94 protein-coding genes, 1 tRNA gene and 1 other RNA gene (1 of these 96 running past the window's edge) are annotated in these 115343 nt (G+C 42.4%); 41 read left to right on the top strand and 55 right to left on the bottom strand.

Features of this window, described 5'->3' with window-relative positions; translation table 11 throughout:
- Together H3U73_RS08375 and H3U73_RS08370 are read right to left on the bottom strand one after the other, a co-directional pair.
- Positions 1-1204, bottom strand: the 5' portion of a protein-coding gene (locus tag H3U73_RS08375) for a hypothetical protein (protein ID WP_078475433.1). 251 nt of this gene lie to the left of the window's left edge; only the first 1204 of its 1455 coding nucleotides appear in the window; it begins with the start codon at positions 1202-1204; its stop codon lies off the left edge, out of view.
- A gap of 140 nt (positions 1205-1344) precedes the next feature.
- The gene (locus H3U73_RS08370) at positions 1345-2673 is read right to left on the bottom strand and encodes a murein transglycosylase A (RefSeq protein WP_232336247.1); all 1329 of its coding nucleotides are present in this window, start codon (positions 2671-2673) and stop codon (positions 1345-1347) included.
- Positions 2674-2867: 194 nt separating this feature from the next.
- Between H3U73_RS08370 and mutS the strand changes: the two genes are divergently transcribed.
- The 3 genes from mutS to H3U73_RS08355 all read left to right on the top strand — a co-directional run bounded on the left by mutS (position 2868) and on the right by H3U73_RS08355 (position 7011).
- A complete protein-coding gene (gene mutS / locus H3U73_RS08365; RefSeq protein ID WP_198190391.1) occupies positions 2868-5474 on the top strand; it encodes a DNA mismatch repair protein MutS in 2607 nt (868 codons plus the stop codon).
- A gap of 70 nt (positions 5475-5544) precedes the next feature.
- Positions 5545-5621: transfer RNA gene (locus tag H3U73_RS08360), tRNA-Met, on the top strand.
- Between the two features lie 697 nt (positions 5622-6318).
- Positions 6319-7011: a DUF2461 domain-containing protein gene (locus H3U73_RS08355; RefSeq protein WP_084586028.1), complete on the top strand. Its 693-nt coding sequence runs from the start codon at positions 6319-6321 to the stop codon at positions 7009-7011.
- A 359-nt stretch (positions 7012-7370) separates the two neighbouring features.
- On the opposite strand, the gene H3U73_RS08350 is transcribed toward H3U73_RS08355, so the two are convergent.
- The 5 genes from H3U73_RS08350 to H3U73_RS08330 all read right to left on the bottom strand — a co-directional run bounded on the left by H3U73_RS08350 (position 7371) and on the right by H3U73_RS08330 (position 11788).
- Positions 7371-7871 (bottom strand): GNAT family N-acetyltransferase, encoded by a 501-nt coding sequence (locus H3U73_RS08350; protein ID WP_110414774.1) that lies wholly within the window; start codon positions 7869-7871, stop codon positions 7371-7373.
- Between the two features lie 202 nt (positions 7872-8073).
- On the bottom strand, positions 8074-8724 hold the full coding sequence (locus H3U73_RS08345; protein WP_025331730.1) for a DUF421 domain-containing protein: 651 nt from the start codon (positions 8722-8724) through the stop codon (positions 8074-8076).
- A gap of 510 nt (positions 8725-9234) precedes the next feature.
- Positions 9235-9870, bottom strand: coding sequence for a hypothetical protein (locus H3U73_RS08340; protein WP_078475192.1), 636 nt, complete (start codon positions 9868-9870; stop codon positions 9235-9237).
- 173 nt (positions 9871-10043) lie between these two features.
- Positions 10044-10652 (bottom strand): peptide chain release factor H, encoded by a 609-nt coding sequence (gene prfH / locus H3U73_RS08335; RefSeq protein WP_041880010.1) that lies wholly within the window; start codon positions 10650-10652, stop codon positions 10044-10046.
- Positions 10652-11788, bottom strand: a complete 1137-nt coding sequence (locus H3U73_RS08330; RefSeq protein WP_174830751.1) for an RNA ligase RtcB family protein — start codon at positions 11786-11788, stop codon at positions 10652-10654. Before H3U73_RS08330 ends, prfH begins: the two co-directional genes overlap by 1 nt.
- Positions 11789-12284: 496 nt before the next feature.
- Here H3U73_RS08330 and H3U73_RS08325 point away from each other — a divergent pair, with 496 nt between their 5' ends.
- From H3U73_RS08325 to H3U73_RS08315, 3 genes are all read left to right on the top strand, one after another.
- The gene (locus H3U73_RS08325) at positions 12285-12428 is read left to right on the top strand and encodes a hypothetical protein (RefSeq protein ID WP_172397107.1); all 144 of its coding nucleotides are present in this window, start codon (positions 12285-12287) and stop codon (positions 12426-12428) included.
- Positions 12429-12601: 173 nt separating this feature from the next.
- Entirely contained in the window at positions 12602-13222 is a 621-nt protein-coding gene (locus H3U73_RS08320; protein ID WP_084551647.1) for an L-threonylcarbamoyladenylate synthase, read from the top strand.
- A gap of 65 nt (positions 13223-13287) precedes the next feature.
- Positions 13288-13944, top strand: coding sequence for a site-2 protease family protein (locus tag H3U73_RS08315; RefSeq protein ID WP_084564231.1), 657 nt, complete (start codon positions 13288-13290; stop codon positions 13942-13944).
- Positions 13945-14103: 159 nt separating this feature from the next.
- Here the strand turns inward: H3U73_RS08315 and prmC are convergent, their stop codons facing one another.
- Both prmC and mgtE read right to left on the bottom strand, forming a co-directional pair.
- Positions 14104-14916: a peptide chain release factor N(5)-glutamine methyltransferase gene (gene prmC / locus H3U73_RS08310; RefSeq protein WP_370570150.1), complete on the bottom strand. Its 813-nt coding sequence runs from the start codon at positions 14914-14916 to the stop codon at positions 14104-14106.
- A gap of 39 nt (positions 14917-14955) precedes the next feature.
- On the bottom strand, positions 14956-16389 hold the full coding sequence (gene mgtE, locus H3U73_RS08305) for a magnesium transporter (RefSeq protein ID WP_041880017.1): 1434 nt from the start codon (positions 16387-16389) through the stop codon (positions 14956-14958).
- Positions 16390-16735: 346 nt separating this feature from the next.
- Between mgtE and H3U73_RS08300 the strand changes: the two genes are divergently transcribed.
- Entirely contained in the window at positions 16736-17629 is an 894-nt protein-coding gene (locus H3U73_RS08300; protein ID WP_037393712.1) for a LysR family transcriptional regulator, read from the top strand.
- Between the two features lie 35 nt (positions 17630-17664).
- Here the strand turns inward: H3U73_RS08300 and H3U73_RS08295 are convergent, their stop codons facing one another.
- From H3U73_RS08295 to H3U73_RS08285, 3 genes are all read right to left on the bottom strand, one after another.
- Positions 17665-18654 carry an aldo/keto reductase gene (locus tag H3U73_RS08295; protein WP_198190389.1) on the bottom strand — a complete coding sequence of 330 codons (990 nt, stop codon included), beginning with the start codon at positions 18652-18654 and terminating at the stop codon, positions 17665-17667.
- A gap of 245 nt (positions 18655-18899) precedes the next feature.
- Positions 18900-20600, bottom strand: coding sequence for a D-lactate dehydrogenase (dld, locus tag H3U73_RS08290; protein ID WP_084551651.1), 1701 nt, complete (start codon positions 20598-20600; stop codon positions 18900-18902).
- A 103-nt stretch (positions 20601-20703) separates the two neighbouring features.
- The gene (locus H3U73_RS08285) at positions 20704-22545 is read right to left on the bottom strand and encodes an ABC transporter ATP-binding protein (protein ID WP_084554706.1); all 1842 of its coding nucleotides are present in this window, start codon (positions 22543-22545) and stop codon (positions 20704-20706) included.
- Between the two features lie 143 nt (positions 22546-22688).
- Between H3U73_RS08285 and rnpB the strand changes: the two genes are divergently transcribed.
- Positions 22689-23049: RNase P RNA component class A (gene rnpB, locus H3U73_RS08280), an RNA gene on the top strand.
- Between the two features lie 162 nt (positions 23050-23211).
- Here rnpB and H3U73_RS08275 read toward each other — a convergent pair.
- Positions 23212-23754: a DUF4865 family protein gene (locus H3U73_RS08275; protein WP_084554593.1), complete on the bottom strand. Its 543-nt coding sequence runs from the start codon at positions 23752-23754 to the stop codon at positions 23212-23214.
- Positions 23755-23864: 110 nt separating this feature from the next.
- On the opposite strand from H3U73_RS08275, the gene H3U73_RS08270 reads away from it, so the two are divergent.
- From H3U73_RS08270 to H3U73_RS08260, 3 genes are all read left to right on the top strand, one after another.
- On the top strand, positions 23865-24602 hold the full coding sequence (locus H3U73_RS08270; protein ID WP_198190388.1) for a LysR family transcriptional regulator: 738 nt from the start codon (positions 23865-23867) through the stop codon (positions 24600-24602).
- Positions 24603-25008: 406 nt separating this feature from the next.
- Positions 25009-25581 (top strand): hypothetical protein, encoded by a 573-nt coding sequence (locus H3U73_RS08265; RefSeq protein WP_198190387.1) that lies wholly within the window; start codon positions 25009-25011, stop codon positions 25579-25581.
- 480 nt (positions 25582-26061) lie between these two features.
- Positions 26062-27372: an MFS transporter gene (locus H3U73_RS08260; protein ID WP_198190386.1), complete on the top strand. Its 1311-nt coding sequence runs from the start codon at positions 26062-26064 to the stop codon at positions 27370-27372.
- Positions 27373-27527: 155 nt separating this feature from the next.
- On the opposite strand, the gene H3U73_RS08255 is transcribed toward H3U73_RS08260, so the two are convergent.
- The 4 genes from H3U73_RS08255 to H3U73_RS08240 all read right to left on the bottom strand — a co-directional run bounded on the left by H3U73_RS08255 (position 27528) and on the right by H3U73_RS08240 (position 33011).
- Entirely contained in the window at positions 27528-28670 is a 1143-nt protein-coding gene (locus tag H3U73_RS08255) for an acyltransferase (protein WP_198190385.1), read from the bottom strand.
- A gap of 168 nt (positions 28671-28838) precedes the next feature.
- A complete protein-coding gene (locus H3U73_RS08250) occupies positions 28839-29966 on the bottom strand; it encodes an acyltransferase (RefSeq protein ID WP_198190384.1) in 1128 nt (375 codons plus the stop codon).
- A gap of 90 nt (positions 29967-30056) precedes the next feature.
- Entirely contained in the window at positions 30057-31841 is a 1785-nt protein-coding gene (locus H3U73_RS08245) for an assimilatory sulfite reductase (NADPH) flavoprotein subunit (protein ID WP_198190383.1), read from the bottom strand.
- A 192-nt stretch (positions 31842-32033) separates the two neighbouring features.
- Complete coding sequence (locus H3U73_RS08240) at positions 32034-33011, bottom strand: L-lactate dehydrogenase (protein ID WP_174830760.1); 978 nt, start codon at positions 33009-33011, stop codon at positions 32034-32036.
- A gap of 682 nt (positions 33012-33693) precedes the next feature.
- On the opposite strand from H3U73_RS08240, the gene tehB reads away from it, so the two are divergent.
- Positions 33694-34554 (top strand): SAM-dependent methyltransferase TehB, encoded by an 861-nt coding sequence (gene tehB / locus H3U73_RS08235; protein WP_232336246.1) that lies wholly within the window; start codon positions 33694-33696, stop codon positions 34552-34554.
- Positions 34555-34786: 232 nt separating this feature from the next.
- On the opposite strand, the gene H3U73_RS08230 is transcribed toward tehB, so the two are convergent.
- The 5 genes from H3U73_RS08230 to H3U73_RS08210 form a co-directional block, all read right to left on the bottom strand.
- Positions 34787-35449, bottom strand: a complete 663-nt coding sequence (locus H3U73_RS08230; protein ID WP_025331751.1) for a S24 family peptidase — start codon at positions 35447-35449, stop codon at positions 34787-34789.
- Between the two features lie 507 nt (positions 35450-35956).
- Positions 35957-37252, bottom strand: a complete 1296-nt coding sequence (locus H3U73_RS08225) for a sulfate adenylyltransferase subunit 1 (RefSeq protein WP_198190382.1) — start codon at positions 37250-37252, stop codon at positions 35957-35959.
- 7 nt (positions 37253-37259) lie between these two features.
- A complete protein-coding gene (locus tag H3U73_RS08220) occupies positions 37260-37862 on the bottom strand; it encodes an alpha/beta hydrolase (protein WP_198190381.1) in 603 nt (200 codons plus the stop codon).
- Positions 37862-38776 carry a sulfate adenylyltransferase subunit CysD gene (cysD, locus tag H3U73_RS08215; RefSeq protein WP_198190380.1) on the bottom strand — a complete coding sequence of 305 codons (915 nt, stop codon included), beginning with the start codon at positions 38774-38776 and terminating at the stop codon, positions 37862-37864. Before cysD ends, H3U73_RS08220 begins: the two co-directional genes overlap by 1 nt.
- 56 nt (positions 38777-38832) lie before the next feature.
- Positions 38833-39561, bottom strand: coding sequence for a phosphoadenylyl-sulfate reductase (locus H3U73_RS08210; protein ID WP_198190441.1), 729 nt, complete (start codon positions 39559-39561; stop codon positions 38833-38835).
- 253 nt (positions 39562-39814) lie between these two features.
- Here H3U73_RS08210 and cysG point away from each other — a divergent pair, with 253 nt between their 5' ends.
- Positions 39815-41227 carry a siroheme synthase CysG gene (gene cysG / locus H3U73_RS08205; protein WP_198190440.1) on the top strand — a complete coding sequence of 471 codons (1413 nt, stop codon included), beginning with the start codon at positions 39815-39817 and terminating at the stop codon, positions 41225-41227.
- Between the two features lie 70 nt (positions 41228-41297).
- On the opposite strand, the gene bfr (H3U73_RS08200) is transcribed toward cysG, so the two are convergent.
- The 4 genes from bfr (H3U73_RS08200) to H3U73_RS08185 form a co-directional block, all read right to left on the bottom strand.
- Positions 41298-41771, bottom strand: a complete 474-nt coding sequence (gene bfr, locus H3U73_RS08200) for a bacterioferritin (RefSeq protein WP_041880283.1) — start codon at positions 41769-41771, stop codon at positions 41298-41300.
- Positions 41772-41781: 10 nt separating this feature from the next.
- Positions 41782-42246 carry a bacterioferritin gene (gene bfr, locus H3U73_RS08195; RefSeq protein WP_084554575.1) on the bottom strand — a complete coding sequence of 155 codons (465 nt, stop codon included), beginning with the start codon at positions 42244-42246 and terminating at the stop codon, positions 41782-41784.
- A gap of 1014 nt (positions 42247-43260) precedes the next feature.
- Complete coding sequence (locus tag H3U73_RS08190) at positions 43261-44154, bottom strand: SDR family oxidoreductase (protein WP_084551662.1); 894 nt, start codon at positions 44152-44154, stop codon at positions 43261-43263.
- Between the two features lie 187 nt (positions 44155-44341).
- Positions 44342-45718, bottom strand: a complete 1377-nt coding sequence (locus H3U73_RS08185) for an OmpP1/FadL family transporter (protein WP_198190379.1) — start codon at positions 45716-45718, stop codon at positions 44342-44344.
- A 694-nt stretch (positions 45719-46412) separates the two neighbouring features.
- On the opposite strand from H3U73_RS08185, the gene H3U73_RS08180 reads away from it, so the two are divergent.
- The 13 genes from H3U73_RS08180 (at position 46413) to H3U73_RS10790 (ending at position 64256) form a co-directional block, all read left to right on the top strand.
- On the top strand, positions 46413-46937 hold the full coding sequence (locus tag H3U73_RS08180; protein ID WP_084551665.1) for a hypothetical protein: 525 nt from the start codon (positions 46413-46415) through the stop codon (positions 46935-46937).
- A gap of 87 nt (positions 46938-47024) precedes the next feature.
- On the top strand, positions 47025-48104 hold the full coding sequence (apbC, locus tag H3U73_RS08175) for an iron-sulfur cluster carrier protein ApbC (RefSeq protein ID WP_096766418.1): 1080 nt from the start codon (positions 47025-47027) through the stop codon (positions 48102-48104).
- A 162-nt stretch (positions 48105-48266) separates the two neighbouring features.
- A complete protein-coding gene (locus H3U73_RS08170; RefSeq protein ID WP_198190378.1) occupies positions 48267-49994 on the top strand; it encodes a biotin--[acetyl-CoA-carboxylase] ligase in 1728 nt (575 codons plus the stop codon).
- Positions 49991-50800, top strand: a complete 810-nt coding sequence (locus H3U73_RS08165; protein WP_174830769.1) for a hypothetical protein — start codon at positions 49991-49993, stop codon at positions 50798-50800. Before H3U73_RS08170 ends, H3U73_RS08165 begins: the two co-directional genes overlap by 4 nt.
- A 26-nt stretch (positions 50801-50826) precedes the next feature.
- Positions 50827-52302 (top strand): lipopolysaccharide biosynthesis protein, encoded by a 1476-nt coding sequence (locus tag H3U73_RS08160; protein WP_084551669.1) that lies wholly within the window; start codon positions 50827-50829, stop codon positions 52300-52302.
- Positions 52299-53054, top strand: a complete 756-nt coding sequence (locus tag H3U73_RS08155) for a glycosyltransferase family 32 protein (RefSeq protein ID WP_084551670.1) — start codon at positions 52299-52301, stop codon at positions 53052-53054. The genes H3U73_RS08160 and H3U73_RS08155 overlap by 4 nt, the downstream gene beginning before the upstream one ends.
- On the top strand, positions 53051-54136 hold the full coding sequence (locus H3U73_RS08150) for a stealth family protein (protein ID WP_198190377.1): 1086 nt from the start codon (positions 53051-53053) through the stop codon (positions 54134-54136). The genes H3U73_RS08155 and H3U73_RS08150 overlap by 4 nt, the downstream gene beginning before the upstream one ends.
- 149 nt (positions 54137-54285) lie before the next feature.
- Entirely contained in the window at positions 54286-55107 is an 822-nt protein-coding gene (locus H3U73_RS08145) for a glycosyltransferase (protein WP_084551672.1), read from the top strand.
- 9 nt (positions 55108-55116) lie between these two features.
- Positions 55117-56355, top strand: coding sequence for a sugar transferase (locus H3U73_RS08140; RefSeq protein ID WP_051506515.1), 1239 nt, complete (start codon positions 55117-55119; stop codon positions 56353-56355).
- A gap of 531 nt (positions 56356-56886) precedes the next feature.
- A complete protein-coding gene (locus H3U73_RS08135) occupies positions 56887-57768 on the top strand; it encodes a hypothetical protein (RefSeq protein WP_198190376.1) in 882 nt (293 codons plus the stop codon).
- Positions 57769-57813: 45 nt separating this feature from the next.
- On the top strand, positions 57814-58074 hold the full coding sequence (locus H3U73_RS08130; RefSeq protein ID WP_198190375.1) for a hypothetical protein: 261 nt from the start codon (positions 57814-57816) through the stop codon (positions 58072-58074).
- A gap of 170 nt (positions 58075-58244) precedes the next feature.
- On the top strand, positions 58245-59123 hold the full coding sequence (locus H3U73_RS08125) for a hypothetical protein (RefSeq protein ID WP_198190374.1): 879 nt from the start codon (positions 58245-58247) through the stop codon (positions 59121-59123).
- A 45-nt stretch (positions 59124-59168) separates the two neighbouring features.
- Positions 59169-64256, top strand: coding sequence for a calcium-binding protein (locus tag H3U73_RS10790; RefSeq protein WP_198190373.1), 5088 nt, complete (start codon positions 59169-59171; stop codon positions 64254-64256).
- A 531-nt stretch (positions 64257-64787) separates the two neighbouring features.
- On the opposite strand, the gene H3U73_RS08115 is transcribed toward H3U73_RS10790, so the two are convergent.
- The 5 genes from H3U73_RS08115 to H3U73_RS08095 all read right to left on the bottom strand — a co-directional run bounded on the left by H3U73_RS08115 (position 64788) and on the right by H3U73_RS08095 (position 73200).
- On the bottom strand, positions 64788-65396 hold the full coding sequence (locus H3U73_RS08115; RefSeq protein ID WP_051506516.1) for a YdcF family protein: 609 nt from the start codon (positions 65394-65396) through the stop codon (positions 64788-64790).
- 208 nt (positions 65397-65604) lie between these two features.
- On the bottom strand, positions 65605-67431 hold the full coding sequence (locus H3U73_RS08110) for a hypothetical protein (protein WP_100126052.1): 1827 nt from the start codon (positions 67429-67431) through the stop codon (positions 65605-65607).
- 187 nt (positions 67432-67618) lie between these two features.
- On the bottom strand, positions 67619-69328 hold the full coding sequence (locus H3U73_RS08105) for a hypothetical protein (RefSeq protein WP_198190372.1): 1710 nt from the start codon (positions 69326-69328) through the stop codon (positions 67619-67621).
- Positions 69329-69530: 202 nt separating this feature from the next.
- Complete coding sequence (locus H3U73_RS08100) at positions 69531-71312, bottom strand: hypothetical protein (RefSeq protein WP_198190371.1); 1782 nt, start codon at positions 71310-71312, stop codon at positions 69531-69533.
- A gap of 409 nt (positions 71313-71721) precedes the next feature.
- Positions 71722-73200 (bottom strand): hypothetical protein, encoded by a 1479-nt coding sequence (locus H3U73_RS08095; RefSeq protein ID WP_198190370.1) that lies wholly within the window; start codon positions 73198-73200, stop codon positions 71722-71724.
- Positions 73201-74235: 1035 nt separating this feature from the next.
- Here H3U73_RS08095 and galE point away from each other — a divergent pair.
- The 4 genes from galE (at position 74236) to H3U73_RS08075 (ending at position 78858) form a co-directional block, all read left to right on the top strand.
- Positions 74236-75264 (top strand): UDP-glucose 4-epimerase GalE, encoded by a 1029-nt coding sequence (galE, locus tag H3U73_RS08090; protein ID WP_198190369.1) that lies wholly within the window; start codon positions 74236-74238, stop codon positions 75262-75264.
- Positions 75265-75664: 400 nt separating this feature from the next.
- Positions 75665-77116 (top strand): metalloprotease TldD, encoded by a 1452-nt coding sequence (gene tldD, locus H3U73_RS08085; RefSeq protein ID WP_198190368.1) that lies wholly within the window; start codon positions 75665-75667, stop codon positions 77114-77116.
- Positions 77117-77675: 559 nt separating this feature from the next.
- Complete coding sequence (locus tag H3U73_RS08080) at positions 77676-78182, top strand: hypothetical protein (protein ID WP_198190367.1); 507 nt, start codon at positions 77676-77678, stop codon at positions 78180-78182.
- Between the two features lie 481 nt (positions 78183-78663).
- Positions 78664-78858: a hypothetical protein gene (locus H3U73_RS08075; RefSeq protein WP_198190366.1), complete on the top strand. Its 195-nt coding sequence runs from the start codon at positions 78664-78666 to the stop codon at positions 78856-78858.
- A gap of 10 nt (positions 78859-78868) precedes the next feature.
- Here H3U73_RS08075 and H3U73_RS10755 read toward each other — a convergent pair whose 3' ends face one another.
- The 3 genes from H3U73_RS10755 to H3U73_RS08065 form a co-directional block, all read right to left on the bottom strand.
- Positions 78869-78994 (bottom strand): hypothetical protein, encoded by a 126-nt coding sequence (locus H3U73_RS10755; protein WP_255454304.1) that lies wholly within the window; start codon positions 78992-78994, stop codon positions 78869-78871.
- A 185-nt stretch (positions 78995-79179) separates the two neighbouring features.
- Positions 79180-79320 carry a hypothetical protein gene (locus H3U73_RS08070; RefSeq protein ID WP_171991516.1) on the bottom strand — a complete coding sequence of 47 codons (141 nt, stop codon included), beginning with the start codon at positions 79318-79320 and terminating at the stop codon, positions 79180-79182.
- A 30-nt stretch (positions 79321-79350) separates the two neighbouring features.
- Positions 79351-79878, bottom strand: a complete 528-nt coding sequence (locus H3U73_RS08065; RefSeq protein ID WP_041879749.1) for a gamma carbonic anhydrase family protein — start codon at positions 79876-79878, stop codon at positions 79351-79353.
- A gap of 129 nt (positions 79879-80007) precedes the next feature.
- On the opposite strand from H3U73_RS08065, the gene H3U73_RS08060 reads away from it, so the two are divergent.
- Entirely contained in the window at positions 80008-82110 is a 2103-nt protein-coding gene (locus H3U73_RS08060) for a M3 family metallopeptidase (protein WP_198190365.1), read from the top strand.
- Positions 82111-82395: 285 nt separating this feature from the next.
- Here the strand turns inward: H3U73_RS08060 and H3U73_RS08055 are convergent, their stop codons facing one another.
- From H3U73_RS08055 to H3U73_RS10685, 7 genes are all read right to left on the bottom strand, one after another.
- On the bottom strand, positions 82396-82974 hold the full coding sequence (locus H3U73_RS08055) for a hypothetical protein (protein ID WP_198190364.1): 579 nt from the start codon (positions 82972-82974) through the stop codon (positions 82396-82398).
- A gap of 221 nt (positions 82975-83195) precedes the next feature.
- Positions 83196-84491, bottom strand: a complete 1296-nt coding sequence (ftsY, locus tag H3U73_RS08050; RefSeq protein ID WP_198190363.1) for a signal recognition particle-docking protein FtsY — start codon at positions 84489-84491, stop codon at positions 83196-83198.
- Between the two features lie 215 nt (positions 84492-84706).
- On the bottom strand, positions 84707-85321 hold the full coding sequence (locus H3U73_RS08045; protein WP_198190362.1) for a Type 1 glutamine amidotransferase-like domain-containing protein: 615 nt from the start codon (positions 85319-85321) through the stop codon (positions 84707-84709).
- A 44-nt stretch (positions 85322-85365) separates the two neighbouring features.
- Positions 85366-85917 (bottom strand): 5'-3'-deoxyribonucleotidase, encoded by a 552-nt coding sequence (locus H3U73_RS08040; RefSeq protein WP_084551694.1) that lies wholly within the window; start codon positions 85915-85917, stop codon positions 85366-85368.
- Between the two features lie 43 nt (positions 85918-85960).
- The gene (gene ruvA / locus H3U73_RS08035; RefSeq protein ID WP_198190361.1) at positions 85961-86542 is read right to left on the bottom strand and encodes a Holliday junction branch migration protein RuvA; all 582 of its coding nucleotides are present in this window, start codon (positions 86540-86542) and stop codon (positions 85961-85963) included.
- Positions 86543-86619: 77 nt separating this feature from the next.
- Entirely contained in the window at positions 86620-87369 is a 750-nt protein-coding gene (locus H3U73_RS08030; RefSeq protein ID WP_269146745.1) for a septal ring lytic transglycosylase RlpA family protein, read from the bottom strand.
- A 328-nt stretch (positions 87370-87697) separates the two neighbouring features.
- A complete protein-coding gene (locus tag H3U73_RS10685) occupies positions 87698-88408 on the bottom strand; it encodes a ComF family protein (RefSeq protein ID WP_232336244.1) in 711 nt (236 codons plus the stop codon).
- Here H3U73_RS10685 and bioH point away from each other — a divergent pair.
- Genes bioH through H3U73_RS08010 form a run of 3 tightly spaced genes read left to right on the top strand, consistent with a single transcriptional unit; the run spans position 88407 to position 90867 of the window.
- Positions 88407-89159, top strand: a complete 753-nt coding sequence (bioH, locus tag H3U73_RS08020) for a pimeloyl-ACP methyl ester esterase BioH (RefSeq protein ID WP_084551696.1) — start codon at positions 88407-88409, stop codon at positions 89157-89159. The genes H3U73_RS10685 and bioH overlap by 2 nt on opposite strands.
- Positions 89156-89956, top strand: a complete 801-nt coding sequence (locus H3U73_RS08015; protein ID WP_084551697.1) for a methyltransferase domain-containing protein — start codon at positions 89156-89158, stop codon at positions 89954-89956. The genes bioH and H3U73_RS08015 overlap by 4 nt, the downstream gene beginning before the upstream one ends.
- Positions 89957-89976: 20 nt before the next feature.
- Positions 89977-90867: a patatin-like phospholipase family protein gene (locus H3U73_RS08010; protein WP_037392056.1), complete on the top strand. Its 891-nt coding sequence runs from the start codon at positions 89977-89979 to the stop codon at positions 90865-90867.
- Between the two features lie 293 nt (positions 90868-91160).
- Here the strand turns inward: H3U73_RS08010 and H3U73_RS08005 are convergent, their stop codons facing one another.
- A complete protein-coding gene (locus H3U73_RS08005) occupies positions 91161-91820 on the bottom strand; it encodes an NADPH-dependent F420 reductase (RefSeq protein ID WP_037392055.1) in 660 nt (219 codons plus the stop codon).
- A gap of 102 nt (positions 91821-91922) precedes the next feature.
- Here H3U73_RS08005 and H3U73_RS08000 point away from each other — a divergent pair, with 102 nt between their 5' ends.
- Entirely contained in the window at positions 91923-92813 is an 891-nt protein-coding gene (locus H3U73_RS08000) for a LysR family transcriptional regulator (protein ID WP_084565201.1), read from the top strand.
- A gap of 256 nt (positions 92814-93069) precedes the next feature.
- Here H3U73_RS08000 and H3U73_RS07995 read toward each other — a convergent pair whose 3' ends face one another.
- The 7 genes from H3U73_RS07995 to metE form a co-directional block, all read right to left on the bottom strand.
- Positions 93070-93477 (bottom strand): DUF6201 family protein, encoded by a 408-nt coding sequence (locus tag H3U73_RS07995; protein ID WP_198190360.1) that lies wholly within the window; start codon positions 93475-93477, stop codon positions 93070-93072.
- Positions 93478-93522: 45 nt separating this feature from the next.
- Positions 93523-93966: a DUF6201 family protein gene (locus H3U73_RS07990; RefSeq protein WP_255516568.1), complete on the bottom strand. Its 444-nt coding sequence runs from the start codon at positions 93964-93966 to the stop codon at positions 93523-93525.
- A 324-nt stretch (positions 93967-94290) separates the two neighbouring features.
- A complete protein-coding gene (locus tag H3U73_RS07985) occupies positions 94291-94698 on the bottom strand; it encodes a DUF6201 family protein (protein WP_157785030.1) in 408 nt (135 codons plus the stop codon).
- A 70-nt stretch (positions 94699-94768) separates the two neighbouring features.
- Complete coding sequence (locus tag H3U73_RS07980) at positions 94769-95182, bottom strand: DUF6201 family protein (protein ID WP_100126458.1); 414 nt, start codon at positions 95180-95182, stop codon at positions 94769-94771.
- A gap of 222 nt (positions 95183-95404) precedes the next feature.
- Complete coding sequence (locus tag H3U73_RS07975; protein WP_100126457.1) at positions 95405-96340, bottom strand: DUF6402 family protein; 936 nt, start codon at positions 96338-96340, stop codon at positions 95405-95407.
- 2 nt (positions 96341-96342) lie between these two features.
- Entirely contained in the window at positions 96343-96837 is a 495-nt protein-coding gene (locus H3U73_RS07970; protein ID WP_096766287.1) for a PAAR domain-containing protein, read from the bottom strand.
- 415 nt (positions 96838-97252) lie between these two features.
- Positions 97253-99526 (bottom strand): 5-methyltetrahydropteroyltriglutamate--homocysteine S-methyltransferase, encoded by a 2274-nt coding sequence (gene metE / locus H3U73_RS07965; protein ID WP_198190358.1) that lies wholly within the window; start codon positions 99524-99526, stop codon positions 97253-97255.
- A gap of 299 nt (positions 99527-99825) precedes the next feature.
- Between metE and H3U73_RS07960 the strand changes: the two genes are divergently transcribed.
- The 3 genes from H3U73_RS07960 (at position 99826) to H3U73_RS07950 (ending at position 103681) form a co-directional block, all read left to right on the top strand.
- Positions 99826-100758, top strand: coding sequence for a LysR family transcriptional regulator (locus tag H3U73_RS07960; protein ID WP_078475248.1), 933 nt, complete (start codon positions 99826-99828; stop codon positions 100756-100758).
- 233 nt (positions 100759-100991) lie between these two features.
- The gene (locus H3U73_RS07955; protein ID WP_198190357.1) at positions 100992-103211 is read left to right on the top strand and encodes a UvrD-helicase domain-containing protein; all 2220 of its coding nucleotides are present in this window, start codon (positions 100992-100994) and stop codon (positions 103209-103211) included.
- A gap of 50 nt (positions 103212-103261) precedes the next feature.
- On the top strand, positions 103262-103681 hold the full coding sequence (locus tag H3U73_RS07950; RefSeq protein WP_025331807.1) for an HIT family protein: 420 nt from the start codon (positions 103262-103264) through the stop codon (positions 103679-103681).
- Between the two features lie 536 nt (positions 103682-104217).
- On the opposite strand, the gene dnaJ is transcribed toward H3U73_RS07950, so the two are convergent.
- Both dnaJ and H3U73_RS07940 read right to left on the bottom strand, forming a co-directional pair.
- Entirely contained in the window at positions 104218-105330 is a 1113-nt protein-coding gene (gene dnaJ, locus H3U73_RS07945; protein WP_038649101.1) for a molecular chaperone DnaJ, read from the bottom strand.
- 280 nt (positions 105331-105610) lie between these two features.
- Complete coding sequence (locus H3U73_RS07940) at positions 105611-107500, bottom strand: ribonuclease catalytic domain-containing protein (RefSeq protein ID WP_198190356.1); 1890 nt, start codon at positions 107498-107500, stop codon at positions 105611-105613.
- A 907-nt stretch (positions 107501-108407) separates the two neighbouring features.
- Here H3U73_RS07940 and H3U73_RS07935 point away from each other — a divergent pair.
- Complete coding sequence (locus tag H3U73_RS07935; protein ID WP_025331809.1) at positions 108408-108635, top strand: exodeoxyribonuclease VII small subunit; 228 nt, start codon at positions 108408-108410, stop codon at positions 108633-108635.
- The gene (locus H3U73_RS07930) at positions 108619-109515 is read left to right on the top strand and encodes a polyprenyl synthetase family protein (protein WP_232336243.1); all 897 of its coding nucleotides are present in this window, start codon (positions 108619-108621) and stop codon (positions 109513-109515) included. Before H3U73_RS07935 ends, H3U73_RS07930 begins: the two co-directional genes overlap by 17 nt.
- Before the next feature lie 107 nt (positions 109516-109622).
- On the opposite strand, the gene H3U73_RS07925 is transcribed toward H3U73_RS07930, so the two are convergent.
- Entirely contained in the window at positions 109623-110192 is a 570-nt protein-coding gene (locus H3U73_RS07925) for an L-threonylcarbamoyladenylate synthase (RefSeq protein WP_038649107.1), read from the bottom strand.
- A 100-nt stretch (positions 110193-110292) separates the two neighbouring features.
- On the opposite strand from H3U73_RS07925, the gene H3U73_RS07920 reads away from it, so the two are divergent.
- Positions 110293-111066: a HesA/MoeB/ThiF family protein gene (locus H3U73_RS07920; RefSeq protein WP_232336242.1), complete on the top strand. Its 774-nt coding sequence runs from the start codon at positions 110293-110295 to the stop codon at positions 111064-111066.
- A gap of 14 nt (positions 111067-111080) precedes the next feature.
- Here H3U73_RS07920 and H3U73_RS07915 read toward each other — a convergent pair whose 3' ends face one another.
- From H3U73_RS07915 to H3U73_RS07905, 3 genes are all read right to left on the bottom strand, one after another.
- Positions 111081-112286: an MFS transporter gene (locus H3U73_RS07915; protein ID WP_084548547.1), complete on the bottom strand. Its 1206-nt coding sequence runs from the start codon at positions 112284-112286 to the stop codon at positions 111081-111083.
- 44 nt (positions 112287-112330) lie between these two features.
- Positions 112331-113197: a patatin family protein gene (locus H3U73_RS07910; RefSeq protein ID WP_038649888.1), complete on the bottom strand. Its 867-nt coding sequence runs from the start codon at positions 113195-113197 to the stop codon at positions 112331-112333.
- Positions 113198-113595: 398 nt separating this feature from the next.
- The coding region (locus tag H3U73_RS07905) for a YadA family autotransporter adhesin (RefSeq protein WP_198190355.1) at positions 113596-115343 on the bottom strand (1748 nt) is incomplete at its 5' end.

Genomic DNA, 115343 nt, shown 5'->3' with positions numbered 1-115343 from the left:
CCACATCCCGCAATACAAGTTCTGCAGGTGTTTCGGCCACGTCATTCTCTGAAGATGCTTTATCAACCAATGACAGGCGTTTAGCTTTAAGGGCACTGCTATTCACAGGCAGATAACCCTGAGTCACGCCAATATCACGCAATATCGTTTCGCTAGGCTTAGTCTCCAACTTTTCAAACATTGGATGATCACCCAGACTGTATCCCCAACCCAGCATACGTTCTTTTACGACATTACCGTATTGGCCCAAAGTATAATACAAACGCCATAAATGCTGTGCAAACACATTGATATTATTATGTCTGTAATCCAGCACCAGAGCATCAATAATCATACCTGCTGGTTTTCTGGATGTTTTAATTGCTTTATTTAGACAGCGAATAGCTGCATCATAGGGCAACTGTTCTTTCAGCAACACGTAACTGTTTTCGGGTTTGGAAAAACTCAGCAGAACATCACGCTCATCACCGCGAATTTTAAAGTTACCTAGATTACCTTCTACCAGCAGTTCGTGCGGCTGCTCCTCAGCATTCTGTTTATTAGCAGAGGATTCTGCTTCAGGTCGAACATCTTCAGGTTTTTTATCCTGATTGATGCCTACTTCTTTTTCTGTTTCCTTGACATCCCATTGCAGCAAATCTTCTGCAAGCACGCGCAGACCCAGATGATTTTCATCTAGTGCAAGTCCTTGGCGAATCAGATTTTCTAATTCAGGCCGCTGGAAATAATTACGATATTGATCAATTACTTCAGCAAGTTTATCTGAATTTTTGGCATCTAAGCATAATGCAGCCAGTTCATTGACCAGAGTATTTGCCATTGCAGGACTCTGCTGGGCAATATTCTGCTCCAGATATGCACCGAGTGAATCAGCTGCTTTCTGAAAATAACCAAACTGTTTATAAACTTTATATTCAGTAAGATGATCTACAGTAGCGACAGAAACCGTGGATTTATCCGGACTGGTGGTTAACTGCCAGTCCCAATCCTCATCCTCCAGAGAAGCTGAAGCATCCTCATTCTCGGATGTATTCTGGGCTTCAGCAGCCTGTTTACCTGTCTTTTTATTTTGTTTAGATGCGGATTGCTTTTTGCGGACCGAACTTTTACTTTTGCCTTGTCCTGCCGCTTTCTGCCGCTTTTTCAGCACGAGCAATACAGCCAGCAAGATAACCAAAAGGGCAATAGGTAAATATAATTCCATAATTTACATCCCTTTTATAATTAGTTGCCAGATGCATGAGCGCATGGTTAAATGCATGTTTTTCATTTACGGTAACGCTTCACATACAATTGTCAATACTGTAACTATTTTACCTTAGCTTGCATTTGTTCGCCAGATTTTTATTTAACCTGGGGCAACATTCCGTTAGGTAATAGTTGCCAGACGTATCCGGGGTATTTCATTTTACCCGCCAAAGCACCGGCTTCATCGCCATAACCCCAGAAATAATCTACTCTTACTGCACCGTTAATGGCACTGCCGGTATCCTGCGCCATCATTAACCGGTTTAAACCAAAACCATTAGCGGGATGGGTAGTAGCAACAAATAAAGGGGCACCCAGATTCATAAAGTGGCTGTCGACAGCAGCAGAATATCCTTTGGTAAGGGGTACACCCAATGCACCGGTTGGTCCGCGGGCCGGCTCTGCAGATGCGCGAAAAAAGACATAGCTTGGATTTTGCCCTAAGACTTCAGCCAATTGCTGCGGATGTTGCTGTAACCAGGCTTTAATACCCTGCATTGAAGTTTGTGCAAGTGGCAGATAACCTTTGTTAGCCATATATTTTCCAATTGATACATAAGGGTAGTCATTTTTATCGGCAAAACTGAGGCGCAGCATCCGGCCGTCAGGTGTTCTTAACTGCCCCGACCCCTGTACATGCAGAAAAAATAATTCTACCGGATCATTAGCATAACCCAGAACAGGGGCTTTGCCATTAAGTGCGCCTGCATTAATCTGGGCACGGGTGTAATACGGAATCAATTGGTTACCACTGATGCGGCCTTTTAGTGCCCGTGTTTTCTCATTCCGGGGAAAGGAGGCCAGATTAGCGGTGTAATCTCCGTTAGGTGTAATGACGCCGCTATTTGCTCCGGTAAGTCGGATACGTACAACACCCTGACGCTGTCCGGCATTAAGAGGAACGACGATAAAATCGCTGGGAATACCATAAATAGGAAAGCGCGCCTGTGCAGTCTGTCTGGTATCGCCCGGCAGCATTGGTTCATAGTAGCCGGTTACAGTACCGGCCAGCTGTCCGTTCTGGCTGACTTCCCATGGCGTGAAATAAGTTTCAAAAAATACTCTGGCATGCTGGTTATGTCTGGATGTGCGTGCTGCCTGCTGACATATTGACTGCCAGGCTGGCTGCATTTGTAGTTTGCTGCAACTGGTTTTGAATGCATCCAGACTATCAACAAATGACTGAATCGGCCATTGCGGCAATTCCTGATAAGAAACAGCTCGGTAGCTGACGCCGGCTTTCCCCGGGGTAAAGACATAATTCCGGGGTAATGGTTTACCCGGTGTTACTGAACCGGTTTCGCCCGGAAGAATTTTATCTGTAGGTTTACGGACATGAGGACAGGCACTCAGAAATAAAACACAGAAGCACAGCATCCAGCAGCGAATTAGGCTGAATTTCTTTGATGGCAAGATTTTTGACATTTTTTAATAGGAATTGAAATCGATACAGATAATATAAACTCTATTTTTACACCATTATGACAGTCCGTCACGCTTTTAAACAGTGAACTATTGAATAACTGATTTTAGGCAGTGATATTTGGCGTTGTATAAACTGAATGTAAACACTCTGTTACAATAGCGTTTTTTTAATCAATTCAAATATTCTCCACATTATGAGTAAACCCGCCCTCACACCGATGATGACGCAATACCTGTCTATTAAGGCTGAACATCAGGACAAATTACTGTTTTACCGGATGGGGGATTTCTATGAACTGTTTCTGGAAGATGCCGTTGAAGCAGCCCGTCTGCTGGATATAACGCTGACTACTCGCGGACAGATTAACGGAGAACCGGTCAGAATGGCCGGTGTACCTTATCATGCAGCCGAACAATATCTGGCAAAGCTGGTAAAACTGGGTAAAAGTGTAGCTATTTGTGAACAAACGGGTGAAGTGGGGGCAAATAAGGGACCGGTAGAACGGCAGGTTGTACGTATTGTTACACCGGGTACGGTGACTGATACGGCATTACTTGAAGATAAAGAGACCAACCGTATTGCGGCCGTTTCTTTATTGAAAAAACAGCTTGGCATAGCGTGGCTTTCGCTGCAAAGCGGAGAATTCAGATGCAAAATCATTACTCCTGAAGCATTGCCTAATGAGCTGGCACGTTTGCAGGCTGCAGAAATACTGCTTTCTGATCAGACTCAGGAAAAATTGAATCTTAGTGGCTATGACCGGCAACTAACCCGGTTACACGCATGGCAATTTGCTGCTGATACCGGTGCCCGTATGATTGAGCGTTATTTTGGCAGTCAGGACTTACGTGCTTTCGGTTTACAACCGGGAATACATGATGCAGCAATCGGTGCTGCGGGTGCTTTGCTGAACTATGTGCAGCAAACCCAAATGCAGTTACCTAAACATTTAGACAGCCTGTCACTGGAACAGGAATCTGCTTATATTGGTATGGATGCGGCAACCCGCCGCAATCTGGAACTAACTCAGACTTTAAGCGGTTTAAAAGCACCGACACTATTTTCTGTTTTAGACCAGTGTGCAACTCATATGGGCAGCCGTCTGTTGGCACAATGGTTACATCAGCCATTGCGTCAGCGTCAGCAAATTATAGCCCGGCAACAGGCCGTTGCAGAGTTAGCCTCTCAGCAGGCACAGGTAACATCCATGCTAAATCAGGTAGCTGATATTGAACGTATTGCCGCACGAATTGCTATTGGCAGTGCCCGTCCTCGTGATTTATCTGCTTTACGGGATAGTTTGACCATTCTGGCAGAATTTCGTTTAGAAGAATCCGGCCAGAGTAGCAGCCTGATACAAACTCTGCTGGAACAGTTTCCACCTGCCGCACCTATTGCCGAACAGTTAAATATGGCGATTATGCCTGAACCGTCGATATGGTTGCGCGACGGTGGGGTGATTAATGATGGCTTTGATGCGGAACTGGATGAATTACGCCGTTTACAGAATCATGCGGATGATTTTTTGCTGCAATTGGAAAACCGGGAACGGGAACGCACAGGTTTATCCAGTTTGAAAGTTGAATTCAACCGTGTGCATGGTTTTTATATTGAATTGAGCAAGGTACAGTCTGAACAGGCTCCGGCAGACTATCAGCGACGCCAGACTCTGAAAAATGCGGAACGTTATATCACGCCTGAATTAAAGGATTTCGAAGAAAAAGTATTAAGTGCACAGCAAAATGCACTGGAACGGGAAAAACAGATATATGACACGCTGTTACTGCAATTACAAAGTAAACTGCCGGTATTACAGCGCTGCGCCCGTGCGGCAGCCAGTCTGGATGTATTAAATACACTGGCCAGATATGCATGCACCGAACATTATTGTTTTCCGGAATTGGTAAACTACCCATGTTTACAGATTAAAAATGGCCGTCATCCGGTAGTGGCTGCGCAAGTTAAACAGTTTACCGCCAATGATACGCGTCTTGATGAAAAACGGCGCCTGATGCTCTTAACCGGTCCGAATATGGGGGGTAAATCTACTTATATGCGACAAGTAGCTTTAATTGTGTTACTGGCGCATATTGGTGCTCCGGTACCTGCAGACAGCTGTACACTGGGAGAATTTGACCAGATATTTACCCGTATTGGTGCTTCGGATGATCTGGCAGGTAACCGCTCTACCTTTATGGTAGAAATGTCGGAAACGGCCTATATTCTGCATCATGCAACAGAACAATCGCTGGTATTAATGGATGAAGTTGGCCGTGGCACATCTACCTTTGATGGTCTGGCTCTGGCGCAGGCCATTGCAGAACATTTACTCCAAAGAAATCGCAGTTATACTCTTTTTGCTACCCATTATTTTGAGTTAACCCGCTTACCTGAGCAGCATGCACACGCATTCAATATGCATCTTGCGGCTTTGGAACAAGGGCAGGATATTGTTTTTCTGCATCACATTGAGTCCGGACCGGCAAGTAAAAGTTATGGGATAGCTGTTGCGAAACTGGCCGGCCTGCCGGCGCGGGCACTAAATGCCGCCTACCGCCATTTACAAACACTTGAACAGCATGCAGCTTCCGAGCAGCCGCAACTGGATATGTTTCAGGCAGCAGACAGCGAAGAAGAAACCATGATGGATACAGATATTAATCATGTTGCTATATCGGCAATCCCCGCTGATTTATGCGCTCAGCTAAATGCACTAAAGCCTGATGAACTGACACCTAAAGCAGCACTGGCTGCTATTTATGATCTGGTGAACTGCTGGCAAAATCATCAGTCATCATAAAAAATGCATAAAAAATCGGTTTTTTAGTTGACATAAGGCTGATTATCCGTATAATAGCTCCCTTACCAGACGCGGGGTGGAGCAGCACGGTAGCTCGTCGGGCTCATAACCCGAAGGTCGTAGGTTCGAATCCTGCCCCCGCATCCAGATTCCTAAAATGTCCTGTTTTAAACAGGACATTTTGCTTTATCCATTCTCTGAACATCATTTCATTAATTTAAAAATAGATATTTCTGGTTTTCGATTGCCGATTTACTTATTTTTTATCATTCTTTGCGATTTATCTTAATTATCCATTTCACAACAAGCTGATTGATACAACTAGATTCAATATCTGACTAATAAAATGTAAAGCAACAATATCAAGGATGCAGGTTTAATAGCTTTAAGCATAAAAAGGCAGAAAAGATATGCAAAATCTTTCCGTACTGAGAATATTTTCAGATATCGAAAAATATCTTAATTAGACATATCAATCACATATTAACCTGTAAAGTTAACAATATTATTTTCACATGCATCACTGCACGGTATATATATTTATTAAATCTTTCAAAGTCTCAGTAATATTGGTTATCGGTTCAAAGCTTCCATGATTAATATCAGATATCCGTAAAACTTTAGATTAATTATATGAGACTCGACACGGAAAGACTGGAATGTAAACAGCAATGTTATGTTCTGATGAGCTCGGTAATCAGAAATTACATTAAAAAATTAATTTTCAACCAGTTTATTTACTCTGCCTGAATACTGGATTAACTCTAATTACTTAGGTAAGATAAAAATGAAGTAAGTAATCCGAAAATCCCATGCGTTTTCTGGAATATTTAAAGGGTGATTAATGTATAAATTCAACGGATTTACGCAGGCTGGACTCAATTTTTTACAAGATATCCGGATTAATAATAGTAAGCCGTGGTTTGATGAGCATCGTTCAATTTATGACCATGAATTGATACAGCCATTTCGGGCACTGGTTGAACAGTTAACCCCTGAAATGTTGAAAATCGACAAAGAATTTGAAACTCGCCCGGCTATTGGTAAAACGATATCACGTATTCATCGTGATACCCGTTTCTCAAAAGATAAATCTCTTTATCGCAGCCGTTTATGGCTGACATTCAAACGTCCAAGCCGCGACTGGAAAGTGGCACCTGCCTATTTTTTTGAAATTAGTCCCGATACTTATCGATATGGGCTTGGTTATTATTGTGCACCCAAACAAACCATGGATATTTTCCGTGAAGAAATACTGAATAAACCGGAAGTGTTTTTAAAAGTGATGAGGTGTGTGAAGAAACCGTTTGAGCTTGTTGGTGATAGTTATAAACGTCCTTTAATTAAAGAGCAGGATAAAAAGATTGCAACATGGTACAACCGGAAAAGTATTGCTGTAATGGCAACCAGTCATCATATCGAAGATATACTTGACAGGGATTTACCAAATAAACTGACCCAAGGCTTTAAACAATTATTACCACTTTATGATTTTTTAATGGATGTAGAATTCATTAAGAATATTTCCAAGTTATAAATATTCTCATCAATATAAAATGATTTTTATTATTTCCCGTATACCTTTTAATTTCTGAAACAATATAGCTATAGGGCTTCTTATAATTATTAGTTTTGAATTCTATATTTTCGGCTGGAATACCTTGTAGATATCTGCTCAGAACATCACGCACTAACATTCGGGTTACCCAATATTGGTATTTATACTTGTTAAAGAATAATTTTTGCCACTGCTCCAATTCCTGATAATTCAAAAATTGGACATAGTTGGTCAAAGCAAATTCGGGATTTATTTCTTCATTATAGGTAAACCAGATGTGTATTTCATTTTCTGCTATCTTTATAAAGTTTTCTACTTAACAGAGGTCTCAATAAAAATCAAAGTGGTTTATACATATGGTAATTTATCAGTACCTGATTTTCTCTGGATATTTTGTTAGCCCGCTTTATTATAAAACCCCATTTTTTGAAAATTGGCATGGCCACTTTTGAAGCATCTACACTTAATTGTGAAAGCTTTTTCTGGTGTGCCAAGCCAAGCACATGGTCATAGAGTTTTCTGGCTATGCCACGTTTTTGAAAGTCAGGGTGCACGTAAAAACAGTCTATGTAACCATCATTTTTAAGTTCAATAAACCCCGCAAGGCGTGAGCCAAAGATAGCCATCCAAGGCTGAGTGTTATCTAAACGTTTTAACCACATCTGATAATCTGGTGGTGTTGGGCACCATGCTTCTTGCTCTGCTTTGCTATAAATATCGGTATCAATAGCATGAATAGTCGAATGAAACAAATCGCATATTTCAGTAGCATAGAGTGGAGAGTATGGTTTTACTTCGATTTCAGATGCAGCATTACCCAACTTGTTTTCTATTTTCATTATGATTTGTTCCAGCAAGACTTTGCACTTCATTATCACCAACATTGATATGTTATCGCATATTTGCTGAGAAATTCATTATCACTGCAAAATACTGGGTATTGCTGCCGGTAACAGCCAGCTAAGAATCAGAAAAATTTTTTATCTCAATACGATGCCACATGATAAATGGCATAAAATTTACAAACTAAGTTTAATCAAACTAGTTTCCGCTACTTTTTTGCACATCTGGATAAACCCAAAGCTTATTATCATGCACTTCTGCCAGAAAAACATCATCCAGTTTTTCTCCTAACCGGTTCAGCTCATTTTCCAGCCATTTTTCGTCATGCCCCAGAGATTTTAAACTTGGGTAATTCACTACTCCATTTTCTACTACAACAACGGCCATGGAGGGATCACCTTTTTTTACTACGGTCATCTGACCATTATATTCAAACCAGACATCACTGAGTGCTTCCAGACTGTTATAGCCACGCTGATGGAGTAACATAATAAAATCACGGATAGACAGTTTTGCTTTACGAAAATTCTGTGAAAGTACGATTCCATTTTCCATTAAGCGTATAGAGGTACCGTCAACAAAATCTTTAGCAATATTGCGCTTAAATGTGGTGTAACGTACCAGTAACAGTAATCCTGCCCAAAAAATGGAAGCACTCATAAGTAGGGTAATACTTATGGACGGATTATATAGCGGACCGCCAATAATTGCCCCTAAAACCACGTTACCTACCTGATCAATAGCAGAAATGGGCGCCAGAGACCCTTTACCGGATAAGTTGATGTACACTAACAGAATACAAAATGCGACCAGCATTTTGAAAATGATATTGAGATAGATGGGATTCATTAACGGTTCCTTTTAAACAATAATAACCGCAGCTTCAGATAAATAAACATAAATTATTGATTTTAATAAATAAATGTATCATGAAATCAATAAAAGATATTATTCTGAATATCGCTCAATATCCTAAAGTAATTAATATTTATAATATTAGAAACACAATAATAAAATATATATTTATTATCAATAGTTTATATTGTAATTTTAAGGTAAATTTCAATGTTTAATTTGTTTAAAATTATGTAATTAATTAATAATGCTTTTGGTTGAAATTTGGTCTTGATAAGGCAATATTGTTTTTGGCTGGATTATTTTAGTTATATTTTTATCGTTCTTGCCAGATATTTTCAGACGAAGGTTTTATAAATTTGAATTCTGATGCGGAGAAAACCAGATTTAGTTACCCGCATCAGGTTATATAACGGCACTGATAAGATTACCAATAGCTATCATCGCATTAAAGCAGCTAAGAATTTACGGAAAAGTTTTCATTATCTGTTAATGTAACAAATGCTATCTAAATACAACTAATTTTTTATATCTTTGACTTATTGAAGTAATTAATGTTTTTATTTGCTCATCTATATCAGTAAAAAGATAGAAATTATGTAAACGCGGATAGTGTTTGATAAATATATTGCCTTTTTGGGTTCCGGCCGGGCATAAATTAAACGCTAATGTATTCGACGTTAAAATAATACTCATAAAATCATCCCAATAAAAAATACCTTCCATGTCAACAGATTTGATTAAGATTCCTTCTTCAAAAAACACATAATGATATTCAGCAGGCCAGTTAATTTCTTGGTATAATTTTTTTAATCTTCTGATTTCACGAATTATTCCGACAATTTGTGCTATAGATATCAGTAAAAATATAATCACGAGTATCTGAATAGATTCTATAACTGTTCTAGGTATTGCATTTTCCTCTAAAAAAAATTTTTGCAAATAAAAACATGCAATATCGATGATATAAATAATTACGCCGCTAAAAAAAATTTTTTTAGGAAAATATATTTTAAATATCTCCCGGGATATTTGAGGCGCCGGTGATTGATTTTCTTCTAATTTAATATTCTTGGTAAATAAATATGTTGCCGTATCAGGATCGAAAGCAACATAAGGCTCTAATATATATTTTTTCATTATGACATTTAATTAATTATGTAAATTAATTTATTTTATCAAAAACCAGATTTATTTATATGATATATGTCAATATTCACTTTTTTTGTAAATTTATTCTAAACGGATACTCGGTAGATTAATGTTGAAAATAAAACAGGCAACTATGAAGATATCAGGTTGCCTGCTTACCACTACAAAGCTTTAAAATCCATGCCAGTAAATATTCGTACCGGATTGCCACGGGCTATCTGATGATGGTGTTTATGATGAGCCGCCTTATTGCTTGCCTGTAATCGCTGTTCCTGCTGTAACAGCTTATGCTGGAGCAACAGCACAGCTAGTTTTTTATTAGCATGCTGGCTGCGCTCTGATTGCACTTTAACACTAATACCGCTGGCTGTATGTGTTGCTCTGACAGCTGATTCCGTTTTATTAACGTGCTGTCCGCCTGCTCCGGATGAACGCATGGTTTCAAATACAATTTCATCAGAGTACTGCTGAACAACTGGATTAAAACAACTCGCTCCAATAAACCAGTTTTTTCGTTTGTGTTGTGGGCGATAAGGGCTGGTACAAACCCATTGAATAGTACCCTGCCACATATCAGCCAGTGCGCTGGCCTGAGTACCCTCTAAGCTCACCAGTACCGAATGCAGCCCGTGTTTAGCCGGTTCCTGTTCCAGAACTTGTACTTCAACCTGTTTCTGTTTTGCTTCATATTGTAAACGTGCTAATGCTTTGACAACGGCAAGACAACATTCAGCCGGTCCGTAAGCAGCAGATAATTGCAAAAGTTGCATTATTTCTTCTCCGTCTGAACTTTATAAGTAATCACTGGTTTAAGGCGTGCTACCGGTCTGATTAGCTGAGCCTGAACCATGGCTGCGATTACACTTTCAATTGATTTATATGCCTGAGGGGCTTCTTCATATAACAGTTCACGATCACAGCAGATTACTCTGCTGCCATGTGCTGTACGGGTTAGCTGTTCTGCTGTATAGCGTTCTGCCAGCCTGCCCTTACAGGCAGAGCGCTGCCATTTACGCCCTGCACCGTGTGCCAGAGAATATAGTGAGGAAACGGTCTCCAGTGGCTGTACCAGATAGCTGAAATCACCACGGGAACCGGGAATAATCACTAATCCTCTGTTGGCAGGCGCAGCACCTTTTCGGTGTAACCAGCCATACTCCTTATTGATTGTTACCGGTTCTATAAAGTTATGGCTGATATCCAGCAGTTTTTGCCCCTCCTGACGCAGGTTAGCCAGAATACGTCTGCCAATCAGCTCGCGGTTCTGCTGTGCATAATCCAGAGCCAGATTGTGTTGCATCAGATATTCTTTACCGGCAGGACTATCGGCGATTAATCCCTGATGCCCGTACTGGCGGGTATGTTTATCCAGAATCATGCCGCCCAGCCCGCGTGAACCGCTATGTACCATCAGTTGCAGGTGCTGTTTATCCAGTCCGGTCTCCCGGATGATTTCCGGTGCATAAACTGTTTCCAGCATTTGCAGTTCTGCAAAATGGTTACCGCTGCCAATGGTTCCTGAAGCATATGTATGATTATTTAATGGCAGAATTTCTGGCCATAACGCTGTACATTCTGTGATTGATAGCGGCTGGTCAATATTATCCAGACGCTTAATCAGCTTAGCCTGATTCATTGCTCGGATTTTAACTGTGGTTTGCCATAATGCCATTCCGCAGCCAATATCCCCGCCAATCAGTGCCGGATAAAGATATTGGGTAGTAAAAAAAGCTGCACCTACCGGATAACCACGGCCGGGATGTAAATCCGGCATACCGGCAACATATTTAATATCGGGAAGTTTTGCAGTTGTCTCTAGCTGCCGGATGGCTTCGCCCTCTAACCAGAGTTCTGGTGATGTTATCAGGGTAATATTGTCCGCCAGCTGCTGAATAGAATTGCCCATTCTGATCCATTCCAATTATTTTATTTGGTAATAAGCAAGCAATAGTCAGCCATGTTCATCATAAATGAACAGGATTTGCATGCTGAGTAATAAATTGGCAGGCCGTAGCCAAGGATCAGGATGTAATCAGCCCTGGATTGACCTGCAAGGGATAGGTAGTACAAACATAATTATTCCTTTCCGTTGCAATGTTGATAATTTGACAGAGTGGCGTACTGTAAATCAGGTTTTACAGGTAGTCAAAAATAATCAGTGATTTTTATGTCAATGAGCTGATTATAATTAGTGTTTTGTAGTTATTTCACCACTAATACATTAATCCGATACTGTTGACACTATTATTTTCAATTAAAAATAATAAAAATTAATCATTATTGATAATTTATACTCTGATATTAATCGGTAACTACGTTTCCTGCATTAATTTAAAAATCTGCGCCGAGTTAAAACCGCCAGAACTACTGCCCGTCAGCGGAACGGCAGTAGAAGCATAGTAATGGGGATTAACGATATTTATGGTCGCAGTAACTCAGGCAGGAATGGAACGGTAACGCCGCAATATATTGATGCCGTACAGAAATTATGTGCTCTGATAAGACAGTTTACCGGCACTGGTAGCGAATTTCAGGCTGAATGCTGAATTTTTCAGCAATTTTCTATTTGTGCTGATACCTGTCTGAATATGTGCTGGCTGTTTACTGCCGGTAATACTTCTAAATAAATAGTTAGTCAGACATATTATTCTCTGTTGGTGTGGCGGGCTTATGTTTACAATAACTGGTTAGATTGATAAATACAAAATGAGGAATTTTTATGGCACAGTTTTTTGCTATCCATCCTACTGATCCTCAGGAACGACTGATTAATCAGGCAGCAGATATTGTTCGTGGTGGCGGAGTGATTGTTTATCCGACGGATTCCTGCTATGCACTGGGCTGCCTGCCGGGCAATAAACAGGCAATGGAGCGAATTTTACGTATACGCGGCATTGATCAGAAACATCATCTAACTCTGATGTGTCATGATCTCAGCCAGCTGGGCGTTTATGCGCGTGTAGATAATAGCCAGTTCCGGCTCCTCAAGGCAGCAACACCCGGAAGTTATACATTTATTTTGCAAGCCACCAAAGAAGTACCAGCACGTACTCTTCACCCTAAACGCAAAACCATCGGTTTACGTGTTCCAGACAATCGTATAGCTCTGGCTTTATTGCAGAATCTGAATGAACCCATGCTGTCATGTACACTGATGCTGCCTCATGATGATGAACCGTTAACTGACCCTTATGATATCCGGGATCAGCTCGAACATGAAGTGGATCTGGTGATAGACGGTGGCTGGTGCGGTACTGAGCCTACAACCGTCATTGATATGACCGAGGATATTACGCTGATACGGCAGGGTAAAGGGGATACTGCACTATTTGGTTTGTAAAATTTTCACTGGTATCATAACTGTTTTGATACAGAATTTTCTATTTGTATTTTAAGGATTTTACTTTGCAGAAATTTGATCTGGCTTTCTTACTTCTGGCAATCTTGCCGATTCTACTTGGGATTACCCTCCCGGAAGCAGTTTGTGGTTATGTGGCACGCTTTTGCGGTGACCGTACAGCTGAAACGATGGGTCGGCTGAGTCTGAATCCGGCTAAATACATTGATATTGTCGGAACAATTATTATCCCGCTGGCAACTATGATTCTTTTGTCAGGCTTTCTCATGGTTGGCTGGGCCAAACCAGTACCAATTGACCCGCGAAATTTTAAAAACAGACGTCAGGGAGAGCGTCTGGTAGCCATTGCCAGCCCTCTGGCTAACCTGCTCTTATGTCTGTGCTGGACCATTGTTGTGATTATCAGTCAGTGGGTGCCGGAATATTTTGAGGAACCAATGGCAATGATGGGAATGATGGGTATTTATGTTAATGCTATGTTCTGCTTTTTCAGTCTCCTGCCGATTCCTCCGCAACCGGGTGCACGCTTTGTTGACAGTTTTCTGTCACCAAAAGCTTCGATGGAATACCGTAAACTCGAACCATATGGAACATGGATTATTCTGCTTTTGATTGTAAGTGGCATACTGTCGACTATTTTGTGGCCGTTTACCGATCTTATTGTATCGCTGATGTCATTAATAATTGATATCTTCAGTGATTAATCTCTTCTGAGATCAGATGTAGTTTTCATTATTAGAAAATTCAATTGAAATATTTAATTCGGCAAGAATATTTTTATATTCTTGTCGAATTATACTGATTACATCAATTTAAAATTAATTCTGGTGAATAAATGATTGGCTCATTTATTTACCTGGAAATTATTTTCTCTGTCCCAGTGTTACTCTTTCCAGACCTGCCAGATCAGGCTGTGTGTGAATCTGACTGAAATTATTCTGCGCTAACATTGTGCGGACTGCTTCTCCCTGATCAAAGCCATGTTCCAGTAATAACCAGCCATCAGGACGCAGAAAATGTGCAGCGCCGGTAATAATGGTTTGAAATGCAGTCAGACCGTTGTGATTATCGGTGAGCGCATGCTGCGGTTCAAAGCGCAACCCCCCCCGCTGCAAGTGTTGATCATGTACGGCAATATAAGGAGGATTGGATACAATTACGTCCACACTGTTAACTGCCGGCTGCGGCTGAGCCTGATACCATGAACCTTGTCCGAAAGATACGTCTGCCTGCAGGGCAGCAGCATTGGTACGCGCAACTGCCAGTGCTTCTGCACTGATATCAGCTGCCCATACCTGTGCATCAGGACGTTCACAGGCTACGGTAATCGCAATGGCTCCGCTGCCTGTACCTAAATCCCACACAACTCCGTGCACAGGTAAATGTGCTAAAACCGCTTCTACGAGATGTTCCGTTTCCGGCCGCGGAATCAGTACAGCTTCTGTAACTTGAAAACGCCTGCTGTAAAATTCACGCCATCCGAGCAGATAGGCCAATGGCTCACCAGCCAGCCGCCGTTGTGCCAGTTGATTCAGTCTGGTCTGATCACTGCTGCCGATTAGCTGCTGACCATGGGCGATAATATAGCCATGACTGATATCCAGTACCTGCTGAAGCAGCATTCGTGCTTCCAGTCGCGGCAAACCGCAGTTGTGTAACCAGCTATCAAGAGTGATTGGCGTATCTGTATTCATTATCTATTCTTTAAGACAGGTTTATAACAAAAACAGGGTGGCCAGACCAAGAAAAATAAAAAAGCCGCCGGAATCAGTAACAGCAGTAATCAGCACACTGCTGCCAAGTGCCGGATCACGGCCGGATTTTTGCATAATTACCGGTATTAGTACGCCGACCGTGGCAGCCAGTAACAGATTCAGTGTCATTGCAGCCACCATAACCAGACCAATACCTACACTGTGATACAGGAAATAGGAAACTAGCCCCATCACAGAACCCCAGATAATTCCATTCACAAGAGCAACGCCCTCTTCTTTGCGCAGTAACCGCCATGCCTGACTGTTACTGATTTGTCCGGACGTCATGGCGCGCACAATCATGGTAATGGTCTGATTACCGGAATTACCGCCAATACCGGCCACAATCGGCATCAGTGTTGCCAGCGCAACAATTTTTTCAATTGAGTGTTCAAACATGCCAATTACACGGCTGGCAACAAAAGCCGTACACAAATTGACAGCCAGCCATATCCAGCGGTTTTTTACTGAATCCACTACCGGCGCAAACAGGTCTTCCTCTTCACGTAAACCGGCCATATTCAGCATATCGGTTTCTGATTCTTCACGAATCACATCCACCATTTCATCAACGGTAATACGTCCGATCAGTTTGCGGTTACTGTCTACTACTGGTGCAGTGACCAGATCATAGCGCTCAAATGCCGCTGCTGCTTCTTCAGCATCGTCTTCAGGACGGAAGGTAACCACATCATCGGCCATAACTGTCGAGACCAGTAAATCCGGATCGGCAACCAGCAGACTGCGTATGGGTAAAACGCCTTGCAGAACATCGTAATTATCGACTACAAAGATTTTATCGGTATGGTCGGGCAAACGTTCAAAACGGCGTAAATAACGCAATACCACCTCACAGGTTACATCAGCCCGAATACTTACCAGCTCAAAATCCATCAGTGCGCCAACCTGATTGTCTTCAAATGACATTGCCGCAGTAATTTGTGCCCGCTCTTCTTCATCACGGCTGCTGATGGCTTCATAAACAACTTCTTTGGGCAAATCCGGAGCCAGCTCGGCCAGTTCGTCTGCATCCAGATTATCCACAGCGGCCAGCAGTTCCTGCTGTGCCATGCTTTCAATCAGGGTTTCACGTACTGGATCAGAAACCTCCAGTAATACCTCACCATCTTCAGTAGGTGTAGCCAGCTTCCACACCAGCATACGTTCCTGTAGCGGCAGCGACTCCAGCAGGGTAGCCATATCGGCAGGATGCAGCTCGTGCAGAGCAGCAATCAGTTCAGTCAGTGCCTGTTCCTGCTCCGGTGTTTGCAGGTATGACTGAGTATGCGAATGGATATGCTCGGCAACCGGCAAAAGAATAGCAACCAGCTCACATATGTGATCGGTATCCAGATGCAGGCGTTCCAGTTCGCTGAGATTGCTGTGGCTATCCATTGTATTGTTATCCTGTGTGTTGCATCATCCAAACCGGAATGTTACCGCTGCAATGCCAGCAGTATATCCTGATAAAACAGCATTTTGCCTGTTATGATAAATTAAAGCCTGCTTGAGCAGGCTGTCTTTAATAATATTGTACACGGATTTTACCTGTTCGCGCCTCTCCTTCTTTGCGTTTATCACCACAAACTATATTGCTAAGCTGCATAATCAGTGTATTTCACGGCAAGGTTTATATATTCTCTGTCACAGAATAAGGTTGCTGATAACACCACATTGTTTTAATGTATAAATTACATTACTGCTGCAAATCATGATTAAATTCAGCAGGGGGAATAGCAACATGCTCAGAGAAAATTTCAATGAATTTCAGTATTTACTGACAATAGCCAAAGAGCGAAGTTTTACCAGAGCAGCTCGTAAACTGGGAATGACACAGTCTGCGCTCAGCCACGCGATTAAAGTTCTGGAGCAAAAACTGCAAACACGTTTACTGACCCGGACAACACGCAGTGTGGCGCCTACTGATATAGGTGAACAGATTATTGCTTATCTGGAACCACGATTAAATGAGCTTGAATTTACATTACAGAATCTGGTTGAACAAAATGGTACGGCCAGCGGCAATATTCGGCTGTCTGTTAGTGAACATGCGGCAAATACGGTGCTCTGGCCGAAACTGAAACCATTTCTGAAAGAACATCCGAAAATTAATGTTGAGTTATTTATCGATAACCATTTTGTAGATATCGTGCAAGATGGTTTTGATGCCGGAGTACGCCTTGGAGAGAGCCTCGAACAAGACATGGTAGCCATTAAACTGAGCTCTGAAATACGTCTGGCCGTTGTGGCATCAGCAGATTATTTCAAGACTCACGCTATACCGGCCACTCCATATGATTTACAGCATCATCAGTGTATCAATGTACGCTTACCCAGTGCCAACGCACTTTATCAGTGGGAGTTTGAAAAAGACGGCAAACCACTGCGCATTAAAGTGAACGGACAACTTACTTTCAATCAGTTGCCTGAGCGCATAGACGCCGTGTTATCTGGTTTTGGTATTGGCTACGTGCCCGAGGATATGGTCACAGCACTGGTGGCATCCGGTCAGCTGGTACAAGTACTGAAAGATTGGTGTCCTGCTTTTCCGGGCTATTACCTCTACTATCCCAGCCGCAAACAGCACCCCCGTGCCTTTGCTATGATGATTGATGCTTTACGACTAGTTGAATAAGGGAAACCATATGAGTCTCCCTTATTCTTTCCTGATTAACGCCCTACACGTGCCTGCAGGTCAGCAGGATAACGCTCACCCACAATAGAAACACGCTCCAGAGCCTGATTAATTTCAGCAACATCACTGGCAGTTAGCTGAATGTCGGCCGCAGCCAGATTTTCCTGAAGTCTGTCTGGTCTGGTAGTGCCCGGAATCGGAACAATCCATGGTTTTTGTGCCAGCAGCCATGCCAGCGCAATCTGAGCCGGAGTAACCTGATGAGCCTGAGCCAGTTTATTGATCAGAGTGTTCAGGTTTTCATTTGCTGCCAGTGCTTCAGGAGTAAAGCGCGGTACACGCCGGCGGAAATCATCGGCGGTAAATACAGTAGATGAATTAATGGTACCGGTTAAAAAGCCTTTACCCAGCGGGCTGAACGGTACCAGACCAATTCCCAGCTCCTGCAGCAATGGCAAAATTTCTTTTTCCGGCTCGCGCCACCACATTGAGTATTCACTTTGCAAAGCAGTCAGAGGCTGTACTGCATGAGCCCGGCGAATAGTAGCAGCACCGGCTTCAGACAAACCAAAATATTTTACCTTTCCCTCAGCAATCAAATCTTTAACCGTTCCGGCAACATCTTCAATCGGTACATCAGGGTCGACCCGATGCTGATACAATAAATCAATCACATCTGTTTGCAACCGTCGCAATGAACCTTCGACTGCCTGGCGAATATGCTCCGGACGGCTGTTTAAAATCTGCTGTTTATTATCATCACCAAACGTAAAACCAAACTTAGTGGCAATCACTACCTGTTGCCGGTAAGGTTTCAAAGCCTCACCGACTAATTCTTCGTTCAGATAAGGACCATAGACTTCTGCCGTATCAAAAAAAGTCACACCTTGTGCCACAGCAGAACGAATCAGCTCAATGGCTTTTCCGATTTCTGTTGCCGCACCATATCCGAAACTCAGCCCCATACATCCCAGCCCCAAAGCAGAAACGGCCAGACGGCTACTGCCTAAATAACGTTGTTGCATCGTACTATTCCTTTTGTGATTAATTGCAGAAACAGCATAGTCTTTGCAGGCTACAGGATTAAGAGGTCTGAATTACTAAGGTTAATTAATACTATTCATAAATAATCAACCTGCCTTTTCATCAGTCAAAAAAAGCGCCTGACAAATTAGCAGGCGCTCAGCGGTATATCTCAGACGTAAATACTATCTTTTCCAAATACCTTTATCAGCAATGATTTTCAGAAAATACTGATTTATTTGTCAGCTTAATCAGCCCAGTATTTTTTCTTTGAAGTTTTACCAATACCCGGATTAAAGCTATTGGTAGGATCCAGCTGCCGGTAGAATTGCTTTAAAGCTGGTTTGGCATGATACAAATGACCAACATTGTGCTCAGCCGGATACTGAGCTCCACGCTGATCAAGCAATACCAGCATCTCATCTTCTACTTTGTTGCAATCGGTACCTTTACGGGCAATATAATCCTGATGGAAAACATGACAGAAAAAGTGGCCATAATACATTTTATGGATGAAATGCTGATTAATACTGTCAGGCAGGGTTTCAAACCATTCGCTGTCATTACGCCGTAAAGCCACATCCAGTGCAACAATATTTTCTACCGTATCGCTATGCACATTACGATAGGTAGTCGCTGCGCCGGCTGCGGCAAAACGATGCAGCATTGCCGCTTCGGCCTCTTTTTCATTACAGCGGAAATAACTACCGGTTTTCTGCTGGAAAAAAGTATTCAGAAATTCTTCTGCTTCCTCAATACCGTCATCAGCCATTTTCAGAATCAGATGGTGTTCGTAACGGTCGCGGTAATCACGAATGGACTGAGGTAAATGCTGCGGCAGAAATTTACACATAAATACCGCAAAATGGTCAGAAAAATTCTTCGGAAAAAACGGAATTTTTGCCATGATACGATCAACAAAATTCTTAAAGGCAAACAGACGCGGCATGGCATCCGTACCGAATTTCTGAATGGCAACAAAAGTATCTTTACCATATGCCGCAGCAATATCAAAAGCCTCACGGTGCATGTACTCACCGGAAACCGGCAGATTTTTAAACTTGCTGAGAATATGGCGGCGAATATCATCCAGCTCGTGGGTATCATTACTGCCGATATAGAAAACCGCAGATTTTTTCTCCAGCGGGAAAGTATCCAGACGAACAGCAAAGACCATCAGACGTCCGGCGCTGCCGGAAGCTTCATAATGCCGTGCCGGATCGGCATTAAAACGTGCCGGCGTATCTGCATCTATTTCGCGTACATGGTTGCGGTATTCGTGGTCATGTCCCATACCGGCATCATGTTTGATATCCTGATCGCTGTATTTATGATTTTGCAGATTCTGTAAAATAGTTTCCGGTTCATCGCCCAGTTCGATACCAAGATGATTTACCAGATGCAACTGACCGTTTTCATCCAGTTGAGCAAACACTGCCATCTGAGTATAAGCCGGACCGCGCTGAATCAGCGCACCGCCTGAATTGTTACATACTCCGCCCATCACGGAGGCACCAATACAGGATGAACCGATAACCGAATGCGGACCACGCTGATATTGTTTCAGCTCTTTTTCCAGACGGAACAGTGTGCTCCCGGGCAGACAGACTACCTGTTCGCCATTTTCAATCACCTGAATACCATCCAGCCGGCGTGTGCTGACAATGACAATCGGGCGATCATAATCATTACCATCCGGTGTCGAACCACCTGTCAGACCGGTATTGGCAGACTGAGTGATGACTATCACATCCGCTTCAACACAGGCTTTTAACACCCGCCACTGTTCCACCAGTGTACCCGGTATCACAACAGCCAGCGCATCACCAACTCCGAAACGAATACCCTGACGGTAAGGCAGAGTACGTGCGGGATCAGTCAGAGTATATTCATGCCCGACAATTCCCTGTAATGTGTGAACGAGGTCGGTATGTGTATTAATACCCATACTGCTTCTCCCTTTATTATGTAGTGACTTATTCCTAATTAATACAAACCATTTTAGAACAGTTATATATTAACGGAAAGATTTTTAACATATCTGATGTATATCAGGCTTCAGGCAAAAAACCACCGCTCTGCCGTTGCCACAGCATAGCATAAACACCATTTTTCGCCAGCAGCTCACTGTGTGTGCCCTGCTCAACTATCTGTCCTTTATCCATCACAATCAGTCGATCCATTGCGGCAATCGTAGACAGCCGGTGCGCAATTGCCACAACCGTTTTGCCCTGCATTAACCGGGTAAGATTTTCCTGAATGGCGGCCTCTACTTCTGAATCCAGAGCACTGGTGGCTTCATCCAGCAGCAGAATCGGCGCATCTTTCAGAATTACACGGGCTATGGCAATCCGCTGGCGCTGTCCGCCAGACAGCTTCACACCGCGCTCACCCACATGTGCATCATATCCATGTCTTGCTTTAGAGTCTTCCAGTGACGGAATGAAACCATCCGCTGCTGCCTGCTGTGCTGCCCGTATCATTTCTTCATCAGAGGCATCCGGACGCCCGTAAACTATATTGTCACGTACCGAACGGTGCAGCAGAGAAGTATCCTGTGTCACCAGCCCCAGTGCTGCACGCAGACTGTCCTGCGTTACATCGCGGATATCCTGCCCGTCAATCAGAATACGCCCGCCCTGTACATCATAAAAACGCAGCAGCAGATTGGTCAGTGTAGTTTTACCGGCTCCGCTGCGTCCGACCAGACCCACTTTTTCACCCGCGCGGATATGCAGATTAAAATCGCGCAGCAGCGGTTTATCCTCACTGTAAGAAAAGTTTACATGCTCAAAATCAATCGCACCCTGATTAACTGTTAACGGCAGTGCCTTAGGTTTATCAACAATAGCATGCGGACGAGATAGTATCTTCATACCATCTTCAACCGTACCGATATTTTCAAACAGACGCGCACTTTCCCACATAACCCAGCGTGAAAGACCATTAATCCGTGAGGCCATGGCTGTTGCTGTGGCAATAGCACCGACACCCACCTGCCCCTGCATCCACAGCCAGATACCCAGGCCGGCAGAACCGACTACCAGTAAAGTATTAATCATGGTACTCAGACTATCCAGCAGGGTTGCCAGACGCATCTGCGCATTCACGGTTACCAGAAATTCCTGCATTGATGCTTTGGCATAGGCGGCTTCACGCGCACTGTGTGAAAACAGCTTCACCGTAGCAATATTGGTGTAGGCATCAGTAATACGACCGGTCATCAGACTGCGGGCATCTGCCTGCCTCTGAGCAGTTTTAGACAGCCTTGGAATCAGAAATCTGAGTACCATGACAAACAGCACTATCCACAGAATAAAAGGCAGCAATAACCAGCTGTCCATACCGGCAAGTATTACCCCGCTGGTAACAAAATAAACCAGCACATAAACCAGCATATTGGCCACAGACATTACCGTATCACGTACTGCAAGCGCGGTTTGCATTACCTTGGCAGAAACCCTTCCGGCAAATTCATCCTGATAAAAACCCATACTCTGCCCGAGCATCAGGCGGTGGAAATTCCAGCGCAGGCGCATCGGAAAGGCGCCCTGAAGAGTCTGAAACTGTACGTTGGAAGAAAGAAATGACCAAATAATACTGAATATCAGCACAGCAGCCATCAGCAGCAGCTCATGTCCTTTTTCCGGCCATAACCTGTCTGGTGAATAAGCACCAAGCCAGTCGATTACCGTACCAAGGAAACGAAATACCAGTGCCTCCAGAATACCGGTACCTATTGTCATGACAACCATCAGCAGCAGCCAGAGGCGTGCTCCCTCCAGACAGCTCCAGATAAACGGCAACACACCTTTTTTCGGCGGTTGCGGAAGCGTATCCGGATAAGTATCAATGCGGTTTTCAAACCAGCTGAAAAATCGGTTCAGTAACATATTGCGCGGGCTTTCTGCATAGGTGAGCCATAGCGGCTGTACCAGCAAATACGGCAGCCAGAAAAATAATAAGACAAATCATTATACATAATCTGAAATATAAATCAGCTATCAGTGGTTTGTGTTAGAATCCTGCAGGCACATCAGCATACCAGACAGTCGCTGTGCATAATATACATGCATGGAGGAAAGTCCGGGCTCCACAGAGCAGAATGCCGGCTAACAGCCGGGCGTCGTGAGGCGACGGAAAGTGGAACAGAAAGCATAACCGCCGATGGCTGTGGGAAACCACAGCACAGGTAAGGGTGAAATGGTGCGGTAAGAGCGCACCGTGCCGTTGGTAACAACGTGTAGCAGGCTAAACCCCATTCGGAGCAAGACCAAACAGAATGCACTGACGCTGCTCGCCGAGCATTCGGGTAGGTTGCTAGAGCGGCACAGTAATGTGCCGCCCAGATGAATGACTGTCCGAGACAGAACCCGGCTTATCGGTTGTCTGATGTGCCCCTCAGCATAATGGTTATTCACACAGTTGTAACTGTTTTTCCGGCTCTTTAGCACTCATTGATTATTCAGCATTCCCATGGTACCGGATATCAAAGAAAATCATAAAGTAAAAACAAGTTAGTTATCTATTGATATCATTCATTGAACAATCTGATTAATTTATTTTTGACCATGCCCTGCATCAAGCGAAAGATGGAAAATCTGATACAGATTCTGATTATTTATGGCTGGTTTGTCTTTAAAAAAAGTAAATGCGGCATAACGCCATTTATCTGGATTATAAATAATCACTTTACCAGTTTTATTTTTATACTCAGCACTTTGAAAAGAAAAATCTCTTAACCGTACTTGTTCTGCTATAGAAAAATTTTCTTCTGATACATACCGGCTTTGTGAGAAATCATTTGTCAATTCCACTTCTGCTGTAATACCAATATTGATTTTTTGCCAGCCAAAAGAATTAATAATATTGTCAAAATAGCCTTCGAAAATAAATTTATTCATTCCTTTGGTTTGTTTCCAAAGATAAAGAGGACAATATCCATTGCCTGTGTTGCCACTCTTTTTATCAGAAATTATATAAGCCTTAAATAATAAATCTTCAAAGCCATCTGTTTTAAAACCATTATTTTGAATACGATCTTTGATAATATTCATATCATAATCGGCTGGTAAACTAATTTTATATTGCATAGCCTGCATACTGAATTCTCGCTTTAAACAATGTAATTCAGTTTATAAATTTAATTAAATTTTGAATAATTCTAATCTGCGATTGAGTTATCAGAAAAAATGATAGGCATATACAACATATGGATTTCAAAGGATTATTGATTTTTAAAACAGTTTATGACGTTAAAAGTCTTAATAAAGCAGCAAAAATTTTAGGCTATTCACAGTCTAATCTGACTGCACATCTGAAAAAGATGGAACATGAATTACGGGCAACGCTTTTTATCCGTAGTTTTGATGGAATGAAACCAACAGCACAAGGCCATCAGTTTTATGCTTTTAGCAATTCAACACTGGAAAAATTTGCACAAATAAAATTATCATTTAAATCTGTCAAACCTTTATTATTAATTTCAGAACTTCTGTTTCAGTTTATTGTTATTGAAAAGACTGCATATCAAATAGAATCAACAGATATTGTTATTAAAAAAACCTGTGAAATAGAAAATGAAATTAATCAGCACAGTTATGATAAAATCATTACTTTTAAAAAATTTAAGCATAAAGATTATGATTTAACAGAAACCGGATATTTACCTGTTACCTTTTTAAAAAGTTCCGAAGTTACCACTCATCTGCATTTACCTGTCTTGATTAACAACGATGCAGATTGTCCCTTACGTGCCAAAACTTTAGCAATATATCCGCAGCTGACTAATATTATTACCATTGATTCTCTCAGCCAGCTGTTAAATCTTGTTGAAAAGGGGCAGGCAATAGCACTATTACCCGTATTCTTTGCGCAGGATAAACTTACACCACTTGATACTCTCCATTATCAGATTGACTATTTTTGTTATCAGCATCAATCAGTTTAAAAAAATTTTATATCATATCAAGTTTACTATCACTACTCGGACCATCATTAACCGGTTAAGTCTGTTAATAACCCATCTGCGGTGAACTGAATATATCTGTATGGATTTTTACTGCTACAGCCTGCATGTCAGCACATCTGAATAGTGCCTTACCGATATAGTTACCACTAAATAAGCGCAGAAATTATCTAAACAGGCACAGAGTTATGATCTGATATTTATTCCGGCCGGATTGATAATATCACTAGTCAAAATCCTTAAATTTTGATTTAAATCATTCTATTTTTCATTGAAACAACATAATATCTATAAAATAAAACAGATATTTACATTCTTATATTCTCCAGTAACGCCTAATGCCGGATAACTATTGAATTCTTACTTTTTTAAACCCAGAGATAGCCAAATGCAAAAAATATTTATAGCCATTATTTTTGTTGTCTGTCAGTTAATCTCTTACTCAGCATTAGCTCTAACTGTGTCCTCCCCACCCATCTATCAAGTTAAAGCATCTGATTTTATAGAAAAATTCAATACCTTAAATAAACAATATCGATATAATCTGAAACCTATTAAAAAAAGCGAGGAGTCTCTATCTGAATATGACCTTGCACCTCATATCAACCTCACAATGCATAGAAACAGCTGGGATGAGTTGATAACACAACTTAAACTTAACTGTGACCAATCCTCGAATAATAAATCAGCCGATATGAATAAATGTCAGCAATCTATTCAGCTTATTAGTGAAGCATTTGATGCTGATTTTGAGCTTAGTGACTTCGAGCGTAATAAAGTATGTGAATCCAAACATAAAACCTCATGGCCAGCTGGATCCAGTGGCATGGTAAAATTATGTTCATATGAGTTCAATAATGTTCGTTATACACAGGAGCATGATCTGGACGACCAATCTTTACGCTTTATCATTTCTCCGTTTCTTGAAAATATACCATCGAAGTATTTGAGAATGAAATAACTTAAATATGAATAGCCAGAATGATTAAGACCGGATAACCGGTCTTTTAGGATTGATGCTAGTTACTATCACGTTTAATAATTAATCCCAAAGGGAATCATGGGATAAACAATACCAGATGGGGCAGATTGAATATTCTCAATCCTAAGCCTGATATATAAATAGATTTAAAATATACAGACAGTTTTATACCTGCAATTTGTACTGCTAATTGTGTTTAATCTCTTTATTTGAATAAAATTTATTCAGATGAAGTGAAAATTTTGGTTGTTTCTTTTACATCACCAGAGAAAATTTTATGCCGGATAATCACTACTAAATACTGTTAAATCTCAGGCTGCATCAACTCAGAAGGAGTCTTTTGCATAGCCTGAATAATCAATGTAGATATAATTTAATTATTTGTCCGCTCAGTAACAGACTTTACATTAACAGTAGTTTTATGTCAGGCTTGGCTATTGTTTAATTATCGGTATCAGCATGCACACGCGCCAGTTTTTGTCTTTATATGGTTCTATTTTTTTTCTGTTTTCCGGTTACGGGCTTTTTCTGAATTCTGCCGGGGTAAAGCTGACCCAAATGGGAGTCAGCAATATTACCATCGGTGTGCTGAATGCTGCCTTTTTTATTGGTGGTACGATTTCTGCTATTGTTTCTCACCGGATTATTTCACGCGTAGGACATATCCGCAGCTTCAGCGTATTTGGTGCATTGTTTGCTATTGCCGCTCTCGCCCATCTGATGGTAGAACAGTTGTGGATGTGGGGGATTTTGCGTGCAGTACTGGGTTTTTGTCACTACAGCTTATTAATGGTAGTAGAAAGCTGGTTTACAGCACGCAGCGTTCCTCAGAACCGCGCCAAGATTCTGGCTCTGTACGAAGTAGTATATTACATGTCGTCAGCAACCAGCGTTCTGCTGCTAAGTCTGAATATGACCAGTAATAACATTTTTACACTAGCTGCTATTCTGGTGATTGCCGCCACGTTACCGGTAGGGCTGACCCGTATGCAGCAACCGGAAATTCCTAAACGTGAACGTATCAGCCTGCCGCACGTCTTTTCCATTGTACCACTGGCATGGATTGCCTGTTTTATGGCAGGGATTTTTATTAATGGCTTTTTCACCATGGGCTCGGTATTTATACTGAAACTGGGCTACAGTCTGCCTGAAGTATCTCTGTTTCTGGGTTCTGCAATGATTGGAGGGTTTACCATCCAATTATTTATTGCCTGGCTGTCAAATAAATTCGGGCGCCCGCGTACTATTTTCGGCTGTGCCTGTGTAGCTGCGGTAGCAGCAATCAGTGGCATGCTGTTGTTAGTGGGGTTGCCGGGTAATATCTGGACTCAGTGCGTGATTGCACTGGCTATCGGTTGTAGCGGCTTTCCGATGTATGCACTGGGGCTGGCACGCGCCAATGATGTTTTACCTGCCAATATGAATACAGTGGAAGTAAATCGCTGTCTGCTGTTTGTTTATGGTTTGGGCTCACTGGTGGCACCACTGATTCTGGGTTCAGTTATGCAGCTGTTCAATCATTTCGGCTTCTATAGTGTATATGCGATTATCGCAACCATTCTGGCAGTATATGCGTATATGCAGCCGGCTGTCCCTGTTTCAGAACGCAGTGTTTATGTGCCGGTATCCGGCAATGTTGGTCCGATGACCGCCGAGCTTGACCCGCGCAACAATGATGCTACTGACAAACCGTATGATGCCCAAAGTGCAGAACAGCATATTCATGAAACTTTGCAGAATACTGATACGCAGGATCAGCCGGATAAATAACTATTTGCAAAGCAAGCAATATATCGCATAAACCATACTGCCCGGATCACTGAATTGTTCCGGGCAGAAATTATTGTTGTATTTAAATCCTGAATTATCTGTATCTGAAAGTGATACAACCAGTTGTCGCACCCTAGAAAAATTTGTTTGAACGTTTATTCTTTCAGCCACGAAAATTTACGCCGGCCTAAAGCAATAAATGGTTTTTCAATATACTGAAATGTCAGGGTACAGATAGTCAGTAAAATCAACAATACTGCTGTAGAGACTAATGTGTATTGTGTGCGATTCAAAACAAGATTTTGTACGGCAATATATTTATTCATGCCATACCAGGCTAAACCATGAAGTAGATAAATACTATAGCTGGCATCTCCCAGACGTACGAATCCTCTCAGTTTTAATAAGCCAAAAAGATCACCACCCATAGTGATGAAGATAAATAACAAAGCCATTACCGGCAAATAAACAATATTGTAAATTCTATCTGCAACTGCAAGCATAAATACGACTGTTAATATTATTCCAATATCACAAATGTATTTGGGTATTTGAATTTTTTCAGGTAATTTTCTTGCCAAAGCTCCAATAGCAAAATATGCAATATATACTGCATAATTTTGATTATATTGAGAAATAAAATATGTACAGATAACTAATATTGTTAAACTTAATTTTAATAAACCTATTTTATTGCGTAATATACAAATAACGGGTAACGAAAAATAAAATCCCCACTCCCAGAATAATGTCCATGTGACTCCAGCATTGATCAAATTAGAATTTTCCAAACCAAATAAAGGCGGTTTATTACCGGTAATACCTGCATCAAACCAATAATAAAAGGTATTGAACAATTGATCAGTATTAATATTATCTTTCTGGATAAAAAAAGCAAAAATAATGCAGAATATAGATGAAAGATAAAAAACAGGTGCAATGCGAAAAAAACGCTTCTGATAAAACATTATCCATGAAGAAGGCTGTGTACAGGCAAACAGATAACCGGAAATCATAAAAAATATGGCCACCCCAAGACCACCCATATTCATAACAATTGGATAGTTAGGACGATTTATTTCATCTGACCACACCTGTCCATGAAAATAGAAATAACAAAGAAGATAGTGAAATAGTGCGACTATAAATGCCAGAAAGAATCTTAATCCGTCTAAATGCTTTACTCTGTTAACTTGACTGTTCTCATCCATAAAACTAAAAAGTCTTGAACCAAATAATAGTCCTATAAGCAATATCAGCCCAAACATCCATAAAATGAATTTATATTGAATTAGCATTTATAATTCTTCAAATTAAGATTTGTTTTTTAAATATTTTTTATAATAAACCAATTTTAACATATAAAATTTGTTTGAAATTAAACTTTTTATTTCTAATATTCTTTATATATATGAATAATAAATGCTTTTTGACTAAATAAATTCAAAACAAAATACTACTTTATTTTAGGTATACCGCTTTTGCTGACTTAATTGCATAAAGGGTTGCTCAATAAAAAGATAGCTTAATGTACATATCAGCATTAAGGTAATAAATACCACGGTAGCAAGCAAGGTATAGCCTGTTTTCTCCAGATGAATTTCATTTATTTGAATAATTTTATTCATACAGAACCAGCCAATACCATGTAATAAATAAATACTGTAGCTGGCATCACCGAGCCGTATAAAAGCTTTTAGCCGTAACAGCCCGAATATATCTCCACCGAGCGCAATCAGACCAAACAGCATTGCAAACAGTGGTAAAAAATTAATGTCATAGTTACCATTAGTAATACAAAAAATCAGTACCAGTAACAGCACGATACCGATATCACAGAATTTTTTAGATATCTGTACAGTTTCTGACAATATTCTGGCCAGTGCGCCTATGGCAAAACAGGCAATAAAGTAAGCTTTTTGCTGATTAAATGGGGCAATCAGATAAACGGCAATAAATATTACGATTATTGCCAGAGGCAGTAAACCGGTTTTCGGGCGCAGAATACATATCAGTGGCAGGGAAAAATAAAATGCCCATTCCCAGTATAGCGTCCAATATACACCTGCATTAATCAATCGGGCGTCCTGCATACCGAATAATCCTGGTTTAATGCCTGTAATACCGGCATCAAACCAGTAATACAGATTAAGCAGCATATCACGTGTGACCAGTGTATGCCGTTGTAAATACAGTGCAAGTAATATACAGCAGGCAGAAGACAAACAGAATACTGGTGCAATGCGCAGCAGACGCTTCTGATAAAACTGTATCCACGAAACGGGGCCAGAATGCGCAAACAGATAACCTGAAAGCATGAAAAACAAAGTAACAGCAAATGCACCAAGACGCAGATTAAGCAGATTATGGACAAATACGGCCGGTGTCCATGGCTGGCCGTGCAAATAATAATAGCTGTAAACATAATGATGCATGGCTACACTGAAAGCTAATATAAAGCGCAGACCATCCAGTCGCTCTATCCGCCGGCTACCGGGATTATCCATAAATGCAAACAGCCTGGTTCGAAATACTGCCCAGCACAGTATTAATAATCCCAGCATCCAGCCAAACATCTGATATGAAAAAAGCATAAAAATATAAACAATCAGTAGTAAACACAACCTGATATTAATGTTTTTTTACGGTATCTGTGAATCCGGTTTTAAGAATCAGGCCTGCTGTTAGTATATGTCACGCTGATAGCGTTGCTGCTGACGCAGCTCACTCAGATATTCATCAGCATCTTCAGAGCTGAGTTTACCCTGCTCAGTAACAATATCCAGCAGTGCCTGTTCAACGTCACGAGCCATTTTGCCGGCATCGCCGCAAACATAAATATGCGCTCCGCGCTGTAACCATTCCCAGATATCCTGTGCACGCTCCCGCAATTTATGCTGTACATAAACCTTTTCGTTTTCCTGACGGCTCCAGGCAAAATCGTAACGTGTTAGTAAACCGCTTTTGCGGTATTGCAGCCACTCGGCCTGATAAAGAAAATCATCAGTAAATTTCTGATTACCGAAAAACAGCCAGTTTTCACCTGCGTCACCATTGGCATCACGCTGTTGCATGAATGCGCGAAACGGTGCAATACCTGTACCGGCACCAATCATGATAATGGGGGTATTACCATCTTCAGGTAAGCGGAAACGGTGATTTTCTTCAATAAATACGCGTACTGCTTCACCTTCCGGCAAACGTTCACCGAGAAAACCGGACGCACCCCCTGTATATTGCCGTTCACGCTGAATAAAACGCACCACACCCACGGTCAGATGAACTTCCTCGCCAACTTCATCCTGACTTGAAGCAATTGAATACAGGCGCGGTGTAAGCGGACGAAATAAATCATGTAATGCCTGTGCATCAATTATATGCGGATAGGCTGCCAGCACACTAACTGGCGGAGTGGTGGCAATAAACTGTTTCAAGGCTGTACTGTCAGCCACGATTTCATCCAGTTCGGCATTTTGTATCTGCCGGGCATAGTTTTGTACCAGAGCAGGTGTATTCTGAGTAATATCCAGCTCATTCTGTAACGCTTCTCCAATACTTATTTCACGTCCGTCAGCCAGTCGAACCAGTGCATCCCTGTCTACCTGAGTATGCTGCAGAATTTCTTCTACCAGTGTGGCTGCATTCTGATAAAACACGCCCAAAGCATCCCCGGGCTGATAACGGATACCGGAACCGGTTAAATCGATTTCGATGTGTTCGACATCTTTGTTGGCTTCAGGTGTGGTGATCCGCTGGCGCAAACTTAAGGTGGCACTGAATGGTGCTGCTTTGGTAAATACCGCAGTTTGTGCAGCGACTACACTTTGCTGAACCTCATTACTTATGCTTGCGCTATTAGTGTTATTCAGCTCACTGATAAGAGCAATAATTTTATCCTGCCATGCTGCGGCACTACTCTGATAGTCGACATCACAGTCTGTCCGTTCAGCCAGGCGCTGCGCCCCCAGATGAGCCAGTTGATTATCAAAATCCTTAGCACACTGACAAAATTGCGGATAACTGCTGTCTCCCAGTCCCAGTACCGCAAAGTGAAGCTGATTAAGAGCCGGTGCTTTTTTACCAAACAGATATTTATATAGTGGTAAAGCTTCTTCCGGAGGTTCGCCTTCGCCCTGTGTTGAAGTTACCAGCAAAAGAATATCTTCACTGGAGAGCTGCTTGATTTTATAGTCGCCGCTGGCCATTAAAACTGCATTAATACCAGCAGCTTCAAGTTTCAGTTGCAGGCTTTCTGCCACACGACGTGCGTTACCGGTTTGTGAAGCGGATAAAACCAGTACCTTGCGTGCCACAACCGGTTCTGCAACACCGGATACCGGCAACGCTGCCGGAGAAACCGTATTTTGCTGCTGACTGTTTGCCCATGCATAGCCGGACAGCCAGGCAAATTGTGTTGGTGAAAGGCTGGCAAGCGATTGCAGCAATTCAGGGGAAATGGGTATGCTCATGGCTTGTGCTCGATAAAGTTATGATTAATGTAATTTTCAGACTGCAATAGATAGTCAGCCATACTAGCAAGCACAAAGTTTTTTGAGAAAGAAATGACGCTTATTTAGATAGAAGCAGTAAGAATATATAAAAAGGCAACCCTTCGGATTGCCTTGAATCGGATGGTCTGGCTTGCCTCCAGACTGTCCGGATTAGCGGTTAATACCGATTTCCGGAAAAGATTTACGCATTACTTCATCCAGATGGCTGGCTGAAGCACGCATTAAACCTTGCTCTTTTTCATTCAGTGGAATTTCAATTACCTGACGTATGCCGTGCCGGTCTAACACTGCCGGTGTACCAATATACATATCATTAACGCCATACTGACCGTTCAAATAAGCAGAAACAGGTAAAATGGTATTTTCATCATCCAATAATGCGCGGCAGATACGTGCCAGAGCAGCACCGACACCATAGTAAGTAGCACCTTTAAGGCGAATAATATCGTAAGCGGCATTGACCACACGATCAGCAATAATATCCAGATCTGCTTCGGTAAAGCGCGGGTCACCTTTAATCCATTCTTCTATGGTCAGCCCGCCTACACTCAGGTGAGACCAGGCCGGAAACTCGGTGTCTCCGTGTTCACCCAGAATATATCCGCTTACTGTGCGCGGATCGACATTCAGTAAATACCCTACATATTTACACAAACGGGCGGAATCCAAAGATGTACCGGAACCGATTACCCGTTCTGCCGGAAAACCGGAAATTTTCCATGTAGCATAAGTCAGAATGTCAACCGGATTCGAAGCCACCAGAAAGATACCGTTAAAGCCAGACTCTACTATATGAGTGACAATGCTTTTAATGATATGCAGATTACGATTAACCAAATCCAGACGTGATTCACCGGGTTTTTGAGCAGCACCGGCAGTAATGACTACGATATCAGCATCAGCAGCATCACTGTAATCACCGGCATAAATGTTTTTCGGATAAGTAAACAGTAATGCATCAGCAATATCTTTAGCATCACCATGCGCCTTATCCCGGGCAACATCGACGATAACCAGTTCCTGACCGATACCTTGCAGGGTAGCAGCATAGGCAAAAGTGGAACCAACTGCACCGGCGCCGACCAGAACAATTTTCTGGTGATTTTTGGCATTAGTAGGCTGTAACATAAATCAACCTCGTTTCTATGGATAAATACAAAACTATGTGAATTTATGCATAAATTGTAACAGATTACCATATGCCATTTTTTTTATTTATTTATATTCATTATTCATTACAAATTTTGGTATATTAGACCTATAAATATAATTTTATGTATATTTTTTGCCAGTTATATTGATATTTTCGTGAATTTAACATAATTATATTTAATTTTGAATAATATCTTTACGCTGGCAAATTCTATTTTATACCTGACTAAAAACCAAAATATTGATCTTTATTTATAGACTTTATTGATTATTGATATAGTTAGTTATAAAAAGTGGTTTCGAATTACTACTCGTAAGAACTATGTCAAATATTCATTTATTGTATTTATAATCTGCCTTTTTCTCTTAATGTTATCGCCATTCTAAAATAGAATAAATTATGGCCTTGCGAATACCAGGCTAGAGGCATCATAAAATTTTGCATTAAAGGTAAATTGAATAAATATCTATTTTTATGATCAAAGGAAGATTTATTCTTGATATTCGGAATATAAATACGGGTTATTTTAAAGATAAAGATGCTATGTTATCTGTAAGGTAACAATAGCAAATTAAATTAATTTTGAGTCATCTCTTTAACTAATAAAAAAAGCCATATACTATGGTATCAATAAGTTATTTTATTAATAGTGATGTGATGAAAAATTTAATTTGCTATAAAACGTTGCCAGTCTGGAATGCACAAACCTTACCGAAACAGTTTCGTGAACAGCATAATACACAAACAGGTACCTGGGCAAAATTAAATATTATTAAAGGTTATGTGAATTTCGATATATTAACTGAACAGGGAGACATCATTTCTGAGCATGTTTTCAATACTCAGCAGCAACCACCGTTGATTTTACCGCAGCAATGGCACCGGATAGCTCAGATATCGGATGATTTGCAATGCCAGCTGGCTTTTTATTGTCTGCCGGAAGACTACACTCAGAAAAAATATCAAATGACCAGAACGCACTCTGAAGTACTGGCAGTTAGTCAGCTCATTTCAGCAGGGAAAGTTTTGGATTTAGGTTGTGGTTCCGGTCGTAACTCACTCTATTTACAGCAACTGGGTTTTGATGTTGATTCCGTTGATAAATCAGAGGTGAGTATTAATAATTTACAAAGCATTATTGCTAATGAACATTTATCCCATATTAATGCATCTGTTTATGATATAAATCAGGCTGATTTAACAGGTAATTACGATTTAATTATTTCAACAGTGGTAATGATGTTTCTACAGGCAGACAGAATTCCCGATATCATTCGCAATATGCAAATGATAACAAAACCGGGGGGATATAATTTAATTGTCAGTGCAATGTCCACTGACGATTTCCCTTGTACAGTCGGGTTTTCGTTTACTTTTAAAGAGAATGAATTGCGTAATTATTATCAGGACTGGAATATTCTGAAATACAATGAAGATGTTGGTGAACTGCATAAAACCGATAGTGATGGTAATCGAATAAAACTGCGATTTGCCACTTTACTGGCACAAAAAAAGTAATATCTCAGGATGTAGTTTAGTACAATTGAAAACATGCAATGGTTAAATAGAAAATTCAATAATAACTATATTAAGATTAAAAAGCGATAATGCCAGTTTCAGACTAAGTAACACTTATTTGGAAACAGTCAGATCTGCTTCCCTGGAACCAGCAGAGCATTAGTAAACAATTTACTGAATTAAAAGTAAAAGTATCCGGCTTAATTAAAAAATAACATGATAATGACACCAATTACAACTCTACAGCGTAATAAAATATCCGGCCAATGATAATAATGTGATTAGCTGGTATACAGACATCACTATATTCCTTTGTATTAAAGGCATGCAAACGTATTTCTTCGTAGGGCATTGAATATAGTTTCCTGATGCGATACTGGTGATTTTGTTTAATCAGATATAAATTACCATCAATAATATTGGTGCGGTTTAAATCTACTGCAAAAATAGTCCCGTAAGGAATAATAGGTTCCATACTATTATCATTTACCGAAAAGCACACCACCATTTGCGGATTGATTTTTTTACGCTCCAGAAGCTCAGTTCTTAAACTGATTCTTTTACCGTGCTGAATATGCAGTTGTTTTGACTGCACACTGCCGGCCTGTTCTATTGAAGAATAAAATGGAACGAGTGTTTGATCCTGATTTTCTGCAATAATATTTACTTCCGCAGCCAATGTTGTGGTTGTAGCCGGAAAAGGACTACCACGGCCTTCACGTAACCAGGATAAACTGACACCCAGTATATTGGCCAGTATATCCAGATTTTTCGGTTCGTAATGACCATTCTCCCATTTAAATACGGCAGTTTTAGAAACCCCCATTCTATCAGCCACCTGTTGCTGTGACAGAGCCACATGCTTGCGCGCCTGTTTAATCCGATCGCTTAACATCAGTTATCTCCTGACTCAAATACAGAATGATGTTAACGTAAATCGTGTTATGTTTTGTTTATACGAATAATCATTTTTAATATATAAAATATGGAAATTTATCCAAAAAAAGTTAATATTATTTACCCTATATAAATTATCCAATAATATTAATATGATAATTCATCATAAACTTTAATTAATATCATATTACATTAACAATTTGACTTTTTAAACTTTCAGTTTAACGTCATTTTTACATATTTTTTACACAAAAGTTTGATATAAATCTTATTCTGACATTGTATGTTTGCATTCAAAGCATCAGATATTTACCTATTAGATATTAAATATATCTGAATTTTGCCGGATAAATAATTTGAAACGACGAATAAATTTAATAAATATTATCTACAAGTTAATATATGCCAAAACAATACCAGCCTGAGTATCAGGCTGGTACCAGACAGACAGAATATTAATTCTGTCTGCTTATTTTCAATAGATTAACTATTATTGAATGCGGTTTTAAGCAACAGAAACAATCATACCGGCTGCAACAGTATGGTTGGTGGCTTCATCAATCAGAATAAAGGCTCCGGCAGCGGGATTATCCTCATAAGTCGTTGCTACCACGGGTTTCTGAATACTAAGCTGTACACGGCCAATATCGTTTAGCTGCAGGCTGTCGCTGTCTTCGCGATGGTTCAGGCTTTGAACATCCAGCAGATAATCAACCTGTCTGATTTTGGCGTATACCGTCTGAGTAGTATGCTTGAACCAGTAGCGGCGGGCTGAGTTTAAGGGTTTGCTGTCGAACCAGCACACGGAAGCACTGATGGTTTTCACTGGCTGTAATGCACTATCTGCTGCCACCAGACTGTCGCCCCGGGAAACATCAACATCATCTGCCAGTACCACAGTCAGCACAGCTCCTGACTGTGCCTGCTCCACCTGACCATCAGGCGTATAAATGGCCGCTATGGCACTGGTCTGCCCTGCCGGTTCAATACGTATACGGTCGCCCACTTTCAGGGTACCTTGTTCCAGACGCCCCTGATAACCGCGAAAATCATCTGCGCTGCTGCCATCCAGCCGGGCAACCCGCTGAACAGGGAATAATGCAGGAGCAGACAGTAACTGGCTGCTGCGGTTGGCAGCGGGCAGGCTTTCCAGCAAAGGCAACAGAGGCTGCCCCTGATACCATGGCATATGCGCACTGGCAGTCACTATATTGTCACCATTCAAAGCTGATATGGGTACGTAGCTGATATTGTGCAAATCCAGAGCAATAGCCAGTTCAGCATAAGCACGCTTAATGGCATTAAATTTATCTTCACTGTAATCCAGTAAATCCAGTTTGTTTACTGCCACAATAATATGCGGCGTATCCAGCAGTTTCAGAATCGCGCTATGGCGGCGGGTTTGCGGCAGTAAGGCTGGTGTATGTTCAGTGTAATCCAGCCGGGTGGCATCTATGAGAATAATGGCTGCATCAGCAGTAGATGCACCTGTAACCATATTGCGTGTGTACTGCTCATGTCCCGGCGTGTCAGCAATAATAAATTTACGCGCCGGCGTGGCAAAATAACGATAGGCTACATCTATAGTAATACCCTGCTCACGCTCAGCGGCAAGTCCGTCAGTTAGCTGAGCAAAATCAGGAATGCCGTCGGCGGTACGTTTGTGCTTGCCGTGATACAGCGAAGCAACCTGATCAGCCAGTAAGGACTGACTGTCAAACAGCAGTCGTCCTATCAGCGTGGATTTACCATCATCTACGCTGCCGGCAGTAATAAAACGCAATACAGAATCAGTACTCATCGGTGTCTCACTTTTTTAAGGTTGCCGCCTGTGCAAGCATCTGTTGCAGGCTGTCCCGGGCAGGTTCCAGTTTTCTGAAGCCGTCTTCTGCCATCAGATGGCCGCCATCAGGGATATACTGAATACTGCTATGCAAGGCATGGGCAATATCGTTACTGGCTGCTTCGGGAACATATGGGTCATTAGTTGAAATAATGCTGTGAACCGGCATACTGATTTGCTGCAATACTGCAAAATCCGGCTGACTGGCATCGATATAACCATCCAGTATTTGTAGCTTGGGCAGGTGTGCGGCAAATCCGGCAACCAGAATCAGACCGCCCAGCCGTGCAGGTTTATGCCGGCTGAGAAATTGCAGCAGTGTAATAACGCCAAGACTATGACCAATCAGAAAAGTCTGTTCATCCGGCTGCCCGATAAGCTTATCCAGTGTCTGCAGCCATTGCACTGCCTGCGGATAATCCGGCTGAGGCATAAGCGGTACGGTTACTTCTGCACCGGTTGTCCGGATCTGTGCAGCCAGCCAGTCGAACCAGTTATCCTGCGGACTACTCTGAAAACCATGCACAATAAATATTCTGGCCGGTAATACCGTTTGTTTTTCTGTCATCAGAAATAACCTGCTTTCTTGCGCTCTTCCATCGCCGCTTCCGATACCTGATCATCCATACGGGTAGCATTACGTTCGGAAATCGTGGTTTGTGCGGTTTCAGCAATAATTTCTGCTGCTGTACTGGCTGTGCTGGCTACCGGACAGGTACAGGAAATATCACCAACAGTCCGGAAACGCACACTGCGCACAATACTGACTTCACCTTCTTTCTTTGGTGTCAGCTCTGTTACCGGTACCAGCATATCGTTGCGCTCAACGACTTCTCGCTGATGTGCATAGTAAATCTCCGGCAAAGCAAGCTGTTCACGCGCGATATATTGCCAGATATCCAGCTCTGTCCAGTTGGAAATCGGAAAAACCCGCATATTTTCACCCGGATGCAGACGTGTATTGTACAAATCCCATAATTCGGGACGCTGGTTTTTCGGATCCCACTGACCAAATTCATCCCGAAAAGAAAAAATCCGTTCTTTAGCCCGGGCTTTTTCCTCATCTCGTCTGGCACCGCCCATTAATGCATCAAAGCCATTGGCTTCAATTGTTTCCAGCAGAGTGACGGCCTGTGCGGCATTCCGTGAATCAGTAGCCCGGCGCAGAGTCACACTGCCGCGGCGAATCGACTCTTCTACGCTGCCGACGACCAGACGTGCACCGAGGCAGCGTACGACTTCATCACGAAAAGCAATAACCTCCGGATAGTTGTGTCCGGTATCTATATGCACCAGTGTCAATGGCAGTTGCAGGCTATGTCCCGGAATCTGAAAAGCCTTTATGGCCAGAGACAGCAGCACCACTGAATCCTTGCCGCCGGAAAACAGTAATGCCGGATTGCGTGCTTCGGCCACTACTTCGCGGATAATATAAATAGATTCAGCTTCCAGCCAGTCCAGATGTTTGTCTTGAATATTCATGATATTCCCGTTACGGGCACAGACCATTCTGTCTGCAACCCTGAGTTGATTTCAGCTTATTTATGTAAACCACATTCTTTACTGTCCTGACTTTCCCACCACCAGCGTCCGGCACGAATGTCTTCGCCTGCTTTTACAGGGCGGGTACAGGGCTCACAGCCGATACTGGGATAACCTTGCTGATAAAGGGCATTAACCGGTAACTGCTGCTGCCGGGCATATGCCCATATTTCAGTTTCCAGCCATTCAGCCAGAGGATTATATTTAGCCATGCCGTGCACCTGATCCTGCTCTGCCAGAGCCAGAGCAGTACGTGTTGCCGACTGCTCACGCCTTTGTCCGGTTATCCAGGCATCGGCCTGACTCAGGGCACGGCCAAGCGGTTCAATTTTGCGGATATGACAGCACTCACGTCTCAGTGCAACACTGTCATAAAAAGCCAGCTTGCCGTGAGCGGCGATATATGCATTAATAGCGTGTTCATCCGGCCGGTATTCCGCAATACGAATACCCCAGTGCTGCCGCACAGCCCCCAGTAAGCTCAGTGTTTCACTGTTCAATGCACCAGTATTAAGCGTAAATACTTCAATAGGCAGCTGTTCGCGGGCAATCACATCAGTAATGACCATGTCTTCAACCGCCAGACTGGAAGCAAATTTAACATGGTGATGCTGCTGTGCAATCTGCTGCAAGCGTGTTGTCAGCTCGGCTGTCAGAGCCGGCAGGCGGCCGGTGGCAGCCGCATCATGCGGAGGAGTCCACAAACGGGGACGCAACATGGTTATCACTATCCTGAATGCACAAATTATTAATGACAGTAATTGTTCAACCGAATCACTGTCTGAATAGCACAAATAGTAACAAGTGCAGCCGGCATGGCGGAAAGAATAAAAATTTCTTTCTTTATAACCAAATTTCCGGTCACTGATGCTGCTGTTACAGATATAACTGCCAACACTTTGGTTAGAAAAAATGCTTCTTTTTCATCCGGGCGCCGGCGCTTATAAGATAGCGTATAAACAACAACGACAAGTCAGCATGAATCACTACCCGATTTTTACCCAACTACACCAGCGTAAGGTATTACTGGTGGGTGGCGGCCACGTGGCCGAACGCAAAGCCGGTGCTTTGTTAGAAGCTGGTGCGCATTTGCTGGTCGTCGCACAGCAGACTACAGCCAGATTTAAAGAATGGTTTGACCGGCAACAGGCTGAACATATAAGTACCGAATTCAGCCCTGATTTATTAAACGGTATTTTTCTGGTGATTGCCGCAACCAGCGATCATGCGCTTAACCGGCGTATTTTTCAGGCAGCCGAAGCAGCAGCCACTTTCTGCAACTGCGTAGACCAGCCTGATTGCTGCTCATTTATTGTACCTGCACTGATTGACCGCAATCCGATACAGGTAGCGGTAAGCAGCGGCGGTCATGCACCTGTGCTGGCACGGCTGATTCGTCAGCAAATCGAATTATTACTGCCCTTTTCTATCGGACGGGCAGCGGCGATAGCCGGACGCTGGCGTAAACGAGTCAAAGCCACGCTGCACAACATGAGCGAACGCAGGCGTTTCTGGGAATATCTGTTTGAACACAGCCGTTTTAACCAGTATATTGCCCGTGGCAATGAATCAGCAGCAGAAACACTGCTGCAACAACAACTGACACAGCATCAGCCTTTGCCACAGGGCGAAGTTACTCTGGTCGGAGCCGGCCCGGGCGATGCCGGTCTGCTGACCCTGCATGCTTTACAGGCGATACAGGCAGCAGATGTGGTGTTATATGATGCACTGGTTTCAGTAGAAGTACTGGATCTGGTCAGGCGTGATGCATTAAAAATCAGTGTAGGCAAACGTTGCGGACACCATCAGGTACAGCAACAGCAAACCAATGAATTACTGGTACAGTGGGCGCAGCAGGGAAAACGTGTTGTGCGTCTGAAAGGCGGTGATCCGTTTATATTCGGTCGTGGCGGAGAGGAATGTGCCATATTGCAGGCTGCTGAGATTCCGTTTCGGATTATTCCGGGTATCAGTGCCGGTCTGGGAGCAACTGCCTATGCCGGTATTCCGCTAACCCATCGTGATTATGCTCAGAGTGTATTATTTATTACCGGCCATCAGCAGCTGGCCGACCAGCCTTATGGCTGGCAGACACTCGCCCGTAACCGGCAGACACTGGTTATTTACATGGGTACGCTGAAAGCGGCTGAAATCAGCAGACAACTCATTAACCACGGACGTGCTGCCGATACACCGGTTGCGATTATCTCTCATGGTACAATGTCCAGCCAGAGTGTCTTAACCGGCAGACTGCATCAGCTGGCCGATCTGGCTCAACAGGCTGATACACCAGCTCTGATGGTTATCGGTGAAGTAGTACAGTTACGGGAGCAACTGGCATGGTTTAACCAGACGGATAACCAATCTGTTGCCAGTGAAGCTGCTGCATAGAAATTAATCATTTCTCCGGCTGAAAAAACAACACGTTTGCAAACGTGTTGTTTTTTCATTCAGGCAAGTATCAGTCTGCCTGCGCTGCGGTCTGGGCATAATTAGCCAGACCAACTTCTTCAATCAGGTCTAGCTGTGTTCCCAGCCAGTCCAGATACTCTTCATTTACCGCTTTTTGCTGTTCAAGCAAATCACGGGAGACAAAATCCAGCTGGTTTTCACATACTGCAATGGCATCAGCCAGTGCCACATGTTTTGCCTGTTCTGCCTGCTGGTCACATTGCAGAATTTCGATGATATTTTCGCCAACCAGAATTTTGCCGTATTCCTGTAAATTTGGCAGTCCTTCCAGCAGCAGAATACGTTCAATCAGTGCATCCGCACTTTTCATATCGCGAATCGAATGTTTGTATAATGCCTCACCCAGTTCGGCAAAACCCCAGTTACGTAATATCCGTGCATGTAAAAAATACTGATTGATAGATACCAGCAACAGACCCAGATTTTTATTCAATGCCTGTAAGGCCAGACGATCACCCTGCATATCTTTCTCCTTACAGCTGGCTTTGCAGATAATTCGGCAAACCCATTATTTCAATCTGGCGTAACTGTTGCTCCAACCAGTGGGCATGGTCTTCTTCAGTATCTTTCAGCTGTGTCACCAGAAACTGCCGGGTGACATAGTCCTGTTCCTGCTCACACAGCTTAATTGCATCTTTCAGATTCTGGCGTACACAAAGCTCTGTTGCCAGATCATTTTCAAGCATACTAATCACATCAGTACCGACATTAATTGCATCCGGTACCATTTCCGGTTTGCCATTGAGCATCAGAATACGGTGAATAAACTGGTGAGCATGATCGGTTTCTTCCTGCATCTCATGGTCTATACGCTGAAAAAGCTTCATATAGCCCATATCTTCATACATGCGTGAATGCGCAAAATACTGGTCACGTGCGGCCAGCTCTCCTGCCAGTAACCGGTTTAAACAATCTATTACAACTTTTTTGCCTTCCATGTCTGTTTCCTTTTTGCTCAAAACTCTTCTGCTAATCCGTCCAGACAGGCATGCTCAATCACTAAACAGTCGTCAACAAACCGCCCTGACTCATTTGCCGTCATAGCCTGAACACCATTCATAGAATTTTGTTTATTAATTTATCGTTGCCGGTATCATCAGCAGATTAGGCGATGCACTGACATCGCGCAGTCATTTATACGGGGAAAAATATTCTAAAATAATATCTTTTTTGTCTTGGGTTGCAGACTATTACTAGCCCGCAACCCGACTCCCCTCTAAACAGCTGTATTAACAAAGCAATAAATTATGCCCAATCAGCAATACAACCATTTAGGGTTATCATAACATTAAATTAAATAACTATTTTTAATCTAAATAAGACTAATTTTCATAATAATTTGATAAAATATTCTTTATTTAACAAAATATTAAATAAAAACACTGCGTTATAACAATAATGGTTCTCACCATCTGTTAAACTGTTGAAAATAACCTGAAATAGCCATTTAATTTATAAAATATTTATATAATTTAACTTATTTTCACTATTTATTTTTATTTTTACAGCAACATACCCATAATTTTATCAGTTAGTTATCCGCGTAAAACATAACTATTCGCATTTATTATTGGAGCAGAATATACCAATAAAATAAATACTGCTTAGTATCAAAATTTATGAAAATAAAATAGTTTACCTGAAAGATAGGCAATGTCCGGAACTTCAATATTGAAGCAATTTGTTTAATACAAGGCTAATACAGTCAATTAGTAGTTATTTACAGATACAGGGTAATACTCCTGACCAGAATACAAGAATCATACCGGATGACTTTTGAAAATGATGACTATAGTCTGTCAAATAAGTACTGGCTGGTCAGAAGAACGCAGAAAATCCGTTTGTAATTAACAAAAAATCCATACCGGAATTTAAGTTCTCCGGCTGATAAACAATCAGAGCGGAAAAAATTTCGGTACGGATTAATACAGATTACGGTTTAAAGTACTGGCTTACAGCACAATACCACCAGTTACTCCGTATACCTGTGCTGTCACATAGCTGGATTCTTCAGACATTAAGAAAACATAGGTAGATGCTAGTTCGGCAGGCTGTCCGGCACGACCAAGTACTGATTCACTCTGACCGAATTTCGGAATAGCTTCAGGAGGCTGACCACCGGTAATTTCCAGTGCAGTCCAGATTGGACCCGGAGCCACAGAATTAACCCGGATACCTTTGGCTGCAACCTGTTTAGCCAACGCCTGAGTAAAAGCCACAATTCCGGCTTTAGTAGTGGCATAGTCGACCAGATTCGGGCTAGGCTGATATGCCTGTACAGAGCTGGTCGTCACAATAGTGGCACCGGCTGGCAAGTGCGGCATAGCAGCCTGAATCACCCAGAACAGGGAAAAAATATTCACTTCAAAAGTCTTTTTCAACTGTTCAGTGCTGATATCACAGAAACGCTCTACCGCAGTCTGTTTACCAGCCACTAAAGTCAGACCATCAAGGCCGCCCAGCTCAGTATGAGCTTTTTCAACCAGCTGTTTGCAAAAATGCTCGTCACTCAAATCACCGGGTATGCACACCACCTTACGGCCGGCTTCCTGTGCCAGAGCAGCAACCTGTTTGGCATCCTCTTCTTCAGCTGGCAAATAATTAATGGCCAGATCGGCACCTTCGCGTGCATAAGCGATAGCAGCAGCACGACCAATACCTGAATCGGCACCAGTTACCAGAATTTTACGGCCGTGCAAACGACCATGACCTTCATAGCTTCTTTCACCGCAATCCGGCACCGGATCCATTCTGCTCTGCAAGCCCGGTGCAGGCTGATGCTGTTTAGAAAAATCCTGATGGTAGTACTTGGTTCTTGGATCTTGTAAACCTTCTTGATGCTTCATAATACATCTCCTTGTTTAACAATGCTTTATCCAAAATGGAACAGCTGAACCATCATACGACAGATTAGTACACAACAAAGAAAAGTATCTGTAATTTATGTCAATATTCTAGTTAAAGTTTATTAATCTCAATGGCTTAAAAAAACAATAATCAAACAATGACATCAAGCAGCCATCCGGACAGATTTCAGAACCGGTAAGTATACGAAACACCGGCAATATGCGCATTCGAACGATAATCGGCTTCACCGCGCACATTGCTTGATACATGTGTTCCTTCATCCTGCTGATTCATGTGTGTATGCTGAATATGCAGATAAGCATACGATACCGCTACCGTATTCTTTTTATCCACATCATACTTAAATCCGGCACCAAACAGCCAGCGGTTACCATCAGGAATAGTAGACAGACGCGAAGAAGCACTGCGTACTGGCGACTGGTCATAATTCACGCCGAAACGCCACTGCAAATGCGGATTCTGCTGATAGGAAGCACCCACGCCAACCGCATAAGTATCACGCCAGTTTGTGGCAATATGAGTGGTATTCGAAGTAGCACCATGTACCGGATCAATTGCCTTATCATTCTCAAATTTAATATCCAGAGCATGCAGACGTGAAGAACGCGTCCAGCTCACATTGCTGAAAACATTCCACTGCGGATTGACCTTCCACATACCGTGTACAGATACTACTTCCGGCGTAGTAATCTGTACCTGTGCACCTTCCAGAGCCTTAAAGCCAAACTGCTCAAACAGCGGAGCATAGTTTTCTGCAAATTTGCCCATAGGTTTCCAGCGCGCAGTACCGTGCAAATGCTGATTAATCTTCGAACGATAGCTCACACCTACCCGGACATCATCATTAATGTCCCATAACCAGCCGGCATTAAAACCATAGCCCCAGTCATTACCCTTGACTGTTGCGCGTGCATCAAATGCGCCCGGAGCTTTCTGATGTAATACAGATTGCGGTATTCCCGACTGTGCACTGCCTACCGGCGTAAAATCCGCATATTTCTGTACTTCTGCATGCAGGTATTGCGCAATCAGCCCCACACCCAGTGAATGTCTGTCATTAATTTTATAGGCAACAGCCGGATTAATATTCAATGCCTTTACGTTGGTTTTATTTACGTTATAGCGCAATACTGAATCAGAACTGTCATTGGTTCTGGCCGCATACGGAATATATACCCCAAGTCCCATACCCCATCTGTCGTTCAGGCGATGGGAAAAATACAGCTGCGGCACCAATTGCGCGGTATTGGCAATATTGCCATGCTCAGGCCCCTGTACAGCCGCACCGTCTGAAAATGTCCCACGGGCATTACGATATTTAATATCAGGTTTAATCACAAACAGATTAGTATCAAGCTGGGTGCCATCCAGATACGTCAATCCGGCAGGATTATTGACAATGGTTGCCGCATCAGCCGCTTCAGCAGCAGCTGCATTACCGGTTCCAACAGCTGTTACCGACTGTAATCCCAAATGATATCCTGAAGCATATACAGGAGAAACAACTACCGCAGTACTGATTAACACCGCACTTATTTTCATCACAACTGGCAAATGTCTTGTCATTGTGTTTTTTCTCAAACGCATAAAATAAAAAAAGACCTTAATTAAAGGTCAGAAAATAAATAAAAATATTCAGTAAAATTTCAAATTAGCAAAATTTGAGTGTTTATTCTAACTTAAAAAGATAAATAATGCTGATAGATAATCTTTACAATTATTCAAATAGATTAAATTTTTTATAATTGAATACAATTAATTTTCATTCAAATTGCATAAAAAATGCAAATAAAAATTATTATTTTTCAAAGATATAATATTACCGATATCAGAGATATGCACTGATTAAAACCGGACAGACAAACAAGAGAACTAAATGCATAATAAATTAAATAACAACAAAATTGTATTATTCAGAATGAATTTGAAACATATTTGCCCGATATCATGTTCAGTTTGCTTATACATGACTGACCATTATTTCTGGCTGGTAAGCAAACCACAGATAAACAGATAACTAATGATTACCTGAAAATGAATACCGAGCATTTCGCAGTGCCTCACACTAGCGCTTCATTATTCCGCCATCAATATTTGCCCGATTTTGCAATTATTAATTATTTTTTATATAGCAGTTTCAGCATTTATTAGCAAAAATATCCAGCTGCCAGCCATTTACAGTGACCAGTGCCAGTGGTTACACTGTCGTATTATTGATTTCCACGGCTGCATAACAATGTTTCAACGTTTGAAACGTACCTGGCCACTATTACTGTTATGGCTGGATCTGATTTACAGTTTCATACTGAATATTGTTGCCAGTATTTCAATGGAACAGACGCCAGTACCGCGCAACAGCTTGCCGGTATCGCCGGATATTGCCTTTAGCTGGTTACAGGTAATCGCCAACGGCGGTATGGTATTCATTCTCAGTCTGGCTTTCCGTACCCTGCTACAGTTAAACCGCGCAGTACAGCAACAGCAGATATGGCCGCTGACATTGCTCAGAACAGCTGCGCTGCTGATTGTACTGGCGTTTAGTTTACCTGCATGGTGGCAATGGTCATGGGCATTATGGTCACTTGCACACGGACAGCTGGTTATAGACTGGCATAATCTGCATTACCTCATCGTTTCCATACTGTTACTTTATCCTGCCCCCCTGTGTCTGCGTTTACTCTGGATCCGCAGCCGGCAGCAGCACAGCAAAGCTGACTCCGGCAGCTCTGCTGAATCTGAAAACACCCAGCCGCCAAGCTGATTATTCACTACCGTCTTAAGCAAATACTGGCTGCAGACCAAATAGGGTAAAATATGCGCCGGAAATACAGTTGCGGACTTAATTTGCATGAACACACAATCCATTACCGCCTTACTTAACAAAATATCCATTCCGGACAGTAACCGTACACTGGGCAGTGAAAAAGCCCTGAGTAATGTTACCGTCGCCAGTGACGGCATTCATCTGGATCTTACTTTTCCTTATCCGGTCGCCCATCTGATTGACGAACTGCAACAGCGTATTGATCAGGCCATTACCACTGAATTCGGTGACACACCATTATTTGTTCAGGTACAACTGGCGATAAGCAAACATAAAGTGCAGCCCGGTGTGCAAACCATTGCCGGCGTCAAAAATATTATTGCGGTTGCCTCAGGTAAAGGCGGTGTGGGCAAATCGACTACCAGTGCTAATCTGGCAATTGCCCTGAGCCGCATGGGTGCCCGTGTCGGCGTCCTTGATGCTGATATTTACGGCCCCAGCCAGCCTACCATGCTCGGTGTCGCCGGCCTTGAACCGCGTCAGCATCAAGATAAACTGATTCCGGTCATGGCTGCCGGTGAAATTCAGGTGATGTCAGTCGGCTTTCTGGTTGATACTGATCAGGCAGTTATCTGGCGCGGCCCCATGGTTAGTCAGGCTTTACAGCAGCTTCTGTTTCAGAGCCAGTGGGATGATGTCGATTATCTGATTATCGACTTACCCCCCGGTACAGGCGATATCCAGCTGACACTGGCACAGAAAATTCCGGTTACCGGTGCGGTTGTAGTGACCACACCGCAGGATATAGCACTGATTGATGCGCGCAAAGCAGTCAATATGTTCCAGAAAGTCAATATTCCCATTTTCGGCGTACTTGAAAACATGTCGGTGCATATCTGCTCTAACTGCGGCCATACCGAATCTATTTTCGGACAGAATGGCGGTAAACAGCTTGCTGATAAACTCGGTGTTCCCCTGCTGGGTCAGCTACCGTTAACAATGGCTGTACGTGAGGCCATGGATAACGGTACCGCCGGCATACTGGCAGAGCAGCAGCCGCAAATAGCCGGCTTGTATGAACAGGCTGCATGGCAGCTGGTGCAGGCACTGGCAGATCAGGGTAAAGACTATAGCCGGCGTTTCCCCAAAATTGTGGTCGAATAAACCTGCACAGCCAAATACATTTACCGAACCATGCGATAATATTCACAACGGTTGTGACTGCACGGCCGTTTTAACAGCCTGTCTGCATCCGGCGCAGCCGTCAGACACAGCAAATTGAATTTAACCTGTTGTAACCAATGACACCCTTGGTGATGCCATTTTATGAACACACCGTTTTGGCCGTTACTGGCCTTGCTTGCCGATGGTCTGGCACATGAAGTCCAGACACTGGCAGGCATTCTGAATAAAAAAATACCGCAGCTCAATGCAGCATGGCAGGATATGCCTGCCCATATCCAGAATCTGCTGCGTCAGCATAATGGTGTCTGGCAGCTAACTAAAACTCTGGCATTAATACCGGAACACATCTTCAATACCAGTGCCCGTCAGTACGGGTTTAATCCACAGCTGCTGGAGCAGACCACATCGACCAACAGCGTCCTGCTGGAGCAATTGCGCTATGCACCGGTAAATACAGCGCCGCAAATCTGTCTGGCTTATGAGCAGACTGCCGGACGCGGACGTCAGGGCAAATCATGGCAAAACCGTATCGGTGACTGCCTTATGTTCAGCCTGAGCTGGTCATTTAAGCGGCCTCAGGCAGAGCTTGGCGGTCTGGCGCTGGTAGTAGCGCTGGCTGTCGCACAAACTTTACGCGAACTCGGTGTAGCGGCACAAATTAAATGGCCGAATGATCTGATGCTGGATAAAAACAAACTTGGCGGCATCCTGATTGAAACCATAGCGCAACAGAATCAGACCACTGCTGTTATCGGTATCGGCATCAATTTCAGCCTGCCCGATCAGGTAGGCACAGCCACAGCTATTCTGTCTCTTCTGCCTCATGCACAGGTAACACAGATTTTTCAGGGTATTCTGGCCAAACTGATACAATATCTGCCGCGGTTTGACCAAACCGGACTAGATTCATTTCTTAATGATTACAACCAGCTGCATCGGGATCAGGGACAAATAGTCCATCTCTTGGCCAACGGCAAGACCATTGCCGAAGGTACCGTTAACGGGATTGCATCATCAGGGGCTTTATTGCTGCAAACTGCCGACGGAGAACGCCGTTTTGTCACCGGTGAAATCAGTTTGCGCCCGGGGACTGCACAGAATCAGGTACAAGCCAATAACAGAAAACGCTATCTGTTACTGGATGCCGGCAACAGCAAACTCAAATGGGCATGGGTAGAAAACGGCTGCATACTGGGTTATGGCAAAGCAGCCTACTACGACCTGAAGCCCCTGATACAGGACTGGACCAGACAAGGGGCCGGCGTACAGCGCATTATCGGCTGTGCTGTCTGTGGAGAAGCCCGCCAGCAGCAAATCGCTGGTATTCTGCCACTGCCAGTACAGTGGCTGCCTTCCATGCCGGAAGCACTCGGCATCTCTAATCATTACCGCAATCCGGCCGAACATGGTGCCGACCGCTGGTTTAATCTCATCGGCAGCCGGCGCTACAGCCGTCAGGCCTGTGTTGTAGTCAGCTGTGGTACAGCTGTCACAGTAGATGCCCTTACCGACACCAACCATTATCTTGGTGGCAGTATCCTGCCGGGTTTTTATTTAATGAAAGAGGCATTATCGCGGCGCACTGCTAACCTTAACCGGCCGCTGGGCAAACCATACGCTTTTGCCACCACCACCCCGAATGCCATGGCCAGCGGCATTATGGACGCAGTCTGCGGGGCTATTGTGCTGATGCATGCGCGCCTGCAACAGAAAATCGGTGCCGGCAAACCTGTCGACATTATTATTACCGGCGGTGGTGCCAATAAAGTGGCTCAGGCACTCCCTAATACATTTGTCTTAGACAACCGCATTGAAATTGTGGATAATTTAGTGATTTACGGTTTACTAAACTGGGTTGAATACGCATGAAATGGCTGTTTGCAATTTTGGTAGCACTCAATATCATTGTTTTCGGCAGCATGATAGCAGGGAAACTGGTACATAGTAATTCTGGTGCACCTGCTGCAGCCAGTGCCGCCAGCCCTGAAACAGAAGCTGTTGCACCTGCCAGTCCGGACATCAGTGTACGGCAGGCAACAGAAACTGAAACTGTTGCCGGCAGCAATACAACAGCAGCTAAAGCTGCCAGCAAAACAGAAACTACTGCTGCGCCCAAAACAACTACTGCCGCTACTACTACTGCTTCCGACAACACTGACAAGCAGCCTGCTGCTCCGGCCAATACCTGTACTGCCACTGTTACCCTGCCGGAAGACGATTTTCATCGTATCAAAGGCCTGCTTACTCACTGGCCGTTTACCACCAGCCGCTTTATAGAGCAGGTCAGCGCTCCGGTCAAAACCCGTCAGACAGCTGCTCCCACCCGCTACATGGTTGCCCTCTCTTCCGGTAATGACAGCAGTATACGTGCCCGTCTGCAGGAACAGGGATTTGACTACGGTGTTAATCAGGGTAAAGTCAGCCTTGGCGTATTTAACCGCCGGGAAGATGCAGAAGGCCTGATGGCGCGTGCCAAAATGCAGGGATTCAGTGACGCCTTTATCACCACATTGGGCGGTAGCAGCGACAGTGACAGCCAGTCATCCGGCAGTTCCGCTACCAGCATTGCCAAAATGCGCGTTGTATTCAGTGGTGTAGACAACTCAGCTATGCAGGACATCAACGCCATTACCGGTCGTTACGGCCGGATGCAGCGTAGTGGTAAATGTCATTAAGCCGGCACCTATCCGCTTAAATATTCATGAGTACCCGTGCAGTTATCCTGAAAAACATATCCGCTAATCTGCTGCTGCAACTGATAACTGCACTGGGCGGATTCATCCTGCCGCCGTTAATTGTTGTAACCTATGGTTCAGCAACCAACGGTATGCTGGCCTCTATCAAACAGTTTATTGCCTACCTGACTTTACTGGAGGCTGGCATCGGTGCAGCTGCCGTCGTAGCCCTTTATCAGGCGCTGACAGCACAGGATAACCAGCTGCGTAACCGTATTCTTGCAGCCGCCCATCACTTTTACCGCATCTCCGGCGGGCTGTTTGCCGTCGCATTACTGATACTGGCTATCCTGTTTGCCTGGCTTACCCACACCGAAATCAGTGCCAGCCTTACCTTTTACATGGTACTGATTATGGGTGCCGTGAATATTCTGGATTTTTTCTTTTTCGGCAGCTACCGTGCCTTACTTACTGCCGACCAGAAAACCTATATCATCTCCGCCATTCAGGCAGGCAGCATCTTCGTTAACATCGTCGTATGCTACTGGCTGATTCGTAACGGCTATAGTATTCTGACTGTTCAGTTTATCTCTACCCTGATACAGGCGAGTAAATTTCTGTTGTACCGTCACTATGTAAAACACTACTATCACAATCTGAACCAGCATTACGACAAACATAACGCGTATAAGCTGCAACAAACATGGGATGCCCTTACCCATCAGCTAACCGGTCTGCTGATATTCAGCTCACCGCTGGTACTGATTACTTTTTTCCTGTCCCTGAAAGACGCCAGCATCTATGCCGTTTATGCGTTGATTTTCGGCGCCATCAAAATGGCCTTGCAATCACTGTCACAAGGCATGCAGGCTATTTTCGGTCATAGCCTTACTACAGATATCCAGCGTACCCGTCAGAATTTCTGCCGCTATAATCGTCTCTTTATGTGCTTTCTGGGCTGGGTCTATACATGCACCGGCCTGTTGCTGGCACCCTTTATTCAGCTTTATACCCGTAATATGACCGATGCCAACTACCATCAGCCCGTGCTGGCTGCCCTGTTTTTACTGGTGGGCATTATTGAAAACAGCCGTATTCCGAGTATGACCATGATCATGGCAGCCGGTCGCTACAAAGACACCAAACCACAGGCACTGATCGAAGCTGCTCTGAACATTACCTGCTCAGTATGCTTTATACAGATATGGGGCAGTGCCGGCATTTTACTTGCAGCACTGATATCATTTCTTTACCGCAGCAGTGAAATGGTGCATTACACCAGCAAACACATTCTGTCCCTGCCCTGCACCCGTGCCTATCTGCTGTGGCTGACAGTTTTTGCTACCATCGCCATTATCCTCACTATTGGCTGGCATCCGGTAAATAGTATCAGTGTACATACCTTTATCGATTGGATTAAACTTGGCTTTATTACCGGTCTGAGCACCGCCATACCCTTTGGCATCCTGTTAATTCTGATTTATCGCCGGCCTGCCCAATGATACCCAAACTGATTCACTATTGCTGGTTCGGACCTCAGCCACTGCCTGCCGCCACCCAACAATATATTGCCAGCTGGCGCCAGTTTCTGCCCGATTACCAAATTCAGCTGTGGAACGAACACAATTTTGACTATCAGGCTAACGCTTACACCCGTTCAGCCTATGCTGCCGGTAAATATGCCTTTGTAGCCGATGTCTGCCGTATTCAGGCACTTTATCAGCATGGCGGCATCTATCTGGATACCGATGTACAGATGATTGCCTCATTCGACCCGTTTCTGCACCATCACTGCTTCACCGGTTTCGAACAGGGTATGAATCCCTATACCCGCGAGCTTACCTGTAACCCTCAGGCCGGCGTAATGGGTTGTGAAGCCGGAAGCATTCTTATGCATGATATCTGGCAACAGTATCAGAATCTTGAATTCAACCCGCAGCAGCTTATTACCATCAACCAGTTATTTAAACAAATATACCAAAAGCATGGAATTATCCTTAACGATCAGCGGCAGGAAATTCCCGGCTATGTCTGCGTTTATCCAAGTGATTACTTTATGGCCAAAAATGCCTATACCCATGAACTGAACCGTACTGCTAATACTGTCTGCATTCATCACTACGACGGTACATGGCTTAATGACAGTAAAGGCGTCAACCGACTCAAACGCAGAATCCTGAATACTCTGCGTACTACACTTGGCGCCCGTAACAGTCAGAAACTGATAGCGCTGCTCAAACGGAAAAACCGATGAACACCAGTACTGACAATACCCCGATTGATTTTGTTCTGCCATGGGTAGACAACAGCGATCCGGACTGGCTGGCTGCAAAAAACCACTATCAGCCACAGCATCAGGGACACAGTGACGCGACCAGTAATAACCGTTATCAGGATTTCGGCACCCTGCGTTATGTGCTGCGCTCCATTGAAAAAAACTGCCCGTGGTATCACAAAATTTACCTGATAACCGCCGATCAGCAGCCGCCATGGCTGAAAACCAGCCATCCGAAAATCGAAATTGTCAGCCACCGGCAACTGTTTATCCGCCCGCAGAATCTGCCAGTATTCAATTCCTCAGCTATCGAAATGAATCTGGTTAACCTTAAAGGCCTGAGTGAACAATTTGTTTATCTTAACGACGACACCGTCATTTTGCGTCCTGTCCCGCGTGAGCGGCTGTTTCAGCACGGGCTGCCGGTAGACTTTCTCTGTCATGGCTGGCTAAAGCGTGGCAGCCTGTTTCGCCGTCTGCGCGGCCGCAACAGCTGGGTAGATGCACTGAATAACAATATTGCCCTGATTAACCGCCTGTATCAGCCGGCCTCACTGAAAAATCAGCAATTATTTGCTCATAGCTACAGTTTGCGTGAAAAATTCAGCAATTTCCTGCTCAAATACCTTTACCGCCATTATTTCTGGTTTGCTCACTGGCATCTGCCCCAGCCTTACACCCGCAGTACCCTGCAACAGGTTTATCGGCACTTCGAACCGGAAATACTTGCCAGCACCGCAAACCGCTTCCGCGCCGGTAACGACCTCACCATCTACCTTAATCGCTACTGGCAACTGGCCAGCGGTGCATTCGTACCCCAAAAACACAACGACGGCTTCGTGCGCAACATCAGCAACATCACCGAACTGAATAACGCTATCCATTATCTGCATCACCACTCGGAAATCCGTTTTGTCTGTCTCAACGATACCTGCACCAGCAACAACAGTACCGAACTGGCACAACTGCACGCTGCTCAAAGTGCATTTTACGAGCACTACCTGCCCGATCCGGCCTCATTTGAACAAAACAGCCAGCAGCCATCATCACAGTATAAATAGATATAAATGTAAAAAAACAGCAACTATCTTTGATGTAACAGCATAAACCTGCACCCGTCGTCATCTGAGAGGCACCTGCCTGCATTGTTGCGATATAATAAACAAATCTTGACAAACTATTAGCATAGGCATCCATCACTGCCACAACCATGAAAACGCGCCCTTTTTCCGTTCTGCTTTCCTTATATGCACAGGAACATCCCGACTGGCTCAGCGCCTGTCTGGAAAGCCTGTGTACGCAGAGCATACAGGCCGACGAAATCATCATGGTACTGGATGGTGCCGTAGGTACTGAACTGCATAGCGTACTGAACAGCTATCAGACCCGGCTGCCTCTGAAAATCGTCCCCCTGCCGCAACACGTCGGTCTCGGACATGCCCTTAATGCCGGACTGGAACACTGCCGGCATGAATGGATCATGCGCATGGATACTGACGACATCTGCGCACCCGGACGGTTTGAATACCAGTGGGCATATATCCTGGAAAACCCCGATATCGCCCTGTTCAGCGGGCAGATAGCCGAATTCAGCACAACCCCGGAACTAAGCGGCACAGTCAGGCAGGTACCTCTTAGAGACACTGCCATCCGCCATTATGCTCAATGGCGCAACCCGATTAATCACATGGCTGTGGCCTACCGCAAAAGTGCGGTACAGGCAGTAGGCGGCTATCAGCATCACCAATGGATGGAAGATTACAACCTGTGGCTGCGCCTGCTGGCGGCCGGCTATCAGGCAGCAAACCTGCCGGAAACCCTCGTGTATGCCCGTGCCGGTCACAACATGCATGCCCGCCGGCGCGGGCTGCGCTACCTTCGCAGCGAATGGCAGCTGCTGCGTCTTAAACACCGCCTCAAAAGCCAGCCATTGCTGCCGGCACTAAGCTGTTTTGCCCTGCGCGGCAGCAGCCGTCTGCTGCCCACCAGCCTGCTGGGCAACCTCTACCAACATTTGCGCCTGAACAAATAAAAAACAATTATGCGAAGTTTACTGTCCTATAAAAGCCGTCTTTTCTTCGGAACCCTGCTGGTAATGCTACTGCCACTGGCCATCATGGAGCCTATTAAAGGCTTTGCTCAGGGACGTGCTGCTTTCATCACCAGCATAATTCTTGCCGGTATTGCCCATATTCTGACAACCAAATCTTTATCCGTATTCAGCAACTTTCCTGGCAGAAAATCCGCAGTGATTGCTCTGCCGCATGCTTTCTTCTGGTTTTTCGGCATGTGGATGACGGCCAAATTCTTTAACCTGCCCTATACCGTATGGTTTTTATTCATGGCAGGCTGTCTGTCCCTGTTTCTGTGTATTTCTTATATCTATTACCGCAATAAATTCATAACAACCTACGCATACCTGCCCTACGGACGTGCCAGCAACGCCGACCAGCTTCCCAATGTCAACTGGATAAAATTAACCAGCCCCTGCCTGCCTGAGACCTCTGTTATTAACGGCATTGTTGCCGACCTGCACGAACCTGAGCTCGACAACCACTGGCAGAAATTTCTTGCTCGGCAAACCCTCAATGGCATGCCTGTCTACAATATTCGTCAGGTAGAAGAATTTCTTACCGGACGGGTTAAAATTCATCACCTATATGAAAATGATCTTGGTTCTTTACTGCCTTCACCAACCTATGTATTAATTAAACGCGTATTCGACATCGTTCTTATCCTGCTATCTGCCCCTGTTACCCTGCCGGTAATGCTTATTACTGCCATTGCCATCAAACTTGAAAGCCCGGGTAACATCCTGTTCCGGCAAAACCGTGTAGGACGCAGCGGCAAAGAATTCTGTATTTATAAATTTCGCAGCATGTGCAGCGATTCAGAGAAAAACGGTGCCCGCATGGCGCAACTTGGGGATGCCCGCGTCACCCGTATCGGACACATCATCCGCAAAACCCGCATCGACGAGCTGCCGCAGTTCTGGAACATCCTGAAAGGTGACATGAGCCTGATTGGTCCCCGCCCCGAGCAAAAAGTATTTGTCGACCAGTTTATTCAGGAAATTCCCTTTTATGACTACCGCCACATTGTCAAACCCGGAATTTCCGGCTGGGCGCAGGTTACTCAGGGCTACGCTGCCGACACCGAACAAACCCAGATAAAAATCGAACATGATTTTTACTACATCAAACATTTTTCCTTCTCACTTGATATACTCATATTCTTCAAAACCCTCAAAACCATGCTCACCGGCTTCGGCGCACGCTAACCCAGCCATCTCATACAAAACGCTACCAGTAAAATCTTACCGGTAGCGTTGCAATACACAAACAGAAACCCATAAATCCAACAAAAAGCAAACCATGAACATCAAAACAGCCAAGCAGTAATACTCATAACATCGCTTAAACTTCTGTTTTCCGCCATTTTCTATAATCGATTCAATTCCTTTAATTACATACCAATCAAAATCTGCCTGCACTGCGCATCCATATATACGTATCAGAAAATAATAATCACATCCGTTGCCGAATCGAACATCAATCTATAGCAATTAGCGCATAACATGCCGCAACCAAATCTATGCATAACCAATTATCAAAACGCAATATTATTCATATATAAATATTTATTCCCCATATATAACATACCCTGACAATATAATTATTTCACAAACCTTATTTAGTCATTAACAATTATCAAATAACAGAAAATTTAAACACCAAACAACATTCAGCCATTCCCTGAATGTAAATAACATGTTAATTTATCTTTATAAAATAGAGAAACAAGACTACTTATGAAATCTGGATATAAAAAGATTATGCTTATCGTAGTATTGCTGTGGCAGGTGTTGTTGCTTGCCGGCTGTGATTATGATGCGAGCGAACAACCAGCACAGCAAGCACCCGTACCGTTCTATAACCGTGATAGCCGTGGCCGCGCCGATACTATTGGCAAACTCGGTACTCAATCCATCAGCATCCCTGCTGGCGTAATTGATGGCTGGGCGCGCTATATGGGCGATCCGGGCGATTTTGCTGATCCGAAAATTAAAGCCAGATACCAGCGTCCGCCGGAATCTTATGATTTGCCAATTGAATCATTTGGTTTTCAGTATCGCATTACTGATGGTGATGTCTATACTTCATTCCGGCAAACACAACAGGATTATCGCCGTGATAATGAAACCTTAATCCCGTATGGCAAACCTTTTCCGTGGGCTGGGGTTATTATTTATGGTGAATATGATGCTGCTACGCCGTTGAATTTTAATTTTACAGTTCAAGATGACTTCAGAGTATCAAAAGAAATCTCAAATATTGATTATATCCAGCAACCACAACCGCTGTATGGCCTAACCGTATATCGGGCAAATAATGGTATTGATCCGGAAACCGGCGAACCATGGAAATCGGATACCCTTACCAAAGATAGAATGATTAAAAAAGATCAGGCCGGCAATATTAAAACCTATATCAAGTGTGAATTTACCCATCATATAGATTCCTGTGACCATATGTTTTATGACGATGACTGGCATATCCAAGTATGGATTAGTTACAGCCGTACTTATCTTCCGCAGTGGCAGGAGATGGAGAGCAATATTATCAAAATACTGGATAGCTGGCGCGTAAGCCGGGAAGGCAAGCTGCTGGGGAAACAGATTGGTAAGGCCTAGTTTTTGATAGTGGTACAACTTTTTGATTATCTTAGGGAGAAGAGCATGTTAGAAGCACAAAAAGTATCGGCAGCTGAAATCAGGGCATGGCGTGAACAAATATTAAATGGTAATTTATCCGATGTTGGCGCGGTGTATCAGCAACTGGCTAAACGTGGCTATCATTATGCTAAATGGGCCTATGGAGTGGCTTCTGCGGATAGCATTACCGGTAATGGCGCACTGGAATTTATGCAGGCTGTAGCGAATGAACATAATCATATTTTAACGGCCGATGAAACCAATAAGATTCGCCGCGCTGGTTAAGCTTATTTAAATGTAAATATTTATTAATATATTTTATATGCATCAATACTAAACTTTTGCTTAACATTTAATTTAAAACAATAAAAATTCTAAAATAGCATTCTTTTTATTTTCTTTTGGTAAAGTTTCTGTTAATTTTTATCCTGTGAAATAGAGAAACAAGGCTGTTTATGAAATCTGGATATAAAAAGATTGTGCTTATCGTAGTATTGCTGTGGCAGGTGTTGCTGCTTGCCGGCTGTGACTATTATGTGAGCGAACAACCAGCACAGCAAGCACCTCTGTTCTATAACCGTGATAGCCGTGGCCGCGCCGATACTATTGGCAAACTCGGTACTTACTCTATCAGCATTCCTGCAGGAGTGATTGATGGCTGGGCACGATATATGGGCGATCCGGGCGATTTTGCTGATCCGAAAATCAAAGCCAGATACCAGCGTCCGCCGGAATCTTATGATTTGCCAATTGAATCATTTGGTTTTCAATATCGCATTACTGATGGTGATGTCTATACTTCATTCCGGAAGACAGAAGAGGATTATCGCCGTGATAATGAAACCTTAATTCCGTATGGCAAACCTTTTCCGTGGGCTGGGGTTATTATTTATGGTGAATATGATGCTGCTACGCCGTTGAATTTTAACTTCACAGTTCAGAATGAATTCAAATTGGCGAAAGAAATCACCCATTTTGACTATATCCAGCAGGAACAACCGCTGTATGGTCTAACTGTATATCGGGCAAATAATGGTATTGATCCGGAAACCGGAGAACCGTGGAAATCGGATGGCAATGCCAAGGATATTTTGCTCAAAAAAGATCAGGCCGGCAATATTAAAACCTATATCAAGTGTGAATTTATCCAGCATAAAAATTTTTGTAATCATATGTTTTATAACGATAACTGGCATATCCAAGTATGGATTAGTTATAACCGTAGTTATCTGCCGCAGTGGCAGGAAATGGAGGGCAATATTATCAAAATACTGGATAGCTGGCGCGTAGGCCGGGAAGGCAAACTGCTGGGCAAACAGATTGGTAAGGCCTAGTTTTTAATAGTGGTACAACTTGTTGATTATCTTAGGGAGAAGAGCATGTTAGAAGCACAAAAAGTATCGGCAGCTGAAATCAGGGCATGGCGTAAACAGATTGAAAATGGTGATTTATCCGATGTTGGCGAGGTGTATCAGCAACTGGCCAAACGTGGCTATCATTATGCTGAATGGGCCTATGGGGTAGCTTCTGCGAATACCATTACCGGTAATGGCGCACTGGAATATATGCAGACGGTGGCGAATAAAAATAATCATACTTTAACGACCGATGAAATCAATAAGATTCGCCGCGGCATGGCCTTGGGCTATCTGGAAATACTGGAGAAAAAGGCCGGTTCAGGTAGTGTCAATCAGGATATTACTTATCAACAAATGAAAGAGTTCCATATTAAGGTATTTGAAACTAATAATGTTGATATTAATTACTGGACGCTGTATGAGCCGATGCGCTTGATCGAACTCTATGCTTCAGCCAAACTGCCCAATGGGCAGGCACTTACGGGCGAAGATATTGCCGAATTAATGTGGGAACATATGTGGAAAACCGGAGGTACCAGCATAAAAGGCTTGGATTGTAGTTATGAGCTATTTAATATAGTGAAAGATATTAAAAGTGGTTATATCTATATTGATAAAACTACTGGAATGCCAACATCAACAACCAAAATAAATATATCCTGGAGTTATCAGCATTTAGGTACAGACCAAATTCCGCCATATGCGGAACATGATGGCTATGCAAAAATTGCTATTTCTGCTTCTGATCAGGCTTTGGCTGCCAGTTGGATAAAAAACACTCAAATGCTTGATTCATTAAAGGGTTTTTTAGCAGAAAAAGCACTCGAGGGTTCACAAAATTTATGGTACAAGGAATATGCTCCTCCATCTTATCAATCTACAGGCAGCTATTTTGCCAACCAGAAAAATACCGACGCTGCACAACAGCAGTTTAGATTCAACTGGTCATTAGTGGGAGGCAAAGGGTTAACGCAATGGGTTATTGCAGCAGTATTAAATACCAATAGTATTAATTCATCCAATCCGCGGGTTAATAGTATTAATCACAAAAATTTTGCCGAAAAAGGAGTAGGATTTGTCTTTGATCCGGTAAATGGTCATCGCCAGGAAATTGCCGGCAAACCGGGCAAATTTGAATTTAAATACCAGCTGGCGTTTATTGATGAACTGCCGGAAAAATTATTATCGCAGTTGCAGACATGGGAAAAACAAGGCAATCAACAAATGGTATCACTGTATCTGAATGCACTGATGCAGCTTAATCCGGTGGTGATACTCAATCCGGACAAAATGCCGGCGGTACGCAAAATTGATGATGTAGGTGAAGAATGGATTAAGGTGCGCACCTGGATGATTCAGGAAATGCGCCTTGCTCAGGCAAATGAATATAAAAAAGTATTAGAAGGTAAAGGTCGAGATCCTGAAAATTCGGCTTTAATAATGGGACAAGATTATAATTCTAAACAACAAAAATCATTAGTTGATTCGATTCGTAAACAGTACAAATTCGGCACCGAAGATGCGATTGTGTTTCGTGATGAGCAGACCGGGCAAAGCTGGAGTACCGATGCCGATGCTGGCGATGACGCCCATCAAGTGGTGATGCTGGGCAATGGCAATACTAAGATAGCGGGCGGCAAGCTGGCGGATGTGATTTTTGGCGGCAAGGGCAGTGATGATATCTCTGGCGGAGAGGGTGATGATTATCTGTTTGGCGGTGCCGGCAATGATACGCTCAGGGGCGGTAAGGGCAATGATGTTCTGGTGGGCGGTGATGGCGCAGACAAGTATTATTTCAATAGCGGCGATGGCAAAGATGAGATTTATGATTCTGACGGCAAGGGAAGTATTTTTATTGATAATCAACAACTTTCAAAAATAAAATGGACAGCAAAAGAAAATGATGTCTGGATTTCAGCCGACAATAAATGGCGCATACATCTGGATAATATCACCGGCAATCTGGTGATTCAGTCGCTGGAAAATAAAGATGATGTTTTAACCATTGTCGGCTGGGATTATATGAGCGGCGGCAAGCTTGGTATCAGGCTGCCCAAATTCAAGGACAGTAATAACAATAAAATCAATAAAATTATTGGCGACTGGCGCACCAAAATTATTCATAAAGAAGGCTACTTTGAGCTGGACGAGAGTTTAGCCGGCCAATATTACTGGGGTTGGAAAAATCGCAATGCCAAAGGTGCGATTATTGGTGGTGTGGTAGAAAAAGGCTTTGAAGATGTGATTAAGGGCACAGACGGCGCCGATGAAATTAATGGCTTCGATGGTGGCGATGCGATTGACGGCATGGGCGGCAACGATATTATTCTCGGCGGCGATGGCACAGATTTACTTGCCGGAGGTGGCGGCTCCGACATCATCAAAGGAGGTGCCGGTGATGATTTTATCTGGGCTAATAATCATTTAAACATGAGAGATCGTATCCGCCCGGGTGAGCGCTGGACGATGCCGGCTTCCGGTAAAAAAATGATTTATGCCGGCCCGAACTGGGGTATATATATTGATCAGCAAGATATTAGGATATTTGATGGTCTTAGTGAAACTTTTGATGATGCCGCAGATGTGGGCGGAGACTTTTTATATGGTGGTGATGGCAGCGACTATATTGTAGGCAGTAATCTGAATGACTATATTGAAGGTGATTCAGTGGCTCCGGCCAGCACAGAACAGGGTGACGATACCATCTATGGTATGGCTGGCAATGATTATATTGCAGGAGGCAAAGGTAATGACTTTTTACATGGCGATGGTATTCTCAGGCCGGGCTTCCTGAATTCACTGGCGGGTGCCTTACATGGTGATGACTATATTGATGGCGGCGACGGAGATGATCAGATAATTGGCGATGGGGGCAATGATGTCATTATTGGTGGTAATGGTAATGACAAATTGTATGGTGATAATGCCGTCTATACAAAGGAAGAGATGCTGGACGCTAAATATCATGGTAACGATACGATATATGGTGGTGCCGGCAATGATGAAATCATCGGCGGCGGCGGTGATGATTATCTCTATGGCGGTGATGACGACGATAAAATCTGGGGCGATGATTCAGATCCGGCCGGCCGCCATCCCGAGCTTGCCGGCAATGACCATATCTGGGGAGATGCCGGCAATGATATTCTCGATGGTGGTTATGGCGATGATGTGATTCATGGCGGTGATGATAATGACCAGGTTTATGGTGGTGCCGGTAATGATGAACTGTATGGCGACGATGGCGATGACGAAATTTATGGTGACTGGTTAAATAAAGATATTACCGAACATGGTAATGATTTTATTGATGGCGGTGCCGGCAATGATAAGCTGACCGGTGGTGGTGGCGACGACTGGATTATCGGTGGTGATGGCAATGATATACTATGGGGTGATGATAGTCGTGAAGGCCATGAGCTGAATACCACCATGACGGGGAATGATTACCTTTCCGGCGGTGCCGGTAATGACGTATTAATGGGCGGCTATGGCGATGATACACTGGATGGCGGCATCGACGATGACATCCTCTTTGGTGGTGGTGGCCGCGATACTATTTATGGCGGCGATGGTGATGACCGGATATTCGGTGATTTCTCCACTAATGTGACAGATATTGTGGCCACAGATAATGGCTACAACGATACTATTTACGCAGGCAATGGTAACGATCTGGTGCAGGGACAGCTGGGCGATGATCTGATTTATGGCGGTGCGGGTAATGATACATTATTCGGTGATATGGGCACGGAGAGTCCGAAAGAAAGCCGGCCGCAGGATAATGGTAATGACACCATCTATGGCGAAGAAGGTGATGATTATATAGATGGCGGCTATGGCAATGATTACCTTGATGGTGGTACCGGCAACGACACCGTTTATGGTGGTGGTGGCAATGATGTAATCTATGGCGGGGAGGGCAATGATTTCCTCAGCGGCGGTAATGCGATGAATATAAATGATACAGATACGGCCGGTGGTAATGATACGATACTTGGCGGCGACGGTAATGATACGATACTTGGCGGCGAAGGTGATGATCTGCTACAGGGCGATGAAGGAAATGATTACCTCAGCGGCGGTAATGGTAACGACCGGCTTTACGGCGGCGACGGGCTTGACTGGCTGCTGGGCGGCAAAGGCAATGACTATCTGAATGGTGGTACAGGTGATGATTACTTTGTGTTCAATAGAGGTGATGGTGTTACCACTATTGAGGATTACAGCGGGCAGTCGGTAGTGATTGTGGATGTGCCACTGGATCATCTGTCCATCAGTGCTTACAACAAAGGCATTAAAGTAACCAATGGAGTTAATGGGGATGTAATCTATCTGGTTGGCTATTATCTGGATGGACGTGCCAACAGCCTGGATATGAATAATTTATTATTTGCCCAGCCTAATGGTGGTAATTATTATATAACGCGCTCCTTACAGCAGTTTGCTGATAACATACAGCATCATAATGCCGCCAAGTACGACCGCATTATTGAAGGCAATGATAGGGATAATGAGCTTTTTGGTACGGCCGGCAAGGATTTGATGTATGGCTATGGCGGTAATGATATTTTACATGGCTATGACGGCAATGATTTGCTTGATGGCGGCGACGGCAATGATATTCTGTATGGCGGTGCCGGAGATGATCAGTTATTTGGTGGCACCGGCGAGGATATTCTGGAGGGAGGCAGCGGTAATGATTTGCTGGTTGGCGGTAGCTGGCAGCGGGATCGTTATGTATTCCGGGCTGGTTATGGACGCGATGAGGTGATTGACCAGGCAGCAAATGAATCGCAGGGCGATATTCTGGATTTTGCTGACTACCGTAGTGATGAATTGCGGCTAAGCCGGAATGGGGATGACCTGCTTATCGGCCATATTGGTTCACGTGATCAGGTACGGCTGGATAACTGGTTTGCGGATGCGTCATACCGGCAGTATCAGATTCATACTGCGGATGGTATGCACTATACAGCCGAACAGGTACAGCAATTGGTAGGAGCAATGGCTACTTTCTCCAGAGGCAGCAGTGAAGGCCGGATATGGGCGGCAGATGAGGTGAAGCAGTTTGCCCCGCCGAATATTCTTGCCGCCAACTGCGGTTAAGCCAAAAGCACTGTAGTATTGACAAGCCTGCAAATTATATTTGCAGGCTTTTTATTGTGGATAAAGATAGCTGAAGCTAAGCCATAATAAATATTATTTCCCTTAACCCTGAAATTTTCAGGTAGCGATAAAAACATTTCGATTCAATACCAACAGGCTATAAATATATTTTGTACCCTGTCGTTGTATATGGCATCTGCTATCTAGGCTAATAAATTATGTTTTTCTGGCAGATGATATCAAATTCCTGTATCTGGTAGTTTGACTAATAAAACTAGCGCCAGGGTTTTAAAATCAAGCAATACGAGGAGCAGTGTAATTGTTTCTGGGCTGATTATCTATACTGCTGATATCATTTGCTATTACGAGACAAAACCACTGCCGGCCTGAATTTAGCGGTTTGCTATTTGGCTAAATTCGGGCAATCATCTGATGGTTATACCGGTTAATAATAACCGTATCTATTCTAATTCAATACTATAAACTGACTACCATCAACCCAGTATTCTCAATGTTTTAATTATCTGTATTCTAATTATCATTATTCAGGGGATGATCGAACAACCATGAATTAATCAGAGCTAATGGTTCTCTAATAAGAGAAATGTAGTTCCTGTAATTTCTGAAACTTAAAGGTGCAGATAAGCCGGATACATCTTTTACTCCTGATCTTTTAGCTAACATAATAGAACGCAATAAGTGAAAATCATTGGTAACTACCACGGTCTTACCTAATGGTAATACTTTATTCGCATAAACAAACTGCTGAGCAGTACGTGTTGATTTATCTTCAAGATAAACCCTTGAGGCATCAATCCCGTTATCAATTAAATAACCAGCCATAACGCTTGCTTCTGTTGCCGGCTCGCCTTCTCCTTGTCCTCCGCAAACAACTACTTTTGTATTAGGGTTATTTTTCAAATAAACCAGAGCTTTATCTAAACGCCCTTTTAAAACAGGATGAGGTACTGCAGGATTACCCATTACCTGAGCACCTAAGATAACCATAGTATCAGCATTGTCTGCTGCTTTTTGCCGGGCGTAGAGATGAATAATGACATTACAGATAATAAAATAAGCTAAAACAATTATTACAAACCAATGAACCAATTTATAAATATTCATAATGCTTTTATTCATAACTATCCGTAAAATAATTGTTAATCAGTTCTATAAATTGAAAACAAATAACGCTATAACGTAAAATATGCCAGAAACTATAGCAACTAATCAGCATTTTATCCACAATAACAGCTACGATTTTATTACTCAAAATTTTGCAATGAATATCCAAACATAATCCCTGTCTTCTGCTATTAATTGATAACCGCTGATAAAACTGCCATGATTATTCAAGAGACAGCTTTTGCTTCAATTGCGCTGCGCAATCTCTGGCCATCTGTTTAAACTCATCAGCTTCAGCTTTTAAAAATAGTTTATCTGTAAATTGTTCAAATTCTTCCAAATTACCTATCAGACTCCCATTGTAAACAAGTTTTATTTCTCCCTGTAAATAAACTGTAAAAATAAAGGCTTTTATTGAATGGCATTTTTTATAAACTATATTTTTTATTTTTTTTATATCCAGTTCAATTGAGCCAAACATTAAATCTTCCGGCAATACACTGATTTTAGTATTCCTGATAGATAACTGCCTTTTTACAAATAAATTTTTTGGTAATTGCTTAATATTAGTGTCTTGCAAGTATAAATCGCCATTTAATTTTAAATTGTCTGGCAATTTTTTAATTGAGGAAGAACTCAGCCAGAGATCTCCTTCTACTTTTAAATCAGAAGGTAATGTTTTAACTCTGGTATTACTCAAAAACAACTCATTTTTTACAAATAAATTTTTTGGAAGCTTCTTAATCTTCGTTCTGAATAAATCTAAAGTTCCATTCACATTTAAATTATCCGGAATTTTTTTAATCTTTGTATTATGTAAGTCTAAATCACCGCCAATATGTAAATTTTTCGGTAATTTTTTTAGTTTTGAAGAACTTAAATTAAGATTACCGGCAACTTTTAAATTCTCAGGCAATGTTTCGATTCTGGTACAGCTCAGATCAAGATATCCGCCAACAGTCAAATTATCCGGCAACTTTTTTATAGGGACATAACGTAAAGTCAGATCACCTTTTAATTCAAGATTATCCGGTAGCTGTTTTATTTCGGTATAACTCAGATATAAACTGTTTTTTACTTCTATATTGGCAGGCAGTTGTTTTATCTTGGCACCATCTAAACCCAGACTTGTGCATTGTACATTTGAATGCTTTAATAATTTTTTGACTTTAATAGCGCGCAATCCCAGATATCCGTTTACAATCAGATTATCCGGCAACTTTTTGATTTTTGTAAAACCCAAATCCAAATAATCGTTAACAGTTAAATTATCTGGTAACTTTCTAATTTTAGAGCCTCCTAAAGCAATGCCACCAGTTACTGTTAAATCTTTTGGTATTTTTTGTATTCTGGTACCGTATAAATCCAACTTACCCCCAACCTTTAAATTTCCAGGTAACTTTTTAATTCGGGTATCACTTAAATCTAAATCACCCATAATGTCAAGATTATCTGGTAATATTTTAACTTTTGTTCTGCTTAAATGGAGATCTCCGCTTACAGATAAATTTTCAGGTAATTTTTTAATTCTGGTACGGGCAATGTTCAGATCACCCTGTATATTCAGATTATCAGGTAATCTGTCAATTTTCGTATCTGACAAATTTAAAGAACCAGCTACATCGAATCTTTCCGGTATATTGCAAAAATGCGACCCCCGCAAAGCCAAATTTCCTTTTACTTTCAGATTAGCAGGTAATGATTTAACAGGTGTTTGTTCTAAATTCAAATCTCCATTTACTGTTAAATTATCTGGTAATGATGCAATTCTGGTACGTAATAAATCTATAGAGCCTTTTACATTTAAATTTTTTGGCCACGCTTTAATCTTAGTTGCGCGCGCACATAAATCACCATTTACAGTTAAATTATCCGGCAATTTTTTTATTGTTGTTAATCGCAAATTGAGATCACCGTTAATAATAAGATTATCCGGTAAATGTTTGATTCTTACTTCAGCCAGATTAAGAGATTCCAATATTGTGATTGAATTATCCCCAATACTGTATTTAATCTGCTGTGTATTTAAATATGTGATAAATTGTTCCATAACTTATTTCTCTGTGTTTTTAGCTTAAGTCACTTAATACAAATCAATTGGATGGAGTTGAATTAAAAACAGTACAAAATATGTTTATGCTATTTTTAATAAATTACTGCCGGCCAAATATATCTGAGTCACGTACTGGCAAATTCAGCATTTTTTGCAGCTGTCGGCCAGTACTTTGTACATTAAGTTAATTAATTCTGATTTTTTTCTGCAATTCCTCTACGCAATCTCTGGCTGCCTGTTTAAGCTTACCTGCCTGCGGGTCAAGAAATCTCTGGTTAACAAATCGCTCATATTCTTTCAGATTACCAATCAGGGATTTATTCTGAAAAATTTTATATTCACCATTCAAATAAGCTGCAAAAATGGTTTTTCTTTCAGATGTACAATTTTTCCGGTAAGCAATATTTTTAATCTTTTTAAGATCAAGACTTAACCATTTAAGCTCAAGACTTTCCGGCAGATATCTGATTTGAGTTTTTCTCAGGTCGATGCCTTCTTCAAGTTTCAGATTTTCGGGTAATTTTTTAATTTTGGTATCATTTAACAGCAGTTTTTTACCGACCTGCAAATTTTTGGGTAACTTTTTAATTCGGCTATAGCTTAACTCCAGGCAATCCTGAACATAAAGTGTATCCGGTAAGTGAGAAATTTTAGTTACATTCATAAATAAATTTTTTATCTGAGTAAAATTTTCAGGTAGTTTTTTTACCTTAGTGCGAGTTAAATTTAACCCATTAACTACATTAAAATGGTTGGGAATTTTTTTAATTTTGGTACCCCACACGTCTAACTCACCTCTCACAGAAAGACTTTTAGGTAATTTTTTAATCAATGTATAATCAACAGATAATTGACCACCAACACGCAGATTTTCAGGCAATTTTTTAATTGTCGCCTCAGACAAACTGAGATTTCCGTTTATACGCATATTATCCGGTAATTTTTTGATTTCGCAGTTATTCAGATACAGATTAGATTTTATTTTTAAATTCTCTGGTATTTTCTTAATTTTATTATTACTCAGATCCAGACTAGAGCAAGTACCTTTAAAATTTTTAAGTAATTTATTGATTTTAGTTGATTTTAATATCAAACAGCCTTTTACTTTTAAATTTTTTGGCAATTTTTTGATTTTTGTTTTTGCTAAATCCAGATCGCCGTTAACTTTAAGATTATTTGGTAATTTTTTAATTTCTGAATACCATAGTTTCAAATTATCTTTTACCTGAATATCCTTTGGTAATTTCCTAATTTTTAGATAACTTAGATTTAAACTACCATCCACTCTCAGGTTTTCAGGTAACTTGGTAATATGAGTACTATTTACATTAAGATCGCCGGTTATATGCAGATTTGCGGGCAAGGTACTGATAGCGCAACTTCCCAAATTAAGACTACCTTTTATACTAAACCTTTCCGGTAATCTGGTAATTCTGGTTGAAGAGACATCTAAATCCCCGGCAACAGTCAAATTTTCTGGCAACTTCACTATATAAGTATTCTGTAAATATAAATTGCCGTCTATCATTAAATTGTCTGGTAGCGACTGAATATAACTAAAGGATAAATCCAGCCCACCGCCTATAATGAGCTTTTCCGGTAATGTAATTATTTTGGTATAAGAGGCATTCAGTTGTCCATGGACCACCAGATTGTCCGGTAATATACTGATTTCTGTACCGGATAGATTCAGATCCCCATAGACAATCAGATTATCCGGTAAATTTCTGATTTTTGTTTCAGAAATATCCAGATTGCCTTTAATAATTAAATTATCAGGTAGCGATTTAAGGCGAGTTTGATAAAAGCACAGATTATCTGGTACCCGGATAATGTCATTTTCAACTGTATATTTAATATTTTTTTGATTTAATATTCTGATAAATTTTTTCATTGATTTAGTATGTTAGCATACTGGTAAAAATTAAGGGAAGGTAACTTAGTTGCATACATTTCCAGAAAGCTGGTATTAATATCATGCAGTTTCAGTATATATTTTCAGTATAAATATCTATTTCTAATTAAAAAATTACAAAGCTGAATAAGTACTTTGACTTTATCCGGTCTGGTTTTATTGTCAGCCAGTATTCAATATATTAAGTTTTATGAGTACTGAGTTTTTTCTGCAATTGCTCTACGCAATCCTTGGCTGCCTGTTTAAGCTTACCAGCCTGCGGATCAATAAATCTCTGGTTAACAAATTGCTCATACTCTTGCAGGTTACCAACCAGGTATTCATTCTGAAAAATTTTATATTCACCATTCAAATAAGCTGCAAAGATAGTTTTTCTTTTAGCTGTACAATTTTTCCGGTAAGCAATATTTTTAATCTTTTTAAGATCAAGGCTTAACCATTTGAGCTCCAGATTTTCCGGCAAAAATCTGATTGAAGTTTTTTTCAGGTTTATACCATGATTAAGTTTCAGGTTATTCGGTAGCTTTTTAATCCGGGTATTACTTAACAGCAATGTATTACCAACCTGTAATTTTTTAGGTAATTTTTTAATTCGGCTATTTCTCAGATCCAGATAATCCTCAACATTGAGCTTATCTGGCAAACGGTTAATTTTAGTTTCCTCTATTGCCAGTTTTTTTATCTCGGTAAGATTCTGAGGTAATTTTTTTACTTTAGTCGAAGTTAAATCCAGCCCATTGACTACATTAACATGACTGGGAATTTTTTTAACTCGGCAACCCCATAAATACAGCTCACCTCCTACTGAAAGTTTTTTAGGTAGTTTTTTAATCGGTGCCAGCAAAAGAGATAAATCGCCACCAACACGCAGATTTTCGGGCAATTTTTTTATTTTTGCGTCATTCAGATTCAGATTTCCATTTATATTCATTTTTTTGGGGAATTTTTTGATTTTACAATCATTCAAATACAGATTGGATTGGATTTTTAAATTCTCTGGTATTTTCTTGATTTTATTACAGCACAAATCCAGACTAGTGCATGTTGCCCTAAAATTTTTAAGTAATTGATTGATTATTGTTTTGCGTCCTCCCAATGCTAAACAACCATTTACAACTAAATTATCCGGTAACTTTTTAATTTTTGTTCCTGACAGACCCAGATTACCGTTCACCGTCAGATTATCCGGTAATTTTCTGATTTCTGTAAAACTTAAGTCCAGATTAGCTTTAACCTGAATATCCTTTGGTAATTTCTTAATTTTGGAAGATCCCAGAATCAGACTACCATCTACTTTCAGATTTTCAGGTAACTTTGTGATAGGGGTATAACCCAAATCAAGATCGCCGGTTATATGCAGATTAGCAGGCAGAGTATTGATACCGCTTTTTTCCAGACAAAGACTGCCTTTTATCGTAAATTTTTCCGGTAATCGGGTTATTCTGGTTGAAGAGGCATCCAGATCCCCGGTAATAACTAAATTTTCCGGTAATTCCAGTATACAACTATTCTGTAAATATAAATTACCGTTTATTGTCAGATTTTCTGGAAGCAACTGAATATTGCTAGAGGATAAATTCAGCGCACCACCAACAATTAGTTTTTCCGGTAAAACTTGTATTGCGGTACGAGAGGCGTTAAGTTTGCCCTGAACCACCAGATTTTCCGGTAACACTCTGATTTGTGTACCGGATATATTCAGATCCCCGCGAAAAATCATATTTTCCGGCAGTTTACTGATTTTAGTATGGGAGATATCCAAATTACCGCAGACAATCAGGTTATCCGGTAACTGGCTGATTTTTGTTTGGGAGATATCCAGATCACCTTCAATAATTAAATTATCCGGCAGTGATTTAAGTGGATTTTGATAAAAGCACAGATTATCCGGTACGCGGATAATGTCATTTTCAACTGTATAGTTAATATTTTTTTGGTTTAATATTCCGATAAAATTTTTCATTAATTTAGTATGTTAATCATACTGGTAAGGTTTATTGACCATAACTGTAAATATTCAGATTCAATCTACTTAGATCAGCATTAACTGATAAATAATTGAAATTAACATTATATACAGTTTCAGTATACATTGTTTTAATGATTTTTTCAGCACATATGTTTTTTAATAAAAATTAATAAAACGAATACAAATATTCTGACCGGAACCAGAGCTGTTTTTGTGGTTAAAATAAAAGTAATAAAAAATTAAATAAGACTATATTATAAAATTAATCATCTCCAGTAGGGTAAGTAATTTACTAATATATTAATTTATCAGCCCAATCAAACTGTAACCTGAATCGTAATATTCATTAAATTTTGATGAAATACCCATATATTTACTTTATTTGTATTAATATGCAGCTATATTAGCGTTGTTTCGAGTTTTCTTTATTGATGATTTTTTTGTATTGCTCAAATTCTTGCATTAAATGTTCTTTTGGCATTGTCATCAATCTTTTCATATGATCTATTTCCTTCATACATGCTTGTGCTAAGTCTTGATTTTCAAGTATGAGTTGATCACGAAATTCTTTATCCGAATTTTTATAAAATACAGGAATTTGTCTCAAGCTATAGTCAAAGGATTCTTTTTTTCGCTGCTTTGTTTTTTCAAAGAAGTTCAAATTTTCTTGTAATATATAAGTTTTATTAGAAAATATTGTAAACTTTTTATTATTTGATTCAGACCTTTTATATGAGTGTAAAATATATCTTCTAGGTTGATTATCTTTTTCAAAAACTATTCGATAATCAAATTCACAACCTTTTTTATCCACATGAGAACCATATTTTTGGTCAATATATACCATATCCCCTTTTTGCTTAACCCATTTTCCACGTCGTCCGTCGTAATAACCCTTTTTTGAATACTTTGAAAGTTGTCCCTTAAGTTGTAAAACTTCAAATGTTTTGCCTTTAACATAAGAACCATATATATCTTCAGCATCAGACCAACTTAATTTTGAGTCAGGAATAACTATATGTTCATATTTTTGCCCATCCATGGAGATAGTCATTTCATCAAATAAATCACCTTTTTCTTCATTACTTAATACTTTCTTTTTAATTGGTTTATCATTTGAAAACCAAACACTGGTATTTAAGGCAATATTTCTGGCTAAATAGTCTTTTTTAGTTAACCCTGTTCTACCATAATTAGAAGTAAGGTCAAAAAACTTATCGGTTTTTATTTCAAGATTTAATGGTTCCACGTTCATAAATCTATTTACAGAACCTTTCAATTTATTGATATCGATTTGATTTTTAAAAATCGGTAAATAAGAATCTGATCCGTCCCAAAAAGAACCAAATTTATGACTTTCTGATAATTGAAAATCTGGATAATGAAGATAAATACCTTTAAGAACATATTTTTGCTTGTTATTCTTAGTAGGTTTAGGAATATCAAAGTTTATAATTTGATTATCTTTATCAACTTTTAAATTTGTCGCAAATGCATATTGATTTATTTTTTTATACACAGTAGTCTTATTATCAATTCCCAAAATATCCCTTAATGATAAAAATGGTGGTGCGCTAATTTGTTCCTTTTTTTTGATGATGGAGCCTGTTTTATCAATTATAGGCTCATAATTTGCTATTATTTTAATATTCTTTTTCGGAAAATTTTGTTTAATATCTTCATTTTCTGCATGAGTTAAATAAGGATTATAAAAATCATCAATTTGTAAACTGACATGTAAAGATTCCTTGGCGTCAGAACTATTTATTAACTGGACCTTATCTATACTTACCCTTTTGTAGTGTTTAGCACAAGAACTTAGAGAAAAAGCCAGCAGCAACGAGGTTATTAAAAATATTATTTTTTTTATATACATCTGCATAATTAAATACCCCATATTATTAAGTAGATAACTAAATACAAAATGCTAATCTAATAATCACATGCTGAAATATTTGGTATTCACAATATTTGCATACTATACTGTTAAACTAGTTTAAATACAACATTGATATAAAAATCGGTCAAATAATATAGACCGATCCTGCTATTTACAAATTGCTTAATTTACCCGAAGTGTATAAATGGTGCCGAGTCCGGTTTAAAGCTATCTTTAAATTCATTTAATACAACAGATGCAGGCGGGCTATGATCGCCTTGTACCACAATTTCTGTATATCTTTAAAAGCACTAGTGTTGATTTCGCTGGCTAAAATCTAAAAAACTGATTCTGCAGGTTTAATTGAGACAGACATTTTGCCGGTCTTTAAATAAAGGCTGTTTACAATCATAGTTATTTTCACTTTGTGTATCTTTTTCAGAATAATGATGAGTATTAAGAGTTAACCGATAGAAAAATGACTTATCCTTAACTTGCTTATTAACAGCCGCAATATCATGCACAAATATTAAAGTCTCAATCTTCCGATTATGAAGAACATTGCTAAAATCAAAAAAGTTATTTTAGTTTTTAAAATGTATATCATTAAATAATAAATATAAACTTTCAATTTATTAATTAGTTATATATTTATCAGTAGCTGGTTTTCAGCAAATATTCAATCTGATTTTTTATCTGCTATATCTGCATAATGGTTTATCTGGTTTTATTTGCCGCTGTATTTCAAGTCATATCTCTATCAGATTTCCGTTTTATCACTCCTGTCCAGTTCAGTTATTGCCGTTTGAACAGAAATAACTTTTGTCAGAGGTACCGGATATTTTTTGTTGTGTCACCTCATCTGTGCGGCTCAGCACTTTACTGTTGTAAAGATACAGCAGATACCGGTTCTTTTTGTGTATCTTCTATCCTGCGTTAGCTTAACTATGATTATAAACAAGATATACTTATGGATTTCTGGTTATTTACATACCGGTTATTTGTTGTATTTCGATGAAAAATTATTACGGATAATTTATGGCTATTCTGGTAACAGGTGGTGCCGGCTTTATTGGCTCTCACACAACTGTACAATTACTTAATGCCGGCTACAATGTGATTATTATTGATAATCTGTGTAATGCATCGCCAGTGGTACTCAAGCGTTTAAAACAGATTACCGGTAAAGAGGTAACTTTTTATCAGGGCGATATTCGCGACCATACGTTGCTGCAACAGGTATTTAAACAGCACAGTATTGAGCATGTTCTGCATTTTGCCGGCTTAAAAGCAGTCAGTGAAAGTGTACGGGAGCCGCTGAAATATTATGATAATAATGTCAGTGGCAGCCTGATTCTGGTTGAAGAAATGGCCAAAGCAGGTATTTTCAATCTGGTTTTCAGTTCCTCAGCTACAGTTTACGGTACACCGGCTTCGGTTCCGATTGATGAAAACGCGGCTACCGGCGGAACCACCAATCCGTACGGAACATCCAAATATATGGTAGAGCGGATGTTAACGGATATACAGGCAGCAGATGGGCGCTGGAGTATGACATTACTGCGTTATTTCAATCCGGTGGGCGCGCATGAATCCGGATTGATTGGTGAAGATCCGAATGGCATTCCGAATAATTTATTACCGTATATCTGTCAGGTAGCTGTTGGTAAACTGGCACAGCTATCGGTATTTGGTAACGATTATCCTACTGCCGATGGTACCGGTGTCCGTGATTATATCCATGTAATGGATCTGGCCGACGGCCACTTAAGTGCCATGCGCGTTACAAATAATCAGCCCGGTGTACATATTTATAATCTGGGTACAGGGCGGGGTTATTCAGTACTGGAAATCATACATGCCTTTGAACAGGCCAGCGGCAAAAAAATTCCTTATCAGATTGTCCCGCGCCGGGCAGGAGATATTGCTGTGTGCTATGCCAATCCTGAACGCGCAGCCGAACAACTGGGCTGGACAGCTCAGCGCAGTCTGACCAGTATGATGACCGATGCATGGCACTGGCAACAGCTCAATCCGCAGGGCTACAACAGCCACAATGAAATCTGATTACTGAATATCAGCTTATTATAAACACTTAACCCACTGATGTTTCAGTGGGTTAAGTGTTTTCGGTTTTTGAGTTTTGATGCAAAAATTTAACGCTAATCGTTACGCCGCTCCTGAAAGTAGATTTAGATAAAAGATGTTTGAGGTCATTACCGGTTAACTATCTCTAACTAACTGGTGAGTCACATTATAATATAATGAGAATTATTATCAATAACAATTTAGTAATTTTTACAATTTGTTTTTCCGGTTTCTATTCCAACACCTGATCTGCGTATAATAAGTATTCCTGCATTCGCGCGGACAAAGCTTGTTTTCGGTATAATTGCCCACAATTTGCTTTTCTGATTAAATCTTTCTCTGTCTGTGCTTTTTGTCACAACTTAATTTTTGACAGCTCATGCCTATCTCTACCCAAACCGCGCAACTTGTTCACCAACAGCTACTGGCCGACAACGAACTGGCTGTAGCCGATTTTACCCGTGCACTCTCCCTGATGGGAGCACACCATATTGATTATGCTGATATTTACTGCCAGCGCAGTACCTATGAAAGCTGGCATCTGGAAGAAGGCATGGTCAAATCAGGCAGTTTTCAGATTGAGCAGGGCGTCGGTGTCCGTGCGGTAAGTGGTGAAAAAACAGCATTTGCTTACGCCGACAATCTGAATGTGCAGGCATTAACAGATGCAGCACAGGCTGTACGGGCAATTGGTCAGGCCGGTCAGCAGCGCTCAGTGGGACTGACTTCTCTGCCGTCAGTCAAACCGCTGTATGCAATGGCTAATCCGATGCTCAGTCTGGATGCCGGAGAGAAAGTGGCTTTATTACAGCGTGTGGAGACACTGGCAAAAGCTGCTGATCCGCGCATTGTACAGGTAATGGCCGGGCTGGTATGCGAGCATGAACTGATTTATCTGGCGCGACTGGACGGCCGGATACACACTGATGTCCGCCCGCTTGTCCGTTTATCTGTTACTGTGATTGCCAAACAGGGGGAAAGGCGCGAGCAGGGCAGCAGTGGCGGTGGCGGCCGCTTTGATCTGGGTTATTTTGATGAAGCCATGCTTAAATCATATGTAGATACAGCCGTTGCTCAGGCACTGACCAATCTGGAAGCCCGTCCGGCACCTGCCGGTCAGATGACGGTGGTACTGGGCAATGGCTGGCCGGGTGTATTGTTACATGAAGCTGTAGGTCATGGTCTGGAAGGTGATTTTAACCGCAAAGGAACCAGTGCATTTGCCGGCCGTCTGGGTGAACGCGTAGCGGCTAAAGGTGTGACTGTTGTTGATCAGGGTAATATTGCCGAACGCCGTGGTTCGCTGAATATTGATGATGAGGGCAATGCTACACAGCGTACGGTACTGATTGAAGATGGTATTTTATGCGGCTATTTGCAGGATGAAACCAATGCACGTTTAATGGGCGTCCCTGTGACCGGTAATGGCCGGCGTGAAAATTACGCCTCAGCACCGATGCCACGCATGACCAATACTTATATGGAAAACGGCCGGCTTAATCCAGAAGAGATTATTGCTTCTGTCGATAAGGGCTTGTATGCGGTTAATTTTGGTGGCGGACAGGTAGATATTACCAGTGGTAAATTTGTATTCAGTGCTTCGGAAGCCTGGTGGGTTGAAAACGGTAAGCTGCAATATCCGGTAAAAGGAGCCACCATTATTGGCAGTGGTCCGGAAGTATTAAAACACGTTAGTATGATAGGCAATAACAGTAGTCTGGACAGTGGTGTAGGTATCTGCGGTAAAGACGGGCAAAGCGTACCGGTAGGTGTAGGACAGCCTACGCTGCGTATTGATGCCGGTCTGACTGTGGGTGGCAGCCAGACATAATTCACCTGAACAGCAAACAGCATAACGGGCACAAATTACTGTGCCCGTTATGCTGTTTGTTTATGCGGATAAATATGTATTTATTATAAATTACATCTGAACTTCCCGATATTAATATGCATATTCTCATTGCGCTTATTGAAATCAAATCTGCTTTTTTCAGGTATCAGCTATTGATTACAATGATCCGCCAGTATCGCGCAGCAAATAACCGGAAAACAGCAATCCGGTAGGTATCAGATTCATATTATTATGATATTGGCATTAATACCAATCTGCATTATAATTTAATACACATTTCATAACACTAATCTGAATCACACTTTCAGGCTGAGCCGTTTCAGCTATAAAAAAATTATGCAGATAAATAATATTTATTTATGTGAATATAGAGTAATATCAGTTAATTATTCTGATATATCACTTTATTATTAACTTTTCTACCCTCAATTATTCAGAAAGTACTCATATGTTTTTTATCAAAAAAAACAAATCCAGACTCAGCCTGAAAAAATTCCTAATAATCAGTTTTTTCTTAAGTTTCAATGTTAATTTGGCCATGGCACAGGATGCTTCAAATGATAGTGCGCAACAGGCACGGATACGCATCTTCGGGCAGAATGGCAAACCGACTAATATGAAATACAGTTTTCAGGGACATGAGGTAAAAGAATCAACCGGTGGTTCCTTAGGCGGGGCATTCGCTTCATCATTAGGTCTGGCTCGTAACAGCACCATTGGTATACCGGCAACGGCTACTTTGGATACAATGAAACGACATAATCATAATTTGTCTAAGCTGTACTACCGTGAATTCACTATTCCCGCTAATGTACCGATTACCATATCCAATGCCATTATTGGTCTGACCAATGTTAATAATACTCATAACGATGGCAAAATCATTTCCTATCAGCCCTCATGCCAGAGTAACAAACTTACTTTTGTAGCCGAACCGGGTAAAGATTACGAGGCTATCGCGGCATCTGCATCAGCCCAATGCGGGGTTATTCTGCAAGAAGTGCATCCGGACGGCACAACTACATCACTTATTAAGGGTGATTAAGCGATCTGCTAAAATCGCCAACCAATATAAATGGCCGTCTGACTGCCTTTTATCAGTTCCGGAATACAACGGGCTAATCATGCTCTGCTCCAGCCTTGCAAGCATTTTGCTGAAGGCTGGAAAAATTTTTATTTGCTGATATTAAATCCAACATTATTCAAGTAATTTAATTGTCTGTATCAGTACAACCAATAGAGTATTGTGATATTTTTCTGTTTACTATCAGATTATTGATGAGACCAATATCAAAAATTCTGTCGATTAAACTGCGTATGTTTATCAGCCATATGTTTTGAAAGTTAAAGGTAATGGTTTGAATTGGTATACGCTGTATATCTTCCGCCAATGTGAATAATATATTTATTGCATTCAGGCTATTTCTGAACAGCTCATATCTGGCCAAATTAGTCCGGAAAAAATCATTAACTTTAAAATAAAAGATTCTTTCTGAACAGATTTTGAGTGTTACAGACACTCAATCATGCATATCTATAACATGCCTCATTTAGAGCTAACCAGCACTTCTCTGAGTGCCGATGTCTCTTTATTCAATCCTATTTCGTTTCTGATGATATCTGTCAATTTTTTTGTTCCGGCATTTGTCCGCTTACTTTATACAAAAAAGTGGCTGGATTTGCCGGAATTATTTATCCAGCAAATCCAGCCACTTATTTAATTACTACGGCTTAATTAGATTCTACGGCTGCCTGTACATCACTGTACGGAGCAGCTTTAGTATCAGAATTTGTAGTAGCGCAGGCAGTTAGTAACAGAGCAGCCAGTACGGCACCAATTCCCAATAGCTTTTTCATCATTGTGTCCTTTAACGGTTGGTTTGAAAAACTATTTTCACAATCTAGCTTAACTTCATTAATATAACAATTGTTCCGTGCAAATTTTGCATTTTCCAACTGCATATAATACCCATTTTACGACACTCATCTATTTTAGTATTACTCTGCTACTCATTTACATCGAATTAACTTGACCAAATAAATTAATGACTGGTATGTGACGTTTCCACACCGGTTTTGATATCCCCATACACCTGGGTTTGCCCTTTACCTGAGCCATCGCTGGCACAGCCTGCCAACGCCAGCAGGCTACATAATAAACTTAAAGACAAGAATTTTTTCATTTTTTATAGTCCTTTAATTAGAGGGTTAACTTAATAACTCTTCATGAGTCTAACATAATGCGATGCTGAATATAATAGAAATTCCCGCTCCTTTTCTGTTAACGGGCGGATTTGCTGTACCGGAGAACCCAGATACAGATAACCGCTCGCCAGACGTTTGCGCGGGGGCACCAGACTGCCGGCACCAATCATCACATCATCCTCAATAATCGCATCATCCAGAACAATCGAATTAATTCCCACCAGCACCCGGTTACCAATCGTACAGCCATGCAGATTAACATGATGACCTATAGTAACATCCTCACCAATTACCAATGGTGAGCCATCCGGTTTGGCTGCTGTTTTGTGGCTGACATGCAGCATACAGTGATCCTGAATATTGCTTCTGGCACCAATACGCATACTGTTCACATCTGCGCGAATCACCGCAAACGGCCACACAGATACTTCTTCCTGCAAAATTACATCCCCGATAACCACAGCCATATCATCTATATAACAACTATCGGCAATTTGTGGTTGCGTATCTAAATAAGAACGAATATTGTTTTTCATGTTTTTGACCTTATCCTGTTACATTATGCAATATTATTTATAGCAGAAGATAAATATAAGCTCCTGCTCCTTCCACCCGATTTACCTGAAAAACCGCAAATATACAGGTATTTTTCTGTTGAGAATACTATGTCTGAAAATGTTTTGTTGAATCTGGATAGTGAACCCCGTTTCGATGCCATTAAGGCTGCAGATATTGAGCCGGCAATGACCGAAGCTATGCAGCAGGCTGCTGCCGCTATCACCGCCTTGAAAGCTGAGCCTGATGCCAGCTGGAATAACACCGTAGAAGCTTTAACCAGTATTACTGAACGTGTCGGTCGTATCTGGAGTGTTGTTGCCCATCTAAACAGCGTGGCAGATACACCTGAATTACGTGCGGCCTATAATGCACTGATGCCTAAAGTAAGCGAATTCTTTACTGCGATCAGTCAGGATATTGCCTTATATGAGCGCTTTAAAAGCATCAAAGCCAGTACAGAATATGCACAGCTGAGCCCGGCACAGCAAACCAAACTGAACCATGATTTAAGAGATTTTGTTCTCAGCGGTGCAGAGCTGCCAGAACAGGAACAGGCGGAGTTTGCAGCCTTACAGGCAGAAGGTGCCCAGCTTTCCGCAGCCTTTAGTCAGAATGTTCTGGACGCCACTGATGCATTTGCATTGTATTTTGCTAATGGCGCAGAACTGGCTGGTCAGGAAAACACATCCGGTCAGACCAGCACAGATGCCGATTTTGCACAGGATAGCGAAGTCAGCGGATTAACAGAAGAGGCACTGGCCATGTTTGCCGCTGCGGCACAGGCAGAAGGTAAAGCCGGCTATAAAATCGGGCTGCAAATGCCGCATTATCTGGCGGTAATGCAATATGCCCACAATCGCGAACTGCGCCGGCAGCTGTATCATGCCTATTCAACCCGGGCCAGTGAGCTTGGCGAGGCTAAATGGGATAATACCGCCAATATCAACCGGATTCTGCAGATTGCCGCACGCGAAGCTCAGTTACTGGGTTTCCAAAATTATGCAGAATTATCGCTGGCAACCAAAATGGCTGATACACCCCAACAGGTGATGACCTTTCTTCAGGATCTGGCGAGCAGAGCCAAACCTTTTGCTGAAAAAGATCTGGCTGAAGTTAAAACATACGCACGAGAACATCTCGGTCTGGATGATTTACAGCCATGGGATATGACCTATGCCAGTGAAAAGCTGCGTCAGGCTAAATATGCATTCAGCCAGACTGAAGTAAAAAAATATTTTCCGGCTGATCGCGTTCTCGCGGGTCTGTTTGCCCAGATTGATAAATTATATGGCGTTCATTTCATCGAAAAACAGGTACCGGTATGGCATCCTGATGTTCGCTATTACGAACTTGAACAGGGCGGAGCCATCATCGGTGGCGTTTATATGGATCTGTATGCACGAGCCGGTAAGCGCGGCGGTGCATGGATGAATGATTACCGCGGCCGCCGTCGTTTTATAACAGGCGATCATGCCGGCCAGCTGCAAACACCTATTGCGTATCTGGTGTGTAATTTCACGCCGCCTGTAGCCGGCAATACCGCACGCCTGAGCCACGAAGAAATCCTGACTCTGTTCCACGAAACTGGTCATGGCCTGCATCATCTGCTGACTCAGGTAGATGAACTGGGAGTTTCCGGTATCAATGGCGTGGAATGGGATGCTGTGGAAATGCCCAGCCAGTTTATGGAAAACTTTGTCTGGGAATATGATGTGCTTGCCGGCATGAGCTGCCATCAGGATACCGGCGCGGTACTGCCTGAAGAACTTTATAAGAAAATGCTGGCTGCAAAAAACTTCCAGAGCGGGCTTTGGATGCTGCGCCAGATGGAGTTTGCTCAGTTTGATATGGAAATCTACAGCCATCCGGATTGTGACTGGCAGCAAACTTTGTTGGAAGTACGCCGCCGGGTAGCGGTGATGCCCCAGCCAGATTTTAACCGCTTTGCTCATTCTTTCAGCCATATCTTTGCCGGTGGTTATTCTGCCGGTTATTACAGCTATAGCTGGGCAGAGGTGCTTTCTGCGGATATTTATGCTGCTTTTGAAGAAGAAGCGGATGCAGCGGCAACAGGCAAACGTTTCTGGCATGAAGTACTTGCTGTCGGCGGCTCCCGGCCGGCTATGGAATCCTTTAAAGCGTTCCGTGGTCGTGAACCAACTATTGATGCCTTATTGCGTCATTGTGGTTTTTTTAATGAAACAGCGTAAACATCATTTAATATAAACCTATAACGCGGTGTAATCACCGCGTTTTTTATGGCAAGTTATTGAACTAAAATGTAATAAAACATTCAGATTAAAAGATAACTTACCGACATCTACGTATGTCACAGATAAATATTACATTAGCGGTTAGTTAATGAAAATACATAAATATATTATTAAAAACATATAGTAATATTGACTTATAGAAAAGCCTATGCTTAAATCAAAAATTTTTGAAAGTATAACTGTACAATAATTCTGATAATAATAAATAGTTATTTAGTTATATTATTTATTTTCATCACTTAATTTGGCAATATTATGTTCTTTGCATACTTCCCTAATAAGAGTACCTAGTTTTTTTAATAAATCTTCCCAGCTACCATCTTTTATCAATAAAAATCCTTTTTCATTTGTAGTAATTTTTCTCCCTTGTTTGAACATCTCTTTTTGACTATTTACTTTATTAACATAATAATCTGGATGTTCTATTAGTTCATTTAGTTCAGATTTTAAAACTTTTTTTGATTTTTCATTCTTTGGCTGAGCCAGATACCAAGTAAATTTGTTTTCAATACAAACCAGTCTGGTTAAATCCAATTCAAAAATATATTTTCTGGGTTTGCTATATAAATTAATGTAAAACAACTTACTAGCGTTATCCCAGGAAGTATAACGAATACAAGACTTATCAGGAAAAGTTATTCGCTGGTAAGGATCATTTGCACTTTTTACGGCCTGCTGGTCAATTTCTTTTAATTCCGCATAGTCAAGAAATTGAGCCAGATATTCCATTATATCGAAACCAAACTTCTGATGTTGTTTAAATAAACTGTTGTTTAATCTAGTTTCATTATTTTCGGCCATTTGTATCTCCATTCTAATAAATAGCTGTTTTATTAATTTATTTTAATGTCAATAATTTTGTACGGTAAGGCTAATTAATTCTTTAAAGCATTTTTGATATATTCTGCTCAATGTTCCGGCTGCTATTTCTATAATTATACTTTCTCAAAAACATCAGTTTATACTGAAACAGTAAAAAGCCGTCTATTTATTCTTATAGCCGGCTTTTATCTGACATTTTATTATTCATCCTCAATTAATGCATCTACAAATGCCCGGGCATCAAACGGGCGTAAATCATCAATACCTTCGCCCACACCGATAAAGCGTACCGGAACCGGTCGCTTGGCTGCCAGCGCCGCGAGAATACCGCCTTTGGCCGTACCATCCAGTTTGGAAACAATCAGACCGGTTAATCCGAGCGCATCATCAAAGGCTACAACCTGATTGATAGCATTCTGACCCACATTGGCATCCAGTACCAGCATGACTTCATGCGGAGCGTCAGGCAAGGATTTTTGCAGGACGCGTTTTACTTTTTTGATTTCTTCCATCAGATGCAGCTGAGTAGGCAGGCGACCGGCAGTGTCTGCCAGTACCACATCAATACCGCGTGCTTTGGCCGCCTCCAGAGCATCATAACAGACTGCTGCTGAGTCGCCGGAAGCCTGAGCAATCACGGTGACATTATTGCGTTCACCCCATTGCTGCAATTGTTCGCGGGCTGCTGCACGAAAGGTATCGCCGGCAGCCAGCAGCACGCTTTTACCCTGACTTTGAAAATATTTCGCCAGTTTACCGATACTGGTAGTTTTACCGGCACCATTCACACCGGCCATCATAATCACGAAGGGCTTTTTATCATCCGGTAAAATCAGTGGCTGATCCAGCGGCAACAGTAATTCATACAGAGCATCTTTCAGAGCACTGCGCAGCTCATCTCCGTTTTTCAGCCCTTTCAGGGTAACCCGCTGGCGCACCTGCGCCAGCAGTTTTTCTGTGGCTTCAATTCCCATATCACTGGTAAGCAATACGGTTTCCAGTTCTTCATACAAATCTTCGTCGATTTTACCGCCGCCAAATACAGAAGCCAGAGATTTGGCCATTTGATTGCGGGATTTGCTCAGCCCCTGTTTTAGCCGTGCAGTCCAGCTCAGTTTAGCCGGTTTTTCTGTCTGCTCACTCACTGTATCCGGCTCAGCAGCTATCACAACTGTGTTTTCACTAGCGACAGGTGTCTGAACTGGTGAAGCAGTATCGTCTGTTACAGCAATGGCTGCCGGTTCATCTACTGCTGTGGGTACAATAATATCTTGTTCCGTTTCGGCCTGTGGTTGAACGGAAGCGGTGTCTGCCTGCTCAGGTTTTTCTGCAACAGGATCACTGATAGCCGGTTCAGGCTGCGGTATTACTTCAGTCTGAGCAGAATCATCAGCTATATTCTGTAATTGTTCTGAGTTTTCCTGCTGGTGAGGGGCCGGTACGGGCTTTTCAGCAACTGGCTCAGTATTTTTTTTTCGTTTAAAAAATCCAAACATGGGCTTTCCTGAATACGATATGAGGCCAAAGCTGAATCACAACCGATCTTTGGCATTGGAATAATTGTGCTATTGTAGCTTACAGAGGTTTATTTGATAATGTGCTGCGATACTATTATTTATTTTATTCAGATAGTTTTGCCTTAAAATACTTCTGTACAGGTTAAAAATCAGACAGAACAAACTGGGTTGGCTGCGTATTTACAGCTCTGAATTTACACCACCACATAGTTATGATTAATAACAACAATAGCCTGAGAGTTATTAAAAGTTACCAAATTCAAACGTTTACTATATTCTGCATAGGTTTGCCGGGCTGACTGGACAAAAGGTTCATCAATATAATGCGGCAGAGGATAAAAATCGATGCAATTTAAACCTGTATAATTGTTTAGTTCCGGAGCCAGGCTGCTGTCATCCATTATTTTATTATATTCTATGTCTGCTGCCAGAATAATTGCACCGGCAGATTCGCCAATATAAACGCAGCCTCCAGCAATTCTTTGAGCAAGCAGCCGGTCAAGATTTTTTCTTTTCAGTTCCTGCAATAAATAAAATGTATTACCGCCGGTTATGCAAATGATTTCTGCTGCCGAAAAAGCAGTATGGCTCTGGCGGATATCCGCTGTGGCAATATCCAGTAAATCAAGTTTCAATCCAAGCTGTGTTAATACTGATTTACCTTCATCTATATATTTTGTGTAGCCTTCAACATTACCGGCTGTAGGGATAAACAGAACACGCTTGCTATTAATTTTATTGTTCTGCATAAAATCGGCAAGCTTCTGACCGGTTCCGGCAATATAAGATGTTAAAAAAATCGTTTGCATTGTAGTTTCCAGCCTCTCTGTTTTATATAGTTCGGTCACCGAACTTAATTATTTAGTAATTCAGACCATGTTTCCGGTTGTTCCCAGTTTATCCGATATAATTCAGTCTGATGCCGATTATAGGGCTGATCATAAATCCAGTGTTGCCATTGCGGCACCAGACTGCCGCTTATCTGAGGTTTATCATCAATCAGAATATCGCCGCGCACCCAGGTTTTATCTTTGGCCAGAATTATGCGCTGCATCCAGTCTTCACCCAGATGCTGGCATACCCAGTCAAATTTTTCAGATACACAATAGTGATAATCCTGTATAGGCGAGGTACAAATACGCACATCATGACCGGCCTGCAGCAGGCGCTTAGCTGCTGAAATACCATGCTGCATAGGCGGTAATGAAGCAAAAAAACCTTTACTGCTATAAATTTGCGCCAGTTGCCGGTGAAATTCGGGAGCCATATCATCACGCAGGTAAAAATGTCTGCGTTCTTTGAGAGGCAGCGGTTGCTGATAGGTTTGCTGCCATAGTAGTCTTACTCCCTGCTCAAAATCGGCCAGAACACCATCCTGATCCAGCAAAATCAATTTAGATGCCATACAAATTCCCGTGGTGGCGTATATGATTATAAAGCAAATTAATTTATAGCATGTTTTTTAAAGCCAGCCGTACACCTTCACTGACGTCTGTACCTGCCGGTATATTTTTACAGGCAGTACGGGCTTCTTTATCGGTATAGCCTAAAGCAAGCAATGTATTAATAATATCTTCGTTATTACCGGCTGTATTCTGTGTAAACAAACCGGTAGCATCATCACTGGCGGCGGCAAGTTTGCCACGCAATTCCAGTACCATGCGTTCGGCGGTTTTTTTACCGATGCCTGGTGCAGCTGTCAGGCGTTTAATATCTTCAGTAGCAATAGCGGCAGCCAGCTCCTCACTGGTCAGTGCGGATAAAATACCCAGAGCAATTTTGGCTCCGATACCGCTTACTTTTACTAATGCACGGAATGTTTCCCGTTCTTCGCGGGAGCCGAAACCAAATAGCAGATGAGCATCTTCACGTACGACCAGCTGAGTATACAGTGCAGTTTCTTCACCTGCGGCCGGTAAAGTATAAAAGGTTTGCATGGAAACCTGAGCTTCATAGCCTACGCCATGAACATCCAGTACCACTACCGGCGGATTTTTTTCCAATATGATTCCGCGTAAACGGCTAATCATGATATTCCCTTCCCAACAGCCAGATATATAAAAGCCCGTGCATCATATCACGGGCTTTTTTCTGAGCCTGAGCAATTTTACAATACAGTCAGCATTGATTTTTTGGCCTCATCGGCACGCTGCTGCTGTTTAAACGGACCCATGCGGACAACATAGCTGTTCTGAACTTTCACAAGCTTAGCCTGCTGTTCGCTTCCTGCACTCTGTAAATGACGTGAAGTGGTTTTCAGATATTTCTGAGCCTGCTCCTTACTGTCAAATTTCTGCAGATCCACGTAAATATTACCACTGGTACCTGCCGGTTGCAGACGCTCTCCGGGCAGAATCTGCTCTACCCGTACCTGAGCAGTACCGGCACGTACAAAACCTAACTGCTGTGCAGCAGCATAGGATACATCCATTACCCGGTTAGCATGAAAGGGACCGCGATCATTAATACGCACAACCACTGTCTTTCCATTGGACAGGTTGGTTACCCGTGCATAACTGGGGATAGGTAAAGTCGGATGGGCGGCGGTCAGCATCTGGCTGTCAAAGCGCTCGCCTGATGAAGTTTTACGGCCATGAAAATTTTTGCCATAGTAGGAAGCTTTACCTACCTGACTGAAACTGGCCACTTTTTGTAGCGGATAATAACGTTTGCCCGCTACCTGATAGCTAAGATTAGCTGTTTTATGCAGATGCTCTGCGGGTACTACTGTAAGATTAGATACTGATTTTTTGGGATGATAAACTGGTGCAGACAAATTACCTGATGGTCCGGCATATGCCGCACTCAATCCAAGTACCATGGCAACACTAATAAATAACAATTTAATTCTGATCAAACCGTATTTCCGTTTCTTTGAGTAAAAGACGCAAAAACCAGACACGCAATTACCATTTGCGGGTAAACAATACATAGTCCGGTAAAGACTGAATTTCTACTAAGACAGCAAAAAACAGTGGCGGCCACTTTTAAAATGTGGCAGAAGAGGCTGGTGCCTCAATTGGCAAGAACAAACACCGGCTGTGATTAAAACAGCACACTGGCGGGTTCTGAAAATTGCTTACTAACCGGCAAAATCGCCTTGGTTGTAATGCAGTTAACAATTGAATCAGTTATTTAACTGGGCGACACTATGCCAAACAGACTTCAGTCTGTCAAAGATTTTTTCATTCCGGATGTGCGAGTGTCCAGACATAAACCTGCGCAACACCTGATTTCTTAAGGGTCTGAGCCAATTCGAAAATTGTTGCGCCGGTGGTCACAACATCATCTATTAACAACAAGTTACGTTTTTTAACTGCGCTATTAAGGCGAAATACACCGCGTACATTATGCAAACGTGCTGATTTTTTTAAAGTTGATTGCGGTGGCCGGTGACAACGCTCTATCCAGTCTGGTGTCACTACCGGCAAGGTATAGTGTCTGGCAATGATTGCAGCCAGTAACTGGCTCTGATTGAAACCACGCTCAAACAGGCGCCTGCGGCTCAGCGGCATAGCCAGTACAGCATCTATTTTTACCTTCTCCAGCCACTGCGGCGGCTGTGCCAGCATCAGTGCTGCCAGCGTATCCAGTAAAGCAAGCTGCCGCTGATGCTTAAATGCACGCAGCATTTGCTGTAATGGTGCAGCATAACGGTAACTGGCATATAAAGTTGTAAAAGGCCACTTCTGGCCGCACTGTTCACACACTCCGGCTGTCAGCCCGCCGGCACGGCAACGCAGACAGATATCAGTATCAGTACGCCGCAAAGCGGCCATATCCTGCTGGCATGCCCGGCACAAACCTGAGACATCCGCACAATCGTGGCATAATAAACAGTGCGGTGCGCCGATGCAGGCGTGCCAGAATGAAGTAAGCAATGAAGTTATACTCATGATCACACCTTCGCAAACGTTATTGATACATGGCTGGGGCGCTAACCACCATATATTCGACCCTTTACAGGCATATCTGCCAGCCCCATGGCAACAAAACTGGTATACCCCGGACCTGCCCGGGCATGGCTGTGCACCGTTTAACGGTAATTTCAGTATAGACAGTATTGCAGACCAGCTGGCCGCACAGCTTACGGCTCCTGCACATCTGCTTGGCTGGTCACTGGGCGGGATGGTGGCACTGACTCTGGCTGCCCGCTATCCGGAGAAAGTAGCCACACTGTGTCTGACTGCCAGTCTGGTCAGACTGCTGGCCGACAGCGATTATCCGCAAGGGCTGAAACGTACCAGCCTCAATATTATGGCCGATAAATTTCGTGAAGATTATCCCAAATACATGCAGCAGTTTCTACATTTGCAGATGCTGTATGCAGACACTTCAGCACAAACCAGTGTTAACAGCCTGATACCGGCTATCTGTCAGTATGGGCCGCCTGCTGCTCTTAACGCGGCTTTGCGTGCGTTAGAACAGGCTGATTTACGCCCTTTACTCAGTAGCATAAACTGTCCGGTATTACTGGTTTATGGTGATCGCGATGCCATTACTCCGCCACGTATGGGTGAATACATTCATCAGCGGCTACCGCAAAGCGAATGGTGCCTCCTGCCACAGGCTGCACATACACCGTTTTTAAGCCATCCTGATCAATTCGCCCGTGCACTGTGCCAATTTTGGGAGCGACACACATGACAACTCTACCACACAAGCCAGACTGGTTTCTCCATGCACATCTGGCCGCTACGCTGGATGAACGTCTGTGTATTCTGAAACAACCGCCGGAACAGATTATCCTCGCAGCAGCAGACGGTGATGAAAGTTACCGTTTGCTCAGCATGCGTTATCCACATGCGCATTTTCAGGAGTATGACAGTCGCGAGGCTTATTTACAGGCAGCACAGATTATTCGCAAAGCCAAGCAAAACTGGTGGCAAAAACTCCATAGCAATCTGCCTGCACAAACCGTTTCCGACCAGCTTCCCGGCAACCAGTCTGCTGATATGGTCTGGAGTAACCTTGGTCTGATTCACCAGAATGATCCTGTGGCTGTTATCAAAAACTGGGCCGGAGCTTTAAAACCGGATGGTTTGCTTTTTTTCAGCCACTTTGGTCCGGATACCCTGAAAGAAGTCATGACACTTTGGCGTACAGAGGGTATAGTAGTGAAAACACCGAATCTGATCGATATGCACGATCTTGGGGACATGTTGTTTCAGCACGGTTTTTATGATCCGGTAACAGACATGGATATGCTGACTCTGCAATACACCAATGCAGAGCGCTTTATTGATGACATGCGCACAGCCGGACTATGGCAAAGTCTGCAATTTAACAGTGAAATCGATGCAGTTCGTATTCTGGCTGATGCATGGCAGAGCAATGATATTCAAAATGTTACGCTTGAGCTAGTATACGGACACGGTGTTAAAAAACAGGTACTGCCCGACAATACGGCACCAGTACAATTTTATCCCTCATCTACAACTTAGAATCCGAACATTAATATAATATGAAATTCTCGGCATTATTGCGTAATAGCATACTTATTATTACTACATTCGTTACCATCACTGCCTGCAAAAACACCACACCGGTTACTCCTCCTGCTCCGGCCAAACCACGCGCTATTATCGGGCTGGCACTTGGTGGCGGAGTTTCTAAAGGCTTTGCACATATAGGGGTAATTAAAGTCTTACAGGAAAACCATATTCCGGTACGGGTTGTTACCGGTACCAGTGCCGGTGCACTGGTTGGCAGCATGTATGCTTCCGGTATGAGTCCGGACAGGCTGGAGCTTGAGGCTGAAATACTGAATAAAACCGATTTAGTTGATCCGGTACTGTCTACATCCGGCTTTATCAAAGGACAAAAACTGCAGGATTACATCAACAACAAAGTTCGGAATAAACCGATTCAGCAGTTTCCTATCCGTTTCGGCGCAGTGGCTACTGAATTCGGTACCGGCCGCATGGCTGTTTTCAACAGTGGTAATGCCGGACAGGCAGTACGCGCATCAGCCAGTATACCCAATGTTTTTCAGCCCACAGTAATCGGCAATAAAAGTTTTGTCGATGGCGGTCTGGTTGCTCCGGTACCGGTCACAGCAGCCAAACAGCTGGGCGCCAATGTAGTTATCGCGGTAGATATATCTGCTAAGCCGGCACGTCTGACCAGTCAGGGATTCTTTTCGTATCTTGACCAGAGCCTGAATATCATGAGCGCATCAGCCCTGAACAGCGAACTGAGCAAAGCTCAGGTCGTAATCCGTCCTCAGGTACAGAAACTGGGTACAGTAGGCGGTTTTGACCAGAAAACTCAGGCTATCCGGCTGGGTGAACAGGCTGCCAGAGCAGCCTTACCGCAAATTCGTGCGGCACTGGCGAAATATCAGGTTAACTAAACCATATAAAACAGTGAGTAATCTGTGCAGACTGCCTGTGTGGCAGTCTGCGTTTTTATTCTGGTTAATACTAATTAAAATATTGCAAATTGAATAACCGCTGATTTAATGAATTTTAACCATAGAACAGATTACTGGCAGATAGCAAAAAAGCTAACCGAATACTATTTCTGAATTAAATATAACTTATAAAAAGCCCGATGATTACGGGCTTTTTAATTTGTTTAATTACCAAATTCAATCAGAATAGCAGAATAATGAAGCCTGTTTATATCTTAGTAACATTCACTTTTTTATTTCCATGAATTTTCAGGTAAATCAATATTTCTTTGGGCTTGCTCCAGTGCCTCTTGTAATTGCCGGATATTTAACGGAACACAATAAGCAGGCTTAGCCCGCTCAAATCGCCAGCTATCAGACAGCAGGCCGGCATCAACAAAATCATAACCGACCTGATCCAATATTTTAAATACAGTTTGTTTAGCAGTTAAATCATTGCCTGCCACAGGAATGGCTCTTCTGTTTAATTTATCGTTTGGTCTGGCATCTTTAATAACATCTCTTGCCAGAATCGCATTAAAAACTTTAACCACTTTGGATTTCGAAAAATGCTGAGCAACCAACTCACTGGTTGTAATTTCACGCTTATCTAATTGCGGCCAGTGCCCGTCGCGATCAGGATAATAGTTCATGGTATCTAATATTATTTTATTACTCATTGATTCAGCAGGTAGTTGCAGATAATTATTAAATGGAATAGCAATCAGAATAATTTCTGCAAACTCAATAGCTTCCTCCTGGCTTCCAATTTCACAGCCTATGCTGCTGGCCACACTGAACAATGTATTTTTCCCTCTGGAATTACTCACCATCACTTGATAACCTGCCTGCATAAATAGCTTTGCCCAGGCCTGACCGATAAATCCTGCTCCGATAATGCCAATCTTTTTCATCGTAATATTTCCTTTTCTAAATAGTGCGCTGTATTATCAGTACAAATTAAAAGGCAATAAATACAATTAAAATTGATTGATTAACAACTGAGAGTTGGTAATATGAATTTATTCCGATGTATGCAAGCATTCATTCTAACCGTAAAAACCGGTTCTTTTGCCGCAGCATCCGTTTCATTAAATACATCACCGCAAATGATTGCTAAATACATAGCATTTTTAGAAAATTATTTAGGATTAAAACTGCTTAACCGAACCACACGATCACAAAATCTGACAGAATTCGGCAAACAATATTACCCGAAATGCTTATCTATTTTAGCTGAAATCCAGGCAACTAAAGTACTTGCACAACAATTCAGTGAAGAGCCAAAAGGCAATTTAAGAATTAGTGCTCCCGTAAGCTATGGTTATTACAATTTAATACCGGTAATCAGCGATTTTATGAAACGCTATCCCAAAGTGGAAGTTGATATTCAATTAAGTGATCGCTATGTAGATTTGGTTCAAGACAATTTTGATGTTGTGTTTCGTATTGGCCAGTTAGCTGATTCAGGTTTAATTGCGCGAAAATTAAAACCCTATCAACTCACTTTTGCTGCTTCTCCCTCTTATCTGGCTCAGCATGGTGTTCCGTCTGTACCAAAGGATTTAGAGAAGCACAATTGTCTTATTTATCAGTATATGAATCCAAATAAAAATGATTACCTTTGGCCATTTATGATAAATGGAAAAAAAGTTAACATTTCTATATCAGGTTCATTACAAAGCAATGAGACTCTGGTATTAGCAAAAGCCGCAATTGAAGGACTGGGCATTACTATGTTGCCCGAATCCATGCTTAGCGATGCCATCAGACAAAATAAGTTACTCCCCATATTACAAGATTTTTTACCACCGGCAAAAGAAGTACATTTGCTTTATACAGCCGACAGACAACGGCCGTCAAAACACAATATTTTTATTGAATTTGTGGTTAATGCCATGTCTTAGTTTCTGCTATCTGTTATATCAGTGATATCAAAATAATATATATCTAACTTCACAATTTACAAATTGATTTCATCGGTATTTTAATGATTGATTCATCTGGTATTGCTTTATTGATACCTGTATATCCTCTATATCAGTTAAATCTAATTTTTATATTTACTGCCCTGCATTTATGAAACTTCTTAAGCTAAGATGATTTTTTATAAGTGAAATAAAAATAAATAATCATCCAAGAATCTTGCTAATCCAGTTTAAATTATTTGATTGACACTATTTTATGATTACGTATGGTTGTAGAAAAATCATGTCCGTCTACGCCATGATTTGTCGGGCAAATAAAAGTATTATCTGTTTTATCAGGAAAAGACATCATAGTAGACAGTGCTTCTTCGCTAATATATTCAAAATAAGATACTCTCCATAGCTCTTCTCCCTTTTTATTGTATAAGACAATGAAATATTTATTACCGCCTAATATTTGCATAATTGAAATTGGTGAAGTGGGCAAATGTTTGTATATATTGGCATAGTACTCACCATCTTCACTTTTTATGGTTGTATAAAGATTAAAATTTCCGTAAAAACTGGATGACGAAAACAGACACAGCCAATAGAAAAAAGCAAATAAACCTATTATTTTTATCATTTTTATACTTTTTTTCATAATCCGTCGCTCCATACTTTTATTATAGACTGGTTATTTTCATCTTTAATGCTGATTATGCTCTATATCACCGTATACTTCCTTGATTTTATTCTTTATATCAGCATCGCTCCAGTCTTCTTCTGAATATCTTAATAATTTACTGTCTTTAGTAGGAATAAACAAAGGATCTACATTGTCATATAAATAAGCATAATGAGGTGAATGCCATATTTTCTTACCCTGTTTGTTATATAAAACATAAAAATACCGATCCCCCTTTATCAATTCATAGACTGCCAGCGGGGTTGTTGGCAGATGCTGATAAATATTTATGTAATACTCACCATCCACTCCTTCTACTGTACCGGACAGATTAAAATCACCATAAAAACTGGAGGACGAGAAAAACCACCACCACATCACCATAATTAACACTAATATAATTTTTATAAATACAGCATTTTTGCGTAGTATATTTTTAAAAAATATATGGATATTATGTTTCATTTTATTTCCTATGATTTTATTTGATTTTATATTGATATTAATACCATCATAACCATCACTTTTTCTAACAGCTAAATATTTTTCATTACTCCCGGAAGATTTAAACCCGGCATCAATATCTATTCAGGAAACAGCCAAACTGAATAACTTCCAACTTACTACAAATATTTATCGTATAAAATAAATTCTTGTCATTTGTTATGATACGAAATATGCAAGCAAAAAAGGAGGCTTTTATTATTCAATATTTTATCTTGTTTGATTTTTGAGTTAAATTAACTTAATTCTATCCTGCATCCAAGAATTTTGCTAACCCGGTTTAAATTACTTGATTGACACTACTTTATGATTACGTATGGTTGTAGAAAAATCATGTCCTTCTAAACCATGATTTGTCGCACAAATAAAATCATTATTTGTTTTATCAGGAAAAGACATCATTTCATACATTACTTGTTCACTAATATATTCAAAATAAGATACTCTCCATAACTCTTCTCCCTTTTTATTATATAGGACAATAAAATATTTATTACCGCCTAATATTTGCATAATTGAAATTGGTGAAGTGGGCAGATGTTTGTATATATTGGCATAGTACTCACCATCTTCACTTTTTATGGTTGTATAAAGATTAAAATTTCCGTAAAAACTGGATGACGAAAACAGACACAGCCAATAGAAAAAAGCAAATAAACCTATTATTTTTATCCATTTTATACTTTTTTTCATAATCCGTCGCTCCATACTTTTATTATAGATTGGTTTCATCTTTAATGCTGATTATGCTCTTACTACATTCTTAATTTATTTTATTTGTTATATCAACTGTTTTCCATTCTTCATCATAATATTTAAATGAATTACTATTTTTAGTAGGTAGCACAAAATCAGTTATTAAATGATCGGATTCATAAGCATAATAAGGTGAATGCCAAATTTTCTTACCTTGTTTGTTATATAAAACATAAAAATATCGCTTCCCCTGTATCAATTTATAGACTGCCAGCGGGGTTGTTGGCAGATGCTGATACATATTTATGTAATACTCACGATCCTCACCGTTTATTGTATCGCACAGATTAAAATCACCATAAAAACTGGAGGACGAGAAAAACCACCACCACATCACCATAATTAGCACTAATATAATTTTTATAAATACAGCATTTTTGCGTAGTATATTTTTAAAAAATATATGGATATTATGTTTCATTTTATTTCCTATGGTTTTGTTTAATTTGATATTGATATTAATATCATCATAACCATCACTTTTTCTAAAAAAGCTAAATATTTTTCATCACGCCCGGAAAATTTTAATCCGGCATCAATATCTATTCAGGAAATAGTCAAACCAAATAATTTCCAATTTTGCGGAAATGGTTATAAATAATCAATAGAAATCAAACCAGACAAAGCTGAAAAAATTTCTAAATTATTTTTTAGCATCTAATTGAATTTCTCTATGCTTATCTAAAGGGTCATCCCAGTAAACATCCGAAAAAACTACAAAATCAATACCAGTTTTTTTCTTTTCCTGCCATTTTCTGAAATCACTATTCCAAACCATTGCATAATTTTGCATAGCCAAATCATATATTCGCTTCCAACTTTTCGATTCAAAAAGGTTTAGATATTCTTTCGCCTTTGCAGCACCAAGCATTTCATTTTTATTCCAGACACCCAGAAATTGCGTACCGAGAAAATCATAGGTATCTTTTATATAAAAACCGATTTTTTCAGTGATAAAGACATTTTTTCCGCCACGTACCGTTTGATAACCACATGGCACAATTTTTAATGATGACAAGCCTATCGCGCCCATAAAATCATTAATGGCCATTCCAGACCCGTAGTAACTATAGTAGCTGTAGCCGGAGCCGGAGGCACCGGAAATACCGGAAAAACTGTAAGAGCCGAAAGGGTCATAATCAGCTTTTCCAATTGTAGTTAAATTTACATATAAATATGTATCAATCATTTTAACATCATTTAGTTTTTCAAGCTTACCTTTATTTTGAATAAGCCTTTCTTTTAGCTCTTTTACTCCCCTTTCACTTGCCCAGCCTTCCTTTAATTGTTTAATCGCTTTCTGTACAGGTTCAAATTTCATTGCCCATTGCATTTTTACAATAGAATCATTTACATGTTCTGGCGGTATATTTATTGCCGGTCCTTTTACATAAAGGTTTTTTGTCTTGTCAGTGAAAGGTTTAGCCGGTTTTCCGTTAAACCAGTGCCGCATCAGCTGTGCTGCAACTACCCAGCCCATTTTATCCATAGCAGCAGGAATCTGGTCTAAGGTAAAAATATCTGCATTCAGAGTAGTCTTGGGTGCTGATTTCATAGTGTGGGTTTTTAATTCTGCCATAATTACATCCCTATCTCAGTTTGAACTAAATAGCTTACTTCTATCTGCTCAGGCTGCGAAGTTTGTACGGTATGCATATGTCCATCGCAGTTTGATTCTCCCGTTATGATACCTGAAGCCGTTTTGATAGCATAAGCCACACCATAAGTATTAACGTTTTCCGGGGTTTTAATATAAAAGCGGCGGGAATACGGCATACTGCTAACAGATTTAGATAGTCTGTCTTCAATATAGCTGTCAGTTATGGAGGGAATTAAGCGTGCTTTACATGGACAAGTACTGATACTGCTGATTGAACCAGCTAATTTTTTTGATGGATTAAACATATTGCCGACTCCTCCGGTAATACGGTATGTTCCGCTATGTCTTCCACAGGTAACCCAATCGCCCTCCCATGCGGCAGCACTACCATGCCATAAGATCATACTGTCACCACTGATAATTTTACCGCCACAAGTCGTACGATCCCCAACTCTTAAAAAATATCCTTTAGCCAACTTTATTTCTCCAAGTAATTAAAAAATTTCATCGACAAGCGTAAATTTAACATTATATTTACTTATAAATAAATTTTACAACAATAATAAACAATTATTGTTTTATATTGATTTAATTAAATTAAAATTTATTATCCAGAATAAACAATAAAAAATAAGTCTTGTCTGATATTGGATAATAAGTTTTTTATCTGCCATCAGCAATATTTAATGCCATATACATAATTATATAAGTATATTTATTTGATAAACTGAGCACTTACTCAGATATATTTCAATTTATAAGAACATACAAATAACTGATTATCTTGTTTGATTAAAAGTAAAATTAACTTAATATTATTGGTATATTCTGAAAATCAGGCATACAAAACCGCTCCGGTAAACCGGAGCGGTGTGTCAAGCTAAATCTGAATTATGCAGTTAACTCTGCACGCAGTTTTTTGGTTACATTAACCATAACTTCCAGTGCTGCTTTGGTTTCCGGCCATCCGCGTGTTTTCAGTCCGCAATCCGGGTTTACCCACAACCGACGCTGATCAATGACTTTCAGTGCTTTACGCAACAGATGTTCGACTTCGGCTTCGGTAGGCACACGCGGGCTGTGGATATCATATACGCCGGGGCCGATATCATTCGGATAGCTGAATTTAACAAAAGCATCCAGTAATTCCATATCAGAACGGGAAGTTTCAATGGTAATTACATCAGCATCCATGCTGGCAATAGCCGGCAGAATATCATTAAATTCAGAATAGCACATATGTGTATGAATCTGAGTGCTGTCATCCGCATCAGTGGAAGTGAGGCGGAATGATTCACATGCCCAGGCCAGATATTCATCCCATTGCGCACGTTTCAGCGGCAAGGCTTCACGAATGGCCGGTTCATCAATCTGAATAACGCGAATACCGGCTTTTTCCAGATCCAGTACTTCGTCGTTCAGTGCCAGCGCAATCTGTTTGCACACCAGACTTAATGGTACATCGTTGCGTACAAAACTCCATTTCATCATGGTTACCGGTCCGGTAAGCATACCTTTCATCGGACGTTTGGTCAGAGATTGTGCATAAGAAGACCAGGCAACAGTCATGGCTTTCGGGCGTGCCACATCACCAAAAATAATCGGTGGTTTAACACAGCGGGAACCATAGCTCTGTACCCAGCCATACTGAGTAAAGCAGTAACCATCCAGCTGTTCACCAAAGTATTCAACCATATCATTGCGCTCAGCTTCACCATGTACCAGTACATCGATATCCAGCTGCTCCTGCTGCTCAACACAGTAGGCAATGTCTTTTTTCATGGCCACTTCGTAATCAGCAGCACTCAGTTCACCCTTTTTAAAGGCGGCGCGTGCCTGACGAATTTCCTGTGTCTGTGGAAATGAACCGATAGTGGTGGTTGGCAGCAGAGGCAGATTCATCCATTGCTGTTGTTTTTCAATCCGTTGTGCAAACGGGCTATGGCGCTGGTCGGCATGTTCGCGCAGGCTGGCTACGCGCTGTGCAACCTTATCATTATGAATCAGTTTACTGGTTTTGCGTCCGGCAGCCGCAGCATCAGAAGCGGCAAGAGCTTCCTGTACGGAGTCTTTACCGTGTGCCAGTGCCTGTTTGATGATACCCAGTTCCTGTAGTTTCTGGGCAGCAAAGGCAAGCCAGTTTTTGATTTCAGGGTTAAGTTTCTCCTCTACACTTAAATCCTGCGGACTGTGCAACAGTGAACAACTCGGCGCAATCCATAAATTATTACCCAGCTGAGTAGCTACCGGCGCCAGCAGTTCTATTACTTCACGCAGATTGGCGCGCCATACGTTACGTCCGTCGATCAGACCAACTGACAATACTTTATTTTCCGGCCATGCATTGGCAAATTCAGCCAGTTGCTCAGGTGCCCGCACACAATCAATATGTACACCGTTAACCGGCAGGTTTTTGAGCAGATTAATATGTTCGGCAACGCTGCCAAAATAGGTGCCGATAATAATACGGGTACCGGTAATCGCCAGCTCCTGATAAGTGGGAGCAAAGGCATCCAGCCACTCACGGGCAATATCTACGGCAAGAATCGGTTCGTCAATCTGAATCCAGTCAACACCGGCATTGGCTAGTTCACGTAACAGTTTCTGATATTCAGGCAGCAGACGCGGCAATAATTCCAGGCGATTATGACCGGCATCTTTTTCTTTACCCAGCCACAACAGAGTAAGCGGACCCACCAGTGTAGGTTTAATATCATGTCCGGTGGCTTTGGCTTCTTCTGTCTGGGCAATCAGACTGGCTGCATTGGCCTTAAAACTGGTGTTCTGATGCCATTCAGGTACGATATAGTGGTAGTTGGTATCAAACCATTTGGTCATTTCCATTGCTACCTGACTGGCATTACCGCGTGCCAGTTCAAAATACTGAGACAGGGTCAGTTTATCTGCGTCAAAACCAAAACGTGCCGGAATGGCGCCCAGTGCACACAGCGTATCCAGTACGTGGTCGTAATATGAAAAATCACCTACCGGCAGCAGATCGGCACCAGCGGCAATCTGGGTTGCCCAGTTTTTCTGGCGGATATCTGCCGCTGCCTGGCGCAGCTCGGCTTCGCTTTTTGCGCCTTTCCAGAATGCTTCAACGGCAAATTTTAATTCACGCTTAGCACCAACACGCGGATAACCAGACAGATGGAATGTATTCATATTGTTTCTCCCTATTACAAATGATGGATTTCAATAACGGCCAGTGTGCGTGAGTTATGACATTACAACAAGCGATAAATTTTGCAGTTCTGTATGAATTTTTTTAATACTATATTTCAGACTAGTGTAATCCAAGAGTATGATATGGTATACAGGTGTCCGGTTTGTAAATAGATAACTGGCTATCAGTAAGGTAGTTATTGTTCTATTCATATAAATGATATTTATAAGCAGTCTGGCTGTTTATGAATTTTTTAACTTGAATTTGTAGTTAAAAATACTCATCAAAGGCGGAAAACATGGAGTCGATTATTGAACTGCGCCATCTGCGCACTTTGCTGGCTCTGGAAGAAACCGGCAGCGTATCGATGGCGGCAAAAAGGGTTTTTCTGACCCAGTCTGCACTTTCACACCAGATTCGTGTTCTGGAACAGTTTTATGGTACCCCCCTGTTTGAACGTAAATCCAACCCGATTCACTTTACACCGGTAGGTGTGCGGCTGCTACAGTTGGCACGAGAAATCACGCCGCTGGTTACAGTAGCAGAGCTGGATATGGCGCAGATAATTGAAGGTGAGGCAGGGGAGCTGAGGGTAGCGGTAGAGTGCCATACCTGCTTTGACTGGCTGATGCCGGCCATGGATGCTTTCCGGGCGCTGTGGCCTAAAGTAGAGCTGGATATTGTTTCCGGCTTTCAGGCCGATCCGGTTGGGTTATTGCTGACTCACCGTGCAGATCTGGCAATCGTATCCGAATATGCTCCGCAGCCGGGGATTATTTTTCAGCCATTGTTTGCCTATGAAATGGTCGGCATTTGCGCGAAGGATCATCCGCTGGCGGCTAAAAGTGTATGGCAGGCTCAGGATTTTGAGAATGAAACACTGATCACCTATCCGGTACCGGATGATATGCTGGATTTACTGCGTAAGGTTTTAAAACCGGCCGGGGTACAGCCGGCACGGCGTAACAGTGAACTGACGATAGCCATTATTCAGCTGGTTTCCAGCCGGCGCGGCATTGCTGCCTTGCCTTACTGGACGGTTATGCCGTATCTGGAAAAAGGCTATGTAGTTGCACGGCAGATTGGTGATGTACCGCTGCAAAGTGAATTGTATGCCGCCATGCGCGAAACAGACAGTAATAAAAGCTATCTGGATAATTTCTGCCAGATTGTGCGCGAACGCAGCTTTGCCGACTTACCCGGACTCAGCCCGCTCAGCACGCCGGATTAATCTGCAACCGGCAATCTGATTTATTCAGGGAGCAGGGCAGATATTCGGCAAAGCGCTGATATTTTGCTCTGCTCTTTTTTGGTATCGTCAGCCAGAATTTTATGCAACATCCATTGTCCTGCTTAAGCTCAGTTTGTGCAGATGTCAGATAAATCTTCTTGTGCTGCATAAAATATGCCATAAGCATATTTTTCAAAGCGATTTTTCAGGCTTAATCAGCTACAATAAGCGCTATGGAAATTTTATCTTCTGCCGGTCTGCTGACCGGTCTTAATAGTGAACAATTAGCCGCCGTTACCTGGCCTGCACAACCGGCACTGGTACTGGCGGGTGCAGGAAGTGGTAAAACCAGAGTACTAACCACACGTATTGCCTGGTTATTGCAGACTGGTCAGGCCAGTGTACACAGCATTCTGGCCGTTACCTTTACCAATAAAGCGGCTAAAGAAATGCAATTGCGCCTGAGCACGCTGTTACCGGTTTCGGTACGGGCGATGTGGCTGGGGACTTTTCACGGGCTGTGCCATCGGTTTTTACGACTGCACCATCAGGAAGCAGCACTGCCTAAGACATTTCAGATTCTGGATATGGGTGATCAGCTTTCTGTAGTCAAGCGCTTGCTAAAACAACTGAATATTGCTGAAGAAATTATCTCACCGCGCAGTCTGCAAGGATTCATTAATGCACAAAAAGAAAACGGATTGCGTGCTTCGCGTTTATCGGCCCGCGACCCGCATGAACGGCAAATGATTGAATGTTATGCCGCCTATGACAGTTTGTGCCGGAATGAAGGTGTAGTGGATTTCGCGGAATTAATGTTACGCAGTTATGAAATTCTGCAGAGTAATGAAATTTTGCGCAATCATTACCAGAACCGTTTTAATCATGTGCTGATTGATGAATTTCAGGATACAAATAAATTACAGTATGCATGGCTAAAATTACTGGCCGGAGAGCATGCAGCGGTTTTCGCCGTGGGAGACGACGACCAGAGTATTTATCGCTTTCGCGGTGCCGAAGTAGCCAATATGACCCGCTTTCTGAATGAATTTCATGTTGGCGAACCCATCCGGCTGGAACAAAATTACCGTTCGGTAGGCAATATTCTGACAGCAGCCAACGCGGTGATTGCACACAACGCCAGCCGTCTGGGTAAAAATCTGCGCACTCAGGCCGGCGATGGCGAAAAAATCCGTGTGCTTCAGGCAATTAATGATCTTGAAGAAGCGCAGTTTGTGGTTGATGAAGTGAAGGCTTTACACCGCGAAGGGCTGAATTATATGCAGATGGCTGTACTGTATCGCAGTAATGCCCAGTCGCGGGTTCTGGAACAGGCTCTGTTCCGCGCCGGTATACCTTACAAAATTTATGGCGGCCTGCGCTTTTATGAGCGTCAGGAAATCAAACATGCACTGGCTTACCTGCGTCTGGCGGTTAACCCCAATGATGATAATGCATTATTACGGGTAATCAATGTACCGGCACGCGGCATCGGCGCGCGGAGTGTTGAAAACATTCAGGCAGCAGCCAATGAAGCTCATACTTCGTTATGGCAGGCGGCCATCAGTTTATCAGCGAAAAACAGTAAAATTGCTGCTTTTATCCGCCTGATTGAAAATTTACAGCAACAGGCTGCGCAAGTTTCTCTGCAGGAACTGATGGCTGCTGCCATCTATGATAGCGGTCTGATGGAACACTACCGTACCCAGAAAGGTGAACAGCAGGAACGCATCAATAACCTGGAAGAATTACTGAATGCGGCAGTGGCATTTAAACCGCAGGAATCCGGTTTTGATATGGAACCTGAGTATGATGAAAACGATCCTTTATTTCCGGTACTGTCTTTTTTAAGTACTGCCTCACTGGAAGCAGGAGAGCATCAGGCCGGTCAGGGTGAAGATGCCTTGCAGTTAATGACTGTGCATGCAGCCAAGGGGCTGGAATTTGACGGTGTATTTCTGACAGGGCTGGAAGAAGGTTTATTCCCCAGTGAATACAGCATGGCCGAACGCGACGGGCTGGAAGAAGAGCGGCGCCTGATGTATGTAGCCATCACCAGAGCACGTAAGCGCCTGTATTTAACAATGGCAGAACAACGCCTGTTACACGGACAAACGCATTTTGCCCTGCCATCACGCTTTGTGGATGAAATACCGGAAGAGGTATTGCAATATCTGTCTGCACACAGAAACTCTCTGATAGCCCGGCAACAGTCCACGCAGCGAACCAATCCGTTTCACAGCCGCAGCAAACTGGCAGAAACACAGGAGAACACGGATTTTGACGGCTTTCAGCTGGGACAGAATGTTTATCATGAACGTTTCGGCACAGGTGTCATAATAGATGCTACCCGGAAAGCTGAAGGGGCACGCCTGACCATCAATTTCGGTAAACAGGGGATTAAAGAGCTGGATACCGTATTTGCCAAAAGCAAGCTAAGTATTATTTCTTAAACAATTGCTCAGGTAACGGCTGGTAAGCAAAAGCCTGAGAGGAGACAGTCATGCAACAATACGACAGTAACAATATCTTTGCCCGAATTATCCGTGGTGAAATTCCTTGCCATAAAGTTTATGAGGATGAGCAGACACTGGCTTTTATGGATGTGATGCCACAGGCACGCGGCCATGTACTGGTGATTCCTAAATGTGAAGCAATAGAGTTAACTGACATGCCGCAAGATTACCTTGCTGCCGTATTCAGTGCAGCCAAAAAGATTATTAATGCGCAACGTAAAGTGTTACATCGTAATGGCGTTGTGCAATTACAGTTGTCCGGCGAACAGGCTGGTCAGTCTGTATTTCATTATCACATTCATCTGATTCCCGGACATATCCATGAACTGGGTAAACATGAAAGTGTGGCTGCTGATCAGGCAGAACTGGCGCAACTGGCTGCACAATTACGTGCAGAACTGGCCTGACCATTTTTTGATTCAATAATTATCCACAGAATTATCCACAGATAATCAGTAAAATAAATAGTATTTATTATGCTATAACCCTTGTTTTATAAGGAATTAAGCATAAAGACTGATTTTTATCCAGTTAAATACTACAAATTTGTCCACAATCATTCAGTTGTTGTACCAAATCTCCCTGTCGCTCCTGCACCTTTCGGTAAACGGAGCGATAATTTATTTCCTGGTCAATACAGATTAAATTGTTCAGTCAGTTTCAGCTTAAACGCCTTTGTGATTACAGACTAGCCATATCCTGCATATTTAGCGGAACTTAATTCACTAAAACGCCTGCTTACGCTTTTCATCAACAGGAAATGCGACAAATCATTTTTTTCTGCCGGATTCAGCAGAAGCAAGCCTTAACCGGCCTGTATCTTTTCTTCTGATAACAAAAGCCCGCAGAAAAATTATGCTCTGCGGGCTTTTACACAGTATAACCAGTATTAATTATTCATACATCCGGAATAAACACTTCTGAACTGTGGTACTTTCGTATTTTATTCAAATAAATCGCGCAGTTTGTCCATAAATGATTTTTGCCGCGGCGTCTGAGCCCGGTCCATACCGGTAGAGATTTTTTCAAACTCTTCCAGTAATTCACGCTGACGATCGGTCAGATTTACCGGTGTCTCTACCACGATATGACAATATAAATCACCCACAGCAGCCGAACGTACAGATTTAATTCCTTTACCACGTACCCGCATGCGACGACCGGTTTGTGTTTCTTTCGGAATATTCAGTTTAACTTTACCATCCAGCGTAGGCACCTCAACCTCTCCACCAAGCGCTGCTATCGTAAAACTGATGGGTAATTCACAGTGCAAATCCATGCCGTCACGCTCAAAGACCGGATGCGGGCGCACGTTCACCATCACATATAAATCACCGGCAGGCGCACCATGCTTACCAGGTTCACCTTCACCGCTCAGGCGGATACGCTGACCGTCATCAATACCGGCCGGAATGGAAACCTCAACAGTCTTGCGGGTTTTTACCAGTCCGTCGCCATGACATTTAACACACGGATCCTTAATCTGTTTACCACTGCCGTGACAGGTCGGGCAGGTCTGCTGTAACTGGAAAATGGCCTGCCGTACGTGAACGACACCACTGCCGCCACACATGCTGCAGGTAGTGGCAGAAGTCCCGACTTTAGCACCACTGCCGTGACAGACATCACATTCTTCATGAGTAGGAATAGTGATTTTTTTCTTAATACCGCGCGCAGCCTCTTCCAGACTGATTTCAATATTATATTGTAAATCAGCGCCCTGATTATTCTGCTGCGACCGTCCGCCGGCTCCGCCGCCAAACATCTGGCTGAAAATATCACCAAAATCAAAACCGCCGGAAAAGCCGCCGGCTCCGGCACCCATATTGCCGTCTACACCGGCATGTCCAAACTGGTCATAGGCAGCACGTTTTTGAGAATCAGACAATACTTCATAAGCACGCTGTACTTCTTTAAATTTTTCTTCGGCGTTTTTATCGCCCTGATTACGGTCAGGATGGTATTTCATGGCCAGCTTACGATAAGCTTTTTTGATTTCCTCATCCCCTGCAGTACGGCTTATACCCAGTACTTCATAAAAATCTACTTCAGTCATAATTTTATTCCAAAGGTTTGCAGGCAACCTGCTCTTAAACAGCAGGATGCCTGAACAGCAAAACCGGATAGATAATAGAAATGCAACCCATATATGGGCTGCATGTATAAAAACAAGGTTTTAAGTAAAAGTTATTTCTGACCGAAGCACAATATACGGTCTGAAAACAATCAGACAGACAAAGAATCAACGGTCACACCCGTATATTTATACTGTCAGCAAAGTAGCCAATCAAATCGTGTGCCATCCATCAGGTAACCTTCAAAGCACTTTAAATAATTCAGCCGGATATTTGGCTGGCATTATCTGCCGGCAGCAAAACATTAATATAGTTTAGTCCGACACTTACCTGTATCGGATCGATTCCGGTTATCGATACCTTCATCCGGCATTTTGGTATGGCATCAACCGGTACACCGTTGACACGGCTTACCAGTGGCAGGCCTTCAATACGCACTAAATCATCACGTATTAACTGAGCAGTCAGCTCCTGCAACTGTTCCTGCTGAATATATATCAGACTCCAGTATGCTTCCATATGGCGCTGAAAATCATTATAGGCTGCATAAGCCGACTCAAAATCACGCAACACTGCAAACAGCATAGCATCCTGCGGTTCAAAACGTGGCTCTGCTTCCGGATCCAGTAAACTGATCAGCTGCTTCTGGTTAATATAATCAGTAGCACGGCGCAGTGGTGAAGTAAACCAGGCATAATGTTTCAGCCCCAGACCAATATGCGGCTCAGACTGAGTACTCATCCGCACTCTGCCGGTAGGCTGTACACGGAATAATCCCGCCATTTCAGCCTCATCCAGCATCTGCGCCCAGGTGCTGTTGGCAAAAATCATCAGCTCACTGACCAGCGTATCAATTGGTGCTCCGCGTTCACGCACACTGATATGTACAGTATTATCCGCCCCAAGCTTAATTCCATAATCGTACTGCGGTAAACGTTCCGGATCATATTTACCCCGCGCCTGCATTCTGGCCACAGCAAAATCATATAACCAGTTCATTTCATGCTGATGTGCAAAAGCTTCCGTATCATCGCGCGGCTGCAAAGGCTGAAATGCCTGCTCAATATTTTCAATACGTAAATTACAGTCTATATACACCGATTCAATTCGTGATTCATAACGTATCACCTCAAACTGCGGACTGATTTCAGCATACAGACTGACTGCCGGTCGTGCTGCTCCTTCATCCAGACTGAAAGCAGCTATCCAGTTATCCGGCAGCATGGTAATTTTACCACCGGGATAATACACAGTACTTAAACGTTCAAATATCAGCTTTTCCAGCAAAGACTCAGCATCTATTGCCAAAGCCGGGGCAGCAATATGAATTCCGACCAGTTTGTTGCCATTGGGCAGATCACGTACACTGAATGCATCATCTACCTCACTGGTTTCAATATCATCAATGGAAAATGCGCGTACTGCGGTATCAGCATCTGGCAGATTGTGCATAACCGGTACAGGATAGTTACCGCAATCCGTACCTTTGGGAAACTGGGTAAGTAAAAAACCATCCAGAAAATATTCAGGCAGAGGCGGTACTGCACCAACACTCCGGAGCAGGGCAAACAGTGAGGTTTTTTTCTGATCAGCAGCTTTGACCACTGCTTTGTATTTCAGACTTTGTTTATCAGGTGCATGCAAAATCATTTTGGCTTCAGCAGCAATCTCATCCGGCAGGCGACCGGCCAGTAATTCCTGTATCCAGCCATTGATTTGTTCTTCCTGCTGTTTGCGCCGTTCAATGGCTGCCAGCGCCTGCTGTAATGTTTCTGCCGGCGCAGCTTTAAATACACCTTTATTTTTTTTGTAAAAATACATAGGCGCTGCATACAGAGCCATCAGTGTGGCCGCCAGCTCAATATTCCCGCTGCTATCGCCAAAATATTCACTGGCTGCACTGGCTGCGGTAAATTCATTTTCATTGCCTACCGCTTCCCAGAGCAGACTGATATCAATACCGGCAGCTGCTTCAGCAGCCTGTTGTAAAAATTGCGCAGCATCACCATCAAACACCAGAAAAACGTGGCTGGCCTTGATTTTTGCCCGCTTACCATGTTGTGTATTAACCAGAAAAGTAGCATCATTTTCCTGAACTATTTCCGCTACTTTAAACTGACCTGACTCCTCATAAAAAATTTGTTTACCCATAACGCCTACTTAAAACAAAGAAACTACTCAAGTAATCTGTAAAACAGATTCAGAAACCACTATTTATTCGATTATAAACGACAGTACTCAATCTTCGCTTCTATGCCTGCTCTGCTACTCTGTTCCAGACAACCGTATCTGTATAAATAGTTCACCATTATTCCTCCTCAGGCTTCCCTGTTTTGCATATATCCGATTGTCAAATCATACAAATTAAATAATTCTATGTTTTAATTTTCCATTAAAACAATTACTTAAAGTTAGCACAATATAATTATGCTTTGAACAACATTATGCTTTAAAACCAGATAAATAAACAGCAAAAAAATACCTGCTGACAAATAAAATCCATAATAATGAACTAATTTTAAAAAACTCCAAAAGCATAATATGCTGGAAATATTTCGATATATATAAAGTTATACACCGTACAACCGGCAACAATAGTAAGTATTACCGAAAATTAAAACATATGCTAAAAAAATAATACAGAAAAACCAAAATTTATTTGATTTTTTTACATAAAACTGTTTTCCGCCTGCTATTTCAAACATCAGCATCAGATAACAAGTTATATAATTAATATATAAATATATTAATTTTTACAAATAACTTTTTATTCTTACGGTTAAAGAACAATTTTTATATTTAGAGAGGCAGATATTGATTTAAATTTGCCCTTATCTGAATAAAATATCTGTATTATTATTCATTACATGAATAAATTCTGTTGCATATAAAAATATTATTACTGATTATATAAGCACATTACTTTTAATAACACAAACTGAAATATACTTCATCCGGTTATCAGCTAATTCTGACTAATTGTATGATACAGATATCCGCAGCAATAGCCATAGTGCGAGTGTTACAATAGCCATAAATTCATGTAAAGACCTATAATATGAAGAAAATAACCCCCAAAAGCTATGAAGAAGCTATCCAGCAACTGGAAAAAATAACTGAATCCATGCAAAACAATGATCTTCCGCTGGAAGAATCACTGGCTGCATATGAATATGGTCAGGAACTGGTGCAATACTGCCAGCAGAAGCTGGCTGAGGTAGAACAAAAACTACAGGTACTGGATAATGGTGAATTAAAGGAGCTGAAGCTTGAAACAGGGGAGTAATTTTGCCGACTGGCAAAAACACGTACAGACACATACAGAAGAGACATTAACCCGATTATTTCCCACGACCGGACAACTTCCCGCACCACTGATTGAAGCCATGCGCTATGCGGCGCTGGATGGCGGTAAACGGTTGCGGCCGATGCTGGTTCTGGCGGCGGCGGAGCTGGGTAATGCGGTTACAGAAGCCGCAGATTATGCTCTGGCTGCAATCGAATGCATACATATCTATTCGCTTGTGCACGACGATATGCCGGAGATGGATAACGACAGTCTGCGACACGGAAAGCCTGCCTGTCACATACAATATACACCGGCAACAGCCTTACTGGTTGGTGATGCCCTGCAAAGTATGGCATTCAGCCTGCTGAGCCGGCCTACCGGTCTGGACGCTGCGCGTCAGCTGCAAATGATACAGACTCTGGCACAGGCTGCCGGCTGTCATGGCATGGCCGGCGGACAGGCTATCGATTTAGCCTGCGTAGGGGTAGGTCTGAATCAGGCCGAACTGGAACACATGCACCAGTTGAAAACCGGTGCGCTGATCAGAGCAGCAGTTACACTGGGCGGACTTTGCTGTCAGGATATCAGCCAGCAGGCATTAACCGCACTCGACCATTATGCCGCTCATCTGGGTCTGGCTTTTCAGGTTATTGATGATGTACTGGATTACGAGCAGGATAGCAGCACACTGGGTAAAACCGCCGGAAAAGATGCCCAGACTAATAAACCTACCTACGTTAGTCTGATGGGGCTGACTACAGCACGCCAGTATGCAGAAAATCTGGTACAACAGGCTATTGATGCTTTAAGCGATTTTGACCAGCGTGCATCTCATCTTCGCGCACTGGCGCAATTTGTTGTTGCCCGCAATCATTAAAAATGTGCTAAGCAACAGCAAACTACAAATATATAAACATTGTCTGCGCAGTAATTCAGTTAATGACAGATATAACTTATTTACAGATCAGCTTATTCATAAAATAACTAACGCAGCCGCTTACCGGAAGCCCAGTCAATAATCTGGCTGGGTTGCTTTCTTCCGCCGGTGCGCCCGCCCAGAATCATCACCTGTTTTCCAAACTGGCGTCTGACTTCACGCTCTGTACAACAAGCTTTTTTTCCTGCCCGGTTACAAGAAGTAGATACCAGCGCTGTACCTGCTGCTCTGCATAAAAACCGGGCAGTTGCCAGGTCCGGAACCCGTACGGCCAGAGTTTGCCGACCACGCCCGCGTAACACAGATGAAACCTGTTTGCGTACCGGTAACAGTAAAGTTCTGGGTGCCGGCCACTGCCGGCTGACAGCCGCTATATCGGTTGCGGACAAAGGTGCGAGCAAAGGCTGTAATTGAGTGAAATCAGCAGCAATAACAATTAGCCCTTTATGTTGCGGTCGCTTTTTCAATGCAATGACTTTACGCACCGCCGGCACACAATCAGGCAGACAGCCTAGCCCATAACTGCCTTCTGTAGGATAAGCAATCAAACCGCCACGATGCAGATGGCTGCGCAGACGATATAAAAACCGGCCGGACGGACGGGCAGGATGGCGCATAAATATTCTGAGAAACTAGACTAAACTATTATAATAGCAGGGCAGAATAAACCAGACTACACCTGTACCGGTCACAGCCACCCTACCACCAGAGACAATCATGATTACTGATGAACAACTATTGCGTTACAGCCGTCATATATTACTGGATAAGCTGGATATTGCCGGACAGGAAGCAATTCTTGCTGCCCGTGCTCTGGTAATCGGTGCCGGCGGCCTGGCACATCCGGCTCTGACTTATCTGGCTTCCAGCGGAATAGGGCATATTACCGTTGTGGATAACGACACTATCGAAATCAGTAATCTGCAACGCCAGTTCTGGTTTAATGATCAAGATATCGGTCAGGCAAAAGCCGCGATATTGTGCCGGCAGCTACAGACACAATATCCGCAGACCCAATTACAACCCATTGTAGCCAGAGCAGATGCCAGCCTGTTAGAGCAACTGGTTCAGCATACCGATATCATTCTGGATTGTACCGACAATTTTGCCAGCCGCCGGCTGATTAATCAGGCCTGTTTTAATGCACGCAAACCACTGGTTTCAGCCTCTGCACTGGTATTTGCCGGTCAGCTGGCAGTATATGATTTTCGTGATGGTCGCGGCCCCTGCTATCAGTGCCTGTTTGAAGGAGAAATGAATGATGAAGGTGCCAGTTGTGCTAAAAACGGAGTTTTTGCACCTTTACTCGGTATTATGGGCGCAGCACAGGCCAGTGAAGCATTGCAGATAATTGCCGGTATTCACCCTGACGGCTGCTGGCTACACTGTTTTGACGCCTGTTCTTTTCAATGGCAGCGCCTGCAGCTGGCTGCCAATCCGGATTGTCCGGTATGCGGGCAGGCAGTTTTATCCACAGAAATTTGTGGATAAAACTGTGGATATTTTTATTCCTGAAAATCAGATAACTTGCGATCTTTACCGGCATTCCAGCCAGACACAGTAATAACGACCGCAGCAATAAACATCAGACACAATGCCGGAAACCAGGAATGCATCATGTCATGCAGAGCGCCCATCAGGACTGGACCCACAGCCGCAAACAGATAGCCACAGGTTTGTGCCATTCCGGATAACAGCACTCCTTCAGTAACACTGCTGCTGCGTAAACTGAAAAACATCATGCTCAGACAGAAAGCCCCGCTGATACCCAGTCCCAGCAACAGCACTGCCGGAAAATAACAGCTGCGCCATGGCGACATCAGCAATAATACCGACAAAATTAAAGCCACGCCGCACATCGACCCTATCCAGTGCTGCTGCTTTAATCTGGCTGCATAAATTGGTATCAGCAAATTGGTTGGTATCATCACCAGCTGCATCAGCCCGAGCCAGCCACCGGCTTCCGTTGCAGATACACCGGCTTTGGCTACAATCTGCGGCAGCCAGCTAACTGTAGAATAAAACAGAAACGACTGAAATCCCATAAACAGCGTTACCTGCCAGGCCAGCGGATTACGCCACAGATGTATCTTTACCTGACGTGCACGTACAGCCGCCTTGGGCACAGCATTGGCCGCTTTAAAAGGCAGCCACCAGATAACCATGGCCACCAGCGCCGGTAGTACCCAGATTACCAGAGCACCGCGCCAGCCCCACAGATTACTGTGAGCAAGCGGAGCACTTAAAGCAGAACCGGCCGCACCGCCCATATTCATCACCAGTGCATATAATGCGGTAACCAGTCCCATTTTAAACGGAAAATACTGCTTTACCATACTGGGAATCAGTACATTGCCAACAGCAATGGCACAGCTGAGCAAAGCCGTGCCTGTCAGCAGCAGAAACAGCCCGGAACCACAGCGCAGCACCAGCCCCAGCGTTAATATCCACAAAGCAAAAAAGACCATCTGCTCCGAGCCCAGACGTGCTGCAAGCCTGGGGATAAAAATCGAAAACAGACCAAATGTCAGCAATGGTACCGTAGTCAGCATGCCAGCCAGCGTACTGCTTATCTGCAGCTGTGTCTGAATATTCTGTAACAGGGGACCCACACCAGTCAGCGGGCCGCGTAAAACAAATGCCAAAGCCAGAATAGCAACAAAAAGACTAAGCCGGTGCTGTGTTTTCGATACAGTCGAATCCGTTTTCATTACTTCACCAAATTACTCGTTTACCTTTAAGGCAAAAAAAACTATTAATTTACCGGCCATTGCTGCAATAATGCACGGCCGCATTCCAGACCGGCTGCATAACTGTAGCGTAAACGGCCGGCATCCCGGCACAGACGTCCGGCCATTTTGCCATCATCCGGAGGATTAATTTCAATAATATACCGGCAGTTCTCAGGCTGCCGCATCCATGTCAGGGTAGTATTATAATGCTTTACTCGCTGCCGTAATGCCTGAGCAAACCCGCTGACAGGTAAACGCCTTGCCAGCAGACTGTCACCCAGACTACCTTTCTTCACATAATTGTGCGCTCTGGTACGAATTACTATCACACAACCGATGTCCGGCTGAGACAGAGTCCACTGTACCGGCAAGGCATCAGCTACTCCGCCGTCAAAATAAAATCCTCCGCCAATTGCTACCGGTTTACGAATCATAAACGGAATTGAACTCGAAGCACGCAGTACTTCCAGAAAAGAATCGGGCTGAGCCACAGCATACTCCGGCTCACCGCTAACAGCATTACTTAAAACAACTCTGAAATCACGCTGTCGTGCAAACATACGCTCACAATCCAGCGGATTTTCCTGTTGTACAACCTGCCACAACCAGTCAATATCCATCAGGTCGCCGCCACGGATAAAGCGTGACCAGCTGATAAATTCCGGCCGGCAGGACTGATCAAGCAGTATAGCCAGATTACGCCCTTCCTGTCCGGCCAGATAACTGGCAATAGTACTGGCTCCGGAAGATACTCCGACCAGTAAACTAAACGGGTTAAAATCTGCCTGTAAGAAGGCATCAGTAACACCGCTGCTGAATGCAGCACGCATTCCACCGCCTTCTACAACCAGTGCAGTTTGCTTTCCGGCTGTCTGCTGATCAGCATGCATGTTGGCATTCCTATGTTTATGTAATAATATTTTAATGTTATTAAATATATAATACTGACTGTAGTAAATCAATAAAGCCGGCCGGTGCACAGTATCTAAATATTAATATCTTCTACGGCTTCTGTATGTGTAAATCAGCCTGTTAATATCCGGTACACACACTAGAATTTTATGATTTTTTCAATCTGAACCATACCAATTATAACTAAATACTTTCAGGTTAATCCTGTGCTTGGGAACCACTTTATCCATAAAATTGATGCCAATTGATTCATCCGTAAACCGGGAAGATACAGTATATCCGCCATCTTTTATCTCTTAACATTTTTCCAAACCATAAAAAAACTTCCGGATTCAGATAAATCCGGAAGTTAGTCAGACTACTGAGTAAAAACAGTTTAATTTCGACCCCACTTAAAGCCGACACCGGCATTAAAGCCAACTTCTTTGCCTGTAGTGGAAACACCTGCACCCCAGCCAATATTACCGCTGTTACTCATGGCTTTATAATTAGCTCCTACCGCAGTATAGCCGCGATAGGTACCAACACCTACACCAACAGCCTGTTCACCGGCATTCAGAGAAGGCAGATAAGCACCGGACAGAGCCATGGCCAGTGCCGTACCGGAATAGGCGCGGCGTTCAGTCCGCTGAACACGATCATTTACCTGATTTACATACTTATTGATGTTGGTAATCTGATTATTCACACCCTTAAGCTGAGCCACATTGACTGCATCAGTATCAGCCGTACCCGCGGCAACCCCGGTTATCTGACGGTATACACCTTTCGATGCATCTCCTACAGATACCGCTCCTTCTGTACTCTTCGTTGCCCGAATCGCTGCTGCCTGCTGCTGCGTTGCCGTTACCGGTATATAGCCCTCTTTACCGGCTGCTGTACTTGCTACCGATCCGGATCCAAGTGCTACGCCTCCGCTCTGAGTTACTTTCGCCTGACTGCCCAGAGCAACTCCATTGGCTGACGATGCACTGGCAGAATCACCGATGGCAACTGCTGAGGTGCCGCTGGCCATTGATGCACCGCCTATTGCAACTGAATCAACTCCCTGAGCGATTGAGGCTGCTTTTGCTGAGTTACTCTTTGCATATTTAGTACCGTAATCCTGAATATTCCGCAGAGCGTCAGCCACATTATCAGTAGTTACTATATTGCCTGTCGGCGTAGTAGTTTCATATTTAGGCGGCGTAATCTGACCTGTACTTGGATCATATCCACTTGGCTTACCTAAACCGGCAGTTATACTAGAAAGCTGACTTTCTGTTCTTTTACTGATTGCAGTTGACAAACTCGACAGTGCATCACTAGAAATAGTGCCAGTGCCTGCGGGCAGACCGCTTACTGCTGTTGACAGGCTTGACAAACCAGTTGACAAGGTATTGATACTTTGTTGTACATCCCACAACTGACCACCATTCACTGCATCAAGAGAACCGGCTGCTATACTAGCGCTTTTAACACCGGTAATTCTCTGTCCTTTAATACTTCCGCGAGCAGCATCATAAACTTTACTACTATCATTCCACTGTAACGCATTCGCATTCAGATTAGCGATACTGGTACTCATACTGCCCGGGTCTGTGCCAATCAATAAATCTGATATCGCTGTTGAAGTGGATGTTGACAAAGAACTCAGATCAGATTTTACTGTGTATAACTGGCCGCCATTTACCGCATCATGCGAATCTGCAGTAAGATCACCATCTGCCAGATTCACAATTTTGCGATAAACAGGAGTAGCATCACGAGTCATACCGTTGTTAGTTTGGCCTGCATCAAATCCGTCTTTATCACTATTCCATGTAATCGTATGGTCTTTGAGATAATCCACTTGTTTCTGTATGGATTGAGAAGTGGTTGACAAGGTTTCTACATTCTTTGAAAGATCTTGATATCCGGTGGACAGAGAACTACTTATACTGGAGATCTGAGGAGAAACATTTTCGAAAACAGTTGAGGAAACAGTTGTTAACAGACTGCTCAGACCGGTTGAAGCTGAGGTGGACAGAGCAAAGAACTGACCTCCGTTAATTGCATCGGTTGAATCTGCTGATACATTACCGGCAGCTACATGGGTAATTCTTTGTGCAATACCGCTTCCATGACTGGCATCATATGCACTTA

This window comes from Snodgrassella sp. W8124 (assembly GCF_016100875.1).
In the GTDB taxonomy this organism is placed as follows: Bacteria; Pseudomonadota; Gammaproteobacteria; order Burkholderiales; family Neisseriaceae; genus Snodgrassella; species Snodgrassella alvi.
Note: the sequence above shows the minus strand (reverse complement) of the source record. Positions and strands in the feature narration are given on the sequence as shown.

Coding starts and splice junctions, on each gene's coding strand:
- H3U73_RS08370 (WP_232336247.1), bottom strand. CDS start 2,673: ATGTCAAAAATCTTGCCATCAAAGAAATTCAGCCTAATTCGCTGCTGG.
- mutS (WP_198190391.1), top strand. CDS start 2,868: ATGAGTAAACCCGCCCTCACACCGATGATGACGCAATACCTGTCTATT.
- H3U73_RS08355 (WP_084586028.1), top strand. CDS start 6,319: ATGTATAAATTCAACGGATTTACGCAGGCTGGACTCAATTTTTTACAA.
- H3U73_RS08350 (WP_110414774.1), bottom strand. CDS start 7,871: ATGAAAATAGAAAACAAGTTGGGTAATGCTGCATCTGAAATCGAAGTA.
- H3U73_RS08345 (WP_025331730.1), bottom strand. CDS start 8,724: ATGAATCCCATCTATCTCAATATCATTTTCAAAATGCTGGTCGCATTT.
- H3U73_RS08340 (WP_078475192.1), bottom strand. CDS start 9,870: ATGAAAAAATATATATTAGAGCCTTATGTTGCTTTCGATCCTGATACG.
- prfH (WP_041880010.1), bottom strand. CDS start 10,652: ATGCAACTTTTGCAATTATCTGCTGCTTACGGACCGGCTGAATGTTGT.
- H3U73_RS08330 (WP_174830751.1), bottom strand. CDS start 11,788: ATGGGCAATTCTATTCAGCAGCTGGCGGACAATATTACCCTGATAACA.
- H3U73_RS08325 (WP_172397107.1), top strand. CDS start 12,285: ATGGGGATTAACGATATTTATGGTCGCAGTAACTCAGGCAGGAATGGA.
- H3U73_RS08320 (WP_084551647.1), top strand. CDS start 12,602: ATGGCACAGTTTTTTGCTATCCATCCTACTGATCCTCAGGAACGACTG.
- mgtE (WP_041880017.1), bottom strand. CDS start 16,389: ATGGATAGCCACAGCAATCTCAGCGAACTGGAACGCCTGCATCTGGAT.
- H3U73_RS08300 (WP_037393712.1), top strand. CDS start 16,736: ATGCTCAGAGAAAATTTCAATGAATTTCAGTATTTACTGACAATAGCC.
- H3U73_RS08295 (WP_198190389.1), bottom strand. CDS start 18,654: ATGCAACAACGTTATTTAGGCAGTAGCCGTCTGGCCGTTTCTGCTTTG.
- dld (WP_084551651.1), bottom strand. CDS start 20,600: ATGGGTATTAATACACATACCGACCTCGTTCACACATTACAGGGAATT.
- H3U73_RS08285 (WP_084554706.1), bottom strand. CDS start 22,545: ATGTTACTGAACCGATTTTTCAGCTGGTTTGAAAACCGCATTGATACT.
- H3U73_RS08275 (WP_084554593.1), bottom strand. CDS start 23,754: ATGCAGGCTATGCAATATAAAATTAGTTTACCAGCCGATTATGATATG.
- H3U73_RS08270 (WP_198190388.1), top strand. CDS start 23,865: ATGGATTTCAAAGGATTATTGATTTTTAAAACAGTTTATGACGTTAAA.
- H3U73_RS08265 (WP_198190387.1), top strand. CDS start 25,009: ATGCAAAAAATATTTATAGCCATTATTTTTGTTGTCTGTCAGTTAATC.
- H3U73_RS08260 (WP_198190386.1), top strand. CDS start 26,062: ATGCACACGCGCCAGTTTTTGTCTTTATATGGTTCTATTTTTTTTCTG.
- H3U73_RS08255 (WP_198190385.1), bottom strand. CDS start 28,670: ATGCTAATTCAATATAAATTCATTTTATGGATGTTTGGGCTGATATTG.
- H3U73_RS08250 (WP_198190384.1), bottom strand. CDS start 29,966: ATGCTTTTTTCATATCAGATGTTTGGCTGGATGCTGGGATTATTAATA.
- H3U73_RS08245 (WP_198190383.1), bottom strand. CDS start 31,841: ATGAGCATACCCATTTCCCCTGAATTGCTGCAATCGCTTGCCAGCCTT.
- H3U73_RS08240 (WP_174830760.1), bottom strand. CDS start 33,011: ATGTTACAGCCTACTAATGCCAAAAATCACCAGAAAATTGTTCTGGTC.
- tehB (WP_232336246.1), top strand. CDS start 33,694: ATGAAAAATTTAATTTGCTATAAAACGTTGCCAGTCTGGAATGCACAA.
- H3U73_RS08230 (WP_025331751.1), bottom strand. CDS start 35,449: ATGTTAAGCGATCGGATTAAACAGGCGCGCAAGCATGTGGCTCTGTCA.
- H3U73_RS08225 (WP_198190382.1), bottom strand. CDS start 37,252: ATGAGTACTGATTCTGTATTGCGTTTTATTACTGCCGGCAGCGTAGAT.
- H3U73_RS08220 (WP_198190381.1), bottom strand. CDS start 37,862: ATGACAGAAAAACAAACGGTATTACCGGCCAGAATATTTATTGTGCAT.
- cysD (WP_198190380.1), bottom strand. CDS start 38,776: ATGAATATTCAAGACAAACATCTGGACTGGCTGGAAGCTGAATCTATT.
- cysG (WP_198190440.1), top strand. CDS start 39,815: ATGAATCACTACCCGATTTTTACCCAACTACACCAGCGTAAGGTATTA.
- bfr (WP_041880283.1), bottom strand. CDS start 41,771: ATGCAGGGTGATCGTCTGGCCTTACAGGCATTGAATAAAAATCTGGGT.
- bfr (WP_084554575.1), bottom strand. CDS start 42,246: ATGGAAGGCAAAAAAGTTGTAATAGATTGTTTAAACCGGTTACTGGCA.
- H3U73_RS08190 (WP_084551662.1), bottom strand. CDS start 44,154: ATGAAGCATCAAGAAGGTTTACAAGATCCAAGAACCAAGTACTACCAT.
- H3U73_RS08185 (WP_198190379.1), bottom strand. CDS start 45,718: ATGAAAATAAGTGCGGTGTTAATCAGTACTGCGGTAGTTGTTTCTCCT.
- H3U73_RS08180 (WP_084551665.1), top strand. CDS start 46,413: ATGTTTCAACGTTTGAAACGTACCTGGCCACTATTACTGTTATGGCTG.
- apbC (WP_096766418.1), top strand. CDS start 47,025: ATGAACACACAATCCATTACCGCCTTACTTAACAAAATATCCATTCCG.
- H3U73_RS08170 (WP_198190378.1), top strand. CDS start 48,267: ATGAACACACCGTTTTGGCCGTTACTGGCCTTGCTTGCCGATGGTCTG.
- H3U73_RS08165 (WP_174830769.1), top strand. CDS start 49,991: ATGAAATGGCTGTTTGCAATTTTGGTAGCACTCAATATCATTGTTTTC.
- H3U73_RS08160 (WP_084551669.1), top strand. CDS start 50,827: ATGAGTACCCGTGCAGTTATCCTGAAAAACATATCCGCTAATCTGCTG.
- H3U73_RS08155 (WP_084551670.1), top strand. CDS start 52,299: ATGATACCCAAACTGATTCACTATTGCTGGTTCGGACCTCAGCCACTG.
- H3U73_RS08150 (WP_198190377.1), top strand. CDS start 53,051: ATGAACACCAGTACTGACAATACCCCGATTGATTTTGTTCTGCCATGG.
- H3U73_RS08145 (WP_084551672.1), top strand. CDS start 54,286: ATGAAAACGCGCCCTTTTTCCGTTCTGCTTTCCTTATATGCACAGGAA.
- H3U73_RS08140 (WP_051506515.1), top strand. CDS start 55,117: ATGCGAAGTTTACTGTCCTATAAAAGCCGTCTTTTCTTCGGAACCCTG.
- H3U73_RS08135 (WP_198190376.1), top strand. CDS start 56,887: ATGAAATCTGGATATAAAAAGATTATGCTTATCGTAGTATTGCTGTGG.
- H3U73_RS08130 (WP_198190375.1), top strand. CDS start 57,814: ATGTTAGAAGCACAAAAAGTATCGGCAGCTGAAATCAGGGCATGGCGT.
- H3U73_RS08125 (WP_198190374.1), top strand. CDS start 58,245: ATGAAATCTGGATATAAAAAGATTGTGCTTATCGTAGTATTGCTGTGG.
- H3U73_RS10790 (WP_198190373.1), top strand. CDS start 59,169: ATGTTAGAAGCACAAAAAGTATCGGCAGCTGAAATCAGGGCATGGCGT.
- H3U73_RS08115 (WP_051506516.1), bottom strand. CDS start 65,396: ATGAATAAAAGCATTATGAATATTTATAAATTGGTTCATTGGTTTGTA.
- H3U73_RS08110 (WP_100126052.1), bottom strand. CDS start 67,431: ATGGAACAATTTATCACATATTTAAATACACAGCAGATTAAATACAGT.
- H3U73_RS08105 (WP_198190372.1), bottom strand. CDS start 69,328: ATGAAAAAATTTATCAGAATATTAAATCAAAAAAATATTAAATATACA.
- H3U73_RS08100 (WP_198190371.1), bottom strand. CDS start 71,312: ATGAAAAATTTTATCGGAATATTAAACCAAAAAAATATTAACTATACA.
- H3U73_RS08095 (WP_198190370.1), bottom strand. CDS start 73,200: ATGCAGATGTATATAAAAAAAATAATATTTTTAATAACCTCGTTGCTG.
- galE (WP_198190369.1), top strand. CDS start 74,236: ATGGCTATTCTGGTAACAGGTGGTGCCGGCTTTATTGGCTCTCACACA.
- tldD (WP_198190368.1), top strand. CDS start 75,665: ATGCCTATCTCTACCCAAACCGCGCAACTTGTTCACCAACAGCTACTG.
- H3U73_RS08080 (WP_198190367.1), top strand. CDS start 77,676: ATGGCACAGGATGCTTCAAATGATAGTGCGCAACAGGCACGGATACGC.
- H3U73_RS08075 (WP_198190366.1), top strand. CDS start 78,664: ATGCATATCTATAACATGCCTCATTTAGAGCTAACCAGCACTTCTCTG.
- H3U73_RS10755 (WP_255454304.1), bottom strand. CDS start 78,994: ATGAAAAAGCTATTGGGAATTGGTGCCGTACTGGCTGCTCTGTTACTA.
- H3U73_RS08070 (WP_171991516.1), bottom strand. CDS start 79,320: ATGAAAAAATTCTTGTCTTTAAGTTTATTATGTAGCCTGCTGGCGTTG.
- H3U73_RS08065 (WP_041879749.1), bottom strand. CDS start 79,878: ATGAAAAACAATATTCGTTCTTATTTAGATACGCAACCACAAATTGCC.
- H3U73_RS08060 (WP_198190365.1), top strand. CDS start 80,008: ATGTCTGAAAATGTTTTGTTGAATCTGGATAGTGAACCCCGTTTCGAT.
- H3U73_RS08055 (WP_198190364.1), bottom strand. CDS start 82,974: ATGGCCGAAAATAATGAAACTAGATTAAACAACAGTTTATTTAAACAA.
- ftsY (WP_198190363.1), bottom strand. CDS start 84,491: ATGTTTGGATTTTTTAAACGAAAAAAAAATACTGAGCCAGTTGCTGAA.
- H3U73_RS08045 (WP_198190362.1), bottom strand. CDS start 85,321: ATGCAAACGATTTTTTTAACATCTTATATTGCCGGAACCGGTCAGAAG.
- H3U73_RS08040 (WP_084551694.1), bottom strand. CDS start 85,917: ATGGCATCTAAATTGATTTTGCTGGATCAGGATGGTGTTCTGGCCGAT.
- ruvA (WP_198190361.1), bottom strand. CDS start 86,542: ATGATTAGCCGTTTACGCGGAATCATATTGGAAAAAAATCCGCCGGTA.
- bioH (WP_084551696.1), top strand. CDS start 88,407: ATGATCACACCTTCGCAAACGTTATTGATACATGGCTGGGGCGCTAAC.
- H3U73_RS10685 (WP_232336244.1), bottom strand. CDS start 88,408: ATGAGTATAACTTCATTGCTTACTTCATTCTGGCACGCCTGCATCGGC.
- H3U73_RS08015 (WP_084551697.1), top strand. CDS start 89,156: ATGACAACTCTACCACACAAGCCAGACTGGTTTCTCCATGCACATCTG.
- H3U73_RS08010 (WP_037392056.1), top strand. CDS start 89,977: ATGAAATTCTCGGCATTATTGCGTAATAGCATACTTATTATTACTACA.
- H3U73_RS08005 (WP_037392055.1), bottom strand. CDS start 91,820: ATGAAAAAGATTGGCATTATCGGAGCAGGATTTATCGGTCAGGCCTGG.
- H3U73_RS08000 (WP_084565201.1), top strand. CDS start 91,923: ATGAATTTATTCCGATGTATGCAAGCATTCATTCTAACCGTAAAAACC.
- H3U73_RS07995 (WP_198190360.1), bottom strand. CDS start 93,477: ATGAAAAAAAGTATAAAAATGATAAAAATAATAGGTTTATTTGCTTTT.
- H3U73_RS07990 (WP_255516568.1), bottom strand. CDS start 93,966: ATGAAACATAATATCCATATATTTTTTAAAAATATACTACGCAAAAAT.
- H3U73_RS07985 (WP_157785030.1), bottom strand. CDS start 94,698: ATGAAAAAAAGTATAAAATGGATAAAAATAATAGGTTTATTTGCTTTT.
- H3U73_RS07980 (WP_100126458.1), bottom strand. CDS start 95,182: ATGAAACATAATATCCATATATTTTTTAAAAATATACTACGCAAAAAT.
- H3U73_RS07975 (WP_100126457.1), bottom strand. CDS start 96,340: ATGGCAGAATTAAAAACCCACACTATGAAATCAGCACCCAAGACTACT.
- metE (WP_198190358.1), bottom strand. CDS start 99,526: ATGAATACATTCCATCTGTCTGGTTATCCGCGTGTTGGTGCTAAGCGT.
- H3U73_RS07960 (WP_078475248.1), top strand. CDS start 99,826: ATGGAGTCGATTATTGAACTGCGCCATCTGCGCACTTTGCTGGCTCTG.
- H3U73_RS07955 (WP_198190357.1), top strand. CDS start 100,992: ATGGAAATTTTATCTTCTGCCGGTCTGCTGACCGGTCTTAATAGTGAA.
- H3U73_RS07950 (WP_025331807.1), top strand. CDS start 103,262: ATGCAACAATACGACAGTAACAATATCTTTGCCCGAATTATCCGTGGT.
- dnaJ (WP_038649101.1), bottom strand. CDS start 105,330: ATGACTGAAGTAGATTTTTATGAAGTACTGGGTATAAGCCGTACTGCA.
- H3U73_RS07940 (WP_198190356.1), bottom strand. CDS start 107,500: ATGGGTAAACAAATTTTTTATGAGGAGTCAGGTCAGTTTAAAGTAGCG.
- H3U73_RS07935 (WP_025331809.1), top strand. CDS start 108,408: ATGAAGAAAATAACCCCCAAAAGCTATGAAGAAGCTATCCAGCAACTG.
- H3U73_RS07925 (WP_038649107.1), bottom strand. CDS start 110,192: ATGCGCCATCCTGCCCGTCCGTCCGGCCGGTTTTTATATCGTCTGCGC.
- H3U73_RS07920 (WP_232336242.1), top strand. CDS start 110,293: ATGATTACTGATGAACAACTATTGCGTTACAGCCGTCATATATTACTG.
- H3U73_RS07915 (WP_084548547.1), bottom strand. CDS start 112,286: ATGAAAACGGATTCGACTGTATCGAAAACACAGCACCGGCTTAGTCTT.
- H3U73_RS07910 (WP_038649888.1), bottom strand. CDS start 113,197: ATGCATGCTGATCAGCAGACAGCCGGAAAGCAAACTGCACTGGTTGTA.